The organism is Cedecea sp. FDAARGOS_727 (assembly GCF_012273235.1).
Classification (GTDB): domain Bacteria; phylum Pseudomonadota; class Gammaproteobacteria; order Enterobacterales; family Enterobacteriaceae; genus Cedecea; species Cedecea davisae.
Genome location: NZ_CP050966.1, coordinates 2,188,418 through 2,298,875, shown reverse-complemented (window position 1 = coordinate 2,298,875; position 110,458 = coordinate 2,188,418). Strand labels below are relative to the sequence as shown.

At 54.0% G+C, this 110,458-nt stretch carries 123 protein-coding genes, 3 tRNA genes and 4 rRNA genes (2 of these 130 cut by a window edge); 44 read left to right on the top strand and 86 right to left on the bottom strand.

Annotation, left to right across the window (positions count from 1 at the left end):
- Window positions 1–1,365 carry the 3' portion of a glutamate synthase large subunit gene (gene gltB / locus FOC35_RS11005; RefSeq protein ID WP_016538402.1) on the top strand. The gene continues 3,096 nt to the left of window position 1, outside the view, so 1,365 of the gene's 4,461 nt are visible here — the last part of the coding sequence; its start codon lies beyond the left edge, outside the window; its stop codon occupies window positions 1,363–1,365.
- A 9-nt stretch (window positions 1,366–1,374) separates the two neighbouring features.
- Window positions 1,375–2,793, top strand: coding sequence for a glutamate synthase small subunit (locus FOC35_RS11000; RefSeq protein WP_172568899.1), 1,419 nt, complete (start codon window positions 1,375–1,377; stop codon window positions 2,791–2,793).
- Between the two features lie 92 nt (window positions 2,794–2,885).
- Here FOC35_RS11000 and sspB read toward each other — a convergent pair whose 3' ends face one another.
- The 5 genes from sspB to zapE all read right to left on the bottom strand — a co-directional run bounded on the left by sspB (window position 2,886) and on the right by zapE (window position 6,545).
- Window positions 2,886–3,389, bottom strand: coding sequence for a ClpXP protease specificity-enhancing factor (gene sspB, locus FOC35_RS10995; RefSeq protein WP_016538404.1), 504 nt, complete (start codon window positions 3,387–3,389; stop codon window positions 2,886–2,888).
- A gap of 3 nt (window positions 3,390–3,392) precedes the next feature.
- Window positions 3,393–4,034, bottom strand: a complete 642-nt coding sequence (gene sspA, locus FOC35_RS10990) for a stringent starvation protein SspA (RefSeq protein WP_016538405.1) — start codon at window positions 4,032–4,034, stop codon at window positions 3,393–3,395.
- A gap of 322 nt (window positions 4,035–4,356) precedes the next feature.
- Entirely contained in the window at window positions 4,357–4,749 is a 393-nt protein-coding gene (gene rpsI / locus FOC35_RS10985) for a 30S ribosomal protein S9 (RefSeq protein WP_000829818.1), read from the bottom strand.
- A gap of 15 nt (window positions 4,750–4,764) precedes the next feature.
- Window positions 4,765–5,193 carry a 50S ribosomal protein L13 gene (gene rplM / locus FOC35_RS10980; protein WP_008454874.1) on the bottom strand — a complete coding sequence of 143 codons (429 nt, stop codon included), beginning with the start codon at window positions 5,191–5,193 and terminating at the stop codon, window positions 4,765–4,767.
- A gap of 227 nt (window positions 5,194–5,420) precedes the next feature.
- Window positions 5,421–6,545, bottom strand: coding sequence for a cell division protein ZapE (zapE, locus tag FOC35_RS10975; protein ID WP_172568898.1), 1,125 nt, complete (start codon window positions 6,543–6,545; stop codon window positions 5,421–5,423).
- A 177-nt stretch (window positions 6,546–6,722) separates the two neighbouring features.
- Between zapE and zapG the strand changes: the two genes are divergently transcribed.
- The 3 genes from zapG to degS all read left to right on the top strand — a co-directional run bounded on the left by zapG (window position 6,723) and on the right by degS (window position 9,832).
- Window positions 6,723–7,121: a Z-ring associated protein ZapG gene (gene zapG, locus FOC35_RS10970; protein ID WP_016538407.1), complete on the top strand. Its 399-nt coding sequence runs from the start codon at window positions 6,723–6,725 to the stop codon at window positions 7,119–7,121.
- A 179-nt stretch (window positions 7,122–7,300) separates the two neighbouring features.
- A complete protein-coding gene (degQ, locus tag FOC35_RS10965; protein WP_172568897.1) occupies window positions 7,301–8,671 on the top strand; it encodes a serine endoprotease DegQ in 1,371 nt (456 codons plus the stop codon).
- 90 nt (window positions 8,672–8,761) lie between these two features.
- On the top strand, window positions 8,762–9,832 hold the full coding sequence (gene degS, locus FOC35_RS10960) for an outer membrane-stress sensor serine endopeptidase DegS (protein WP_172568896.1): 1,071 nt from the start codon (window positions 8,762–8,764) through the stop codon (window positions 9,830–9,832).
- A 56-nt stretch (window positions 9,833–9,888) separates the two neighbouring features.
- Here degS and mdh read toward each other — a convergent pair whose 3' ends face one another.
- Window positions 9,889–10,824, bottom strand: coding sequence for a malate dehydrogenase (gene mdh, locus FOC35_RS10955; RefSeq protein WP_039898870.1), 936 nt, complete (start codon window positions 10,822–10,824; stop codon window positions 9,889–9,891).
- Window positions 10,825–11,312: 488 nt separating this feature from the next.
- Between mdh and argR the strand changes: the two genes are divergently transcribed.
- The 3 genes from argR to yhcN (FOC35_RS10940) all read left to right on the top strand — a co-directional run bounded on the left by argR (window position 11,313) and on the right by yhcN (FOC35_RS10940) (window position 12,812).
- Window positions 11,313–11,783, top strand: a complete 471-nt coding sequence (gene argR, locus FOC35_RS10950; protein ID WP_039899447.1) for a transcriptional regulator ArgR — start codon at window positions 11,313–11,315, stop codon at window positions 11,781–11,783.
- A 374-nt stretch (window positions 11,784–12,157) separates the two neighbouring features.
- Window positions 12,158–12,421 (top strand): peroxide/acid stress response protein YhcN, encoded by a 264-nt coding sequence (yhcN, locus tag FOC35_RS10945; RefSeq protein ID WP_039899448.1) that lies wholly within the window; start codon window positions 12,158–12,160, stop codon window positions 12,419–12,421.
- Window positions 12,422–12,545: 124 nt separating this feature from the next.
- Entirely contained in the window at window positions 12,546–12,812 is a 267-nt protein-coding gene (gene yhcN, locus FOC35_RS10940) for a peroxide/acid stress response protein YhcN (protein ID WP_016538413.1), read from the top strand.
- Between the two features lie 70 nt (window positions 12,813–12,882).
- On the opposite strand, the gene FOC35_RS10935 is transcribed toward yhcN (FOC35_RS10940), so the two are convergent.
- From FOC35_RS10935 to aaeX, 5 genes are all read right to left on the bottom strand, one after another.
- Window positions 12,883–13,155 carry a barstar family protein gene (locus tag FOC35_RS10935; protein ID WP_016538414.1) on the bottom strand — a complete coding sequence of 91 codons (273 nt, stop codon included), beginning with the start codon at window positions 13,153–13,155 and terminating at the stop codon, window positions 12,883–12,885.
- A gap of 36 nt (window positions 13,156–13,191) precedes the next feature.
- Window positions 13,192–14,646 carry an NAD-dependent succinate-semialdehyde dehydrogenase gene (locus FOC35_RS10930; RefSeq protein ID WP_016538415.1) on the bottom strand — a complete coding sequence of 485 codons (1,455 nt, stop codon included), beginning with the start codon at window positions 14,644–14,646 and terminating at the stop codon, window positions 13,192–13,194.
- Between the two features lie 97 nt (window positions 14,647–14,743).
- Entirely contained in the window at window positions 14,744–16,705 is a 1,962-nt protein-coding gene (gene aaeB / locus FOC35_RS10925) for a p-hydroxybenzoic acid efflux pump subunit AaeB (protein ID WP_172568895.1), read from the bottom strand.
- A gap of 11 nt (window positions 16,706–16,716) precedes the next feature.
- Window positions 16,717–17,649: a p-hydroxybenzoic acid efflux pump subunit AaeA gene (gene aaeA / locus FOC35_RS10920; RefSeq protein ID WP_172568894.1), complete on the bottom strand. Its 933-nt coding sequence runs from the start codon at window positions 17,647–17,649 to the stop codon at window positions 16,717–16,719.
- A 7-nt stretch (window positions 17,650–17,656) separates the two neighbouring features.
- On the bottom strand, window positions 17,657–17,860 hold the full coding sequence (gene aaeX / locus FOC35_RS10915; protein WP_008454892.1) for a p-hydroxybenzoic acid efflux pump operon protein AaeX: 204 nt from the start codon (window positions 17,858–17,860) through the stop codon (window positions 17,657–17,659).
- A 177-nt stretch (window positions 17,861–18,037) separates the two neighbouring features.
- Between aaeX and aaeR the strand changes: the two genes are divergently transcribed.
- Window positions 18,038–18,985 (top strand): HTH-type transcriptional activator AaeR, encoded by a 948-nt coding sequence (gene aaeR / locus FOC35_RS10910; RefSeq protein WP_016538419.1) that lies wholly within the window; start codon window positions 18,038–18,040, stop codon window positions 18,983–18,985.
- 17 nt (window positions 18,986–19,002) lie between these two features.
- Here aaeR and tldD read toward each other — a convergent pair whose 3' ends face one another.
- The 8 genes from tldD to csrD form a co-directional block, all read right to left on the bottom strand.
- Window positions 19,003–20,448, bottom strand: a complete 1,446-nt coding sequence (tldD, locus tag FOC35_RS10905; protein ID WP_016538420.1) for a metalloprotease TldD — start codon at window positions 20,446–20,448, stop codon at window positions 19,003–19,005.
- Window positions 20,449–20,533: 85 nt separating this feature from the next.
- Window positions 20,534–24,346: an AsmA2 domain-containing protein YhdP gene (gene yhdP / locus FOC35_RS10900; protein ID WP_172568893.1), complete on the bottom strand. Its 3,813-nt coding sequence runs from the start codon at window positions 24,344–24,346 to the stop codon at window positions 20,534–20,536.
- Window positions 24,347–24,392: 46 nt separating this feature from the next.
- Window positions 24,393–25,862 carry a ribonuclease G gene (rng, locus tag FOC35_RS10895; RefSeq protein WP_016538422.1) on the bottom strand — a complete coding sequence of 490 codons (1,470 nt, stop codon included), beginning with the start codon at window positions 25,860–25,862 and terminating at the stop codon, window positions 24,393–24,395.
- Window positions 25,852–26,445, bottom strand: coding sequence for a nucleoside triphosphate pyrophosphatase (locus FOC35_RS10890; protein ID WP_016538423.1), 594 nt, complete (start codon window positions 26,443–26,445; stop codon window positions 25,852–25,854). Before FOC35_RS10890 ends, rng begins: the two co-directional genes overlap by 11 nt.
- A 9-nt stretch (window positions 26,446–26,454) precedes the next feature.
- Window positions 26,455–26,943, bottom strand: coding sequence for a rod shape-determining protein MreD (gene mreD / locus FOC35_RS10885; protein WP_016538424.1), 489 nt, complete (start codon window positions 26,941–26,943; stop codon window positions 26,455–26,457).
- Window positions 26,943–27,929 carry a rod shape-determining protein MreC gene (mreC, locus tag FOC35_RS10880; protein WP_016538425.1) on the bottom strand — a complete coding sequence of 329 codons (987 nt, stop codon included), beginning with the start codon at window positions 27,927–27,929 and terminating at the stop codon, window positions 26,943–26,945. Before mreC ends, mreD begins: the two co-directional genes overlap by 1 nt.
- Window positions 27,930–27,994: 65 nt before the next feature.
- A complete protein-coding gene (gene mreB, locus FOC35_RS10875; protein ID WP_000913396.1) occupies window positions 27,995–29,038 on the bottom strand; it encodes a rod shape-determining protein MreB in 1,044 nt (347 codons plus the stop codon).
- Between the two features lie 306 nt (window positions 29,039–29,344).
- Entirely contained in the window at window positions 29,345–31,285 is a 1,941-nt protein-coding gene (gene csrD, locus FOC35_RS10870) for an RNase E specificity factor CsrD (protein WP_016538426.1), read from the bottom strand.
- A 201-nt stretch (window positions 31,286–31,486) separates the two neighbouring features.
- Between csrD and FOC35_RS10865 the strand changes: the two genes are divergently transcribed.
- From FOC35_RS10865 to FOC35_RS10790, 16 genes are all read left to right on the top strand, one after another.
- Window positions 31,487–32,461 (top strand): MDR family oxidoreductase, encoded by a 975-nt coding sequence (locus FOC35_RS10865; RefSeq protein WP_172568892.1) that lies wholly within the window; start codon window positions 31,487–31,489, stop codon window positions 32,459–32,461.
- Between the two features lie 117 nt (window positions 32,462–32,578).
- On the top strand, window positions 32,579–33,583 hold the full coding sequence (msrP, locus tag FOC35_RS10860) for a protein-methionine-sulfoxide reductase catalytic subunit MsrP (RefSeq protein ID WP_172568891.1): 1,005 nt from the start codon (window positions 32,579–32,581) through the stop codon (window positions 33,581–33,583).
- Entirely contained in the window at window positions 33,584–34,183 is a 600-nt protein-coding gene (gene msrQ, locus FOC35_RS10855) for a protein-methionine-sulfoxide reductase heme-binding subunit MsrQ (protein WP_016538429.1), read from the top strand.
- 231 nt (window positions 34,184–34,414) lie between these two features.
- Window positions 34,415–34,867 (top strand): type II 3-dehydroquinate dehydratase, encoded by a 453-nt coding sequence (gene aroQ, locus FOC35_RS10850; RefSeq protein WP_016538430.1) that lies wholly within the window; start codon window positions 34,415–34,417, stop codon window positions 34,865–34,867.
- Between the two features lie 22 nt (window positions 34,868–34,889).
- Window positions 34,890–35,369, top strand: a complete 480-nt coding sequence (gene accB / locus FOC35_RS10845) for an acetyl-CoA carboxylase biotin carboxyl carrier protein (RefSeq protein WP_016538431.1) — start codon at window positions 34,890–34,892, stop codon at window positions 35,367–35,369.
- 10 nt (window positions 35,370–35,379) lie between these two features.
- Window positions 35,380–36,726 carry an acetyl-CoA carboxylase biotin carboxylase subunit gene (accC, locus tag FOC35_RS10840; RefSeq protein WP_016538432.1) on the top strand — a complete coding sequence of 449 codons (1,347 nt, stop codon included), beginning with the start codon at window positions 35,380–35,382 and terminating at the stop codon, window positions 36,724–36,726.
- A 113-nt stretch (window positions 36,727–36,839) separates the two neighbouring features.
- Window positions 36,840–37,082: a YhdT family protein gene (locus FOC35_RS10835; RefSeq protein ID WP_016538434.1), complete on the top strand. Its 243-nt coding sequence runs from the start codon at window positions 36,840–36,842 to the stop codon at window positions 37,080–37,082.
- Window positions 37,072–38,526, top strand: coding sequence for a sodium/pantothenate symporter (gene panF, locus FOC35_RS10830; protein WP_172568890.1), 1,455 nt, complete (start codon window positions 37,072–37,074; stop codon window positions 38,524–38,526). The genes FOC35_RS10835 and panF overlap by 11 nt, the downstream gene beginning before the upstream one ends.
- 11 nt (window positions 38,527–38,537) lie before the next feature.
- Complete coding sequence (prmA, locus tag FOC35_RS10825) at window positions 38,538–39,422, top strand: 50S ribosomal protein L11 methyltransferase (protein WP_172568889.1); 885 nt, start codon at window positions 38,538–38,540, stop codon at window positions 39,420–39,422.
- A gap of 371 nt (window positions 39,423–39,793) precedes the next feature.
- On the top strand, window positions 39,794–40,759 hold the full coding sequence (dusB, locus tag FOC35_RS10820; protein ID WP_016538438.1) for a tRNA dihydrouridine synthase DusB: 966 nt from the start codon (window positions 39,794–39,796) through the stop codon (window positions 40,757–40,759).
- 25 nt (window positions 40,760–40,784) lie between these two features.
- A complete protein-coding gene (fis, locus tag FOC35_RS10815) occupies window positions 40,785–41,081 on the top strand; it encodes a DNA-binding transcriptional regulator Fis (protein WP_000462905.1) in 297 nt (98 codons plus the stop codon).
- 293 nt (window positions 41,082–41,374) lie between these two features.
- Window positions 41,375–41,596: a hypothetical protein gene (locus FOC35_RS10810; protein ID WP_016538439.1), complete on the top strand. Its 222-nt coding sequence runs from the start codon at window positions 41,375–41,377 to the stop codon at window positions 41,594–41,596.
- Window positions 41,597–41,897: 301 nt separating this feature from the next.
- Complete coding sequence (locus FOC35_RS10805; protein WP_172568888.1) at window positions 41,898–42,923, top strand: amino acid ABC transporter substrate-binding protein; 1,026 nt, start codon at window positions 41,898–41,900, stop codon at window positions 42,921–42,923.
- A 70-nt stretch (window positions 42,924–42,993) separates the two neighbouring features.
- Window positions 42,994–44,175, top strand: coding sequence for an amino acid ABC transporter permease (locus FOC35_RS10800; RefSeq protein WP_172568887.1), 1,182 nt, complete (start codon window positions 42,994–42,996; stop codon window positions 44,173–44,175).
- A 78-nt stretch (window positions 44,176–44,253) separates the two neighbouring features.
- Complete coding sequence (locus tag FOC35_RS10795; protein WP_371810765.1) at window positions 44,254–45,288, top strand: amino acid ABC transporter permease; 1,035 nt, start codon at window positions 44,254–44,256, stop codon at window positions 45,286–45,288.
- An 8-nt stretch (window positions 45,289–45,296) separates the two neighbouring features.
- Window positions 45,297–46,055, top strand: a complete 759-nt coding sequence (locus FOC35_RS10790) for an amino acid ABC transporter ATP-binding protein (RefSeq protein WP_172568885.1) — start codon at window positions 45,297–45,299, stop codon at window positions 46,053–46,055.
- A gap of 99 nt (window positions 46,056–46,154) precedes the next feature.
- On the opposite strand, the gene rrf (FOC35_RS10785) is transcribed toward FOC35_RS10790, so the two are convergent.
- The 7 genes from rrf (FOC35_RS10785) to FOC35_RS10755 all read right to left on the bottom strand — a co-directional run bounded on the left by rrf (FOC35_RS10785) (window position 46,155) and on the right by FOC35_RS10755 (window position 51,764).
- Window positions 46,155–46,270: ribosomal RNA gene (rrf, locus tag FOC35_RS10785) — 5S ribosomal RNA — on the bottom strand.
- Between the two features lie 38 nt (window positions 46,271–46,308).
- Window positions 46,309–46,384, bottom strand: a tRNA-Thr gene (locus tag FOC35_RS10780).
- 150 nt (window positions 46,385–46,534) lie between these two features.
- Window positions 46,535–46,650, bottom strand: a 5S ribosomal RNA gene (gene rrf, locus FOC35_RS10775).
- 94 nt (window positions 46,651–46,744) lie between these two features.
- A 23S ribosomal RNA gene (locus FOC35_RS10770) occupies window positions 46,745–49,652 on the bottom strand.
- A 195-nt stretch (window positions 49,653–49,847) separates the two neighbouring features.
- A tRNA-Ala gene (locus FOC35_RS10765) sits at window positions 49,848–49,923 on the bottom strand.
- Window positions 49,924–50,076: 153 nt separating this feature from the next.
- Window positions 50,077–50,153: transfer RNA gene (locus tag FOC35_RS10760), tRNA-Ile, on the bottom strand.
- Window positions 50,154–50,222: 69 nt separating this feature from the next.
- Window positions 50,223–51,764: ribosomal RNA gene (locus FOC35_RS10755) — 16S ribosomal RNA — on the bottom strand.
- The 16S, 23S and 5S rRNA genes sit together here with 3 tRNA genes alongside, the layout of an rRNA operon.
- A 473-nt stretch (window positions 51,765–52,237) precedes the next feature.
- Between FOC35_RS10755 and FOC35_RS10750 the strand changes: the two genes are divergently transcribed.
- Window positions 52,238–52,792: a gamma carbonic anhydrase family protein gene (locus FOC35_RS10750; protein WP_039898873.1), complete on the top strand. Its 555-nt coding sequence runs from the start codon at window positions 52,238–52,240 to the stop codon at window positions 52,790–52,792.
- On the opposite strand, the gene FOC35_RS10745 is transcribed toward FOC35_RS10750, so the two are convergent.
- The 6 genes from FOC35_RS10745 to dprA are packed head-to-tail and all read right to left on the bottom strand — an operon-like array spanning window position 52,768 to window position 56,555.
- A complete protein-coding gene (locus tag FOC35_RS10745; protein WP_016538445.1) occupies window positions 52,768–53,025 on the bottom strand; it encodes a DUF1488 domain-containing protein in 258 nt (85 codons plus the stop codon). The genes FOC35_RS10750 and FOC35_RS10745 overlap by 25 nt on opposite strands.
- On the bottom strand, window positions 53,022–53,840 hold the full coding sequence (gene aroE, locus FOC35_RS10740) for a shikimate dehydrogenase (RefSeq protein ID WP_016538446.1): 819 nt from the start codon (window positions 53,838–53,840) through the stop codon (window positions 53,022–53,024). The genes FOC35_RS10745 and aroE overlap by 4 nt, the downstream gene beginning before the upstream one ends.
- Before the next feature lie 2 nt (window positions 53,841–53,842).
- Window positions 53,843–54,415 carry an L-threonylcarbamoyladenylate synthase type 1 TsaC gene (tsaC, locus tag FOC35_RS10735; protein ID WP_172568884.1) on the bottom strand — a complete coding sequence of 191 codons (573 nt, stop codon included), beginning with the start codon at window positions 54,413–54,415 and terminating at the stop codon, window positions 53,843–53,845.
- Complete coding sequence (locus FOC35_RS10730) at window positions 54,408–54,962, bottom strand: type I DNA topoisomerase (protein ID WP_172568883.1); 555 nt, start codon at window positions 54,960–54,962, stop codon at window positions 54,408–54,410. Before FOC35_RS10730 ends, tsaC begins: the two co-directional genes overlap by 8 nt.
- A gap of 23 nt (window positions 54,963–54,985) precedes the next feature.
- A complete protein-coding gene (gene smg / locus FOC35_RS10725) occupies window positions 54,986–55,459 on the bottom strand; it encodes a DUF494 family protein Smg (RefSeq protein WP_039898875.1) in 474 nt (157 codons plus the stop codon).
- On the bottom strand, window positions 55,431–56,555 hold the full coding sequence (gene dprA, locus FOC35_RS10720) for a DNA-protecting protein DprA (protein WP_172570352.1): 1,125 nt from the start codon (window positions 56,553–56,555) through the stop codon (window positions 55,431–55,433). The genes smg and dprA overlap by 29 nt, the downstream gene beginning before the upstream one ends.
- Before the next feature lie 128 nt (window positions 56,556–56,683).
- On the opposite strand from dprA, the gene def reads away from it, so the two are divergent.
- From def to mscL, 5 genes are all read left to right on the top strand, one after another.
- The gene (gene def / locus FOC35_RS10715) at window positions 56,684–57,193 is read left to right on the top strand and encodes a peptide deformylase (RefSeq protein ID WP_016538451.1); all 510 of its coding nucleotides are present in this window, start codon (window positions 56,684–56,686) and stop codon (window positions 57,191–57,193) included.
- A gap of 14 nt (window positions 57,194–57,207) precedes the next feature.
- Window positions 57,208–58,155, top strand: a complete 948-nt coding sequence (gene fmt / locus FOC35_RS10710) for a methionyl-tRNA formyltransferase (protein ID WP_172568882.1) — start codon at window positions 57,208–57,210, stop codon at window positions 58,153–58,155.
- Window positions 58,156–58,228: 73 nt separating this feature from the next.
- The gene (gene rsmB / locus FOC35_RS10705; RefSeq protein ID WP_172568881.1) at window positions 58,229–59,518 is read left to right on the top strand and encodes a 16S rRNA (cytosine(967)-C(5))-methyltransferase RsmB; all 1,290 of its coding nucleotides are present in this window, start codon (window positions 58,229–58,231) and stop codon (window positions 59,516–59,518) included.
- Window positions 59,519–59,568: 50 nt separating this feature from the next.
- Window positions 59,569–60,945 (top strand): Trk system potassium transporter TrkA, encoded by a 1,377-nt coding sequence (trkA, locus tag FOC35_RS10700; RefSeq protein ID WP_016538454.1) that lies wholly within the window; start codon window positions 59,569–59,571, stop codon window positions 60,943–60,945.
- Between the two features lie 155 nt (window positions 60,946–61,100).
- On the top strand, window positions 61,101–61,514 hold the full coding sequence (gene mscL / locus FOC35_RS10695; RefSeq protein ID WP_016538455.1) for a large-conductance mechanosensitive channel protein MscL: 414 nt from the start codon (window positions 61,101–61,103) through the stop codon (window positions 61,512–61,514).
- Here mscL and FOC35_RS10690 read toward each other — a convergent pair.
- From FOC35_RS10690 to rpsJ, 31 genes are all read right to left on the bottom strand, one after another.
- Window positions 61,450–61,734 (bottom strand): alternative ribosome-rescue factor A, encoded by a 285-nt coding sequence (locus FOC35_RS10690; RefSeq protein ID WP_071704118.1) that lies wholly within the window; start codon window positions 61,732–61,734, stop codon window positions 61,450–61,452. The genes mscL and FOC35_RS10690 overlap by 65 nt on opposite strands.
- A 65-nt stretch (window positions 61,735–61,799) precedes the next feature.
- Complete coding sequence (gene zntR, locus FOC35_RS10685; RefSeq protein ID WP_039898877.1) at window positions 61,800–62,216, bottom strand: Zn(2+)-responsive transcriptional regulator; 417 nt, start codon at window positions 62,214–62,216, stop codon at window positions 61,800–61,802.
- The gene (locus FOC35_RS10680) at window positions 62,216–62,587 is read right to left on the bottom strand and encodes a DUF1992 domain-containing protein (RefSeq protein ID WP_172568880.1); all 372 of its coding nucleotides are present in this window, start codon (window positions 62,585–62,587) and stop codon (window positions 62,216–62,218) included. Before FOC35_RS10680 ends, zntR begins: the two co-directional genes overlap by 1 nt.
- Before the next feature lie 112 nt (window positions 62,588–62,699).
- Window positions 62,700–63,086, bottom strand: coding sequence for a 50S ribosomal protein L17 (gene rplQ, locus FOC35_RS10675; RefSeq protein ID WP_039898879.1), 387 nt, complete (start codon window positions 63,084–63,086; stop codon window positions 62,700–62,702).
- Between the two features lie 40 nt (window positions 63,087–63,126).
- Window positions 63,127–64,116, bottom strand: coding sequence for a DNA-directed RNA polymerase subunit alpha (rpoA, locus tag FOC35_RS10670; protein ID WP_002919219.1), 990 nt, complete (start codon window positions 64,114–64,116; stop codon window positions 63,127–63,129).
- Window positions 64,117–64,141: 25 nt separating this feature from the next.
- Window positions 64,142–64,762 carry a 30S ribosomal protein S4 gene (gene rpsD, locus FOC35_RS10665; RefSeq protein ID WP_008457194.1) on the bottom strand — a complete coding sequence of 207 codons (621 nt, stop codon included), beginning with the start codon at window positions 64,760–64,762 and terminating at the stop codon, window positions 64,142–64,144.
- A 34-nt stretch (window positions 64,763–64,796) separates the two neighbouring features.
- The gene (gene rpsK / locus FOC35_RS10660; protein ID WP_008457192.1) at window positions 64,797–65,186 is read right to left on the bottom strand and encodes a 30S ribosomal protein S11; all 390 of its coding nucleotides are present in this window, start codon (window positions 65,184–65,186) and stop codon (window positions 64,797–64,799) included.
- Window positions 65,187–65,202: 16 nt separating this feature from the next.
- Window positions 65,203–65,559, bottom strand: a complete 357-nt coding sequence (gene rpsM, locus FOC35_RS10655) for a 30S ribosomal protein S13 (protein ID WP_008457189.1) — start codon at window positions 65,557–65,559, stop codon at window positions 65,203–65,205.
- Window positions 65,560–65,705: 146 nt separating this feature from the next.
- Window positions 65,706–65,822 carry a 50S ribosomal protein L36 gene (gene rpmJ, locus FOC35_RS10650; RefSeq protein WP_039898881.1) on the bottom strand — a complete coding sequence of 39 codons (117 nt, stop codon included), beginning with the start codon at window positions 65,820–65,822 and terminating at the stop codon, window positions 65,706–65,708.
- Between the two features lie 30 nt (window positions 65,823–65,852).
- Window positions 65,853–67,184 carry a preprotein translocase subunit SecY gene (gene secY, locus FOC35_RS10645; protein WP_008457186.1) on the bottom strand — a complete coding sequence of 444 codons (1,332 nt, stop codon included), beginning with the start codon at window positions 67,182–67,184 and terminating at the stop codon, window positions 65,853–65,855.
- Window positions 67,185–67,191: 7 nt separating this feature from the next.
- Window positions 67,192–67,626, bottom strand: a complete 435-nt coding sequence (rplO, locus tag FOC35_RS10640; RefSeq protein ID WP_008457184.1) for a 50S ribosomal protein L15 — start codon at window positions 67,624–67,626, stop codon at window positions 67,192–67,194.
- Window positions 67,627–67,629: 3 nt separating this feature from the next.
- Entirely contained in the window at window positions 67,630–67,809 is a 180-nt protein-coding gene (rpmD, locus tag FOC35_RS10635) for a 50S ribosomal protein L30 (RefSeq protein WP_004846568.1), read from the bottom strand.
- A 6-nt stretch (window positions 67,810–67,815) separates the two neighbouring features.
- The gene (gene rpsE, locus FOC35_RS10630; protein ID WP_016538460.1) at window positions 67,816–68,316 is read right to left on the bottom strand and encodes a 30S ribosomal protein S5; all 501 of its coding nucleotides are present in this window, start codon (window positions 68,314–68,316) and stop codon (window positions 67,816–67,818) included.
- A gap of 14 nt (window positions 68,317–68,330) precedes the next feature.
- Window positions 68,331–68,684: a 50S ribosomal protein L18 gene (gene rplR, locus FOC35_RS10625; RefSeq protein WP_008457177.1), complete on the bottom strand. Its 354-nt coding sequence runs from the start codon at window positions 68,682–68,684 to the stop codon at window positions 68,331–68,333.
- 9 nt (window positions 68,685–68,693) lie between these two features.
- On the bottom strand, window positions 68,694–69,227 hold the full coding sequence (gene rplF, locus FOC35_RS10620; protein ID WP_016538461.1) for a 50S ribosomal protein L6: 534 nt from the start codon (window positions 69,225–69,227) through the stop codon (window positions 68,694–68,696).
- Window positions 69,228–69,240: 13 nt separating this feature from the next.
- Window positions 69,241–69,633: a 30S ribosomal protein S8 gene (gene rpsH / locus FOC35_RS10615; RefSeq protein ID WP_008457173.1), complete on the bottom strand. Its 393-nt coding sequence runs from the start codon at window positions 69,631–69,633 to the stop codon at window positions 69,241–69,243.
- A 33-nt stretch (window positions 69,634–69,666) separates the two neighbouring features.
- The gene (gene rpsN, locus FOC35_RS10610; RefSeq protein WP_016538462.1) at window positions 69,667–69,972 is read right to left on the bottom strand and encodes a 30S ribosomal protein S14; all 306 of its coding nucleotides are present in this window, start codon (window positions 69,970–69,972) and stop codon (window positions 69,667–69,669) included.
- A gap of 14 nt (window positions 69,973–69,986) precedes the next feature.
- Window positions 69,987–70,526 (bottom strand): 50S ribosomal protein L5, encoded by a 540-nt coding sequence (rplE, locus tag FOC35_RS10605; RefSeq protein ID WP_016538463.1) that lies wholly within the window; start codon window positions 70,524–70,526, stop codon window positions 69,987–69,989.
- A 14-nt stretch (window positions 70,527–70,540) separates the two neighbouring features.
- Window positions 70,541–70,855 (bottom strand): 50S ribosomal protein L24, encoded by a 315-nt coding sequence (gene rplX / locus FOC35_RS10600; protein WP_016538464.1) that lies wholly within the window; start codon window positions 70,853–70,855, stop codon window positions 70,541–70,543.
- A gap of 10 nt (window positions 70,856–70,865) precedes the next feature.
- Window positions 70,866–71,237: a 50S ribosomal protein L14 gene (gene rplN / locus FOC35_RS10595; protein ID WP_002438705.1), complete on the bottom strand. Its 372-nt coding sequence runs from the start codon at window positions 71,235–71,237 to the stop codon at window positions 70,866–70,868.
- A 166-nt stretch (window positions 71,238–71,403) separates the two neighbouring features.
- Window positions 71,404–71,658: a 30S ribosomal protein S17 gene (gene rpsQ, locus FOC35_RS10590; protein ID WP_003031120.1), complete on the bottom strand. Its 255-nt coding sequence runs from the start codon at window positions 71,656–71,658 to the stop codon at window positions 71,404–71,406.
- The gene (gene rpmC, locus FOC35_RS10585; RefSeq protein WP_008457158.1) at window positions 71,658–71,849 is read right to left on the bottom strand and encodes a 50S ribosomal protein L29; all 192 of its coding nucleotides are present in this window, start codon (window positions 71,847–71,849) and stop codon (window positions 71,658–71,660) included. Before rpmC ends, rpsQ begins: the two co-directional genes overlap by 1 nt.
- Window positions 71,849–72,259, bottom strand: a complete 411-nt coding sequence (rplP, locus tag FOC35_RS10580) for a 50S ribosomal protein L16 (protein WP_002438716.1) — start codon at window positions 72,257–72,259, stop codon at window positions 71,849–71,851. The genes rpmC and rplP overlap by 1 nt, the downstream gene beginning before the upstream one ends.
- Window positions 72,260–72,271: 12 nt before the next feature.
- On the bottom strand, window positions 72,272–72,970 hold the full coding sequence (gene rpsC / locus FOC35_RS10575; protein WP_006817277.1) for a 30S ribosomal protein S3: 699 nt from the start codon (window positions 72,968–72,970) through the stop codon (window positions 72,272–72,274).
- A gap of 17 nt (window positions 72,971–72,987) precedes the next feature.
- Window positions 72,988–73,320 carry a 50S ribosomal protein L22 gene (gene rplV, locus FOC35_RS10570; protein ID WP_002919773.1) on the bottom strand — a complete coding sequence of 111 codons (333 nt, stop codon included), beginning with the start codon at window positions 73,318–73,320 and terminating at the stop codon, window positions 72,988–72,990.
- A 14-nt stretch (window positions 73,321–73,334) separates the two neighbouring features.
- A complete protein-coding gene (gene rpsS / locus FOC35_RS10565) occupies window positions 73,335–73,613 on the bottom strand; it encodes a 30S ribosomal protein S19 (protein ID WP_001138115.1) in 279 nt (92 codons plus the stop codon).
- 16 nt (window positions 73,614–73,629) lie between these two features.
- Window positions 73,630–74,451: a 50S ribosomal protein L2 gene (rplB, locus tag FOC35_RS10560; protein ID WP_008457150.1), complete on the bottom strand. Its 822-nt coding sequence runs from the start codon at window positions 74,449–74,451 to the stop codon at window positions 73,630–73,632.
- 17 nt (window positions 74,452–74,468) lie between these two features.
- The gene (gene rplW, locus FOC35_RS10555; RefSeq protein ID WP_016538465.1) at window positions 74,469–74,771 is read right to left on the bottom strand and encodes a 50S ribosomal protein L23; all 303 of its coding nucleotides are present in this window, start codon (window positions 74,769–74,771) and stop codon (window positions 74,469–74,471) included.
- Window positions 74,768–75,373 carry a 50S ribosomal protein L4 gene (gene rplD, locus FOC35_RS10550; protein WP_008457145.1) on the bottom strand — a complete coding sequence of 202 codons (606 nt, stop codon included), beginning with the start codon at window positions 75,371–75,373 and terminating at the stop codon, window positions 74,768–74,770. The genes rplW and rplD overlap by 4 nt, the downstream gene beginning before the upstream one ends.
- Window positions 75,374–75,383: 10 nt before the next feature.
- Complete coding sequence (gene rplC / locus FOC35_RS10545; protein ID WP_016538466.1) at window positions 75,384–76,013, bottom strand: 50S ribosomal protein L3; 630 nt, start codon at window positions 76,011–76,013, stop codon at window positions 75,384–75,386.
- Window positions 76,014–76,044: 31 nt separating this feature from the next.
- Complete coding sequence (rpsJ, locus tag FOC35_RS10540; RefSeq protein WP_001181005.1) at window positions 76,045–76,356, bottom strand: 30S ribosomal protein S10; 312 nt, start codon at window positions 76,354–76,356, stop codon at window positions 76,045–76,047.
- 364 nt (window positions 76,357–76,720) lie between these two features.
- Here rpsJ and FOC35_RS10535 point away from each other — a divergent pair, with 364 nt between their 5' ends.
- The gene (locus tag FOC35_RS10535; RefSeq protein ID WP_172568879.1) at window positions 76,721–77,233 is read left to right on the top strand and encodes an A24 family peptidase; all 513 of its coding nucleotides are present in this window, start codon (window positions 76,721–76,723) and stop codon (window positions 77,231–77,233) included.
- Between the two features lie 50 nt (window positions 77,234–77,283).
- On the opposite strand, the gene bfr is transcribed toward FOC35_RS10535, so the two are convergent.
- The 11 genes from bfr to fkpA form a co-directional block, all read right to left on the bottom strand.
- Complete coding sequence (gene bfr, locus FOC35_RS10530) at window positions 77,284–77,757, bottom strand: bacterioferritin (RefSeq protein WP_039898889.1); 474 nt, start codon at window positions 77,755–77,757, stop codon at window positions 77,284–77,286.
- A gap of 71 nt (window positions 77,758–77,828) precedes the next feature.
- Window positions 77,829–78,023 carry a bacterioferritin-associated ferredoxin gene (bfd, locus tag FOC35_RS10525; RefSeq protein ID WP_016538470.1) on the bottom strand — a complete coding sequence of 65 codons (195 nt, stop codon included), beginning with the start codon at window positions 78,021–78,023 and terminating at the stop codon, window positions 77,829–77,831.
- A gap of 198 nt (window positions 78,024–78,221) precedes the next feature.
- Complete coding sequence (tuf, locus tag FOC35_RS10520; protein WP_115586309.1) at window positions 78,222–79,406, bottom strand: elongation factor Tu; 1,185 nt, start codon at window positions 79,404–79,406, stop codon at window positions 78,222–78,224.
- 71 nt (window positions 79,407–79,477) lie between these two features.
- Entirely contained in the window at window positions 79,478–81,592 is a 2,115-nt protein-coding gene (gene fusA, locus FOC35_RS10515) for an elongation factor G (protein WP_154189066.1), read from the bottom strand.
- A 97-nt stretch (window positions 81,593–81,689) separates the two neighbouring features.
- Window positions 81,690–82,160 (bottom strand): 30S ribosomal protein S7, encoded by a 471-nt coding sequence (gene rpsG / locus FOC35_RS10510; protein WP_008457106.1) that lies wholly within the window; start codon window positions 82,158–82,160, stop codon window positions 81,690–81,692.
- Window positions 82,161–82,255: 95 nt separating this feature from the next.
- The gene (rpsL, locus tag FOC35_RS10505) at window positions 82,256–82,630 is read right to left on the bottom strand and encodes a 30S ribosomal protein S12 (protein WP_003023654.1); all 375 of its coding nucleotides are present in this window, start codon (window positions 82,628–82,630) and stop codon (window positions 82,256–82,258) included.
- A gap of 124 nt (window positions 82,631–82,754) precedes the next feature.
- The gene (gene tusB / locus FOC35_RS10500; RefSeq protein WP_172568878.1) at window positions 82,755–83,042 is read right to left on the bottom strand and encodes a sulfurtransferase complex subunit TusB; all 288 of its coding nucleotides are present in this window, start codon (window positions 83,040–83,042) and stop codon (window positions 82,755–82,757) included.
- Between the two features lie 7 nt (window positions 83,043–83,049).
- On the bottom strand, window positions 83,050–83,409 hold the full coding sequence (gene tusC, locus FOC35_RS10495) for a sulfurtransferase complex subunit TusC (protein WP_016538474.1): 360 nt from the start codon (window positions 83,407–83,409) through the stop codon (window positions 83,050–83,052).
- Window positions 83,409–83,795, bottom strand: a complete 387-nt coding sequence (gene tusD, locus FOC35_RS10490) for a sulfurtransferase complex subunit TusD (RefSeq protein WP_172568877.1) — start codon at window positions 83,793–83,795, stop codon at window positions 83,409–83,411. The genes tusC and tusD overlap by 1 nt, the downstream gene beginning before the upstream one ends.
- Window positions 83,795–84,523: a transcriptional regulator gene (locus FOC35_RS10485; RefSeq protein ID WP_016538476.1), complete on the bottom strand. Its 729-nt coding sequence runs from the start codon at window positions 84,521–84,523 to the stop codon at window positions 83,795–83,797. Before FOC35_RS10485 ends, tusD begins: the two co-directional genes overlap by 1 nt.
- Window positions 84,524–84,732: 209 nt before the next feature.
- Entirely contained in the window at window positions 84,733–85,566 is an 834-nt protein-coding gene (gene fkpA, locus FOC35_RS10480; protein WP_172568876.1) for an FKBP-type peptidyl-prolyl cis-trans isomerase, read from the bottom strand.
- A gap of 230 nt (window positions 85,567–85,796) precedes the next feature.
- Between fkpA and FOC35_RS10475 the strand changes: the two genes are divergently transcribed.
- A complete protein-coding gene (locus tag FOC35_RS10475; RefSeq protein WP_039898891.1) occupies window positions 85,797–86,015 on the top strand; it encodes a protein SlyX in 219 nt (72 codons plus the stop codon).
- 56 nt (window positions 86,016–86,071) lie between these two features.
- Here the strand turns inward: FOC35_RS10475 and slyD are convergent, their stop codons facing one another.
- The 4 genes from slyD to kefG all read right to left on the bottom strand — a co-directional run bounded on the left by slyD (window position 86,072) and on the right by kefG (window position 89,467).
- Window positions 86,072–86,656, bottom strand: coding sequence for a peptidylprolyl isomerase (gene slyD / locus FOC35_RS10470; protein WP_039898893.1), 585 nt, complete (start codon window positions 86,654–86,656; stop codon window positions 86,072–86,074).
- Between the two features lie 98 nt (window positions 86,657–86,754).
- Window positions 86,755–86,955, bottom strand: coding sequence for a YheV family putative zinc ribbon protein (locus FOC35_RS10465; protein ID WP_016538480.1), 201 nt, complete (start codon window positions 86,953–86,955; stop codon window positions 86,755–86,757).
- Between the two features lie 155 nt (window positions 86,956–87,110).
- Window positions 87,111–88,916: a glutathione-regulated potassium-efflux system protein KefB gene (gene kefB / locus FOC35_RS10460; RefSeq protein WP_172568875.1), complete on the bottom strand. Its 1,806-nt coding sequence runs from the start codon at window positions 88,914–88,916 to the stop codon at window positions 87,111–87,113.
- Window positions 88,916–89,467: a glutathione-regulated potassium-efflux system ancillary protein KefG gene (gene kefG / locus FOC35_RS10455; RefSeq protein ID WP_172570351.1), complete on the bottom strand. Its 552-nt coding sequence runs from the start codon at window positions 89,465–89,467 to the stop codon at window positions 88,916–88,918. Before kefG ends, kefB begins: the two co-directional genes overlap by 1 nt.
- A gap of 124 nt (window positions 89,468–89,591) precedes the next feature.
- Here kefG and FOC35_RS10450 point away from each other — a divergent pair, with 124 nt between their 5' ends.
- On the top strand, window positions 89,592–91,496 hold the full coding sequence (locus tag FOC35_RS10450; protein ID WP_172568874.1) for an ABC transporter ATP-binding protein: 1,905 nt from the start codon (window positions 89,592–89,594) through the stop codon (window positions 91,494–91,496).
- 43 nt (window positions 91,497–91,539) lie between these two features.
- Here FOC35_RS10450 and FOC35_RS10445 read toward each other — a convergent pair whose 3' ends face one another.
- Window positions 91,540–92,142 (bottom strand): LysE family translocator, encoded by a 603-nt coding sequence (locus FOC35_RS10445; RefSeq protein ID WP_016538485.1) that lies wholly within the window; start codon window positions 92,140–92,142, stop codon window positions 91,540–91,542.
- Window positions 92,143–92,203: 61 nt separating this feature from the next.
- Between FOC35_RS10445 and FOC35_RS10440 the strand changes: the two genes are divergently transcribed.
- From FOC35_RS10440 to FOC35_RS10430, 3 genes are all read left to right on the top strand, one after another.
- Window positions 92,204–93,220 carry a hydrolase gene (locus tag FOC35_RS10440; RefSeq protein WP_016538486.1) on the top strand — a complete coding sequence of 339 codons (1,017 nt, stop codon included), beginning with the start codon at window positions 92,204–92,206 and terminating at the stop codon, window positions 93,218–93,220.
- A gap of 1 nt (window position 93,221) precedes the next feature.
- Window positions 93,222–93,440, top strand: a complete 219-nt coding sequence (locus tag FOC35_RS10435; protein WP_016538487.1) for a YheU family protein — start codon at window positions 93,222–93,224, stop codon at window positions 93,438–93,440.
- 90 nt (window positions 93,441–93,530) lie between these two features.
- Window positions 93,531–94,400, top strand: a complete 870-nt coding sequence (locus FOC35_RS10430) for a phosphoribulokinase (RefSeq protein WP_016538488.1) — start codon at window positions 93,531–93,533, stop codon at window positions 94,398–94,400.
- Window positions 94,401–94,438: 38 nt separating this feature from the next.
- Here FOC35_RS10430 and FOC35_RS10425 read toward each other — a convergent pair whose 3' ends face one another.
- On the bottom strand, window positions 94,439–94,843 hold the full coding sequence (locus FOC35_RS10425) for an OsmC family protein (protein WP_016538489.1): 405 nt from the start codon (window positions 94,841–94,843) through the stop codon (window positions 94,439–94,441).
- A 314-nt stretch (window positions 94,844–95,157) separates the two neighbouring features.
- Between FOC35_RS10425 and crp the strand changes: the two genes are divergently transcribed.
- Window positions 95,158–95,790, top strand: a complete 633-nt coding sequence (gene crp, locus FOC35_RS10420; protein ID WP_000242758.1) for a cAMP-activated global transcriptional regulator CRP — start codon at window positions 95,158–95,160, stop codon at window positions 95,788–95,790.
- Window positions 95,791–95,852: 62 nt separating this feature from the next.
- Window positions 95,853–97,937 carry a YccS/YhfK family putative transporter gene (locus tag FOC35_RS10415; protein WP_172568873.1) on the top strand — a complete coding sequence of 695 codons (2,085 nt, stop codon included), beginning with the start codon at window positions 95,853–95,855 and terminating at the stop codon, window positions 97,935–97,937.
- Between the two features lie 2 nt (window positions 97,938–97,939).
- Here FOC35_RS10415 and FOC35_RS10410 read toward each other — a convergent pair whose 3' ends face one another.
- From FOC35_RS10410 to ppiA, 3 genes are all read right to left on the bottom strand, one after another.
- Complete coding sequence (locus FOC35_RS10410; RefSeq protein WP_172568872.1) at window positions 97,940–99,160, bottom strand: aspartate aminotransferase family protein; 1,221 nt, start codon at window positions 99,158–99,160, stop codon at window positions 97,940–97,942.
- An 89-nt stretch (window positions 99,161–99,249) separates the two neighbouring features.
- Window positions 99,250–99,813 carry an aminodeoxychorismate synthase component II gene (locus tag FOC35_RS10405; RefSeq protein WP_016538493.1) on the bottom strand — a complete coding sequence of 188 codons (564 nt, stop codon included), beginning with the start codon at window positions 99,811–99,813 and terminating at the stop codon, window positions 99,250–99,252.
- 118 nt (window positions 99,814–99,931) lie between these two features.
- Window positions 99,932–100,504 (bottom strand): peptidylprolyl isomerase A, encoded by a 573-nt coding sequence (gene ppiA / locus FOC35_RS10400; protein ID WP_016538494.1) that lies wholly within the window; start codon window positions 100,502–100,504, stop codon window positions 99,932–99,934.
- Window positions 100,505–100,784: 280 nt separating this feature from the next.
- Between ppiA and tsgA the strand changes: the two genes are divergently transcribed.
- Window positions 100,785–101,969: an MFS transporter TsgA gene (tsgA, locus tag FOC35_RS10395; protein ID WP_016538495.1), complete on the top strand. Its 1,185-nt coding sequence runs from the start codon at window positions 100,785–100,787 to the stop codon at window positions 101,967–101,969.
- 24 nt (window positions 101,970–101,993) lie between these two features.
- Here tsgA and FOC35_RS10390 read toward each other — a convergent pair whose 3' ends face one another.
- On the bottom strand, window positions 101,994–103,292 hold the full coding sequence (locus tag FOC35_RS10390; RefSeq protein ID WP_172568871.1) for a cytosine deaminase: 1,299 nt from the start codon (window positions 103,290–103,292) through the stop codon (window positions 101,994–101,996).
- A 227-nt stretch (window positions 103,293–103,519) separates the two neighbouring features.
- Here FOC35_RS10390 and nirB point away from each other — a divergent pair, with 227 nt between their 5' ends.
- The 4 genes from nirB (at window position 103,520) to cysG (ending at window position 108,812) form a co-directional block, all read left to right on the top strand.
- A complete protein-coding gene (nirB, locus tag FOC35_RS10385; protein ID WP_039898895.1) occupies window positions 103,520–106,069 on the top strand; it encodes a nitrite reductase large subunit NirB in 2,550 nt (849 codons plus the stop codon).
- Window positions 106,066–106,392 carry a nitrite reductase small subunit NirD gene (nirD, locus tag FOC35_RS10380; RefSeq protein WP_172568870.1) on the top strand — a complete coding sequence of 109 codons (327 nt, stop codon included), beginning with the start codon at window positions 106,066–106,068 and terminating at the stop codon, window positions 106,390–106,392. Before nirB ends, nirD begins: the two co-directional genes overlap by 4 nt.
- 226 nt (window positions 106,393–106,618) lie before the next feature.
- A complete protein-coding gene (gene nirC / locus FOC35_RS10375) occupies window positions 106,619–107,425 on the top strand; it encodes a nitrite transporter NirC (RefSeq protein WP_172568869.1) in 807 nt (268 codons plus the stop codon).
- Window positions 107,426–107,438: 13 nt separating this feature from the next.
- A complete protein-coding gene (cysG, locus tag FOC35_RS10370; protein WP_172568868.1) occupies window positions 107,439–108,812 on the top strand; it encodes a siroheme synthase CysG in 1,374 nt (457 codons plus the stop codon).
- A gap of 28 nt (window positions 108,813–108,840) precedes the next feature.
- Here cysG and FOC35_RS10365 read toward each other — a convergent pair whose 3' ends face one another.
- Both FOC35_RS10365 and FOC35_RS10360 read right to left on the bottom strand, forming a co-directional pair.
- A complete protein-coding gene (locus FOC35_RS10365) occupies window positions 108,841–109,932 on the bottom strand; it encodes an aminotransferase class V-fold PLP-dependent enzyme (RefSeq protein WP_172568867.1) in 1,092 nt (363 codons plus the stop codon).
- Window positions 109,933–109,942: 10 nt separating this feature from the next.
- Window positions 109,943–110,458: the end of a YhfT family protein gene (locus tag FOC35_RS10360; protein ID WP_016538504.1), read on the bottom strand. It continues 789 nt past the right edge of the window; 516 of the gene's 1,305 nt are visible here — the last part of the coding sequence; the start codon falls outside the window, past its right edge; the stop codon is at window positions 109,943–109,945.

The window sequence follows — 110,458 nt, the reverse complement described above, 5'->3', positions numbered from 1 at the left end:
AGCCCGCTTTCTTCCGTGAAATACGCTGGCTGCCCCTGGGAGCTTGGCCTGGTAGAAACCCAGCAGGCTCTGGTAGCAAACGGTCTGCGTCACAAGATCCGCCTGCAGGTTGATGGCGGCCTGAAAACCGGCCTCGATATCATTAAAGCGGCTATTCTCGGCGCGGAAAGCTTCGGCTTCGGCACCGGACCAATGGTCGCCCTGGGCTGTAAATACCTGCGTATTTGCCACCTGAACAACTGCGCGACCGGCGTAGCAACCCAGGATGACAAGCTGCGTAAGAACCACTATCACGGCCTGCCGTTCAAAGTGACCAATTACTTTGAATTTATCGCCCGCGAAACCCGCGAGCTGATGGCGCTGCTGGGCGTGAAGCGTCTGGTGGACTTAATTGGCCGCACGGATCTGCTGAAAGAGCTGGAAGGCTTTACCGCCAAGCAGCAGAAGCTCGATCTCTCGGCGCTGCTGAAAACCGCAGAACCGATGCCGGGCAAAGCGGTGTACTGCACCGAGCACAACCCGCCGTTTGACAAAGGCGACCTGAACGCGCAGCTGTTAACCCAGGCGCAGCCGTATGTTGATGACAAGCAGAGCAAAACCTTCTGGTTTGACATCCGCAATACCGACCGCTCCGTGGGCGCTTCGCTTTCCGGCTACATCGCGCAGCATAACGGCGACCAGGGTCTGGCAGCAGACCCAATCAAGGCGCATTTCAGCGGCACCGCGGGCCAGAGCTTCGGCGTGTGGAACGCCGGCGGCGTGGAATTGCACCTGACCGGCGATGCCAACGACTATGTAGGCAAAGGCATGGCAGGCGGTCTGATATCACTGCGTCCTCCGGTAGGCTCGGCCTTCCGCAGCCACGAAGCGACGATTATCGGCAACACCTGCCTGTACGGCGCAACGGGCGGCAAGCTGTACGCAGCAGGCCGTGCGGGTGAACGTTTTGCGGTGCGTAACTCCGGTGCTATCACCGTGGTTGAAGGTATCGGCGATAACGGCTGCGAATACATGACCGGCGGTATCGTCTGCATTCTTGGCAAAACCGGGGTTAACTTCGGCGCGGGCATGACCGGCGGCTTCGCCTACGTGCTTGACGAAGACGGCGAGTTCCGTAAACGCGTGAATCCGGAACTGGTTGAATTACTCGACGTGGAAGAACTGGCGATTCATGAAGAGCATCTGCGCGGCATGATAACCGAACACGTTCAGCTAACCGGCTCCCAGCGTGGCGAAGAGATCCTGGCGAACTGGCCATCCTTCGCGGCGAAATTCACCCTGGTTAAACCGAAGTCCAGTGATGTCAAAGCATTGTTGGGTCACCGCAGTCGTTCCGCAGCTGAGCTGCGGGTGCAGGCGCAGTAAGAGGTCACGATGAGTCAAAACGTTTATCAATTTATCGACTTGCAGCGCGTTGATCCGCCGAAAAAGCCGTTGAAGATCCGCAAGATCGAGTTCGTGGAAATTTACGAACCCTTCTCGGAAGGCCAGGCCAAGGCGCAGGCGGACCGCTGCCTGTCCTGCGGTAACCCGTACTGCGAGTGGAAATGCCCGGTTCACAACTACATTCCAAACTGGCTGAAGCTGGCCAATGAAGGGCGCATTATCGAGGCGGCCGAGCTGTCTCACCAGACCAACAGCCTGCCGGAAGTTTGCGGCCGCGTTTGCCCGCAGGATCGCCTTTGCGAAGGCTCCTGCACCCTGAACGACGAGTTTGGTGCGGTCACCATCGGCAACATCGAGCGCTATATCAACGATAAAGCCATTGAGATGGGCTGGAAACCGGATTTAACCGGCGTTAAGCAAACCGGCAAGCGCGTTGCGATTATCGGCGCTGGCCCTGCGGGGCTGGCCTGTGCCGACGTGCTGGCGCGTAATGGCGTAAAAGCCGTGGTTTACGACAGACACCCTGAAATCGGCGGCCTGCTGACCTTCGGCATTCCGGCCTTCAAGCTGGAAAAAGAAGTGATGACCAAGCGCCGCGAGATTTTCAGCGGCATGGGCATCGAGTTCAAGCTCAATACCGAAGTCGGTCGTGACGTACAGATGGACGAGCTGCTGAGCGAATTCGACTCTGTTTTCCTCGGCGTGGGCACTTACCAGTCTATGCGCGGCGGTTTAGAGAACGAAGATGCACCTGGCGTTTACGACGCGCTGCCGTTCCTTATCGCTAATACCAAGCAAATAATGGGCTTCGGTGAAACTGCCGAAGAGCCGTATGTCAGCATGGAAGGCAAACGCGTTGTGGTGCTGGGCGGTGGCGACACCGCGATGGACTGCGTGCGTACTTCTATTCGCCAGGGCGCAACGCACGTTATCTGTGCCTACCGCCGTGACGAAGAAAACATGCCGGGCTCTAAGCGTGAAGTGAAAAACGCGCGTGAAGAAGGCGTGGAGTTCCAGTTCAACCTCCAGCCGCTGGGCGTTGAGATTAACGCTAATGGCCGGGTTTGCGGCGTGAAAGTTGCCCGCACCGAACTGGGCGCGCCGGATGCCAATGGCCGCCGTCGCCCTGAAATCGTCGCCGGTTCCGAGCACGTTCTGCCTGCCGATGCGGTAGTGATGGCGTTTGGTTTCCGCCCTCACAGCATGGAATGGCTGGGGCAGCACAGCGTCGAACTGGATAGCCAGGGCCGCATCATCGCCCCGGAAGGCAGCGAAAACGCGTTCCAGACCAGCAACCCAAAAATCTTCGCCGGCGGCGATGCGGTTCGCGGGTCTGACCTGGTGGTAACGGCGATTGCCGAAGGCCGCAAGGCGGCGGATGGGATCCTGAACTTCCTCGAAGTATAAAAGCAGAATGCCTGATAGCTTCGGCTATCGGGTCTTGTTGCTCCGGTAGAGTTTGCCCCAATAAAAAAGCCAGTCTTTCGACTGGCTTTTTCTTATTTCACTACGCGCAACGCCGGACGGCCACCGCGCGGCGGCGGAGGCGGATCGTCGTCAGGGTTATTGTCGCGATCGGCGTTGTCCGGACGATCGCCGTCAATAACCTGCATTACCGTTTCTGACTCGCCTGCTGCAGGCTGGTCATCGTTATGGCTTTCAGCGTCTTCATCGTAGCCCGCTTCCGGCTCAAACATCGTCCCGGCCCCGTTTTCTCGAGCATAAATTGCCAGCACCGCGGCCATCGGTACATTGACCTGCCGCGGTACGCCGCCGAAGCGCGCGTTAAAACGCACTTCGTCATTGGCTAATTCAAGGTTGCCCACGGCGCGAGGAGCAATGTTCAGCACAATTTGCCCGTCACGCGCGTACTCCATTGGAACCTGCACACCTTCCAGCGTGATATCCACGACCAGATGCGGCGTGAGCTGGTTGTCCAGCAGCCACTCATAGAAGGCTCGCAGCAGGTAAGGACGGCGCGGAGACAGTTGCGACATATCCATCAATTAGCCTCGAGTCTGCAGACGCATTTCACGCTCAGGTTCGGTCAAAGAGGCCAGGAAGGAATCGCGCTCGAAGACGCGGGTCATATAACCTTTCATCTCTTTAGAACCCGCACCGGTCAGCTCGATGCCCATCTGCGGCAGACGCCACAGCAGCGGAGCCAGGTAGCAGTCTACCAGGCTGAACTCGTCGCTCAGGAAGAAAGGCTTCTGAGTGAATACCGGAGCGATGCTCAGCAGCTCTTCACGCAGCTGCTTACGCGCCGCGTCCGCTTCCTGCGCGGAGCCGTTCATCACCACGTTCATCAGGGTGTACCAGTCTTTCTCAATGCGATGCATATACAGACGGCTTTCACCACGCGCAACCGGATAAACCGGCATCAGCGGCGGGTGCGGGAAACGCTCATCAAGATATTCCATGATGATGCGTGATTCCCACAACGTCAGTTCGCGGTCAACCAGGGTCGGTACGCTGTGATTTGGGTTGAGGTCAATCAGATCCTGAGGCAGGTTATCCGTTTCCACATGCTCAATTTCAACGCTAACACCCTTTTCAGCCAGCACGATGCGTACCTGATGGCTGTAGATGTCAGTAGGACCGGAAAACAGCGTCATCACCGAACGTTTGTTGGCAGCGACAGCCATGAAAACCTCCAAGTTTATCCAGAAAATTACTGCTAATAGCCGCAAGCGGCGACTAACCTGACCGTTTATTACCCAACGCTTCGCCGTAACACCGTTAACGCCTGAAAAGAAAGCGAGAACAAACCTGATGCCGACATTTGGGCAGAAAATTGGATGATAGTTTACCAGATTTTACCGGTTTTGTGGTGGCTACGTGTTGAATTTGCCTAAAAGACAAACCATTTCAAAGCGTTAAAACCGATAATATAAATTACAGACATAAAAAAACCCGGTACAAAGACCGGGTTTTTGCCAATTGCCTTTCTGCGTAAGCAGAGAACAATTAACGTTTGGAGAACTGTGGACGACGACGTGCTTTACGCAGACCGACTTTCTTACGTTCAACCTGACGAGCATCACGAGTAACGAAGCCTGCTTTACGCAGTTCGGAACGCAGGGACTCATCGTACTCCATCAGAGCGCGGGTGATACCGTGACGGATCGCACCAGCCTGACCAGAGATACCACCACCTTTAACGGTGATGTACAGATCCAGTTTCTCAACCATGTCGACCAGTTCCAGCGGCTGACGAACTACCATGCGGGCAGTTTCACGACCGAAGTACTGTTCCAGAGAACGTTGGTTGATAACGATTTTGCCGTTGCCCGGTTTGATAAACACGCGAGCTGCGGAACTTTTGCGGCGACCAGTGCCGTAGTATTGATTTTCAGCCATTGCCTATAATCCCGATTAAATGTCCAGAACTTGCGGTTGCTGTGCCGCGTGGTTGTGCTCGGTGCCCGCGTAAACTTTCAGTTTACGGAACATAGCACGGCCCAGCGGACCCTTTGGCAGCATGCCTTTAACCGCGATTTCAATCACACGCTCAGGACGGCGGGCAATCATCTCTTCAAAGGTCGCTTGTTTGATACCACCGATGTGGCCGGTGTGATGGTAATACACTTTGTCAGTACGCTTGTTGCCGGTTACAGCAACTTTGTCAGCGTTCAGAACGATGATGTAATCACCAGTATCAACGTGCGGAGTGTATTCCGCTTTGTGCTTACCGCGCAGACGGCGAGCCAGTTCAGTAGCCAGACGACCTAAGGTCTTACCTTCAGCATCAACAACATACCAGTCGCGCTGTACAGTTTCTGGTTTAGCTGTAAAAGTTTTCATTAAAAGCTTACCCAATATATAGTTACACGTTGGTGAACACCCAAACGTTTAAAATCAGTTGAGGTTCACGCGACATTGTCCAGCAAACCTACCCCTTCGAATAGCCTATGCCGGCACGACAAAAGTTTTGGGAAAAAAACTTTGGTTGTAACGTGGGGTCGCAAGATTATAGAGAAGTCGCCCTCAAAAATCGACCACAATTTGTAGTTGATATCACATATTCATCGTCAGGGCAGATGAGAGAGCCGCAAATACTCTTCGCTTTGCATTTCCTGCAGGCGGGAGAGGCAGCGCTGGAACTCGAATCTTAACCTTTCCCCTTGATAAATATCAAATAGTTCAGCATTCGCCGACACCACCAATTTGACATGGCGTTCATAAAACTCATCCACCAGTGCAATGAAACGCCGCGCTTCATTTTCCATAAGCGTCGTCATCACCGGCACATTAAACAGCATCACGGTGTGGAACTGGCGGGAAAGTGCGATGTAATCGTGCTGGCTGCGGGCATCCACGCACAGCGTAGTAAAATCCACCGCCAGCGTTTGGTTGGCGGTGCCGAGCGTGGCCAGCGGGCGGTGGTTTATCTCCAGCACCGGGCCGCCTTCACGCTTAGTTCCGGCCAGCGCCGCATAAAGTTTCTCCATCTGCTGGGCGGACTCGCTATTAAGCGGCGACAGCCAAAGATGTGCCTGAGTGAGCGTACGCAGGCGATAGTCAATCCCGGCATCTACGTTCATCACATCGCAATAGCGTTTCACGGCCTCGATAGCCGGTAAAAATCGCGCGCGCTGTAGCCCGTTACGGTATAAATCGTCCGGCGGGATATTCGACGTGGCCACTAAGGTGATGCCCCGGGCGAACAGCGCTTTCATTAATGTACCCAGCAGCATGGCATCGGTGATGTCAGAGACAAAAAACTCATCAAAGCACAAGACGTCGGTTTCGGCCTTAAAACCATCGGCAACGATTTCAAGCGGATCGCTGTGGCCCTGGTTTTGCGCCAGCTCTTCGTGAACCCGCAGCATAAAACGGTGGAAATGGAGGCGTAATTTGCGCTCCCCCGGCAGACTCTGGAAGAACATATCCATTAGCCAGGTTTTACCGCGCCCTACGCCCCCCCACATATACAGGCCACGAACCGGCTCCCGCGAGGCGGGCGCGTCACGTTTGCCCAGTAGCTTGCCGAAGCGGGCAAATAAGCCGGCTGTGTTTTCCGGCTGAGTTTCTGTCGTCAGCGCCTGCCAGATAGTATCTAAACGCATAACCGCTTCGCGCTGTACTTCGTCGGGTTGGTAGCTGCCCTCTGCCAGGGCCTGTTGATAGCGCGATGCGGGAGAGAGATTTTGCATGGTATTATGGTATTCCCTTTAGAATCGGATAGCCGTTCACTGTCGTTTTCGAATTCGGTTGTCGAAAAAAAGGCCGTTCTACCCTAAGCGATGCTGCGTCAGGATTCCACTTCTCTTAGGTTAACGGTTATAGTGGCTACATTACCCTACGGAATCACAAGATAACGGGAGAAGTTCATGACTTGGGAATATGCGCTTATTGGGTTAGTAGTGGGCCTTATTATCGGTGCCGTCGCCATGCGCTTTGGCAACCGCAAGCTGCGCCAACAACAAGCTATGCAGTATGAGCTGGAAAAAAATAAAGCGGAACTCGAAGAGTATCGCGAAGAGTTGGTCAGCCACTTTGCCCGCAGCGCCGAGCTGCTGGATAATATGGCGCACGATTATCGCCAGCTTTATCAACATATGGCGAAAAGCTCCAGCAGCCTGCTGCCGGAAATGTCCGCCGAAGCGAACCCGTTCCGCAACCGCCTTGCGGAGTCAGAAGCCAGCAACGATCAGGCTCCGGTTCAGATGCCGCGCGACTATTCAGAAGGCGCTTCTGGCCTGCTGCGTACCGGCGCAAAACGCGATTAATCCCAGTTTCAGCTTTTTTTCAGGGGCACGGCCTGCGTGCCCCCCATCCTTTCCTGCCGCAGCTATCATTTAATAATCTATTGCTTTCTTATTACGCCATTGTTAGTCGATTGATATTTCAATAACATCGATTGAGTAAGTGGGTATTCCTTTTTCCAGGTGACGAGAGCCAGCATCCAATGAAGAAACAAATCCGGCTGTTGAGTGCAGTAGCGTTAAGCGTCGGTCTGACGCTCGGCGTATCCCCTCTGGCGAGTGCGTCACTGCCCTCCCAGGTTCCCGGCCAGCCCGCGCTGCCGAGCCTTGCCCCGATGCTGGAAAAAGTGCTGCCTGCGGTCGTCAGCGTACAGGTTGAAGGCACCGCATCGGCTTCAAGTCAAAAGGTGCCGGAAGAGTTTAAAAAATTCTACGGCGATGGGGCTCCGTCAGACGCGCCTCAGCAGTTTGAAGGCCTCGGCTCCGGCGTCATCATTAACGCCGCCAAAGGCTACGTGCTGACCAATAATCATGTTATTAATCAGGCACAAAAGATAAGCGTTCAGCTCAACGATGGACGCGAGTTTGATGCAAAACTCATCGGCGGAGACGACCAAAGCGATATCGCGCTTATCCAGCTACAAAACGCTACCGGGCTCACCGAAATTAAAGTTGCGGACTCAGACAAGCTGAAGGTCGGCGATTTTGCCGTCGCTGTGGGCAACCCGTTTGGCCTTGGGCAAACGGCAACTTCCGGTATAGTTTCCGCATTAGGCCGCAGCGGCCTTAATCTCGAAGGGCTGGAAAACTTCATCCAGACCGACGCCTCCATCAACCGCGGCAACTCCGGCGGCGCGCTGCTGAACCTTAACGGCGAGCTGATTGGGATAAACACCGCCATTCTGGCTCCGAGCGGCGGCAGCGTCGGTATTGGCTTCGCTATCCCGAGCAATATGGCGCAAACCCTGGCTAAACAGCTGATGGAGTTTGGCGAAATCAAACGCGGCCTGTTGGGGATTAAAGGCACCGAGATGAGCGCCGATATCGCCAAAGCGTTTAATTTGTCTACCCAGCGCGGCGCTTTCGTCAGCGAAGTGCTGCCGCAGTCCGGCTCGGCCAAAGCTGGCGTAAAAGCAGGAGACGTGATTATCAGTCTGAACGGTAACCCGCTTAACAGTTTCGCCGAACTGCGCGCCAAAATCGCCACCACCGAACCCGGTACGGTGGTAAAACTCGGCCTGCTGCGTGACGGTAAACCACTCGAGGTCAGCGTCACGCTGGACAAGAGCACGGCCTCTTCCGCCAGCGCAGAGATGATACTTCCCGCGCTTCAGGGTGCCACGTTGAGCGACGGACAGTTGAAAGACGGCGGGAAAGGCATTCGCCTGGATAACGTTGAAAAAAGCACGCCTGCCGCTCAGGTTGGCCTGCATAAAGATGATGTGATTGTCGGGATTAACCGCGAGCGTGTGCACAGCATCGCAGAAATGCGTAAGGTGCTCGAAACCAAGCCTGCGGTTATCGCGCTCCACATCGTTCGCGGTGAAGACAGCATTTATCTGCTGTTGCGTTAACGGCAGCAGAGAAACGGACATCGTCTGTACGATGTCCGTTCAACTCATGCTATTCTGCGTTCGATTTTTCTCACTGATTAACTCAAATTCATGTTCCTAAAGATCTTACGTTCGGTGGTGATTGGGCTGATTGTCGCGGGGCTGCTGTTGCTCGCGATGCCGTCATTGCGCAAGGCCGTTAGCCCGCTGGTACCATCGCAATATGACAGCGCCGACGAAACGCCGATGAGTTTTAACCCGGCGGTGCGCCGTGCTGCCCCGGCGGTGGTCAACGTTTATAACCGCAGCGTGGGCAATAACGGCCAGAATCAGCTGCAGATAAAAACCCTCGGCTCCGGCGTTATCATGGACGGCCGCGGCTACATCATTACCAATAAACACGTTATTAACGACGCGGAGCAAATCATCGTTGCGCTTCAGGATGGGCGAGTTTTCGAAGCGCTGCTGATTGGCTCCGACAGCCTGACCGACCTGGCCGTGCTGAAAATCAACGCCACCAGCCTGCCAATTATTCCGATTAACGGCAAACGCCAGCCGCACATCGGCGACGTTGTCATGGCGATAGGCAACCCGTACAACCTCGGGCAGACGGTAACTCAGGGCATTATCAGCGCCACCGGCCGCATCGGCCTTAGCCCGTCAGGCCGCCAGTCGTTCCTGCAAACGGACGCCTCCATCAACCGCGGGAATTCGGGCGGGGCGCTGGTTAACTCCTTAGGCGAGCTGATGGGCATCAATACCCTGTCGTTTGATAAGAGCAACGACGGCGAAACCCCGGAAGGGATCGGCTTTGCTATCCCAACTCAGCTGGCGACCAAAATAATGGATAAGCTGATTCGCGATGGCCGGGTGATCCGCGGTTATATCGGCATCGGCGGCAGAGAGATTACCCCGCTGCACGGCCCGTCTACCGGCATCGACCAGCTGCAGGGGATTATCGTGAACGAAGTTTCACCGGAAGGTCCGGCCGCTCAGGCAGGTATTCAGGTCAATGACGTGATTATCTCGGTCAACCACAAACCGGCCATCTCCGCGCTGGAGACCATGGACCAGGTTGCAGAAATTAGGCCAGGCTCGGTTATCCCGGTCGAAGTGATGCGTGAAGATAAAAAGCTTACGCTTCAGGTCACTATCCAGGAATATCCCGCCGGAAGTAACTAAACTGCGGACATAAAAAAACCGGAACTGAGTTCCGGTTTTTTTTATTCTGAGGTCGATTACTTAACGAAATCTTCGCCCAGCTGAATGTCTTTTTTCAGGGTATCCAGCATGCCTTCCATCGCCTGTTTCTCAAAGGCGCTCAGGGTGCCGATAGCTTTGCGCTCAACGATACCGTTTTTACCCAGCAGCAGCGGCTGAGAGAAGAAACGTGCGTGCTCGCCGTCACCTTCAACATACGCGCACTCAACAACATTGCTCTCGCCCTGCAGCGCACGAACCAGAGAAAGACCGAAACGAGCTGCGGCCTGGCCCATGGACAGCGTAGCCGATCCGCCACCGGCTTTAGCTTCAACCACTTCAGTACCCGCGTTCTGGATACGTTTGGTCAGATCAGCCACTTCCTGCTCGGTGAAGCTCACGCCCGGGATCTGGGACAGCAGAGGCAGAATAGTCACGCCTGAGTGGCCGCCGATGACCGGAACTTCGATATCCGTTGGCTTTTTGCCTTTCAGCTCGGCAACAAAGGTGTTGGAGCGGATAATATCCAGCGTGGTCACGCCGAACAGTTTGTTTTTATCGTAAACGCCCGCTTTCTTCAGCACTTCCGCCGCGATAGCAACGGTGGTGTTAACCGGGTTGGTGATAATACCGATGCAGGCTTTTGGTGCTGTTTTAGCAACCTGCTCAATCAGATTCTTCACGATGCCCGCGTTGACGTTAAACAGGTCGGAGCGGTCCATACCGGGTTTACGCGCCACGCCAGCAGAAATCAGCACTACGTCCGCGCCAACCAGCGCCGGAGTTGCGTCTTCGCCGGAGAAACCTTTGATTTTCACGTCTGTAGGGATATGGCTCAGGTCCACCGCAACCCCAGGGGTTACCGGAGCAATGTCATACAGTGAGAGTTCTGAGCCTGAAGGCAGTTGGGTCTTAAGTAGAAGGGCAAGCGCCTGGCCAATACCGCCGGCTGCGCCGAGGACTGCAACTTTCATCCTAAACTCCTTATTATGGTTAGCAAAATCGTGCCGTAACTCCATGCGGTGGCGACCATAATCCAGAGAAGAGATAATTACAATCTTCCCGCCGCCAGATTGCGATATTCCGCAATCATCGACCGCGTTGCTGCTGCATTTACTCGCCGGGAGGAACGACGCCATAGCGCCCGGTCACGACCTGATGTGGTTACATCAACGGCGGTTACATTACCCCTCAAGGCCAACCAAAACAACATCATTTTGATAACATTTAATTTACTTTGAGGCTTATTTGCGAGTCGTGACACAGGCATGTTCGCCGATAACGAAATTTGATAAAATCCCCCGCTTTCATAACATTATTTCAGGCTGACTCCCGCCGGATAATTGTCCCACAGCATTCAGGCTGGCGATCGCTCTCGCGCCTGAAGGAAGATGAACAATTTGCATAAAAATTCATTTAAATGCATAATAATGTTATCTCTTTTACCCAGGATAGGTTATTTATGCGTAACTCCTCGAAACAAGAAGAATTAGTAAAGGCTTTCAAAGCGTTACTTAAAGAAGAGAAATTCAGCTCACAGGGCGAGATAGTTCAGGCGTTACAAAACGAAGGTTTCGAAAACATCAACCAGTCCAAAGTTTCCCGCATGTTGACCAAGTTTGGCGCGGTCAGAACCCGCAATGCCAAGATGGAAATGGTTTACTGCCTGCCTGCAGAGCTTGGGGTTCCGACGACCTCCAGCCCGCTGAAAAACCTGGTGCTGGACATTGATTACAACGACGCCGTAGTGGTTATCCACACGAGCCCGGGTGCCGCACAGCTTATTGCGCGCCTTCTGGACTCACTGGGTAAAGCTGAAGGTATCCTCGGTACCATCGCCGGAGATGACACCATCTTTACCACCCCGGCCAATGACTTCACCGTGAAAGAGCTGTACGAAGCGATTCTGGTCCTGTTCGAACAAGAGCTGTAATTTTCCTCTTCTTTTCAGCCCGCCGTGTTATATGGCGGGCTTTACCCTTCCGCCCCGGTAATCTTCGGTAAAAAAACCTCAGCCCAGCGTATGGAATTGCTTCAATAGCATTCCACAGGCCATTGTTCTGTGCTTTACCGCACAAATAGTCAAATTGACCCATATATATGATTTTACTTATATTTAACAAAAATGGCGCGATAAAAACGTCTTTTTTATAACTATGGGTAATAAAAAATCATTTCATTAATTTAAAGTTGCATAGGCAACAATTAGCAAGGTATTAATTTTTCCCGAAACTAGTGTATACTTAATTTCGTGATGAGGGTCACAGAACGATGACCCAACCAAAAGAATACGACGAGGAAAAAATGATGAACATGAAAGCCACTTTAGTTACCGCCAGCCTGCTATCCGCCCTGTCTTTCGGCGTTTTTGCCGCTGACTCTATCAACGCGCAGCAAGCGGAAAACCGCCAGTCTTTAGGCACCGTTTCCGTTGACGATATCGCCAGCTCGCCGATGGATATGCATGAAATGCTGAACCAGAAAGCCGAGCAAAACGGCGCTTCAGCCTACCGCGTAATCGAAGCCCGTACCGGTGGCCACTGGCACGCAACTGCCGAGCTGTATAAGTAACAGCCGTCAGCCATAAGTCAGTTGAATAGATAGAACTAAAAACGTTAAGCCTCGAGCGGCCCCAAGTAGAAAAATCGCTATCAAGCCCTTCCGGCCGCCGTGTAAACCTTCAGGAGTAAAGACTATGAAAACCAAATTAACTATCGCCGCACTGAGCCTGCTGTCCGTTATCTCTTTAGGCGCTAACGCCGCAGCTCACCAGATCAATAGCGAACAGGCTCAAGGCATGCAGTCCATGGGCTCAATCTCTGTAAGCCAGATTGGCAGCGCGCCAATGGATATGCGTCAGGAACTCTCGCAGAAAGCGACAGAACAAGGTGCATCCGCATACCGTATTACCGAAGCACGTAGCGGCGACACCTGGCACGCAACTGCTGAACTGTACAAATAAACCCTCGTCGTACTTGTCCTACGACCTTGCCCCCGCTCGCCGGGGGCTTTTTTATGCCCGAAATTCGCGTTTAGCTGCGAATGTTAAAGCGAAGCTGGCCTTCCAGCTCCTCTTCCGCCTCATCAAACAGCAGGATAAGCGCACCAAACCTGCGCCGTTTATTCTCCGGCAGATGCGTAAATTCAATTTCTGCCGGCAGGGAAAACGCGGCACCGGTGACCACCTCCCACAGGCTGTCTAAATCGTGTACCACGCCTTTGCTTAAGGAAAGCAGCTCTGAAAACCGTTGGTAAAACGCAGGGTTGTCTTCAATCTGGCTAAAATCAAACGTGTATTTTTTCATCGCTGCCGTCCTGACCGTTTATCGCAAGCGGGAGAGCTACAGCCCGCCGATGTGTAACGTTTTCACTTCCAGGAACTCCTCCAGCCCCAGCACGGAACCCTCTCGCCCCAGGCCGGACTCTTTTACCCCGCCAAACGGGCCAAGCTCGGTGGAAACTGCACATTCATTAACGCCCACCATGCCGCTTTCCAGCGCCTGCGAGACGCGGAATACGCGCTGTAGGTTCTGGGTATAGAAGTACGCCGCAAGGCCAAACGGCGTATTATTGGCGCGCTCGATAACCTCCTCTTCAGTCTTGAAACTAAAGCAGGCGGCCAGCGGGCCAAATGTCTCTTCCTGAGCCAATTTCATTTCGTCGCTGGCATCGATAATCACCGTGGGCTGCCAGAAGTTACCTCCCAGCGCATGAGGCTTACCGCCCACCAGGGCTTTGCCGCCTTTTGCCAGCGCGTCCTCTACATGCTCACGAACTTTATCTACCGCCGAGGATTCAATCAGAGGGCCAACCACAACGCCCTCTTCCAGGCCGTTACCTACTTTCAGCTTTTTAACCGCTTCGGCAAGTTTATTCACAAACTGGTCGTAGACGCCCTGCTGAATAAAGAAGCGGTTAACGCTGACGCAAACCTGCCCGGCGTTGCGGAACTTATTGGCAATAGCGCCTTTAACGGCCTCATCGATATCGGCATCGTCAAACACAATGTAGGGCGCATTGCCGCCAAGCTCCATCGAGACTTTCTTCATCGTCTGGGCCGCATTACGCATCAGCGTTTTGCCCACTGCGGTCGAGCCGGTGAAGGAAATTTTGCGCACCTGTTGGCTGGCCATTATCGCATCGCTGATCTCCGGCGTTTTCCCCGCGACGGCATTTAGTACACCGTCCGGTATACCGGCCTGGCGAGCAAGCTCCAGCAGCGCAAAAGCAGAAAGCGGCGTGTTATTGGCAGGTTTTATGACGCCTGTGCAGCCAGCGGCAAGAGCAGGGCCAAGCTTACGGGTGAGCATCGCCATCGGGAAATTCCACGGCGTAATAGCCGCAACCACGCCCACGGGTTCACGAGTGGCAAGGATCCGTGACCCGGTCTTAGCCGGAGGGATAATTTCGCCGTTAGCGCGCTTTGCCTGCTCGGCAAACCACTGAATAAAACTGGCGGCGTACTCAACTTCACCTTCCGCCTCTTTAAGCGGTTTACCCTGCTCAAGGGTCATCAGTCGCGCCAGCCAGCTTTTATGTTGCAGAATTAATTGATACCAGCCGTAGAGCAGGTCAGAACGTTGTTTGGCCGTTTTGGCGCGCCAGGCGGGGAAAGCTTTACTTGCTGCTTCGATAGCGGCTTCGGTCTCTTTTTTACCGGCCTTTGCCACTCTGGCAACCACTTCACCGGTGGCCGGGTTCAGTACCTCAAAGGTTTCACCGAGCGCGTGCCACTTACCGTCGACCAGATAGCCGGTTTTGAAGAGTTCACTTTGTTGGAGGGTCTGATTAGTCATATTTTCTCCTGTTCAGAAGTGTTCGTCCCGTTGACCGCTGTTAAGTATAGATAGAAAAAAGCCGACGCAGGCGTCGGCTCTTTTCCATTCGGATTAATCAGGCATTTATCAGAGTGTGCTGATATTTGTGCAATATATCGGCCAGCCGTTTCACCGGTTCGGTAACCTGGAGCGGCGCTTCCCACAGGCGAAGTTTCTCCTGATAAATTTCCAGCTCGCCCAGCAGTTGCTGATAGTAACGCTCACGTTTATCGTCGCTGCTGGCGGAGATCACTTTATCCGCCGTTTTACGCAACTGCCGGTGGAAGGCAGAAAGGTCATCATTCACCGGTATCGGCGCATCGCGCAGGCGCTGGTGCGCAATGATCAGCGTCAGCGCCAGGCGGTAGCGGTCGATATCGCCGGGGAACATATTCAGCAGCAGGAAGAGCTGCTGGTACAGAGCAGGTAAATGGTTCTGTTTGCGCCGTGCATTGTTGGTGGTCAGCGCCGAAACGGCGGCGGAGACAAACTGGTTCAGCAGCGTACGCCCGGTGCGCTCTTTAGAATTATCTCGGATAAGCAGGATAACCATCATCGCCAGGAAACAGCCGACGATTTGCCCCAGCGCGCTATCCAGGAAGCTGCTGAAGTGGAACGTCATCGGATTATCCAGCACGATAATGTTGATAGTCCCGGCCAGCGCCCCCATCGATCCCAGCCGCCGTTTCTGGACCTCAATCCCCATAAAGAAGCCCAGCAACGCAAGACTGATGCACAGCAGCAGCATACTTTGCTGGGTAGACGGCAGGATAACCAGGAAGTAAAGCGCCCCCAGCGGCAGCGCCACCAACATGCCGTACAGAAAATCGAGCGAAACCATGCGCGGGTTAGGCAAACGCATCGCCAGGGCAGTAACCACGGCAATCATCACCATCGCCCCGCTGCCGGATGTCCAACCGGTCCAGAGCCAGAACAGACTCCCCAGCACGCAAGAGATGGTGGTGCGCCAGAAGTTAATCATTGCGTGGTGGCGCTCCGCCGACTCTACTTTGATAACCGGCTCGCCGTTCAATACTTCCTCTTCCACGGCGCTCACCCGGCTGTTGCAGATAAAACCGCGTTTAAGCAGCAAAAATCGCGTGGAGGCGCCAACCCATGAACCGATAGTCACCGGCGTGGCCTTTTCGCCCATGGCGGAAATTGCGCGACGCAGTACCTTCATGCGCTTATAGACATCCGCCGCGGTTTCAACCGGCGTGGCGAACAGCATGCGGAACTCCGGCGTGACGTATTCAGGGCGAGTATTTTGAATAAGGAAGGTTTCGCAGGCCTGGGTAATCAAAGTCAGAGAGAGCGTGTTGATGGCCTTCAGGCGGCTATTTGCCTTCGACCAGCGGGCGGACTCCATATTCAAATTGCCGCGCATGCCGTTGAGCGCCGTGACCTTGCGCACCAGCCCGCTCCACGCTTTATCAACCTCTTCCTTGTCACCGTGGGCGATACAGAGCTGCATCAGCCGGTATTGATCCACCAGCAGATTATCCAGCTCCCGGTCGATTTCCTGCTTAATCGAGCGCGGTGAAAACAGCAAATCGGCGACGATTGCGCAGACAATACCGATGACAATTTCGCTGCAACGTTCAACGGCAAATTGCGGAGTGGTAAGCGGCGCGGCCTGAATAGTGATGACGATAATCAGAGCCGTATAACCAGCAAGGCCCCAGGCGTAGGAGTTTTCAACGCGAACAAGGGAGGAGATCCAGGTACAAAAACCGGCCCAGATACAGCACACCAGCAGCATGACAACCGGCGCCCGAATCAGCGTGATGATGATAACCAGCGCGGCGGCACAGCCGATAAAAGTCCCGATAATACGCAGCATGCCGCGATAGCGAATGGCCCCGGAGTAAGGCTCGCCGCCTGCCGCAAAGGCAGGCCCTGCGGCGACGATTGCCGCCGTCAACACAGCCCAGCGCGGGGTTTCCAGCTGAAACTGGAAGCCAACAAACACCGCCAACACAATGGCAAAGGCGAGTTTGATTGCAAAGCGGACGTGTAGCGTGGAGATGTTATACATAGGCGGCCAACTCAACCGAACTCACGCAGGCGGTGCAAGAGTTTGATAAACGCCGAATCGTTTTCCGCTTTCCGATCTTTCTCACCGGTGACAACGACGGTGGCGGTAGTCCCCGCCGGATACAGGTTGCCCTGCTGTTGATCAAGACGAATGCGTACCGGCACGCGCTGGGCCAGGCGAACCCACTCAAGGTTAGAGTCAACGGTCGCCATCCCTTTGGAATCGCTGGTGCTGCTGGCGTTGGTCACTCCGGCCGAGATGCTATCGACGCTGCCGCGCAGCACACGATTGCTGCCCAGCGGGGTAATCTGCACCCGGTAGCCCGGGCGAATGCCGTCAAGTTTGGTCTCTTCCATATAGGCAAGAATGTAGAAAGAATTCTGCTTCACCAGCGCCACGGACGTCGCGCCGCGATTAATAAATTCACCGGTATGGACGTTAAGGTTTGTCACCCAGCCGTCCGCAGGGGCGCGGATCACCGTGCGCTGTAAATCAAGTTTTGCAAGGTCGCGGGTCGCCTGAGCTTTATCCAGCTGATGCAGCACGGTTTGCAGCACGTTGTTCGACTGGTCTATCTCTTCGCGCGACATAGCCTGAATGCCGAGCGTGTTACGCCGACCGGCCTCGCGGCGCTTCTCGGATGCCAGCGCCTGGTAATAGGCCACATCGGCATCCGCCTGCTCCAGCGCCTTCTGGTAGCGCGGTTGGTCGATGGTAAACAGCACCTGGTCTTTCTTCACCAGCTGGTTGTCCTGCACGTCAACGGTGGTTATCAGGCCGGAGACATCTGGCGCAATCGCGACAACGTCGGCGGTAAAACGAGCGTCACGCGTCCACGGGGATTCGGTATAAAACACCCATGCGCGGAAGATAGCGATGAAGGCCAGCAGCACCAGCAAAAGCGTGATAGCGGTACGGGTTATGTTTCTTGTTAGTATTTTCACATCAACCTCAAACGAACAAACGCGAAATCAGATAAAAAAGGCAGCAATAGAGCGCTGTATTGAATAATGCCGGGTGCCAGACAAAATCATAGATGCCGGTTGGGGTCAGCAGCCGACGCGCCAGCCAGAAGGCAGCGAGCGACAAAATTAACTCGAAGAATATCGGCGGAAACGAAAGACCGAATATTACGATTACCGGAAATAGACTCATTTTAACCTTGATTAGATAATGCAGGCGGTACATAACTCGACGGTAAACCGCGACTAAGAGGCCAGAAAAGGCAAGCGAGCGCGCGGTATGAGTTAGGCTAATAATAATATATTAACGTAACTGTTACCCTGTTATCTATAATATGTGATCTAAATCACTTTTCACTCAGAGTTAACAATGGAACGACTTAAACGTATGTCGGTGTTTGCCAAAGTCGTCGAACTTGGCTCCTACACTGCCGCAGCCAGGCAGCTGCAAATGAGCGTCTCTTCCATCAGCCAGATTGTCTCAAAGCTGGAAGATGAGCTGCAGGTAAAACTTCTTAACCGCAGCACCCGCAGCATCGGCCTGACCGAAGCGGGAAAAATTTATTATCAGGGCTGCCGTAAAATGCTCCATGAGGCCCAGGAGGTTCACGAGCAGCTCTACGCCTTTAATAACACGCCTATTGGCACGCTGCGCATCGGCAGTTCTTCAACTATGGCACAGAATGTCCTGGCCGACATGACCGCCGAAATGCTGCGTGAACACCCGGGGCTAACGGTAAACCTTGTTACCGGCATACCGGCACCGGACCTGATTGCAGACGGGCTGGATTTGGTTATCCGCGTGGGCGCATTGCAGGACTCCAGCCTGTTTTCACGCAGGCTGGGTTCGATGCCGATGGTAGTCTGTGCGGCGAAAAACTATCTACAGCAGCACGGCACCCCGGAAAAACCCGCAGATCTGGCAAACCATTCGTGGCTGGAATACAGCATTCGCCCGGACAACGAATTTGAGCTGATCGCACCGGAAGGGATCTCTACCCGGCTGCTGCCGCAGGGGCGCTTTGTGACCAACGATCCGATGACGCTCAGCCGCTGGCTAAAAGCCGGAGCGGGGATAGCTTATGCGCCGCTGATGTGGGTGATCGACGAGATCAATAGCGGGCAGCTCGAGATCCTGTTCCCGCGCTACCAGTCCGATCCTCGTCCGGTCTACGCCCTGTATACCGAGAAGGATAAACTGCCGCTGAAGGTTGAGGTTTGCATCAACTATCTGACGCAATATTTCGTGAAGGTGTCGGAGCTTTATCAGGGCGTGCAGGGAAGAAACGGGAAGGCAAAACAATCAGGCCGGGGCTAGCCCGGCCTGAAGTTAAATCAAGCTGTACCGCCAACGGTCAGGTTATCCACCTTCAGCGTCGGCTGGCCTACGCCAACCGGCAGGCTTTGCCCTTCTTTACCGCAAACGCCAACGCCGTTATCCAACGCCAGATCGTTACCGACCATTGAGATTTGCTGCATGGTTTCAATCCCGGAACCGATAAGCGTTGCCCCTTTAACCGCCTTCGTTACCTTCCCTTTCTCAATCAGGTAGGCTTCTGAAGTGGAGAACACGAACTTGCCGGAGGTGATATCCACCTGGCCGCCGCCAAAGTTAGGCGCGAAAATACCGTAATCTACGGACTCGATAATTTCCTGCTGGGTGGATTTTCCGGCCAGCATATAGGTGTTGGTCATACGTGGCATCGGCAGGTGAGCGTAAGACTCGCGGCGGCCGTTACCGGTTGGCGCAACGCCCATCAGGCGAGCGTTCAGCTTATCCTGCATGTAACCTTTCAGAATGCCGTTTTCAATCAGTACATTGTACTGGCCCGGTACGCCTTCATCATCGATAGCAACGGAGCCGCGGCGGTTCATCATGGTGCCGTCGTCGACCACGGTGCAAAGCTCAGAGGCGACAAGCTGCCCCATCTGGCCGCTGAATACCGAGGTCCCACGGCGGTTGAAGTCGCCTTCCAGCCCGTGGCCTACCGCTTCGTGCAGCAGTACGCCAGGCCAGCCTGCGCCCAGCACAACCGGCAGCATACCCGCCGGTGCCGCAACGGCAGAAAGGTTTACCAGCGCCATGCGCACGGCTTCTTTCGCCCACGCATCGGCACGAACTTCACCGTTAGCGGTTTCGAGGAAATATTCATAGCCAAAACGACCGCCGCCGCCGCTTGAACCGCGCTCGCGTTTACCGTCATCTTCAACCTGAACGCTAACGGACAGGCGAACCAGCGGGCGAACGTCGGCAGCCAGGGTGCCGTCGGTGGCGGCAACCAGAATCAGTTCGTATACGCCGGTCAGGCTGGCGCTAACTTCCTGAACACGAGCATCTGCGGCTCGCGCCACGCTGTCTACGCGCCTCAGGATGTCGAGTTTCTCTTCACGGGTCATGCTGGTGAGAGGATCGGCGCTGGTGTAAAGCGCGCTGTGCGGCACGTTACCCAGAGTACGAGCGCGCCCGTCGCCCTGTTCGCGAACGATACTACGGGCGGCTTGAGCGCTTTGCTCTAACGCCAGCAGCGTTATCTGGTCGGCATAGGCAAACCCGGTTTTCTCACCGCTAACCGCACGCACGCCAACGCCCTGGTCAATATTCCATGAGCCGTCTTTAATAATGCGGTCTTCCAGCACCCATGATTCATGGTAGCTCGACTGGAAGTAGAGGTCGCCGTAGTCGAGACGGCGCTCGGACAGCTGGCCGAGAATGGAAAACAGATCTTGATGGGTTAAGCCATTCGCGGACAGCAACTGCTCACTTACCAGGTTCAGACTCATCGTTTCGCTACTCTTATTGCTTATCGCCCGTACGGCGAAGAATGTTTATCTATGGAGCTTGCGGCAATTAAACGTCGACGTCAAATCACTTGGCTTCGCTCACGCGCGGCTGACGCAGCACTTCATTGATTTGAGGTTTGTCTACCGGGCCGGTGATGCTGTAGCGCAGAACCGATATTTTGTTCCACAGCGGGCCAAGCACTTTACTGGCGGCAAAGACCGCCGCGCCGACAATTGGGTTAACGGCAAACGCAGCCGCAACGCCGACGGTAGCGGAGATTTCCGGCGCCACCACCGCTTCCATATTCAGCTCGCGACGCACTAAATCCACCGAGCCTTTCATTGCGATATCGGCCTCAAGCCCGTCCACCAGCGTATCATCGGTATGCAGCACGCCGTCTTTTATCCACGCGGTGCTGCGAATCGAGTCATAGTAGAAGCCGCTGCCGAAGGTATCGCTGAAGTCGAAGCGCAGCTTACGCAGCAGCGCGTCAAAGCTCACCAGGCGCAGCAGTTGCCCGGCGTGGCCGGTGCTGACATCGGTAATTTGCCCTTTACCAAATTTGGTATGCAGAATGCCGTTTAGCGAAGCTTCATCCGGCTTCCACGGCGCAGCCCGCCAGTGCAGGTCGTAATCCACGTCGAAAGAGGAGCCTTGCAGCGGCGTCTTCACGCCGAAGAAACCGGCCGCGGCGTCCAGCTTCTCGCCCTTGAGCCTGCCTTTCAGAGAGGTACGCTCGGCGCCGGGTTTGTTAACCCACTCTCCGTCGGCCGTCAGGCGGGCAAAGCCGGTATCCACCAGCCCGTTTGCCAGCTGGAGCGTGTCGCCATTGATTTTAACGTCACCGTCAATGCGGCCATATTTCTGCCCCCACAGCCAGCATTCGGCGCAGCGCAACTGCACATCTGGCCAGCCACGGAAGCTGATAGCGTTATCGCTTTCAGGCTGCAAAGGCGCGGGTGTCCCGCCGGACGTCGCAGGGGCGAGGGTCCAGGTTGGGTTGAAGTAGAGGTATTTAATGCTGGCCTGCCACGGCGCGTTGTTTTTCATGCTCAGCGAGGCGTTGATTTCGCGCCCCTGGGCCTCAACCTGAGTGCCGCCGATCGCCGGGCGGGAAACCAGGCTCAGGTTATGCCACTGCTGGCCGCCAAGCGTTAATGCCGGTGTCCGTAGCGTAATCGCCGAAGGGAAAGCGGCCGAACCGCCTACGCTGTCTGCGGCTCCGGCGCTAAACAGCGCCAACCATTGGGCGCCATCCATCGCGGGCAAATCAAGTTCAATACCCTGCTGCCCGGGCAGCGGAGGCACGGTCTTACTATCGGTGGTCCAAATTGCCCGGTCGAGCGTGAGTTTTTTATTTAACAACCAGCGGCTGGAGAAGTGGTTTAGCGACCCGGCATTGCCGGTTAAATCGAAGCTTTTTAAATCGCCCTTAACGGCAATATTGAGCGGCAGCGGAGTTCCGGCCTTCTTATCGACCGGCGCAGGTAAGTGACTGCTCACATTCTTCAGATCGCCCGCCAGATTAACTTTATAGCTGGCGCTTCCGCGGTAAGGCAGAGTAATACCCACATCGCCTTTCCACGCCAGGCTGCCGCCGATAGCGTCGTTGACCTGCTTAGGCAGGACGCCGGTTTTATTCGGCTGCCAGTCGCCGTTCAGGTTAACGCCAATCTGGTAATCTTTGTCGCCGGTTTTGGTATTGAAGTCCAGACTCACCGGCTGATTAAACCAGCTGGCGCTCAGCGTTTCGCTCTGCAAGTCGCCGTTGGTAAAGCTGAATTTGCCATTCAGGTTATGCAGCGTGCTGTTAAGCGGCTTGATAAGCAGCGTGTTGTTATTGAGCAGCACGTCGCCTTTGGCGATGGTCATTTCGCCGTTGAGCGGAATATTGAGATGTAAGCGAGCATTCACATCGCCGCCAACCTGTAGCTCATCAAGCGCCGCGGCCAGAGAATCGTCCAGCGGCGTATCCTTGAAATATGGCCCAACCGCGCTGCCCGGCCCGTTAATATCGGCATCGATCAGCAGCTTCTCTTTTGCATAATCGGGAATATTAGCCGTCAGCTTACTGGCCGTCACGCCGCCCAGTTTTACCGCATCGCTGTTCATCCACAGTCCGTTGTTGATGAAGTCGAGCGTGATGTCGAGATTCTCCAGCGCAGGCCAGTCCGGCTGGAAGGCAAATTTGGCGTTGCGTAGCGGAACATAAACCTCAAACTGGCCTTCGTTATGCTCGTACGGGAAGAGATGCGGGTTGCCGCCGTAGACCAGCGTAGCGTTATCCGCCTGGCCGCCCTGAATGGCCGAGCTAAGATAATCTGTCAGCTCTTTGCCCATCAGGTTTTCCGGGAAGTAGCGCCAGGCATCCGCGCCGTTAACAGTGCTGATACCGGCCAGGATACCGAGCCACGGGTCGCCGCCGCTCGGCTGGTAATAGCGGAAGTCGCCACGCGCCCAGACTGAACGCGCCTTCACATCAATGTTTTTACCGTCAAGCTGGAAGCCGTCGGCATTTTTCTGCCAGGCCAGCGTCGCCGAGCCTTTTTCAATTTCCAGCGGCGCGCGGAACACCGTCTCGTAAGGCATTTTTGCATCACTTACCACGGCATTAAGCTGGCCGTGAGGAATGCTGCCCGTCACCGAGCCTGAGAAGTTTTCCACGCCCGGCAACAGCTTCCACTGCTTCCAGCTTACAGTATCCCAGCGCGCCTGCATGCGGGTCTGCTCGGTTTGCTGAAGCGGGATATCAACCGCCAGCACATCGATATGCCCCTGCGGCTGCATCGCCGTCCAGATGTCGCCAAACTCGGGGGAGATTTTGGCGGCTATGGGCAGCAGCCCGTTGAATTTTTCCAGCTCCATATTGCTGGCGCGCACGCGTAGCTCATCGCCGCGCTGGCCTTCTTTGCCGCCTACATCCTGCGGAGCAATCCACGCGACTGAGAGTGAACCTTTCGGCCAGGCCTGGTCATCAAGCGTGATGTTGGTGGAAGGGATTGAAAGCTGCCAGCCGGACTTCTCGCGGCTGACCTGTGCCGTCAGGTTATCAACCGAAAGTCGGTGATCCGCGTTGTCGGTGCCCGGCCAGCTTGCGCCGCCCTTTTTTAGCCAGATGCTGCCGCCGCTGATATCGCCTTCTTTGACGTCCATCCAGGCTTCAAGGCTGAAACGGGCGCTTTGCAAATCCACGTTATCTTTCATCCAGCGGCCCAGCCAGGGCTTCACGTCCACGTCGTCCGCCTGAAGCCAGACTTTGCCGTTATTCAAAATGCCGTTTTCATCGCGCAGGTCCATACGCACGTTGGCGAGACCGTGCTGGCCGTTAAAGCTGGAAAGGCTGACCTGGCCCTCGGCGCGGTGGCGATTTTTGCCGTTGAGCCAGGTTAACTGAGGGATGGATAGCTCGGCGCGCTGGCCGGAAATCGTCAGAAAGCTAAGCGAGCTGTCCCGCAGATCGAAGTGATCGAACTGGCGCAGAAAGAGATCGCTAATTTTGTCGGCTTCGAGGGAGCCTTCGCCGCCGTTCTGGCTGAGCGGCGTGTTGGTACGCATCTGTAGCTGGTAAAAGGTGAGATCGCGAAACTGCCAGCGGGCATGCAGCAGGCTTTGCCAAACATCCAGCGCCAGGGTGACGCGTTTAATGCTAAGCGTGCCGCCGTCTTTCAGACCGGCGTGGATATCACGCACGTCGAGCGTTGGCCCGAAGTTCTCCCAGCTGGCCTGAAGATGACTGACTTCAACCGGCACGCCGGTAGCGGCTTCGATTTTATCCAGCAGAGCGGGACGCCAGGCATCCAGGTGCGGCAAAACGAGCCGCAGGCCGCTCACCAGCAGCGCGACGATAACAACCAGCGTTACGCCTGTGAGCAGCAGAATGCCGGGCAGTCGCCTCACCTTTCTCTCCTTGTCAGCCTTACGGGCAAAACGCGCATCCGCACGTTTACATCATTACGACGTCGAACTGCTCCTGATTGTAGAGCGGCTCTATTTGTACTTTGACCTGTTTACCAACAAAGATTTCTACTTCGGCCAGGGCGTGAGACTCTTCGCTTTTCAGCGCTTCCCCCACGGCAGGAGAAGCATAGACCAGGAAACGGTCGGAATCGTAGGCGTGATGCACGCGCACGATTTCACGCATGATTTCATAGCAGACCGTTTCGACCGTCTTTACCGTGCCGCGGCCGTGGCAGGTCGGGCATTCATTGCAAAGTACGTGCTCCACGCTTTCGCGCGTGCGCTTGCGGGTCATCTCCACCAGGCCAAGCTGTGAGAAGCCGTTAATGCTGGTCTTAACGCGATCTTTGCTCAGCGCCTGTTCCAGAGAATGCAGCACGCGGCGGCGGTGATCTTCATTGCTCATATCGATAAAGTCGATGATGATAATGCCGCCGAGATTGCGCAGGCGAAGCTGGCGGGCAATGGCCTGAGTCGCTTCGATATTAGTGTTAAAAATGGTGTCATCGAGGTTGCGATGGCCGACAAATGCCCCGGTGTTAATGTCCACCGTGGTCATTGCTTCGGTCTGATCGATAACCAGATAGCCGCCGGACTTCAGCTCGACCTTGCGTTCCAGCGCGCGCTGGATTTCGTTCTCGACATCATAGAGGTCGAAAATCGGCTGCCGCCCGCTGTAGTGTTCAATTTTGCTGGTCATTTCCGGCATGTATTCGGCGGTAAATTCCAGCAGCATTTCATAGGTCAGGCGGGAGTCCACGCGGATCCTGTCCAGCGCCGCGTCGGCAAAATCACGCAGCACGCGCTGGGCCAGCGCCAGCTCGCCGTACATCTGATAGCGGGTCTGATTGCGCTTCTTACGCTCGCTAACCTTGGTCCAGACGCGCTTCAGGTAGGCGGCATCGGAGGCCAGGTCTTCTTCACAAACGCCTTCGGCGGCGGTACGAATGATAAACCCGCCGTGCTCGTCGCAATAATCATTAACGATGCGCTTCAGGCGGTCGCGCTCGGCTTCGCTCTCAATGCGCTGGGATACGCCAACGTGGGAGGCTCCGGGCATAAACACGAGGTAGCGTGAAGGCAGAGTAATGTCGGTGGTGAGGCGTGCGCCTTTGGTACCCAGCGGATCTTTCACCACCTGTACCATCAGGTCCTGCCCCTGGCGAACCAGCTCGGCGATATCACGCACGCTGAAGTTCTTTTGCTCCTCACCCGCCACGCATTCGGTATGCGGCATGATGTCTGAAGCATGGAGGAAAGCCGCCTTATCCAGGCCAATATCTACAAATGCCGCCTGCATTCCAGGCAGCACCCGGCTAACGCGACCTTTGTAGATATTCCCTACTATTCCGCGGCGCGCTTCGCGCTCAATATGGATCTCTTGCAGTATGCCGCCGTCAATATAGGCTACCCGTGTTTCTGAAGGGGTAACGTTGACTAATAATTCAGCCGTCATCTTTTCCTCGTCCGTCACGCAGCGCGTGAAAATTGCTCAGCAACTCACCAGTTTCCACCAGCGGTAATCCCACCACTGCGTGATAACTGCCATTAATCCTTTTAACGAAACAGCCGCCAAGCCCCTGAATACCATAGGCACCGGCTTTGTCCATAGGCTCACCGCTGGCAATATAGCCGGCAATATCCTGTTCGGATAAGCTGCGAAACGTTACGTCGGTAACCACTAAAGTTTCCAGCACCTGGTTAGCGTCGGCAATCGCCACCGCCGTCATCACCTGATGCTGGTTGCCGGAAAGCAGGCGCAGCATCTGCGCCGCGTGCCCGGCATCCTTTGGTTTCTCCAGCACTTCGCCGTTAAAAATAACTATCGTATCCGCACCCAGTACCGGCAAATCCTGAGTCACCATCGCGACGCCTGCCTGAGCTTTTTCACGCGCCAGGCGGCATACATACTGCTCGGCGCTTTCATGCGGCTGGCGCTGCTCTTCAATGCCGGGAACCACACGTTCGAAGGAGACGCCCAGCTGGGTCAGCAATTCCTGACGGCGAGGCGAACCGGATGCCAGATACAACGTAGTCATATTTACCTTTTACTGCACAGCAAATTGCTGGCGAACTTTGCGCATTAACAGGAAAATCCAGGGCCACAGGATACCGTTAACTACACTACTCCAGAACACTTCCGGTCTGAAAGAGACGTTGATCACTAAAAATTCCGACCAGAAAACAATGATGTCGGTGACCAGCGAGAGCAGCATAACGACCAGCGCCTGCTGCCAAAGGGCGAGATTACGGAAAAGCTGGTATTTCAGCGCCACCAGGTAAGCCACAATACTTAATGATAGAGCGCGAACGCCAAGTGTGGAGCCACTTATCAAATCAAGTATGGCTCCCACGACGAATCCCGTTCCGACATTCACGCGGTGCGGCAGCGCTAAAATCCAATAAAGCAGAATCAGCAACACCCAGTCAGGCCGGTAAAACTTGAGGTCGTCCGGCCAGGGCATCACCTGGAGCAGCAGGGCAATCAGGAATGAAAGCCAGACGACCCAGCGGCCCTGACTACGATAACTTCCCACTACTGAGCTCCCGTAGCAGGCTGGGTAATACCCGTCGCTGGTGCAGGCACCGGCGCTGGCGGCCCCATAGAGCCAGGCGGCGGCAGAACCTGCGGCATCATCTGCATCAGGCGTTCGTTCGCCACGCGGTGAACTTCTTCAGGCGGCATCGGCGAAACGCCGTTTTTATCCGAACCCCAGAGCAGCAGCAGATAGCGCAGGCGCTGCAAACCGGCGGTAGGGCGAGCCTGAATCACGGTATAGGCGCGCTGAGTATCCAGCTTGACGGAGGAGACGACGGCAACCGGGTAACCTTCAGGGAAACGCCCGCCGAGACCAGAGGTCACCAGCACGTCGCCCACGCGGATATCGGTATTTGCCGGCAGATGCTCCAGCTGTAAATCATCAGTACAGCCGTTACCGGCCGCAATGACACGAATGTCGTTACGCAGTACCTGAATGGGCAGCGCGTGTGTGGCATCGCATATCAGCAGCACGCGGCTGGTTAACTTAGCCACCGCAATAACCTGACCGACAACGCCTTTATCGCTGATAACCGGCTGGCCTTCGTAAACGCCGTTTACGCTGCCCTTGTCGATAACCACCTGATCGCTGTACGGATCGTTAACGGTAGAGATGACCTGAGTCACCATTTTTTGCTCATCCTGGCGCAGCGGAGAACCCAGCAGCTCGCGCAGACGCGCGTTCTCCTGCCGGTATTGACCCAGCATCAGTAATTCGCTGTTTTTCAGGATTAACTCCTGACGCAGAACCCGATTTTCAAGTTCCAACTGGTCGCGTGACGCCAGCGTCTGAGAGACGCTATCGAGTAATTCACGGGGACCATTAGAGACAAAATAGAAAGGACTGACGGCAGTATCCATGTACGTTCTGATTTGGCTGAACGTACCGAGGCGGCTGTCGGCGATAATGACACCAAGCGCCACCAGCACCGCCAGGATAAGGCGAATCTGTAGCGACGGGCCACGGCTGAAAATTGGCTTCATAGGCTATGCGTATTCCCAAACCAGCAAGCAGGGGCAGCCGGAAGCTCCCCCTGACCTTGCGGCTGTTACTCTTCGCTAAACAAGTCGCCGCCGTGCATGTCGATCATTTCCAGTGCCTTGCCGCCGCCGCGGGCAACACAGGTCAGTGGATCTTCTGCAACTACTACCGGGATACCTGTCTCTTCCATCAGCAGGCGATCGAGGTTGCGCAGCAGTGCGCCACCGCCGGTCAGAACCATACCGCGCTCGGAGATATCGGACGCCAGCTCCGGCGGGCACTGCTCCAGAGCAACCATCACCGCGCTAACGATACCGGTCAGAGGCTCCTGAAGCGCTTCGAGGATTTCGTTGGAGTTCAGGGTAAAGCCACGTGGAACGCCCTCGGCCAGATTACGGCCGCGAACTTCAATTTCACGCACTTCGTCGCCCGGATAGGCAGAACCGATTTCGTGCTTGATGCGCTCGGCGGTTGCTTCACCAATCAGGGAACCATAGTTACGGCGCACATAATTAATGATGGCTTCGTCGAAGCGGTCACCGCCGATGCGTACGGAGGAGGAGTAAACCACGCCGTTGAGGGAGATAACCGCAACTTCCGTCGTACCGCCACCGATATCCACAACCATTGAACCGGTTGCTTCAGAAACCGGCAGACCTGCACCGATTGCCGCAGCCATTGGCTCTTCAATCAGGAACACTTCACGCGCGCCGGCACCCTGAGCGGATTCACGGATTGCGCGGCGTTCAACCTGAGTTGCGCCAACCGGCACACACACCAGCACGCGCGGGCTTGGGCGCATGAAGCTGTTGCTGTGAACCTGTTTAATAAAGTGCTGCAGCATTTTTTCAGTCACGAAGAAGTCGGCAATAACGCCGTCTTTCATCGGACGAATAGCCGCGATGTTGCCTGGTGTACGGCCAAGCATTTGTTTAGCGTCGTGCCCTACGGCTGCAACGCTTTTAGGAGAGCCGGCACGGTCCTGGCGAATGGCCACGACGGAGGGCTCATTCAGTACGATGCCTTGTCCTTTCACATAAATCAGGGTATTCGCAGTACCCAGGTCAATGGACAGGTCATTGGAAAACATGCCACGAAATTTTTTCAACATACTAAGGGATAATCCTGAAAGCTGGGGCGGATACAAAATCCGCTTACTTTACCAACCACACGCTACAGCGACAAGGCGCAAAAATGTTCTGCAACGGTGAAAAATAGTGCAGTTCACTACGGCTGTTACACTTTTGAAACGTCTTCCTACATGGCGCTCAGAAATGCAGCAAACGCGGTAGAATAAACGAACAGCTAACAGCAGCAAACCGGTTCATAACGGCTGCGACAATCTGGCCGGCAGGCAGACTCGCCCCCTTGAGATGCAGCGCGCGTTATTCTACGTGAAATAATGCCAAACGGCAGGTTAAACCGAGTATCTTTGTGAATATTTTTTCACATTACTGTCAAGCGGCTGAGATGCGGCGATAAAATCACCTTGCGCCCCCGCCACCCCGTTATCAATCAGCGTCTGCCATTCGCCGCGAGTCCTCACACCTGTGGCAAAAACACGGGTTCGCGTACCTTTACAGGATTCCACCAGGCTGTTAACAAACAGCTGGTTTTCTGTACGCTTGCCGATGTTTCTCACCAGACCCGGATGCAGTTTTATCAGCCCCACATCCAGCTCTTTAATATAGGTTGTGCTCACCACGGTTAATCCAGCCTGGATAACAACAATTCTTGCCCCTAAAGCGGTTATCAACCTGACTACGGGTTGTAAACGGCTGATGTGTTGACAGACATCTGCCTCCGCAAGTTCAAAAATAATCCTTGAGCGTTTCGATTTTTCGCACTGCATCAGAGAATCACGCAGCCAGCGCTGGAAAGGTGCGCGGATAAGCGAGTCAACGGTGACCTGAATCGCCAGCGTCTCTTCGGGCCAGAAGCTGAGCAAAGGTAAAAGTCGGGAGACGACCTGCCGATCGTATTGCTCGGATAAGCCAAACTGCCTGACCATTGGCATATACTCCGCCGACAGCACCTCCTGCTCGCCGTCAAAAATACGGCACATGATTTCGCGATGGTGCACGATGCCCAGGCGGTCAACCGCCGGTTTTTGATAGAAGCGCGGGCCGCCCTGCTTCAGCACCTGCTCAAGCAGAGTGCGCCATTTCACGCTCCCTCTTCCCTGTTCCGGCAGCTTGTCGTCATAGACTGACCAGCTATTAGCCCCCTGGAAAGCGGCGTTGCGGGTGGCAATTTCGGCTTTCTCCATCACCTGCTCTTTGGTCTGCCCGCTACGCCAGGCGCAGATGCCAATGTGCAGCATATCGCTGCGATCTACCATGCGGGTCGGCGGCAGCGCATCCACGGCATTTAACAGCTGGCTGGCTATGCCATCGGCCTCTTTCAGGGTGCGATGCGGCAAAAGAACCGCAAAGTCGCTGCGAAAATAGCGGGCCAGCAGGGCTCCAGGGTAACGCATCACAAAAGTGGAGAGTAAATTCACCAAAGTGAATAGATATTCTTCTACCGGCGCATTACCCCACGTTTCCTTCAGCAGTTCGAAGTCCGGCAAACGAACTATCATCACTACGCCGTGGGCGCCCACCTGCTCTTGCCCGTCCAGCAGCGTGGCCAGTTGGTTATCGAAGAACAAACGGTTATTTAGCCCGGTTTGAACGTCCTGGGCTGCAAATGCCCTGATCAGAGTATCAACCCGGTTGCGCTGTTCGTCGGCGCTCTGCAAATCTGAAAGCAAGGCGTCAATCGCGCTACTGACCAGCGGCGGCCATTCATGCACGGAGCCCCGCACGCCAACGCCACGCTCACCGCTGATGATTTTACCCGCACGCGCCTCCAGCAGTTCCTGCCCGGAAAGCTGTTTTTTCAGCCAGCGTCCGGCCAGCAGCAGCACCACCAGCATAAAAGCGATCGCCGCCGTTAACGGGGTGGTGGTAAACATCGCGTGATAATAGAGGGCAACGGGGTCCCGATAGGTCAGCGTCAGCGTCATCCCTGGATGCTTCATCAGATCTACGGTGAGAGTGCGGTAAAGATACTGGGTGCCGGTCGGACGGTAATCTTCAGGTAAGACGTGCTGAAATTCGTAGGTTTTATCCGCCTGCAGGCGGATCCCCGTGATATCAACCGGGGTCATTAATTCGGTGAAACGGCTGGCAAGCTGCTGCGGCGAGCTGGAAACCAGCTGATTATCAATAATGGTGGCGACCGCCATAATCCGCTGCTGCGTTTTATCATGCACCGAGCTGTAGAAACTTAGCAGGCAGCCCAACAGCGTTACGATTATCGCAAGGCCGGTTAAGAGGGTGATAAAAGCGGAAAGTTTCGTCGTTAATCGCATCCCTGTGTTAACTCCGGTTGGTGAAAATTAACCACACTCACATTGGTATCAAAGGATGAAGCATTAAATAGCAAAGCAAGAACCCTGGCAAACTCCACGGTCATTTCTGTGCATTTATTGCGGTAAGTCGGCTCTTAAGATCAGTATCGGAGTATAGTCTTCTGAGATTTTTTTCCCATTAATAGCCACCGAGGAGCGCCAATGCAGGCACTAATCCTGGAACAGTCCGAAGGCCAGACCCTGGCAGCGGTAAAAAATATCGAGCCAGCTACGCTGCCGGAAGGCAACGTTACCGTTGAGATTGACTACTCAAGCCTCAACTACAAAGACGCCCTCGCCATTACCGGCAAAGGCAAAATTATTCGTAACTTCCCGATGGTGCCGGGCATAGACTTCGCCGGGAAGGTACAGAGCAGCGAAGATCCACGCTTCCACGTTGGCCAGGCCGTGCTGCTAACCGGCTGGGGCGTGGGAGAAAACCACTGGGGCGGGCTGGCGGAAGCCGCACGAGTGAATGGCGACTGGCTGGTCGCGATGCCCCAGGGGCTGGACGCACGCAAAGCAATGATTATTGGTACCGCAGGCTTCACCGCTATGCTCTGCGTAATGGCGCTGGAAGAAGCAGGCGTGACGCCACAGAGCGGTGAAATCGTCGTCACCGGTGCCAGCGGCGGAGTGGGCAGCACTGCGGTAGCGTTACTGCACAAGCTCGGTTATCAGGTGGCCGCCGTTTCCGGGCGCGAGTCTACCCATGACTACCTTCGCAGCCTGGGCGCTAACCGCATTCTTGGCCGCGATGAATTTGCCGAAACCCGCCCGCTGGAAAAACAGCTTTGGGCTGGTGCGGTGGATACCGTGGGCGACAAAGTGCTGGCGAAAGTGCTGGCGCAGATGAATTACGGCGGCTGTGTGGCGGCCTGTGGCCTGGCGGGCGGCTTTGCGCTGCCAACCACCGTGATGCCGTTTATTCTGCGTAACGTTCGCCTGCAGGGCGTGGACTCAGTCATGACGCCAACCGCGCGTCGCGCTGCGGCCTGGGAACGCCTGGTTCGTGATTTACCGGAGTCTTTCTATCAGCAGGCCACCACCGAAATTGGTCTTGAAGATGCGCCGAAGTTCGCTGACGCCATCATCAATAACGCCGCTCAGGGGCGTACGCTGGTAAAAGTTCGTTAATACCCGCCGGGGGCCGTGGCCGTACCTTGCGCCCCCGTAAATTTCAATTTTTCGTGACATATTCGCCGGAACGCTTTCTCTCAGTCATGCTTAGCCTATAGCAACGAGGAGAATGTCATGAAAAAGGTCACCCGGCTTAGCGAAGCCGACGTCACGCCAGAATCGGTATTTATGATGAAGCGTCGCCAGGTGCTGAAGGCTCTGGGGATTAGCGCCGCCGCATTGTCGCTACCGCACACCGCCAACGCCGATATTCTTTCCTGGTTTAAAGGCAATGACCGTCCTCCCGCCCCTTCGGGAAAGCCTCTGACCTTTAGCCAGCCCGGGCAGTGGCAAGCAAAGCTCGCCATGACGCCGGAAGATAAAGTCACCGGCTACAACAACTTTTATGAGTTCGGGCTGGATAAAGCCGATCCGGCGGCAAATGCCGGCGCGCTGAAAACCGACCCGTGGCAGATAAAAATCAGCGGTGAAGTGGCCAAGCCGCTCACGCTGGATCACGACGATCTGTATAAACGTTTCCCGCTGGAAGAGCGCATCTACCGCATGCGCTGCGTTGAGGCCTGGTCAATGGTGGTTCCGTGGATTGGCTTCCCGCTAAACAAACTGCTGGCGATGGTTGAGCCCACCAGCAATGCCAAATATGTTGCCTTTGAAACGCTTTACGATCCCGAACAAATGCCCGGCCAGAAAGATCGTTTCATCGGCGGTGGCCTGCAATACCCTTATGTAGAGGGGCTGAGGCTTGATGAGGCGATGCATCCGCTGACGCTGCTGACCGTTGGCGTTTACGGCAAGGCGCTACCGCCGCAAAACGGCGCGCCGATTCGCCTGACTGTGCCGTGGAAGTATGGCTTCAAGGGGATAAAGTCGATTGTCAGCATCAAGCTGGTACGCGAGCTGCCGCCTACGACCTGGAACCTTGCCGCGCCGAATGAATACGGTTTCTACGCCAACGTGAACCCACATGTTGACCACCCTCGCTGGTCGCAGGCTTCAGAGCGGTTTATCGGCTCCGGCGGCGTGCTGGATGTGAAGCGCCAGCCCACGCTGCTGTTTAACGGCTACGCCGAACAGGTGGCATCGCTTTACCATGGCCTGAATCTCAAGGAGAATTTCTGAGTGCGCCTGACAGCAAAGCAAATTACCTGGCTTAAGGTGGCGCTGCATCTGGCCGCTTTCTTGCCTTTTGTCTGGCTGTTTTACGCCGCCAGCCAGGGGCTTTTTAGCGCCGATCCGGCAAAAGATATCCAGCATTTTACCGGCAGAATGGCGCTAAAGTTGCTGCTGGCAACGCTGCTTATCACTCCGCTGGCCCGCTACGCCAAACAGCCTTTATTGATTCGTACCCGCCGCCTGCTCGGCGTTTGGTGCTTTGTCTGGGCGTCTTTGCACCTGACCAGCTATTCGCTGCTTGAGCTCGGCATAAGCAATCTTGGCCTGCTGGGCCAGGAGCTAGTCACCCGTCCTTACCTCACGCTGGGCATTATTTGCTGGCTTATTTTGCTCGCTCTGGCCGTGACCTCCACCCAAAAAGCCCAACGAGCGCTTGGCTCCCGCTGGCAGAAATTGCATAACTTCGTCTATCTGGTCGCGATCCTCGCGCCAGTTCATTTCATCTGGTCGGTTAAGATTTTGTCCCCGCAGCCCTTGCTTTATGCCCTGGGTGCTATCATCCTTCTGGCACTGCGCTACAAGAAGTTTCGCCAGTGGTGGCGCTAGCCGCAGAGCATCTCGTTTTCCGCCGAATGAACGTCAACTGCCGCCCCTGATGGGGTAGCGGTTGATCATCTTCCCTGATAAGACCAGTATTTAGCTGCCAAATGCTACGAAATCGTTATAATGTGCGACTTCGGTTTTTTCTGGTGCCCATTTTCGACTCGAAAAGGTGACAACCGGAAAACTTAGGTATATTTTGTAAATTGCCTACTAATTGCAGGAGATGGCAGCACGATGTCGGGTGAATTTCACATTTTGCTTTTGAATGGCCCTAATCTGAACATGCTGGGCACCCGGGAGCCGGATAAGTACGGCCACCAGACGTTAGCAGAAATTGTTAACACCCTGGAGGCACAGGCGACCGACCTTGGCGTGAAGCTCAGCCACCTGCAATCAAACGCCGAATATGCGCTGATTGACCGTATTCATCAGGCCAAAGACAATGTGGACTTTATCCTGATTAATCCGGCCGCGTTCACGCATACCAGCGTCGCGCTGCGCGATGCTCTGCTGGCGGTAGATATCCCGTTTATCGAGATCCACCTCAGCAATGTTCACGCGCGTGAACCGTTTCGCCATCATTCATATCTTTCAGATAAAGCCGTCGGCGTCATCTGCGGATTAGGCGCTGACGGCTATTCATATGCACTACAGACGGCGGTAAAACGCCTGTCAAAATCCATCTAAACAAAGAGTACGGAACCCACTCATGGATATTCGTAAGATTAAAAAACTGATCGAGCTGGTTGAAGAATCAGGCATCGCTGAACTGGAAATTTCTGAAGGCGAAGAGTCTGTACGTATCAGCCGCTCACCGGCAAACGCGGGTTTCCCGATGATGCAACAGGCTTATGCTGCGCCTATGTACCAGCCTCAGCCGCAGCCGGGTCTGGCCCAGGCCGTCGCGCCAGCCGCTACCCCGGCAATGGAAGCCCCTGCAGCTGCTGAAGTCAGTGGTCACATCGTACGTTCCCCAATGGTCGGTACCTTCTACCGTACCCCAAGCCCGGATGCAAAAGCGTTTGTTGAAGTTGGCCAGAAGGTTAACGTTGGCGACACCCTGTGCATCGTTGAAGCAATGAAAATGATGAACCAGATCGAAGCTGATAAAGCCGGTGTGGTGAAAGCAATTCTGGTCGAGAATGGTCAGCCGGTAGAATTTGACGAGCCGCTGGTCGTCATCGAGTAACGAGGCGAACATGCTGGATAAAATTGTCATCGCCAACCGCGGCGAGATTGCACTGCGTATTCTTCGTGCCTGTAAAGAACTGGGCATCAAGACCGTCGCCGTGCACTCAAGTGCGGATCGCGATTTGAAACACGTATTACTGGCGGATGAGACGGTCTGTATTGGCCCGGCTCCGTCCGTGAAAAGCTATCTGAATATCCCGGCAATCATCTCTGCGGCAGAAATTACTGGCGCAGTAGCGATTCACCCGGGCTATGGTTTCCTGTCAGAAAACGCAAACTTTGCCGAGCAGGTTGAGCGCTCCGGCTTTATCTTCATCGGACCGAAAGCCGAAACTATCCGCCTGATGGGCGATAAAGTTTCCGCTATCACCGCGATGAAGAAAGCGGGTGTACCAACCGTACCAGGCTCTGACGGCCCTCTCGACGGCGACATGGATAAAAACCGTGCTCATGCTAAGCGCATCGGCTACCCGGTTATTATCAAAGCGTCCGGCGGCGGCGGCGGTCGCGGTATGCGCGTAGTTCGCGGCGATGCGGAACTTGAACAGTCCATCAATATGACCCGTGCGGAAGCCAAAGCGGCTTTCAACAACGACATGGTCTATATGGAGAAGTACCTCGAGAACCCACGCCATATCGAGATTCAGGTTCTGGCCGATGGCCAGGGTAACGCTATCTATCTGGCCGAACGTGACTGCTCCATGCAGCGCCGCCACCAGAAAGTCGTTGAAGAAGCGCCAGCGCCGGGCATCACGCCGGAACTGCGTAAATTCATCGGCGATCGCTGCGCCAAAGCCTGCGTGGACATCAACTACCGCGGCGCGGGTACTTTCGAGTTCCTGTTCGAAAACGGCGAGTTCTATTTCATCGAAATGAACACCCGTATTCAGGTAGAGCACCCGGTTACCGAAATGATTACCGGCGTTGACCTGATCAAAGAGCAGCTGCGTATTGCTGCCGGTCAGCCGCTGTCCATCAAACAGGAAGACGTTCACGTTACCGGCCATGCGGTAGAATGCCGTATCAACGCCGAAGACCCGAACACCTTCCTGCCAAGCCCGGGCAAAATCACGCGCTTCCATGCGCCTGGTGGTTTTGGCGTGCGTTGGGAATCGCATATCTACGCCGGTTACACCGTACCGCCGTACTACGATTCAATGATTGGTAAGCTGATTTGCTACGGCGAAACTCGTGAAGTGGCGATTTCCCGCATGAAAAATGCTCTTGCAGAGCTGATCATCGACGGCATCAAAACCAACATCGAGCTGCAAACCAAAATCATGAATGACGAACACTTCCAGCAGGGTGGAACTAACATCCACTATCTGGAGAAGAAACTCGGTCTTCAACACTAAGTTTCCGTCAAACATGTCGACAAAAGGCCGGTTCTCCGGCCTTTTTCTTTTTTGATCCTGATGCAGGATTGATGCGTTACAATCGCCGCTTTCCGCGAACTCAAGGGATAAAAATGGACAAGCGTTTTGTTCAGGCCCATAAAGAAGCGCGCTGGGCGCTCTGGCTGACCCTGCTCTATCTTGCCGCCTGGTTAGTGGCCGCTTACTTACCCGATAATACTCAGGGATTCACCGGCCTGCCGCATTGGTTTGAAATGGCCTGCCTGCTGGTGCCACTGCTTTTCATCCTGCTCTGTTGGCTGATGGTCAGAACGGTCTTCCGCGATATTCCACTGGAGGACGAAAATGCAAAATGAAGTTATCGCCGTACTGGCCGTCTACCTGATTGTGGTATTTGGCCTGTCGGTTTATGCCATGCGCCAGCGCAGCTCCGGCACTTTCCTCAGTGAATATTTCCTCGGCAGCCGTTCCATGGGCGGCTTTGTGCTGGCGATGACGCTAACGGCTACCTATATCAGCGCCAGTTCGTTTATCGGCGGGCCGGGTGCCGCCTATAAATACGGACTGGGGTGGGTGCTACTGGCGATGATTCAGATCCCGACGATCTGGCTCTCGCTGGGTATTCTGGGCAAAAAATTCGCTATTCTGGCGCGGCGCTATAACGCCATTACCCTCAACGATATGCTTCAGGCCCGCTACCAGAACCGAGCGGTAGTCTGGATAGCAAGCGTTAGCCTGCTGGTCGCCTTTGTCGGCGCAATCGCCGTTCAGTTTATCGGCGGGGCGCGCCTGCTGGAAACGGCGGCCGGGATCAAATACGAAACCGGCTTGCTTATCTTCGGGATAACCATTGCTTTATACACCGCCTTTGGCGGCTTCCGCGCCAGCGTGCTAAATGACACGATGCAGGGCATGGTCATGCTGATTGGCACCATCGTGCTATTGGTCGGCGTTGTTCACGCTGCGGGCGGCCTGAGCAATGCTGTGCAGACCCTCGAGCATATCGATCCAAAGCTGGTGAGCCCGCACGGGGCCGACGATATCCTGACGCCAACCTTTATGACGTCCTTCTGGGTGCTGGTCTGTTTCGGCGTTATCGGCCTGCCGCACACGGCGGTGCGCTGTATCTCCTATAAGGACAGTAAGGCCGTACACCGCGGAATTATTATCGGCACCATTGTGGTCGCCATTCTGATGCTCGGCATGCATCTGGCAGGCGCGCTTGGCAGAGCCGTTCTGCCAGGCCTCACGGTGCCGGATTTGGTTATTCCTACCCTGATGATGCAAGTTCTGCCGCCGTGGGCCGCGGGCCTGTTTCTTGCCGCCCCGATGGCCGCCATCATGTCTAACGTTAACGCCCACCTGCTGCAGGCGTCCGCGACTATCGTGAAAGACCTGTGGCTAAGCGCAAGTCCGGCTAAAATTCGTCAGGAGAGCCGCCTGAAGCGCATTTCCACCACCACCACGCTGGTGCTGGGCATTCTGATGATGCTGGCCGCCTGGCGCCCGCCAGAAATGATAATCTGGCTGAATCTACTCGCCTTCGGCGGCCTGGAAGCCGTTTTCCTGTGGCCGCTGGTGCTCGGTCTCTACTGGGACAAAGCCAATGCCGCAGGAGCCCTGAGCGGTATGATAGTCGGCGGCGCGCTGTACGCGCTGCTGGCAAGCTTCAGCATTCAGCTGTTCGGCTTCCATCCGATTGTGCCGTCGCTGGTTTTAAGTTTGCTGGCGTTCCTGGTAGGCAACCGCTTTGGCCGTGCCGTACCGGAACCCCTTCTCGTTTCAACTACTGATAAATAAAGAGTTTCGCCATGCCATGGATCCAACTGAAAATTAATACTACCGGCGGCGACGCCGAAAGCTTAGGCGATGCGCTGATTGAAAGCGGTGCGGTTTCCGTCACCTTCCAGGATACCCACGACACGCCGGTCTTTGAGCCGCTGCCGGGGGAAACCCGCCTGTGGGGAGATACCGACGTCATCGGCCTGTACGACGCGGAAACCGACATGAAAGAAGTGATTGCTATCCTTGAGCACTGCCCGCTGCTGGGCAACGGCTTCCACCACAAAGTGGAACAGCTCGAAGATAAAGACTGGGAGCGCGAATGGATGGATAACTTCCACCCGATGCGTTTCGGCAACCGCCTGTGGATTTGCCCAAGCTGGCGCGACGTGCCGGATGAGAACGCCGTTAACGTGATGCTCGACCCGGGCCTCGCTTTTGGCACCGGCACCCACCCAACAACCTCCCTGTGCCTTGAATGGCTCGATGGGCTGGATCTGGCGGGTAAAACCGTTATCGATTTTGGCTGCGGCTCCGGGATCCTGGCCATTGCCGCCCTGAAGCTTGGCGCGGCCAAAGCCATCGGGATTGATATCGATCCGCAGGCGATTCAGGCCAGCCGCGATAACGCCGAGCGTAACGGAGTTTCCGAACGCCTGGAGCTTTATCTGCCAAAAGACCAGCCGGAAGCCATGAGCGCCGACGTAGTGGTAGCAAACATCCTGGCTGGCCCATTACGCGAGCTGGCGCCATTAATCAGCGTCCTGCCCGTTGAGGGCGGTTTCCTTGGGCTTTCCGGGGTACTGGCAAGCCAGGCTGAGAGCGTTTGTGAAGCCTATGCGGATAAATTCACTCTCGACCCGGTAGCGGAAAAAGAAGAGTGGTGCCGCATCACCGGGCGCAAACACGGCTGATTAAAAGTGCAGCATGCGGCGGCGCTGCCGCATGCTTTTCCTGGCCAGTTTTAGTGACAATCTGCGGGCTAAAAATGAGAGCTTGCTCGCATAAAAAACCCAAAACCGACCACAAAAACAGCGGTTTATCTGGCAAAAAGCCCCTGTCATACAGCTTATTTCTGCTAACTTTCAGGAAAATTTAAAACAGCATGAAATAAAGGATAAATCCTAAGCTTATGATTAATAGCGTTAATTATTAAATAACCTTGAGCTGGTTAGCGCTTCATTGATCTGTGACAGAGGATTGTTCAAAGTTTGGCCTTTCATCTCGTGCAAAAAATGCGTAATATACGCCGCCTTGCAGGTACAGTATGGTCATTTCTTAACTCATGCGCATCGGACACCACCAGCTCAGAAATCGCCTGATTGCAGCACCTATGGCTGGCATTACTGACAGACCATTCAGGACGCTGTGTTACGAGATGGGAGCCGGGTTAACCGTTTCCGAGATGATGTCCTCCAACCCGGAAGTATGGGCGAGCGACAAGTCCCGTTTGCGGATGGTACATGTGGATGAACCGGGTATTCGCACCGTGCAAATTGCCGGCAGCGTACCTGAAGAGATGGCGGAAGCCGCGCGTATTAACGTGGCTAATGGCGCCCAGATTATTGATATCAATATGGGTTGTCCGGCAAAAAAGGTAAATCGTAAGCTGGCAGGTTCAGCCCTTCTGCAGTATCCGAGTCTGGTAAAGGACATCGTGACGACGGTAGTGAAGGCAGTGGATGTTCCTGTAACGCTGAAGATTCGTACCGGCTGGGAGCCCGCGCACCGTAACTGTGTAGAGATTGCCCAACTGGCTGAAGACTGTGGCATTCAGGCACTGACAATTCACGGACGCACACGCGCCTGTTTATTCCAGGGCGACGCTGAATACGACAGCATTCGGGCAGTTAAGCAGAAAGTTTCCATTCCGATTATCGCGAATGGTGACATTACTGACCCGCTTAAAGCCAGAGCTGTGCTTGACTATACGGGGGCTGATGCCCTGATGATAGGCCGCGCAGCTCAGGGAAGACCCTGGATCTTTCGGGAAATCCAGCACTATCTGGACACTGGAGAGCTGCTTCCGCCCTTGCCTCTGGCAGAGGTAAAGCGCTTACTTTGCTCGCACATTCGGGAACTGCATAGCTTTTATGGCGATGTGAAAGGTTACCGAATTGCACGTAAACACGTTTCCTGGTATCTCCAGGAACACGCTCCAGATGACCAGTTTCGGCGCACATTCAACGCTATTGAGGATTCCGGCGAACAGCTGGAGGCGTTGGAGGCATACTTCGAAAATTTTGCGTAAACAGAAATAAAGAGCTGACAGAACTATGTTCGAACAACGCGTAAATTCTGACGTACTGACCGTTTCTACCGTTAACTCTCAGGATCAGGTAACCCAAAAACCCCTGCGTGATTCCGTGAAACAGGCACTGAAGAACTATTTTGCTCAACTGAACGGTCAAGATGTGAATGACCTGTATGAGCTGGTACTGGCTGAAGTAGAACAGCCATTGTTGGACATGGTGATGCAATACACCCGCGGTAACCAGACCCGTGCTGCCCTGATGATGGGCATCAACCGTGGTACGCTGCGTAAGAAACTGAAAAAATACGGCATGAACTGATACTAATCAGCGAGTGTTGTGAAAAGGCGCAACCCGGCATGGGGAAGCGCCTTTTTTCTTTTCTAACACCCGACGCCTGACGATTTTCCTCATTTTTTACCGCCGCATCGCCGTTTTCTTCACTTTGTTTACACTCCACACGATTTGCAATTATTCCCCATTCTACGAGCGTAGATTCGGGGTGATAAAATAGCCGCATTCACGCCGTGGCAGCACCTGTGAAAACTCCGTACCTTTCAGGGTAACGATGAGAGTTCTCCCTGCCCCGGAGTTAGGTTCAACTGAGGTTTAAAATGACAAAATTAATCGCCGCCGCGTTACTCTCCACGCTTCTGGCTGGCTGCGCCACAAACTCCCCTTGCGTACCGGTATACGACGACCAGGGCCGTCTGGTGCATACCAATACCTGTATGAAAGGCACCACCCAGGATAACTGGGAAACCGCTGGCGCCATTGCCGCCGGGACTGCCGCCGTAGCCGGTGTGGCTCTGGGTATTGTTGCCTTAACCAAGTAACTCTTTATTCCGTTACAAGCGCGAGCCTGCTCGCGCTTTCCTTTACTCCGCCTTCTCACACCTTACCTGAATCATTTTGCTCTCAAATGCGCCGTTAGTTTCAGCGTTGCACCTTTTCAGAGCAATGCCTGCACGCTTTACCGCTTCTTTTCCCGCCGCACTGTCCGTATCTGATTACTCATAAACCTGGCATCGCCTTTGCTTTAAAGAATATGACTCTGGCCATTACCACAGACAGGGATACGGCGCCTCCCGGACGCCACCACGCCAATAACGATAATTTCGCCACACAGGATGCATTATGAAGAAGATGATGATCGCCACTCTGGTCGCTACCAGCACGCTGTTTGCGATGGCTAATCAGGCACATGCGGGTACCACGCTCGATGCGGTAAAAAAGAAAGGCTTTGTACAATGCGGGATTAGCGACGGCCTGCCGGGCTTCTCTTACGCCGACGGCAGCGGCAAATTTACCGGTATTGATGTGGACGTATGTCGCGGCGTGGCAGCGGCCGTTTTCGGCGATGCGACGAAGGTGAAATACACTCCCCTGACGGCCAAAGAGCGCTTTACCGCACTCCAGTCTGGCGAAGTGGACATTCTTTCCCGTAACACCACATGGACCTCCTCGCGCGACGCAGGAATGGGCATGGTGTTCACCGGCGTAACCTATTACGACGGCATTGGTTTCCTCACCCATAACAAGGCTGGCCTGAAGAGCGCTAAAGAGTTGGACGGGGCAACCGTTTGTATTCAGGCCGGTACTGATACCGAGCTGAACGTGGCCGACTACTTCAAAGCCAATAACATGAAGTACACGCCGGTGACCTTTGACCGCTCCGACGAGTCGGCAAAAGCGCTGGAGTCAGGCCGCTGCGATACCCTGGCCTCGGACCAGTCACAGCTTTACGCTTTGCGCATTAAGTTGAGCAATCCGGCCGAGTGGCTGGTGCTGCCGGAGGTCATTTCAAAAGAGCCTCTCGGGCCGGTGGTGCGCCGCGGCGATGATGACTGGTTCTCCATTGTGCGCTGGACGCTGTTTGCGATGCTGAATGCCGAAGAGATGGGTATCAGCTCTAAAAACGTGGATCAAATGGCCGCGAACCCAACCACGCCGGATATGGCGCACCTGTTAGGTAAAGAAGGTGATTTTGGCAAAGATCTGAAGCTCGACAACAAATGGGCATACAACATCGTCAAACAGGTGGGGAACTACGCGGAGATTTTTGACAATAACGTCGGCTCCGCAAGCCCGCTGAAAATCAAGCGTGGCCAAAACAATCTGTGGAATAACGGCGGCATCCAGTACGCCCCGCCGGTTCGCTAAGCGACATATCAGAACAGGGCACTGCTCGGGTGGTGCCCTGGGTTTAGCTTCTTGTTACTGAGGTTTGCTTATGCGTCATCGCCGCCCAACCGTGAAGACAGATTGGTCCTTTTCAAATCCCTCGGTTCGCGCCTGGCTTTATCAAATCGTCGCCGTGGCGATTGTTCTTGGTATTGCTATCTACCTTATTCACAACACAATCACCAACCTGGATAATCGTGGTATTACTTCCGGCTTCGCTTTCCTCGACCGTGCCGCAGGCTTCGGAATTGTTCAGCATCTTATCGATTACGAGCAGGGCGACACCTACGGAAAAGTCTTCGTTGTCGGGCTACTGAATACGCTGCTGGTTTCCGCACTCTGTATCGTGTTTGCCACGTTTATCGGCTTCTTCGTCGGCCTTGCCAGGCTGTCTGATAACTGGCTACTGCGCAAACTCTCTACTTTCTATATAGAGACATTTCGCAATATTCCTCCGCTATTGCAGATCTTCTTTTGGTACTTTGCGGTGCTGCGTAATCTGCCGGGGCCGCGCCAGGCGTTAGATGCTTTTGGGCTGATGTATCTGAGCAACCGAGGCTTATCTCTACCGGCTCCGGTCATGGGCGAAGGCTTGCTGGCTTTTATTGCCGCCTTCCTGATAGCGCTGGCTATTTCAGCCGGTTTGTATCGCTATAACAAAATGCATCAGGTAAGAACCGGCGAAATTCGCCGCAGCTGGCCGGTAGCGATCCTGCTGATCGTGCTGATGCCGTTGATAGCGCATTGGATCTTCGGCGCGGCTCTGCACTGGGATATTCCCGCCCTGCATGGATTCAACTTCAGCGGCGGTATTGTGCTGATCCCTGAGCTTGCCGCATTAACCCTGGCGTTATCGGTCTATACCTCGGTGTTTATCGCCGAGATTATCCGTTCCGGCATTCAGTCCGTGCCTTATGGCCAGCATGAAGCAGCCCGTTCGCTCGGCCTGCCAAATCAGGTGACGCTGCGTCAGGTTATTGTGCCCCAGGCGCTGAGAGTCATCATCCCTCCGCTGACCAGCCAGTATCTGAATATCGTCAAAAACTCATCTCTTGCGGCCGCTATCGGCTACCCGGATATGGTGTCGCTGTTTGCCGGAAGCGTACTGAACCAGACCGGGCAGGCAATTGAAACCATCGCTATCACCATGTCGGTCTACTTGATTATCAGCCTCGTTATCTCCCTGCTGATGAACGTTTATAACCGCCGTATCGCCCTGGTTGAGCGCTAAGGAATCCCGATGATTAAAACATTAACGGCGCACCAGGTTAGTCCGGCTACCGCCCGACCTGCGCGAGTCTGGCAATGGATGCGTAAAAATCTGTTCTCCAGCTGGCTGAATACATTACTCACTTTAGCCTGCGCCTGGCTGATGTGGGAGCTAATCCCTCCGCTGCTTAACTGGGCGATTTTACAGGCCAACTGGGTAGGTGAAACGCGCGTCGACTGCACCAAAGAAGGTGCCTGCTGGGTATTTATCCATGCACGTTTTGGCCAGTTTATGTACGGACTTTATCCGCACGATCAGCGCTGGCGTATTAACCTTGCGCTGGCCGTCGGCCTGCTCTCTATTGCCGCGATGTTCTGGAAGTCGCTTCCACAGCGTGGCCGCTATATCGCAGGCTGGGCGGTACTCTATCCTCTTGCGGTCTGGTGGCTGATGTACGGCGGTTTTCTCGGCCTGGAGAGGGTTGAAACCCGGCAGTGGGGCGGGTTAACTCTCACGCTAATCGTTGCTTCGGTGGGTATAGCAGGTGCATTGCCGCTGGGCATTTTGCTGGCGCTTGGCAGGCGTTCGGGCATGCCGGTGGTAAGAGTGCTCTCGATTATGTTTATCGAATTTTGGCGCGGCGTGCCGCTGATTACGGTGCTGTTTATGTCTTCCGTGATGCTGCCGCTGTTTCTTCCGGAAGGAACCAGCATCGACAAGCTGATCCGTGCTCTGGTGGGCGTTATCTTATTTCAGTCAGCTTATGTCGCAGAAGTTGTTCGCGGCGGTCTTCAGGCGCTACCGAAAGGACAGTACGAAGCGGCGGAGTCATTAGCTCTGGGCTACTGGAAAACGCAGGGATTGGTGATTTTACCCCAGGCGCTGAAGCTGGTTATTCCGGGGCTGGTGAACACCATTATCGCCCTGTTTAAAGATACCAGCCTGGTCATCATCATCGGCCTGTTCGACTTGTTCAGCAGCGTTCAACAGGCAACGGTCGACCCGGCATGGCTCGGCATGTCGACCGAAGGCTATGTTTTTGCTGCCCTTATTTATTGGGTTTTCTGTTTCAGCATGTCGCGCTATAGCCAGCACCTGGAAAAGCGCTTCCACACCGGGCGTACGCCGCACTAAGGATGAATATGAGTAAAATAACGCTGCAGCCTGCCGACGCAATGATCACGCTTGAAAATGTGAATAAGTGGTACGGGCAGTTCCATGTTTTAAAAGATATTAATCTCAACGTGAAGCAGGGAGAGCGTATCGTCCTGTGTGGACCATCCGGCTCCGGTAAATCGACCACGATCCGCTGCATCAATCACCTTGAAGAGCATCAGCAAGGGCGCATCGTGGTTGATGGAACCGAGTTAAACGACGATCTACGCAATATAGAGAAAGTACGCACCGAAGTCGGCATGGTGTTCCAGCACTTTAATCTGTTCCCACATTTAACCGTGCTGCAGAACTGCACTCTGGCCCCTGTCTGGGTTCGTAAGATGCCTAAGAAAGAGGCCGAGGCGCTGGCGATGCATTATCTCGAGCGAGTGAGAATCGCCGAACACGCGCATAAATTCCCAGGGCAGATATCGGGAGGCCAGCAGCAACGTGTGGCCATTGCCCGCTCACTGTGTATGAAACCCAAAATCATGCTTTTTGACGAGCCAACTTCGGCACTCGACCCGGAAATGGTGAAAGAAGTGTTGGACACCATGATAGGGCTGGCAGAATCCGGCATGACAATGCTCTGCGTCACGCACGAAATGGGTTTTGCCCGCACCGTCGCTGACCGGGTTATCTTTATGGATCGCGGAGAGATCGTAGAACAGGCCCCGCCTGAAGAGTTTTTTGCCCATCCGAAATCAGAAAGAACGCGAGCTTTCTTGTCTCAGGTTATCCATTAAACGACAAAGGCCGCTGATGCGGCCTTTTTATGGTGTTTTTCCGAATTCAGAAAACAAAAAACCCCAGCTAATAAGCTGAGGTCTTTTGTTTTATTTGATGCCTGACAGTTCCCTACTCTCGCATGGGGAGACCCCACACTACCATCGGCGCTACGGCGTTTCACTTCTGAGTTCGGCATGGGGTCAGGTGGGACCACCGCGCTACGGCCGTCAGGCAAATTCTTTTCTACGTGCCGAACTTAAACCTAAAAACTGGTGCTGATACCCAGAGTCGAACTGGGGACCTCACCCTTACCAAGGGTGCGCTCTACCAACTGAGCCATATCAGCACGCTTAATTTGATGCCTGGCAGTTGATGAACTTACGTTCACCCTACGGGCCGCTGCTTCGCAGCGTTCAGACTCACCTTTCGGTTTGTCAGTCCTACTCTCTGAGAGTAGCGAACTGCCTCGTATTACTACCATTACTGCTAATTTGATGCCTGGCAGTTCCCTACTCTCGCATGGGGAGACCCCACACTACCATCGGCGCTACGGCGTTTCACTTCTGAGTTCGGCATGGGGTCAGGTGGGACCACCGCGCTACGGCCGCCAGGCAAATTCTGTTACTGACCGTCACTTCGTGACCATCAGTTCAATCCTGAACTTCGCTGAAAATCGATTTGTCTCGCAAAACACCTTTGGTGTTGTAAGGTTAAGCCTCACGGGTCATTAGTACTGGTTAGCTCAACGTATCGCTACGCTTACACACCCAGCCTATCAACGTCGTAGTCTTCAACGTCCCTTCAGGGGTCTCAAGGACCCAGGGAGAATTCATCTCGGGGCAAGTTTCGCGCTTAGATGCTTTCAGCGCTTATCTCTTCCGCATTTAGCTACCGGGCAATGCCATTGGCATGACAACCCGAACACCAGTGATGCGTCCACTCCGGTCCTCTCGTACTAGGAGCAGCCCCCCTCAATTCTCCAGCGCCCACGGCAGATAGGGACCGAACTGTCTCACGACGTTCTAAACCCAGCTCGCGTACCACTTTAAATGGCGAACAGCCATACCCTTGGGACCTACTTCAGCCCCAGGATGTGATGAGCCGACATCGAGGTGCCAAACACCGCCGTCGATATGAACTCTTGGGCGGTATCAGCCTGTTATCCCCGGAGTACCTTTTATCCGTTGAGCGATGGCCCTTCCATTCAGAACCACCGGATCACTAAGACCTGCTTTCGCACCTGCTCGAGCCGTCACTCTCGCAGTCAAGCTAGCTTATGCCTTTGCACTAACCTCACGATGTCCGACCGTGATTAGCTAACCTTCGTGCTCCTCCGTTACGCTTTAGGAGGAGACCGCCCCAGTCAAACTACCCACCAGACACTGTCCGCAACCCGGATCACGGGTCTACGTTAGAACATCAAACATTAAAGGGTGGTATTTCAAGGTTGGCTCCACGCAGACTGGCGTCCACGCTTCAAAGCCTCCCACCTATCCTACACATCAAGGCTCAATGTTCAGTGTCAAGCTATAGTAAAGGTTCACGGGGTCTTTCCGTCTTGCCGCGGGTACACTGCATCTTCACAGCGATTTCAATTTCACTGAGTCTCGGGTGGAGACAGCCTGGCCATCATTACGCCATTCGTGCAGGTCGGAACTTACCCGACAAGGAATTTCGCTACCTTAGGACCGTTATAGTTACGGCCGCCGTTTACCGGGGCTTCGATCAAGAGCTTCTCCTTGCGGATAACCCCATCAATTAACCTTCCGGCACCGGGCAGGCGTCACACCGTATACGTCCACTTTCGTGTTTGCACAGTGCTGTGTTTTTAATAAACAGTTGCAGCCAGCTGGTATCTTCGACTGCCTTCAGCTCCACCCGCAAGGGGTTTCACCTACCGACAGCGTGCCTTCTCCCGAAGTTACGGCACCATTTTGCCTAGTTCCTTCACCCGAGTTCTCTCAAGCGCCTTGGTATTCTCTACCTGACCACCTGTGTCGGTTTGGGGTACGATTTAATGTTACCTGATGCTTAGAGGCTTTTCCTGGAAGCAGGGCATTTGTTACTTCAGCACCGTAGTGCCTCGTCATCACACCTCAGCGTTAACAGAAGTCCGGATTTACCTAAACTTCCCGCCTACATGCTTAAACCGGGACAACCGTCGCCCGGCTAACATAGCCTTCTCCGTCCCCCCTTCGCAGTAACACCAAGTACAGGAATATTAACCTGTTTCCCATCGACTACGCCTTTCGGCCTCGCCTTAGGGGTCGACTCACCCTGCCCCGATTAACGTTGGACAGGAACCCTTGGTCTTCCGGCGAGCGGGCTTTTCACCCGCTTTATCGTTACTTATGTCAGCATTCGCACTTCTGATACCTCCAGCAGACCTCACAGTCCACCTTCAACGGCTTACAGAACGCTCCCCTACCCAACAACGCATAAGCGTCGCTGCCGCAGCTTCGGTGCATGGTTTAGCCCCGTTACATCTTCCGCGCAGGCCGACTCGACCAGTGAGCTATTACGCTTTCTTTAAATGATGGCTGCTTCTAAGCCAACATCCTGGCTGTCTGTGCCTTCCCACATCGTTTCCCACTTAACCATGACTTTGGGACCTTAGCTGGCGGTCTGGGTTGTTTCCCTCTTCACGACGGACGTTAGCACCCGCCGTGTGTCTCCCGTGATAACATTCTTCGGTATTCGTAGTTTGCATCGGGTTGGTAAGCCGGGATGGCCCCCTAGCCGAAACAGTGCTCTACCCCCGAAGATGAGTTCACGAGGCGCTACCTAAATAGCTTTCGGGGAGAACCAGCTATCTCCCGGTTTGATTGGCCTTTCACCCCCAGCCACAAGTCATCCGCTAATTTTTCAACATTAGTCGGTTCGGTCCTCCAGTTAGTGTTACCCAACCTTCAACCTGCCCATGGCTAGATCACCGGGTTTCGGGTCTATACCCTGCAACTTAACGCCCAGTTAAGACTCGGTTTCCCTGCGGCTCCCCTATACGGTTAACCTTGCTACAGAATATAAGTCGCTGACCCATTATACAAAAGGTACGCAGTCACCCCATAAATGAGGCTCCCACTGCTTGTACGTACACGGTTTCAGGTTCTGTTTCACTCCCCTCGCCGGGGTTCTTTTCGCCTTTCCCTCACGGTACTGGTTCACTATCGGTCAGTCAGGAGTATTTAGCCTTGGAGGATGGTCCCCCCATATTCAGACAGGATACCACGTGTCCCGCCCTACTCTTCGAACTCACAGTATGTGCATTTTAGTGTACGGGAGTATCACCCTGTACCCTGCGACTTTCCAGACGCTTCCACTAACACACAAACTGATTCAGGTTCTGGGCTGCTCCCCGTTCGCTCGCCGCTACTGGGGGAATCTCGGTTGATTTCTTTTCCTCGGGGTACTTAGATGTTTCAGTTCCCCCGGTTCGCTTCGTTAAGCTATGTATTCACTTAACGATAGTGTGTCGAAACACACTGGGTTTCCCCATTCGGAAATCGCCGGCTATAACGGTTCATATCACCTTACCGACGCTTATCGCAGATTAGCACGTCCTTCATCGCCTCTGACTGCCAGGGCATCCACCGTGTACGCTTAGTCGCTTAACCTCACAACCCGAAGATGTTTCGCTTCGAATTATGAAAATTTGAGAGACTCGAACACACTTCTATTCTGTTCTTATTACGGAGAACAGAAACAGTGTGTCGTTTCAATTTTCAGCTTGTTCCGGATTGTTAAAGAGCAAATACTTCGCAGTACACCGTTGCCGGTACACTCTGAAGTAGGTTTGGTGCATGAAATGATGGTGGAGCTAAGCGGGATCGAACCGCTGACCTCCTGCGTGCAAGGCAGGCGCTCTCCCAGCTGAGCTATAGCCCCATCGATTTCGTAAAACCTTTGATTACCACTCACACTGAGGCCTTTCCTTTTTCTTCCGAAAAAGAAAATGCAATTCGTTCTGAGACAAGGCATGGAATAACGAAGCATACTAAAGTATGTGAGTTATTTCATAACGCAGTATCAGGGAGAATTTGGTAGGCCTGAGTGGACTTGAACCACCGACCTCACCCTTATCAGGGGTGCGCTCTAACCACCTGAGCTACAAGCCTATAAGGTTTTACTGCTCGTTTTCTATCAGACAATCTGTGTGAGCACTACGCGGGTTTGTATCTTTTAGGTAAGGAGGTGATCCAACCGCAGGTTCCCCTACGGTTACCTTGTTACGACTTCACCCCAGTCATGAATCACAAAGTGGTAAGCGCCCTCCCGAAGGTTAAGCTACCTACTTCTTTTGCAACCCACTCCCATGGTGTGACGGGCGGTGTGTACAAGGCCCGGGAACGTATTCACCGTAGCATTCTGATCTACGATTACTAGCGATTCCGACTTCATGGAGTCGAGTTGCAGACTCCAATCCGGACTACGACGCACTTTATGAGGTCCGCTTGCTCTCGCGAGGTCGCTTCTCTTTGTATGCGCCATTGTAGCACGTGTGTAGCCCTACTCGTAAGGGCCATGATGACTTGACGTCATCCCCACCTTCCTCCAGTTTATCACTGGCAGTCTCCTTTGAGTTCCCGGCCGAACCGCTGGCAACAAAGGATAAGGGTTGCGCTCGTTGCGGGACTTAACCCAACATTTCACAACACGAGCTGACGACAGCCATGCAGCACCTGTCTCAGAGTTCCCGAAGGCACCAATCCATCTCTGGAAAGTTCTCTGGATGTCAAGAGTAGGTAAGGTTCTTCGCGTTGCATCGAATTAAACCACATGCTCCACCGCTTGTGCGGGCCCCCGTCAATTCATTTGAGTTTTAACCTTGCGGCCGTACTCCCCAGGCGGTCGACTTAACGCGTTAGCTCCGGAAGCCACGCCTCAAGGGCACAACCTCCAAGTCGACATCGTTTACGGCGTGGACTACCAGGGTATCTAATCCTGTTTGCTCCCCACGCTTTCGCACCTGAGCGTCAGTCTTTGTCCAGGGGGCCGCCTTCGCCACCGGTATTCCTCCAGATCTCTACGCATTTCACCGCTACACCTGGAATTCTACCCCCCTCTACAAGACTCAAGCTTGCCAGTTTCGAATGCAGTTCCCAGGTTGAGCCCGGGGATTTCACATCCGACTTAACAAACCGCCTGCGTGCGCTTTACGCCCAGTAATTCCGATTAACGCTTGCACCCTCCGTATTACCGCGGCTGCTGGCACGGAGTTAGCCGGTGCTTCTTCTGCGAGTAACGTCAATCACTGAGGTTATTAACCTCAATGCCTTCCTCCTCGCTGAAAGTGCTTTACAACCCGAAGGCCTTCTTCACACACGCGGCATGGCTGCATCAGGCTTGCGCCCATTGTGCAATATTCCCCACTGCTGCCTCCCGTAGGAGTCTGGACCGTGTCTCAGTTCCAGTGTGGCTGGTCATCCTCTCAGACCAGCTAGGGATCGTCGCCTAGGTGAGCCATTACCCCACCTACTAGCTAATCCCATCTGGGTTCATCCGATGGCAAGAGGCCCGAAGGTCCCCCTCTTTGGTCTTGCGACGTTATGCGGTATTAGCTACCGTTTCCAGTAGTTATCCCCCTCCATCAGGCAGATCCCCAGACATTACTCACCCGTCCGCCGCTCGTCAGCAAAGTAGCAAGCTACTCCCTGTTACCGCTCGACTTGCATGTGTTAGGCCTGCCGCCAGCGTTCAATCTGAGCCATGATCAAACTCTTCAATTTAAAAGTGTTTGATGCTCAAAGAATTAAAACTGTTTATAAAATCAGTAGTCACTCTTCAAGACTTGATATTTTTTTGCATCCGAAGATGCTGAGATATCAATCCTGCGAGTGCCCACACAGATTGTCTGATAAATTGTTAAAGAGCAGTGAGTTACGCGCTTTCGCTTGCTAACTCGAGGTGGCGTATATTACGCTTTCCTCTTTCAGAGTCAACCCCGATTTTCAGGATTTTTTCTCTTTATCGAACCGGACATTTTGTGAAGTCATTCACTGTTCCGTCTCGATGGAGGCGCATTATAGGGATCCCGATTTTTAGCACAAGTACTTTTTCGATCTTTTTTTCCGAATGTTTAGTTTTCACTCTTTTCGTCGAGATCCTGTTCGATCTGCCCCCTTTATAGCGCTTTACTCCCTTGCCATTGCTCAAGAAAGCAGCCAGAGTCTGGTTACGCAATGAATTTCCCGAGGTGTTTATGTCTGCGGTATTACGTGCTTTTCAAAAAACCTTTCCCCAACTTGGGCAAAAAGTGATGGTTGATCCCACCAGCGTGGTTATCGGCGATGTGAAACTTGCTGATGATGTCAGTATCTGGCCGCTGGTCGCCATTCGCGGCGACGTAAACTCTGTCTCCATCGGCGCGCGAACCAATATTCAGGACGGCAGCGTGCTGCACGTTACGCACAAATCGTCATATAAGCCCGAGGGCAATCCACTGGTGGTTGGGGAAGATGTGACGGTTGGGCATAAAGTTATGCTGCACGGCTGCGCCATCGGCAACCGCGTGTTAGTAGGAATGGGGTCGATTCTGCTGGATGGAGTAGTAATAGAAGACGACGTTATGATCGGAGCCGGTAGCCTGGTGCCGCAAAATAAGCGTCTGGAAAGCGGCTACCTCTATCTTGGCAGCCCGGTGAAACAGATTCGTCGTTTAACGGAGGCCGAACTGGCCGGGTTAATTTATTCCGCCAACAACTATGTACGCTGGAAAGATGAATACCTGGCTCAGGATAACCAGTACCAACCCTGAGAGTCTTCCTGTTCGCTGCGGATCAAAGTTTCAAACTCTTCTTCCACATCCCAGCGGCTTTCGCGAAATAACGCCAGCCACTGTTGTGCACTGTTGCCACCAAAGCGGGTGGCAACGGCGGCGGCCGAAATCGCACAGTTAACCTGAAAGCCGTTTACCAGAGCCGGGAAGCAGATTGCCTGGAGAGATTCATCCCAGACTTCACGGTCGGGGAATTGAATCGCCTGGTTCATTCGGCCATTTCTCTTTTCAGCGCGGTAATAACCGGTGCCACTTCCGGCAGTTTGCCATGCCAGAGCATAAAAGCATGCGCCGCCTGGCCCACCAGCATACCCAGCCCATCAGCATAGTGTACAACGCCACCCTCTACCGCCCACGAAAGGAAAGGCGTTAACCCTTTACGGTAAAACATGTCATAACAGCTGACGCGATGAGAAAGAAGGGAGGACGGTAGCGCAGGGATCTCGCCGCCGATCCCACTGGAGGTCGCGTTGATCAGCAGATCGAACTCATGCCCGCCAAGGGCATCCATTGCTACGGCATTCACGCTTCCGGTGTGGCCAAACAGCTGCGCGAGCTCTTCTGCTTTGGCAAATGTCCGGTTAGTTATCGTCACCGCGCAATCCAAAGACAGCAGCGGCAGCAACACGCCACGAGCGGCACCACCGGCACCCACCAGCAGAACGCGAGCACCCGGCTTGATAAGTTTAAGACGTTCAAGGTCGCTCAGCAGGCCAATGCCGTCGGTATTATCCCCGAGTAAACGCCCGTCTTCTAAACGCTTCAGGGTATTCACTGCCCCCGCAAGCGCCGCACGCTCGGTTAGCTCATCCGCGTGGGCAAAAGCCTGCTCTTTAAATGGAACCGTTACGTTGGCCCCCTTTCCACCTTCGGCAAAAAAGGCCTCAAGTGTTTCAATAAAGGCATCCAGCGGGGCAAGTACTCGCCCGTAAGGATGCTCAATTGCCATCTGCTCCGCAAAAAGGCGATGGATCAGCGGCGATTTGCTGTGCTGAATTGGGTTACCAAAAACGGCGTAGGTTTCCATATTTACCCCTGGCGGAACAGTTCGCCGGTTAAGGCATCGCGAATTTCGGAAGGATTCAGACGCCCGCCGGTATCGCCCATCAACACCGGGAAGTCGTTGCCAAATTGCTGCTGCACTTCTTCGACGCTACGGCACGGCGGCAGCCCGGTAAGATTGGCGCTGGTTGAAACCAGAGGCTTGCCGTAAGCGAGGCACAGCTCTTTAACCAGCGGATGGTCGGTAACACGTACCGCGAGCGAGTCAAAGCGGCCGGTCAGCCATTTCGGCGTATTCGCCAGCGCAGGAAAGACAAAGGTGACCGGACCTGGCCAGCTGGCAAAAACCGCCTGACGCTGCTCTTCAGTTAACACAGCCTCATCTATATAAGGTTTCAGTTGCTCGAAATCAGCCGCAATCAGGATCAGGCCTTTTTCTACCGGGCGCTGCTTTAACTCCAGCAGCCGGGTGACGGCGAGTTCACTATCCGGGTCACAACCTACGCCGAAAACGGCCTCGGTTGGGTAAGCGATGACTTGTTGTTGTTTCAGGGCCGTTACGATCTGCGCGAGCTGGCCTTCAGGCAGGTTTTTATTCACTGGCTTGTTCCGCCGTTGCCGGCTTTCCACATTGTTTACTGGCACAGAAGCGCTTCAGGCCCTGCGCCGTTTTCTTTTCAATAAGCAGCGGGTACTGGCATTCAGAGCAAACGCCCGCGACCGGTTTAAAATTGATGACAAACTGGCATTCAGGATAGCAATCACAAGACCAGAATGTTTTCCCGTAACGCGAACGGCGCTGAACCAGCTGGCCTTTCCGGCACTGCGGGCAGGCGATTGCCGTCTCATCAGGTTTGTCGATGATTTCAGTGTGCTCGCATTCGGGGTAGTTGCTGCAGCCGATAAACATGCCGAAACGCCCCTGACGCAGGACGAGTGTTGCCTGGCAAAGCGGGCATTGCTGACCATCCAGCACCTTAACAATGTGCCCGTCGGCCTGGCTTTTTAGCGGGCGCACATAATCGCATTCCGGGTAGCGGGAACAGCCCAAAAAGGGACCGTGTTTGCCGGAACGAATAAGTAGCTCTGCCCCACACTGGGGGCAGGGCTCATTTTTGGGCACCGTAAACAGTGCTGACTTGGCCATAACATCTCATGCTGCAACTCAATTTAGTGCAGCATACCTTCATTTGCCTCGAAGAGTAATTCTTCCATTTGCTGGTAAGCGTTTTCACAACCCGGAATATTGAACAGCACCATCAGTACAACCCACTTCAGGTCTTCCAGTTCAAATTCAGCGGTATCCAGCGCCAGCACGCGCTCAATGACCATTTCACGAGTTTCGAGGTTCAGCACCTGAATCTGCTCAAGGAATAATAAGAAACCCCGGCAGTCTGCATCCAGCCTCTGGCTCTCCTCTGCGGTAAAGATCCGCATAGAAAGAGGATCGGCAGCAAGCTGCATCGGCTCGGTCAACCCCTCCTGGTAGTCGGCCAGCTTCTCAAGCCACACTAACGCGTTATAAATGTCCTCACGATCAAAACCGGCGTCGGTGAGATCGCTCGTCAACTTATCCTGATCAACGCGCATCTCTGCTTCGCTGTGGATGTAGGTTTCAAATAAGTACATTAGTACGTCGAACATGGCATGCCCTCCTCAATCGGACATAGCCGCCGGGTACAGCTGCGATCCATCCTGCTAACTCCAGTTCGAGCAGTTGGGCTACCGTCTCTGGCACAGGTTGGCCGGCAAGTTCAGCGACGACGTCAACAGGTGTAACCTCATCTCCTACGTTAGCCAACAGATGGGGAAATGGCAATGCGCCTTCCTGTTCATTTGGTGAATACATTGGCACTTCGTGCGAAGCGCTGAGCCAGCATAGCTCCGATGTCAGATAATCAAGGATATCCTGCGGATGACGTACCAGATTGGCCCCCTGCTGGATAAGCCAGTGCGGCCCTTCGCTGCCGGGGCTACCGACCGGGCCCGGCAAAGCAAAAACCTCTCTTCCCTGCTCAATGGCGCAGCGAGCGGTAACCAGAGACCCGCTTCTTTCTCCCGCCTCAACCACAAATACGGCGCGGCTCAGGCCGCTGATAACTCGATTGCGCCACGGGAAGTTCGACGGCCATGGCGTACAGGCTAAAGGAAACTCGGAAAGAACGATGCCCCCTTGTTCGGCTATCTGCCTGGCCATCGCCGAATGGCGCCTGGGGTGCACGCCCGCGAGGCCGTTACCCAATACCGCAATTGTTTTACCCTTTACCCGCAGCGCCGCGCGGTGGGCAACACCGTCTATTCCCAGCGCCAGCCCGCTGGTAATAATCAGCCCTGACTGGGCCAGAACTTCACAAAATTGCCTACAGTTGCGTTCCCCATAATCGGAAAGATTGCGGCTCCCGACCACCGCCAGCTGATGCTGCCTGAGCAACTCCGGGCTTCCTATGATAAAGAGCGCTGCCGGGTAGTCGTTTATCGCCCTGAGCTGGTCGGGATAATGAGCATCCTCTGCCGTAAGGAGTGACTGGCCGGGCTTGTTCAGCCAGTCAAAGCTGGCCCCCAGCTGGCGCTCATCGACGGCCTTAAATAACGCCCGTTCGCGTGCGGTTAACCCCGATGCATGCAGGCTTTCTCCGTCTACCACGGGGCATCGTTGCAGGAAATGGGCTATTTTTAAGCACTTATCTCCACCCAGTCCCTTAACTGCCATAAGACGCAGCCAAATCTCGGTTCGCGACACCATTTCCCCCTGCCACAGGCCGTAAAAGCAATCCTTGCGATTGGTCACTGATGCTGTCAATCAGCCGGGGAAATGTCTAGAATAGAGGGAATAATCCTTTCTACTACTGAACACAGCTCTGGATATTTATGGCAGTTTTGCAAGTATTACATATTCCCGACGAGCGCCTTCGCAAAGTCGCTAAGCCGGTTGAAGAAGTGAATGCGGACATTCAGCGCATCGTCGATGATATGTTCGAAACAATGTATGACGAAGAGGGTATCGGCCTGGCGGCTACGCAGGTTGATATTCATCAACGCATCATTGTTATTGATGTTTCCGAAAATCGTGACCAGCAGCTGGTGCTGATCAACCCGGAGCTGCTGGAAAAAAGCGGCGAGACCGGTATCGAAGAAGGCTGCCTGTCGATTCCGGAGCAGCGTGCTCTGGTGCCGCGCGCCGAAAAAGTGAAAATCCGCGCGCTGGATCGCAACGGTAAGCCTTTTGAGCTGGAAGCCGACGGCCTGCTGGCTATCTGTATTCAGCATGAAATGGATCACCTGGTCGGTAAACTGTTTATTGATTATCTGTCGCCGCTTAAGCAACAACGTATTCGTCAGAAAGTTGAAAAACTCGACCGTTTGAAAGCGAAAGCTTAAGGACAACAATCAACGTGTCAGATTCACTGCGTATTATCTTCGCCGGAACGCCCGATTTTGCAGCGCGTCATCTTGACGCGCTGTTGTCTTCTCAGCACCAGGTGGTTGGCGTATTCACCCAGCCAGACCGCCCGGCTGGCCGCGGTAAAAAACTCATGCCCAGCCCGGTAAAAGTGCTGGCAGAAGAGAAAGGTATTCCTGTATTCCAACCTGCGACTCTGCGCAAAGCCGAGAACCAGCAGCTGGTCGCCGACCTCAATGCTGATGTTATGGTCGTTGTCGCTTATGGCCTGATTTTACCCCTGGCCGTACTTGAGATGCCTCGCCTTGGCTGCGTGAACGTACACGGTTCTCTGCTGCCTCGCTGGCGCGGCGCGGCGCCTATCCAGCGTTCTCTGTGGGCTGGCGATGCTGAAACCGGCGTGACCATCATGCAGATGGACGTTGGCCTCGATACCGGCGACATGCTGTATAAGCTCTCCTGCCCGATTGAAGCGGACGACACCAGCGGTACGCTGTACGACAAGCTGGCCGGTCTGGGCCCTGAAGGCCTGCTGAACACGTTGCAACAGTTAGCCAGCGGAACGGCAAAACCGGAAGTTCAGGATGAAGCGCTGGTTACCTACGCTGAAAAGCTCAGCAAGGAAGAAGCGAGAATTGACTGGAATCTCTCCGCGGTACAGCTGGAGCGCTGCATTCGTGCTTTTAATCCATGGCCGATGAGCTGGCTCGAGATTGACGGCCAGCCGCTGAAAGTCTGGCGCGCCTCGGTTATTCCTGCTCAGGCAGACGCTGCACCGGGCACTATTGTTGCAGTCAGTAAGGCAGGAATTCAGGTCGCTACCGCTGACGAGATCCTCAATCTTGAAGAGCTGCAGCCTGCCGGTAAAAAAGCCATGAAAGCTCAGGATCTTCTTAACTCGCGCCGTGAATGGTTCGAGCCGGGAACCCTTCTCGCCTGAAGCAGTTGAATCTACACGCCCGGGGTAACCTGGGCATTTTTGTTTATAGCGCTGGAAAAACCAGAGCACGGTAATGAAAAAAACACAAAACCTCCGCAGCCTGGCTGCCCAAACGATTGAACAGGTTGTCGAACAGGGACAATCATTAAGTAATGTACTGCCTGCGATGCAGCAAAAAGTGTCTGACAAAGACAGAGCGCTGCTCCAGGAGCTGTGCTTTGGCGTGCTGCGTACTCTGCCGCAGCTTGAGTGGCTGGTTGGCAAGTTGATGTCCCGCCCGATGACCGGCAAACAGCGTACGATCCATTACTTAATTATGGTCGGCTTCTATCAGCTGCTGTATACCCGTATTCCTGCTCATGCTGCCCTGGCGGAAACCGTTGAAGGTGCAATCGCTATCAAGCGCCAGGCCTTTAAAGGCCTCATCAACGGCGTGCTGCGCCAGTTCCAGCGCCAACAGGAAAGCCTGATGGCTGAAGCGGCTAAGCATGAAAGCCGCTTCCTGCATCCTTCCTGGCTATTGCAGCGCCTGAAGAAGGCTTATCCGGATTGCTGGCAGGCCATTATAGAAGCGAACAACCAACGTCCACCGATGTGGCTGCGCGTGAATCGCCAGCACCATACCCGAGAAGCCTGGCTGCAACTGCTTGCAGAAGCAGGTCTGGAAGGCCACGCTCATCCTGAGTATCGCGATGCTGTACGCCTTGACTCACCGGCTCCGGTTCTCGCATTGCCCGGTTTCGAACAGGGTTGGGTTACGGTGCAGGATGCCTCGGCTCAGGGCTGTGTTGATCTTTTAGATCCGCAAAACGGCGAAACGATTTTGGATCTTTGCGCAGCTCCGGGCGGCAAAACCACTCATATCCTGGAAGCGGCTCCGGGCGCGAAGGTTATGGCGGTAGATGTCGACGCCCAGCGCCTGAAGCGCGTGCATGAAAACCTTGAGCGCCTGGGTATGAACGCCGAAGTAAAACTGGGCGACGGGCGCTTCCCGGCTCAATGGTGCGGTGATGCTAAGTTCGACCGTATTCTGCTGGACGCGCCATGTTCGGCTACCGGCGTTATTCGCCGTCACCCGGATATTAAATGGCTGCGCCGAGACAGAGATATTCCTGAACTGGTTGCTTTGCAAAAAGAGATTCTGGACGCTATCTGGCCTCACCTTAAATCAGGCGGCACGATGGTGTACGCAACGTGCTCCGTACTGCCGGAAGAAAACAAGGAACAGGTTACCGCGTTCCTGGCACGCCATGCGGATGCGAAACTGGTTGAAACCGGTGATGAAAAAACGCCGGGTATTCAAAATCTGCCGGCGGCGGAAGACGGCGACGGCTTCTATTACGCTAAGCTAATTAAGAGCTGACTCCCCCTCAGGCTGAGTCTTAGGTTTCATCACTCGTGAAGCGATAAACGATGAAAATAATTATTCTGGGTGCCGGTCAGGTTGGCGGCACTCTGGCGGAAAACCTGGTTGGCGAGAACAACGATATTACCGTGGTCGACACCAACCAGGCTCGCCTGCGTATTCTGCAGGATAAGTTTGATTTGCGCGTAGTGCAGGGGCATGGTTCTCATCCCCGGGTGCTACGTGAAGCCGGTGCCGATGACGCAGATATGCTGGTTGCGGTTACCAGCTCCGATGAAACGAACATGATAGCCTGCCAGGTTGCCTATTCGCTGTTTAACACGCCAAACCGTATCGCACGTATTCGTGCGCCGGACTACGTGCGCGATGCGGAAAAGCTTTTCAATGCAGAAGCTGTTCCTATCGACCACCTGATAGCGCCCGAGCAGCTGGTTATCGACAATATCTACCGGCTGATTGAGTACCCGGGTGCGTTGCAGGTTGTGAATTTCGCGGAAGGGAAAGTCAGCCTCGCCGTGGTAAAAGCTTATTATGGCGGCCCGCTGGTGGGTAATGCGCTCTCCACAATGCGCGAGCATATGCCGCACATCGATACGCGTGTAGCAGCCATTTTCCGTCACGATCGCCCTATTCGTCCCCAGGGTTCGACGATAGTTGAAGCGGGCGATGAGGTGTTCTTTATCGCTGCTTCGCAAAATATTCGTGCCGTGATGAGTGAGCTACAGCGTCTCGAAAAACCTTATAAGCGCATTATGCTGGTCGGCGGCGGTAATATCGGCGCTGGTTTGGCTCACAGGCTGGAAAAAGATTACAGCGTGAAGCTTATCGAGCGCGACCAGCAGCGGGCCTCCGAGCTGGCCGAAATGCTGCAAAATACCATCGTATTTTACGGTGATGCGTCCGATCAGGAGCTGCTGGCCGAAGAACATATTGAGCAAGTCGATTTGTTTATCGCTGTCACCAACGACGATGAAGCAAATATCATGTCTGCCATGCTGGCAAAACGCATGGGTGCCAAAAAAGTAATGGTGCTGATACAGCGTAAAGCCTATGTCGACCTGGTTCAGGGCAGCGTGATTGATATCGCTATATCGCCGCAGCAGGCGACGATTTCCGCTTTGCTTGGTCACGTTCGAAAAGCCGATATTGTAGGTGTTTCCTCTTTACGCCGTGGCGTTGCCGAGGCAATAGAAGCGGTTGCTCACGGGGATGAAAGTACTTCTCGCGTGGTTGGGCGCGTAATAGACGAGATAAAACTGCCGCCGGGTACGATTATCGGCGCCGTTGTTCGCGGCAACGATGTGATGATTGCCAATGACAATCTGCGTATTGAGCAGGGCGATCACGTCATTATGTTCCTGACGGATAAGAAATTTGTCAGCGACGTTGAACGGTTGTTCCAGCCAAGTCCTTTCTTCCTGTAAAAGAATCGGGGCAGCCGTTGTTGTTGCCTCGCTTTAATGTAATAAGCCCTTCTTAATATTAAGGAATTAACAAAGCATTCTTATTTTCTACGGTTATGGCAATTAAGACATCCTTTGTTAGAATTAAAACTGCCAGCCGGTACAAGGAGAGATAAATGAGTATTTTAAAAGAATTCCGCGAATTCGCGATGCGCGGAAATGTTGTCGATTTGGCAGTGGGTGTGATTATTGGGGCAGCATTCGGGAAAATCGTTTCCTCACTGGTGGCGGATATAATTATGCCTCCGCTGGGCTTGCTGATTGGTGGTGTTGATTTCAAACAGTTTGCGTTAACGCTGCGCGACGCACAGGGCGATGTGCCTGCAGTTGTCATGCATTACGGCGTGTTTATTCAGAACATCTTTGATTTCGTAATTGTCGCTTTTGCTATTTTCATGGCAATTAAAGTTATTAATAAGCTGAACCGTAAGAAGACTGAAGAGCCGGCTGCACCTGCAGCGCCTTCTAAAGAAGAAGTTCTGCTGGGCGAAATTCGCGATCTGCTGAAACAGCAGAACCAACGCGATTAATCCAGGCTGCTAAAAGCAGAAGGCCAGTGGTAAAAAAGCGTTTTGCTTGTTTGCCACTGGCCTCCCAGTTACCCCGTTTGCCATGTTTCTCGTTGCGTTGATAGCTCCCTTTCCCTTTCTTATTCTTCTCGATTCTCTGCCTGAACAATGGGTCATGTAACAGCGCCTCGATGGCGTTATCCTTGATTTGCCCTTTTTGATGGCGGTATTTGTTGCTCATATCCACTCCATATCGGTTAAATTAACGGCGCGAGTCTATTCCTCGCTCAATAAAAGATCAAGCGGCTATTTTCGGATGCTGGCTCCCTGCTCCAGGGCTTCCAGAATTGAGCAGTAAACGCTGCTGTGCGCGCTTCCGCAGCATGCATCATTCAAACGCTGCAGGGAACGGCGCATATTTTGTAGCTCTTTAATCTTTGCTTCCACTTCCGTCAGCCTGCTTTGCACAATGCCTTTTGACTCCTGGCAGGTGTGATGTTCAGGATCGATACGGATCGAAAGTAGCTCGCGGATGGCCTCAAGGGTAAATCCTAACTGCTTGGCATAACGAATGAACTTAAGCCGCTGCAGGTCGCTGTCGTTATACAGTCGGAAGCCACCTTCCGTGCGAACTTCGTGATCCATCATGTTTTGCTTTTCGTAGTAACGAATAGTGTCCGGCGTCACGTTCGCCAGTTTTGCCAACTCACCTATGCGAAACATCATTTTTCCTCGCCAATGTGCTGCATTAATTTAGCCCCGTACTCACCACGAAGAAAATCGGTATTAACCCCGGCCTGCCGTAGTTTAAGCTCAAGCAAACTGAGCTTTTTACTGATTTCCTGATATTCCTTGCTTTGAGCATGGACCGTTTTTAGCAGGTCAACCAGCTCCAGAGCCTCTCTTCGTTGCTGTAATTCAGGCGGTAAACAGCCCGAATTTTTCAGCAAACGGTAACCCGCTCGTAGTTCGGGTGGTACGTGGCTGTCATCATCAAGCATTATCGGTTCGCCGCTGCCGGGCAGGCTATCAAAATCACCATTGCGCTGGGCATCGAGAATATGCCGCTCAGCCCATTGATCGAGCAACCACATAACAACCTCTGGTTAGCAGGGAGTTCTACAAGAATACGAGGAAAGCGTGAGGGAAGGGATATTTTAGATATAAAAAAACCGGGCAAGCCCGGTTTTTCTACGTTACTACAGATTACTCTGCAGCAGCTTCTGTTTGAGACTCGGCGCGATCAACCAGCTCGATGTAAGCCATCGGAGCATTGTCACCTGCACGGAAGCCACACTTCAGAATACGAGTGTAACCACCGGTACGGCTCGCAAAACGCGGACCCAGTTCATTAAACAGTTTTGCCACGATCTCGTTATCACGAGTGCGGGCGAATGCCAGACGACGATTAGCAACGCTGTCAGTCTTGGCAAGAGTAATCAGCGGCTCAACTACGCGACGCAGCTCTTTCGCTTTAGGCAGGGTCGTCTTGATTATCTCATGACGAACCAGTGAACCTGCCATGTTGCGGAACATAGCCTGGCGATGGCTGCTGTTGCGGTTCAGTTGACGACCACTCTTACGATGGCGCATGACCTTATCCTTCTCAGTAAAACCTTAACCTGTGATCCGGTTACTCGTCAGCGATGCTTGCCGGTGGCCAGTTTTCCAGGCGCATGCCCAGAGAAAGACCACGGGAAGCCAGCACGTCTTTAATCTCGGTAAGAGATTTTTTACCCAGGTTAGGCGTTTTAAGCAGCTCAACCTCGGTACGCTGTACCAGATCACCGATATAGTGGATAGCTTCTGCCTTAAGGCAGTTAGCAGAGCGGACAGTCAATTCCAGATCGTCAACAGGGCGCAGCAAGATCGGATCGAATTCTGGTTTCTCTTCTTTAACTTCCGGCTGACGAACATCACGTAAGTCAACGAAAGCTTCAAGTTGTTCTGCCAGGATGGTTGCCGCACGACGAATCGCCTCTTCAGGATCGATTGTGCCGTTGGTTTCCATTTCGATGACCAGCTTGTCCAGGTCGGTACGCTGTTCTACACGCGCTGCTTCAACATTGTAGGCAATACGCTCTACAGGGCTGTAGCAGGCGTCGACCAGCAGACGGCCGATTGGGCGCTCATCTTCTTCCGAATGAATTCGGGCAGAAGCCGGCACATAACCGCGACCGCGCTGAACTTTGATACGCATGCTAATAGCGGCGTTCTCATCGGTCAGGTGGCAGATCACATGCTGCGGCTTGACGATTTCGACATCACCATCATGGGTGATGTCGGCTGCGGTCACAGGGCCAATGCCAGATTTATTCAGGGTAAGAATAACTTCATCTTTGCCTTGAACTCTTACCGCCAGCCCTTTCAGGTTGAGCAGGATTTCCAGGATATCTTCCTGAACGCCTTCTTTGGTGCTGTACTCGTGCAGTACACCATCAATCTCAACCTCAGTCACCGCGCAACCCGGCATCGATGAAAGCAGAATACGGCGCAGTGCGTTACCAAGAGTATGGCCAAAGCCACGCTCTAACGGCTCAAGGGTCACCTTGGCGTGCGTCGAACTCACTTGCTCGATATCTACCAGGCGTGGTTTTAGAAACTCTGTCACAGAACCCTGCATTGTGTCCTCTCTTTGGTACTAAGCTTTACTTGGAGTAAAGCTCGACGATCAGGTGTTCGTTAATGTCGGCAGACAGATCGGTACGCTCAGGCTTACGCTTAAACACACCTTCCATCTTGGCAGCATCAACTTCCAGCCAGGTTGGCTTTTCACGCTGCTCAGCCAGCTCCAGAGCGGCCTTAACGCGAGATTGCTTTTTGGCTTTCTCACGGATGCTGACTACGTCATTCGGAGTTACCTGATAAGAAGCGATGTTAACAACGCGACCGTTTACCATAATTGCTTTATGGCTAACCAGCTGACGTGCTTCTGCACGAGTAGCGCCAAAGCCCATACGGTAAACTACGTTGTCCAGACGACCTTCCAGCAGAGCCAACAGGTTTTCACCGGTGTTGCCTTTCAGACGAGCTGCTTCTTTATAATAGTTACGGAACTGACGCTCCAGCACACCATAGATACGGCGAACTTTCTGCTTTTCACGCAACTGCACACCATAGTCAGACAGACGCGGTTTACGCGCACCGTGCTGGCCAGGAGCTTGTTCAATTTTACACTTGGTATCGATCGCGCGAACGCCAGACTTAAGGAACAGGTCTGTGCCCTCACGACGGCTCAGCTTGAGCTTAGGACCCAAATATCTTGCCATTTTCTTTCTCCAACAATCCTAGAAAACGAACGCGTTATACGCGGCGTTTTTTCGGCGGACGACAACCGTTGTGAGGGATCGGAGTCACATCAGTAATATTAGTGATGCGGAAACCAGCGGCGTTCAGAGCACGAATGGTAGATTCGCGACCCGGACCCGGTCCCTTAACCATAACTTCCAGGTTCTTGATACCGTATTCTTTCACGGCTTCTGCGCAACGCTCTGCTGCAACCTGAGCTGCAAACGGAGTGGATTTGCGAGAACCACGGAAACCGGAACCACCGGCAGTTGCCCAACCCAACGCATTACCCTGACGATCGGTAATAGTAACGATGGTGTTGTTGAAAGAAGCATGGACATGAGCCACGCCGTCAGAGACTGTTTTTCTTACACGTTTACGTGCACGAATTGGTGCCTTTGCCATTATTCAATCACCCCGATTATTTCTTGATCGGTTTGCGCGGACCCTTACGGGTACGGGCGTTGGTCTTAGTACGCTGACCGCGCACTGGCAGACCACGACGATGACGCAAACCGCGATAGCAACCAAGGTCCATCAGACGCTTGATGCTCATACTCACTTCACGGCGCAGATCACCTTCAACGACAAATTTGGCAACTTCGTCACGCAGCGTGTCGATTTGTTCTTCAGACAGCTCACTGATCTTAACATCTTCAGCGATACCCGCCGCAGCGCAGATGGCTTTGGATCGAGTCTTGCCGACACCGTAGATCGAAGTTAATGCGATCACGGCATGTTTCTGATCAGGAATGTTAATGCCTGCTATACGGGCCACTATGCACTCCTACTATTTAGATTATGCGTCCCATGCCGAAAAGCCCGTTTTCAGGATACTCAAATGGAAACGCATAGACATACAAAAGATTGGCTGGCTAATCTAGCCAGCTCAACCCAACTTTGCAAGAAAAATATGCGAGATAATCAGCCTTGACGCTGTTTATGCTTCGGTTCGACGCTGCAAATCACGCGAATAACACCTTCACGCTTAACGATTTTGCAGTTACGACATAATTTCTTGACGGAAGCACGAACTTTCATTTTTACTCTCCGTAACTTCTCAAGCGACAATTAACGGCCGTAGCCTTTCAGGTTCGCTTTCTTCAATGCAGACTCGTACTGACTTGACATCATTAGAGTTTGCACTTGAGCCATAAAGTCCATGATAACGACAACAACGATAAGCAGTGAGGTCCCACCGAAGTAGAACGGTACTTTCATTGCATCGCGCATGAACTCCGGGATTAGGCAGATAAAGGTAATGTAGAGCGCACCAACCAGAGTCAGGCGGGTCATTACTTTATCGATATACTTCGCCGTTTGTTCTCCCGGACGAATTCCTGGTACAAATGCACCGGACTTCTTCAGGTTATCTGCTGTTTCACGCGGGTTGAAAACCAACGCCGTGTAGAAGAAACAGAAGAAGATGATTGCAGACGCATAGAGTAACACATAAAGCGGTTGCCCAGGCTGCAAATACAGCGAAATTGTTGTCAGCCAGTTCCAACCGGTACCGCCCCCGAACCATGACGCGATGGTTGCCGGGAACAGGATAATACTGGAGGCGAAGATCGCAGGGATAACCCCGGCCATGTTCACTTTCAGCGGTAAATGTGTGCTCTGCGCAGCATAGACACGACGACCCTGTTGACGTTTAGCGTAGTTGACCACAATGCGGCGCTGGCCACGCTCAACAAAAACAACGAAGAAGGTCACTGCAAATACTAATACTGCAACCAACAGCAACAGGAGGAAGTGCAGGTCGCCTTGCCTTGCTTGCTCGATGGTATGGCCAATGGCCGGCGGAAGACCCGCAACGATACCCGCGAAGATTATGATTGAGATACCGTTGCCGATACCGCGTTCAGTAATCTGTTCGCCCAGCCACATCAGGAACATTGTCCCGGTAACCAGACTTACAACAGCGGTGAAATAGAATGCAAAGCCTGGGTTTAACACCAGGCCCTGCATACCAGGCATATTCGGTAAACCGGTAGCAATACCGATTGACTGGAATATTGCCAGCACCAGAGTGCCGTAACGGGTGTACTGGCTAATCTTACGACGACCAGATTCCCCTTCTTTCTTCAGCTCTGCCAGCGCGGGGTGAACCACGGTAAGCAGCTGTATAATGATCGATGCCGAAATATACGGCATGATACCCAGCGCGAAGATAGAAGCTCGGCTGAGAGCACCACCAGAGAACATGTTGAACATTTCAATGATGGTGCCTCGCTGTTGCTCAAGCAGTTTGGCAAGCACAGCGGCATCAATACCAGGGATCGGAATAAAAGAGCCAATACGAAACACAATCAGCGCACCGATAACAAACATCAGTCTGCGTTTCAGCTCGCCGAGGCCGCCTTTAGCACTTTGAAAATCTAATCCCGGTTGTTTTGCCATCTGCTACTTATTCCTCGATTTTACCGCCAGCAGCTTCGATAGCAGCACGAGCGCCTTTGGTGACACGCAGGCCGCTAACAGTTACCGGACGAGTTACCTCACCAGACAGGATCACTTTCGCGAACTCGATCTGAATACCGATAATGTTTGCTGCTTTCAGCGTGTTCAGGTCAACTACGTCGCCTTCAACTTTCGCCAGATCGGACAGACGAACTTCTGCCGTGATCATTGCTTTGCGAGAGGTGAAACCGAATTTCGGCAGACGACGGTATAACGGCATCTGACCACCTTCAAAACCACGACGTACGCCACCGCCAGAACGAGAGTTCTGACCTTTGTGACCACGACCGCCGGTTTTACCGAGGCCAGAACCGATACCACGACCCAGACGCTTAGACGCGTGCTTAGACCCTTCGGCCGGAGACAGAGTATTTAAACGCATCTCTTACTCCTCAACTTTAACCATGTAGGAAACCGCGTTGACCATACCACGTACAGCAGGAGTATCCTCGCGCTCTACGGTGTGGCCAATACGACGCAGACCCAGGCCAAGCAGCGTTGCCTTGTGTTTCGGCAGACGACCGATTGCACTGCGGGTTTGAGTTATTTTAATAGTCTTTGCCATGGTCAATTACCCCAGAATTTCTTCAACGGATTTACCACGCTTGGCAGCGACCATTTCTGGAGACTTCATATTCGCCAGGCCATCGATAGTTGCACGAACCACGTTAATCGGGTTTGTAGAACCATACGCTTTAGCCAGAACGTTATGAACTCCAGCGACTTCCAGAACGGCACGCATTGCACCGCCGGCGATAATACCGGTACCCTGGGAAGCCGGCTGCATGAACACACGAGAACCTGTGTGCACACCTTTAACAGGGTGCTGCAGGGTGCCGTGGTTCAGCGCGACGTTAATCATGTTGCGACGGGCTTTTTCCATCGCTTTCTGGATCGCTGCTGGAACTTCACGCGCTTTACCGTAACCAAAACCAATACGACCGTTACCGTCGCCTACCACTGTCAGAGCAGTGAAGGAGAAAATACGACCGCCTTTAACGGTTTTAGATACGCGATTTACCGCGATCAGCTTTTCCTGCAGTTCGCCAGCTTGTTTTTCGATGTGAGACATCTTACACCTCTACCTTAGAACTGAAGGCCAGCTTCACGGGCAGCATCTGCCAGTGCCTGGACACGACCATGATATTGGAAACCAGCACGGTCAAAAGCAACAACGGTGATGCCTTTTTCCAGTGCGCGCTCAGCGACAGCTTTACCTACAGCTGCAGCGGCGTCTTTGTTTCCAGTGTACTTCAGTTGCTCAGTGATAGCTTTTTCTACAGTAGATGCAGCTACCAGAACTTCAGAACCATTTGGAGCGATTACCTGTGCGTAAATATGACGCGGGGTACGATGTACCACCAGACGAGTCGCGCCCAGTTCCTTGAGCTTGTGACGTGCGCGGGTCGCACGACGGATACGAGCAGATTTCTTATCCATAGTGTTACCTTACTTCTTCTTAGCCTCTTTGGTACGCACGACTTCGTCGGCGTAACGAACACCCTTGCCTTTATAAGGCTCAGGACGACGGTAGGCGCGCAGATCAGCTGCAACCTGACCGATCACCTGCTTATCAGCGCCTTTCAGCACGATTTCAGTTTGAGTCGGACATTCAGCAGTGATACCCGCAGGCAGCTTATGCTCAACAGGGTGAGAGAAGCCCAGGGCTAAATTCACCACGTCGCCTTTAACGGCTGCACGATAACCTACACCAACCAGCTGCAGCTTCTTAGTGAAGCCTTCGGTAACACCGACAACCATTGAGTTCAACAACGCACGAGTGGTACCCGCTTGGGCCCACGCGTTTGCAAAACCTTCGCGCGGAGCGAAAGTCAGTGCATTTTCAGCGTGTTTTACTTCAACAGCATCGTTGATAGTACGAGTCAGCTCGCCGTTTTTACCTTTGATCGAAATAACCTGACCGTTGAGTTTTACCTCTACGCCTGCAGGAACAACGACCGGTGCTTTAGCAACACGAGACATTTTATTCCTCCAATTACGCTACGTAGCAGATAATTTCGCCACCAAGACCAGCCTGGCGCGCTGCACGATCAGTCATAACACCTTTAGAGGTAGAAACGACAGCAATACCCATACCGGCCATAACTTTAGGCAGCTCATCTTTTTTCTTATAGATGCGCAGGCCTGGGCGGCTGACTCGCTGAATGCTCTCTACCACAGCCTTGCCCTGGAAATACTTAAGAGTCAGTTCCAGTTCAGGCTTGATGTCGCCTTCAATTTTAAATTCTTCAATATAACCTTCTTCCTTCAGCACGTTGGCGATTGCCACTTTCAGCTTGGAGGAAGGCATGGTGACCGCAACTTTGTTCGCGGCCTGACCGTTACGGATACGGGTCAGCATATCCGCGATCGGATCTTGCATGCTCATCTGTCTCTACTCCCGTGATTCAATTGGTGACAATTACCAGCTAGCCTTTTTCAAGCCAGGCACTTCACCGCGCATGGCGGCTTCACGCAGCTTGATACGGCTCAACCCGAACTTGCCCACATAACCATGTGGACGACCAGTCTGGCGGCAGCGTTTACGCTGACGGGACGGGCTGGAATCACGCGGCAGAGTTTGCAGCTTGAGAACAGCGCTCCAACGGTCTTCGTCGGACGCGTTCACATCAGAAATGATAGCTTTCAATTCTGCGCGTTTAGCGAAGAATTTATCAGCCAAAGCAACGCGCTTTACTTCGCGTGCTTTCATTGATTGCTTAGCCATGAAGTAACCCTACCTTACTTGCGGAACGGGAAGTTAAAGGCAGCCAGCAGAGCACGGCCTTCATCATCAGATTTCGCAGTAGTGGTAATGGTAATATCCAAACCACGGACGCGATCGACTTTGTCGTAATCGATTTCTGGGAAGATGATCTGCTCACGGACACCCATGCTGTAGTTACCACGACCGTCGAAAGACTTAGCGGACAAGCCACGGAAGTCACGGATACGCGGTACAGCAATAGTGATCAGACGCTCAAGGAACTCCCACATGCGTTCGCCACGCAGAGTTACTTTACAGCCGATCGGATAGCCCTGACGGATTTTGAAGCCTGCAACAGATTTGCGTGCTTTGGTGATCAACGGCTTTTGACCGGAGATTGCTGTCAGGTCTGCTGCTGCATTATCCAGCAGTTTCTTGTCAGCGATCGCTTCACCAACACCCATGTTCAGGGTGATCTTCTCGACCCGAGGGACTTGCATGACAGAATTGTAGCTAAACTCAGTCATGAGTTTGTTAACTACTTCGTCTTTGTAGTAATCATGCAGTTTCGCCATCGTACTACTCCAAATTACTTGATAGTTTCGCTGTTAGACTTGAAGAAACGGACTTTTTTGCCGTCTTCGAATCTAAAGCCTACACGGTCAGCCTTGCCGGTTGCCGCGTTGAAGAGCGCAACGTTAGAAACTTGAATTGCAGCTTCTTTTTCAACGATGCCACCTGGTTGGTTCAGGGCCGGAACCGGCTTCTGATGTTTCTTAACCAGGTTGATACCTTCAACAATGATCTTGCCGGAAGACAGAACATTTTTTACTTTACCGCGTTTACCTTTGTCTTTACCGGTTAACACGATAACTTCGTCATCACGACGGATTTTCGCTGCCATGATTCGCTCCTTAGAGTACTTCTGGTGCCAGAGAGATAATTTTCATGAACTTCTCATTACGCAGTTCACGAGTTACCGGCCCAAAAATACGCGTGCCGATTGGCTGCTCGCTGTTATTGTTTAAAATAACGCATGCATTACCATCGAAGCGAATGACAGAACCGTCCGGGCGACGAACACCCTTCCTGGTGCGCACCACTACCGCTTTCAGCACATCGCCTTTCTTCACCTTACCGCGAGGAATTGCTTCCTTGATGGTAATCTTGATGATGTCGCCGACGCCTGCGTAGCGACGGTGCGAGCCACCCAGAACCTTGATACACATTACGCGACGTGCGCCGGAGTTGTCGGCCACGGTCAGCATAGTCTGTTCTTGGATCATTTCAGTGCTCCGCTAATGTCAACTACTACTTCGGGACCTGAAATTCAGGTCGTTAAAAAGCCCCATAAACGAGGGCGCGGCATTATAACACCGGTTCCTGTGAATGGGTAGAAAAAATAAACGGCTCATCGCTGAGCCGTTTATCTGTTTGAGAAGGCTTACTGTATTACAGAACCGCTTTCTCTACAACGCGAACCAGCGTCCAGGACTTAGTCTTGGACAGCGGACGGCATTCGCGGATTTCAACCACGTCACCGGTACCGCATTCGTTGTTCTCGTCATGTACGTGCAGTTTGGTCGTACGCTTGATGAATTTCCCGTAGATTGGGTGCTTCACAAAACGTTCGATGGCAACAACAATGGATTTCTCCATTTTGTCGCTGACAACGCGACCTTGCAGAGTACGGATTTTATCGGTCATTACGCACCCGCCTTCTGAGTCAGTAAAGTCTTAACACGAGCAACATCACGACGAACCTGCTTCAGCAGGTGAGTCTGTTGCAGCTGGCCACTTGCAGCCTGCATACGCAGGTTGAACTGCTCGCGCAGCAGGTTCAGCAGCTCGGTGTTCAGCTCTTCGACGCTCTTTTCACGCAGCTCTTTTGCTTTCATTACATCACCGTCTTAGTTACAAAGGTGGTTTTGATCGGCAGTTTCGCTGCTGCCAGCTTGAAGGCTTCACGGGCCAGCTCTTCAGGAACGCCGTCCATTTCATACAGGACTTTGCCCGGCTGGATTAAGGCAACCCAATACTCCACGTTACCTTTACCTTTACCCATACGCACTTCAAGCGGCTTTTCGGTGATCGGTTTGTCCGGGAATACACGGATCCAGATCTTACCCTGACGCTTAACTGCACGGGTCATTGCACGACGTGCTGCTTCGATCTGACGTGCAGTCAGACGACCACGGCCAACAGCTTTCAGACCGAAAGTGCCGAAGCTAACATCCGTACCCTGCGCCAGACCACGGTTGCGGCCTTTGTGCACTTTACGGAATTTTGTACGCTTTGGTTGTAACATCAGCGACTCTCCTTACTTACGGCCTTTACGCTGCTGCTTTTTAGGTTGAGCAGCCGGTTCCGGTTGTTCAACAGCAGCCATCCCACCCAGGATCTCACCTTTGAAGATCCACACTTTAACGCCGATTACACCATAAGTGGTGTGCGCTTCAGAGGTGTTGTAGTCAATGTCAGCACGCAGAGTGTGCAACGGCACGCGACCTTCACGGTACCATTCGGTACGTGCGATCTCGGCGCCGCCCAGACGGCCGCTAACTTCAACTTTAATACCTTTAGCGCCCAGACGCATGGCGTTCTGTACAGCACGCTTCATAGCACGACGGAACATAACACGACGTTCCAGCTGTGAAGTGATGCTGTCAGCAACCAGTTTTGCGTCCAGTTCAGGCTTACGTACTTCGGCGATATTGATCTGTGCAGGAACGCCAGCGATATCCGCTACGACCTTGCGCAGTTTTTCAACGTCTTCGCCTTTCTTACCGATAACGATGCCAGGGCGAGCGGTGTGAATAGTCACACGGATGCTCTTAGCTGGACGCTCGATAACGATACGAGATACAGACGCTTTAGCCAGTTCCTTAGTCAGGTACTGACGTACTTTAAAATCGCTGTCCAGGTTGTCAGCGAATTCTTTGGTGTTCGCAAACCAAGTAGAGTTCCATGGTTTTACAATACCCAGGCGAATACCATTAGGATGTACTTTCTGACCCATTGCTAGTCTCCAGAGTCTCAGCGATCGGACACAACCACAGTAATGTGGCTGGTGCGCTTCAGGATGCGATCTGCACGACCTTTTGCACGAGGCATAATGCGCTTCATGCTAGGGCCTTCGTCTACGAAGATTTTCGCGACTTTCAGATCGTCAATGTCAGCGCCATCGTTGTGTTCAGCGTTAGCAATGGCAGATTCCAGTACTTTCTTAACCAATACAGCCGCTTTCTTGTTGGTGTAGGTCAGAATATCCAGAGCCTGCGACACTTTCTTACCGCGAATCAGGTCAGCAACAAGGCGAACCTTCTGAGCAGAAGAACGAGCATGGCGATGTTGAGCTAAAGTTTCCATCTCTTCCTCCTACCTTATTTCTTCTTCGCTTTTTTATCAGCAGCGTGGCCGCGATAAGTACGAGTCGGTGCGAATTCACCCAGCTTGTGGCCGACCATTTCGTCGGAAACAAAGACTGGAACGTGCTGACGACCATTATGGACAGCGATGGTCAAACCGATCATGTTAGGAAAGATCGTTGAACGACGGGACCAAGTGCGCAGGGGCTTCTTGTCACCGCTTTCCACCGCTTTCTCTACCTTCTTCAGCAAGTGCAGGTCAATAAAAGGACCTTTCTTGAGAGAACGTGGCATGGCTTATCCTCTAAAATTATTTGCTACGGCGACGTACGATAAATTTATCAGTACGCTTGTTGCTGCGGGTCTTCTTACCTTTGGTCTGAACGCCCCACGGAGAAACCGGGTGCTTACCAAAGTTACGACCTTCACCACCACCATGTGGGTGGTCTACTGGGTTCATCGCAGTACCGCGAACGGTAGGACGAACACCACGCCAGCGAGCAGCACCCGCTTTACCCAGAACGCGCAGCATATGCTCAGCGTTGCCAACTTCGCCCAGGGTCGCGCGGCAGTCAGCTTCGACTTTACGCATTTCACCAGAACGCAGACGCAGGGTAACGTAAGCACCATCACGCGCAACGATCTGCACGTAGGTACCAGCGGAACGTGCCAGCTGACCGCCTTTACCAGGTTTCATTTCTACGTTATGAACAGTAGAACCAACCGGGATGTTGCGCATCGGCAGGGTGTTACCAGCTTTGATTGCAGCATCAACGCCAGACTGAATCTGGTCGCCAGCTTTCAGGCCTTTAGGGGCCAAGATGTAACGGCGTTCGCCATCTTTGTACAGAACCAGCGCGATATTCGCGGAACGGTTCGGATCGTACTCAAGACGCTCAACAACTGCCGGGATACCATCTTTGTTGCGTTTAAAGTCAACAATACGGTAAGCCTGCTTGTGACCACCACCGATATGACGGGTAGTGATACGACCATTGTTGTTACGGCCACCGGATTTGCTGTTTTTTTCCAGCAACGGAGCAAAAGGCTTGCCCTTATGCAGCTCAGGGTTAACCACTTTAACTACGTGGCGACGACCCGGAGATGTCGGTTTACATTTAACAACTGCCATTGTCTTTCTCCTCCGACTTACTCAGCGCCGCCGACGAAGTCCAGGTTCTGGCCTTCCTTCAGGGTGACGTAAGCTTTTTTCCAGTCGCTACGACGACCAACACGCTGTCCGTGACGTTTAGTTTTCCCTTTAACAACCAGGGTGTTCACGTCTTTAACTTCAACTTCGAACAGCTTCTGTACAGCAGCAACGATCTCTGCTTTGGTCGCGTCTTTCGCAACTTTGAGTACGATGGTATTGGTTTTTTCCATCGCGGTAGATGCTTTTTCAGATACGTGCGGTGCACGCACTACTTTCAGCAGACGTTCTTCACGGATCATGCCAGCATCTCCTCAACTTGCTTAACTGCTTCCGCAGTCATAACGACTTTGTCGAAGGCGATCAGGCTAACTGGGTCAATTGCTGCTACATCGCGCACGTCAACCTTGTGCAGGTTGCGAGCTGCCAGGAACAGATTCTCATCCAGTTCGCCGGTCACGATCAGCACATCTTCCAGAGCCATATCTTTCAGTTTCTGAGCCAGCAGCTTGGTTTTCGGTGCTTCAACAGAGAACTGCTCAACAACGATCAGACGATCCTGACGTACCAGTTCGGACAGGATGCTTTTCAGCGCGCCGCGGTACATCTTTTTGTTAACTTTTTGACTGTGGTCCTGCGGGCGTGCAGCGAAGGTTACGCCACCGGAACGCCAGATCGGGCTCTTGATAGAACCTGAACGCGCACGGCCGGTACCTTTCTGGCGCCACGGCTTTTTGCCGGAACCAGTTACTTCAGCACGGGTCTTCTGAGCACGAGTACCCTGACGAGCACCAGCTGCATAAGCAACAACAACCTGGTGTACCAGCGCTTCGTTGAAGTCACGACCGAAGGTAGTTTCGGAAACAGTCAGCGCGCTTTGCGCGTCTTTCAATACTAATTCCATTGCTATCCCCTTACGCCTTCACAGCTGGTTTAACGATCAGGTCGCTACCGGTTGCACCCGGAACAGCACCTTTCACCAGCAGCAGGTTGCGCTCAGCGTCAACACGTACTACGTCCAGGCTCTGAACGGTCACACGTTCGTTACCCAGCTGGCCTGCCATTTTCTTGCCTTTGAACACTTTGCCCGGAGTCTGGTTCTGACCGATAGAACCCGGAACGCGGTGAGACAAGGAGTTACCGTGAGTAGCGTCCTGGGTACGGAAGTTCCAGCGCTTAACGGTACCTGCGAAACCTTTACCTTTAGAGGTACCGGTTACGTCAACTTTTTTAACTTCAGCAAACAGCTCAACGCTAATGTCCTGACCTACGGTGAACTCTTCGCCTTCAGCAAGGCGGAATTCCCACAGACCACGGCCAGCTTCAACGCCAGCTTTAGCGAAGTGACCAGCTTCCGGCTTGGTTACGCGGTTAGCTTTTTTAGCACCGGTGGTAACCTGAACTGCACGGTAGCCGTCGTTAGCCAGGTCTTTAACCTGAGTAACACGGTTTGCTTCAACTTCAATTACGGTTACTGGGATAGAAACGCCATCTTCAGTGAAGATACGGGTCATACCCACTTTTTTACCGACTAAACCAATCATTGTTTCAACCTCTCAATCGTCAATGACCTGATTAACCCAGGCTGATCTGCACGTCTACACCGGCAGCCAGATCCAGACGCATCAGAGCATCAACGGTTTTCTCAGTTGGCTCAACGATGTCAACCAGACGCTTGTGAGTGCGGATCTCGTACTGATCGCGCGCGTCTTTGTTGACGTGCGGGGAGATCAGAACGGTAAAGCGCTCTTTGCGGGTCGGCAGCGGGATCGGACCACGGACTTGCGCACCAGTGCGCTTAGCAGTCTCGACGATTTCCGCAGTTGATTGATCGATCAGACGATGATCAAACGCTTTAAGGCGGATACGGATTCTTTGGTTCTGCATGAGACCAGAGCTCCAATTATTTTATAGACGAAAAAAATTACTACTCGCACCCATTACGATTGATGGGGGAGTGTAATCGTTCATACATAGTCCCCCAATTGGGGACATTGTTTGATAGCAACTGAATCTCTTCAACTGACTACTATCGGGGTTCATATCGAACCAGCTGTCTATAAAGACAGCCCGCGCATTATACGGGTTTCCAACGCGCTTGCAAGCTGCCCGGGTCGAAATTTCGCCGATTCCCTGAATTTAGTTTTTCAGCGGGGCACAGATGGCGTATTCCGGCCTCTTTGCGAGAGGCTGCGCAGCGTTCATCTCCGATATCTATTATTTCTTGGCCAGGAGAACCTGACGGGCCAGGATGCTGCAACCTATTGGCCAGCGAGTTGAAAACATGACAAACAGCGGTGACACAGTCTTCTGGCTATTGATGGCCGGCACGCTACTCTATTTTGCTTTGGCTCTGGCGCTTAGCCTCATCGACTTTCGAAGCCAGCTGCTGCCCGACAGACTGACCCTTCCCCTGCTCTGGCTGGGATTACTTTTCCATTGCCTGATGGATCCTCGCACCGTGGATGATGCCGTTTATGGCGCGGCCGCAGGTTATCTTTCTCTGTGGGTCGTGTTTCAGTTATTCCGCTGGAAAACCGGGCGGGAGGGGCTGGGCTATGGCGACTTCAAGTTACTGGCGGCAATCGGGGCGTGGAACAGCTGGCAAAGCCTTCCGGTAGTGATTACGGCGGCATCGCTGTTGGGCCTGGCTTCAGTGGGCTTCATTTATATCGCTAAACAACGGCTGCTAAAAACTATACCGTTTGGACCGTGCCTGGCGGCTGCGGGTTGGGGGGAGTTCGTCTGGCAGGCGTTCTGGTGAGGTGCTGTATACAGACAGAGGGTGAGCCCCTCTGTCCGGGCTGTCCTGGGCTATTCGTCGCGTATCTGCGCCTGCAGATAGTTCTGGATACCCAGCTTCTGAATCAAATCCAGTTCCGTCTCAAGCCAGTCAATATGGCCTTCTTCATCGGCCAGGATTTCAATCATCAAATCACGACTGACGTAATCATGAACCTTATCGGCGTAAGCTATTGCCTCACGCAAATCCTTCGCGCCATCCAGCTCAAGCTTCAGGTCGGAGCGCAACATTTCTTCGACATCTTCACCGATGCCCAACTTGCCAAGATCCTGTAGATTCGGTAGCCCTTCAAGAAACAGAATACGCTCGATGTATTTATCTGCGTGCTTCATTTCATCAATGGACTCATGATACTCGACGTCGTTAAGACGTTTTAAACCCCAGTTTTTGAACATGCGGGCATGCAGAAAATACTGGTTAATTGCGACAAGCTCGTTTCCCAATAATTTATTGAGATAATTTATTATCTTAACATCACCTTTCATTTTGACTTCCTCCGCTTCCACTACATGAAGCGTAGATGTCGCACAGAGTAAGTCAAAAAAATGGGCGTATTTTAAGCGATCTCTTTAAATTCCGGGATCTGCATCAGTTCATCCTGCATGATTTCTCGCGCCTGACGAACACACTTTCCACACTGGTTTCCAACCGGGATAAATTTTTTAAGCTGCTGAAAAGACTGAGGATGGTGCTGCCGCACCGCCTGACGAATTGTCTTATCGCTTACACCGTTACACAAGCAAACGTACATAATCACTCCCGCTCAAAAACTGCGCAAAGTGTAAATGAGAATGATTGGCTTTACAAGGGTTGGCGCATGGCAGAATGCTAAGAAAAGTGACTAAATGCAAATCGAGGGACGAACGGAGTTCAGGGGGATATTTAGAGCATAAAAAAGGGCATCCGAAGATGCCCTTTTCTTGCACATTGTGTCAAAGATTATCCGCGATTAAGCGATAACTTTAGCAACAACGCCCGCGCCAACAGTACGGCCGCCTTCACGGATTGCGAAACGCAGACCGTCATCCATCGCGATTGGGTGGATCAGGGTAACAACCATTTTGATGTTGTCGCCAGGCATTACCATCTCAACGCCTTCTGGCAGTTCGATGGTGCCGGTCACGTCAGTTGTACGGAAGTAGAACTGTGGACGGTAGCCTTTGAAGAACGGAGTATGACGGCCGCCTTCGTCTTTGGACAGGATGTACACTTCAGATTCGAACTTGGTGTGTGGCTTGATAGAGCCTGGCTTAGCCAGTACCTGACCACGTTCGATTTCTTCACGTTTGATACCACGCAGCAGAACACCAACGTTCTCACCAGCACGGCCTTCGTCCAGCAGTTTGCGGAACATTTCAACGCCGGTACAGGTAGATTTCGCAGTATCTTTGATACCAACGATTTCAACTTCTTCACCAACTTTGATGATACCGCGCTCTACACGACCGGTAACAACAGTACCACGGCCGGAGATGGAGAATACGTCTTCGATTGGCAGCAGGAACGGCTTATCGATAGCACGCTCTGGCTCAGGGATGTAAGAATCCAGGTAGCCAGCCAGCTCAACGATTTTAGCTTCCCACTCTGCTTCGCCTTCCAGCGCTTTCAGAGCAGAACCACGAACGATTGGAGTATCGTCGCCCGGGAAGTCGTACTGGGACAGAAGTTCACGAACTTCCATTTCTACCAGTTCCAGCAGCTCTTCGTCATCAACCATGTCGCATTTGTTCAGGAACACGATGATGTACGGAACGCCAACCTGACGACCCAGCAGGATGTGCTCACGGGTCTGTGGCATTGGGCCATCAGTCGCAGCAACAACCAGGATAGCGCCGTCCATCTGAGCAGCACCGGTGATCATGTTTTTAACGTAGTCGGCGTGCCCTGGGCAGTCAACGTGCGCGTAGTGGCGAGTCGGGGTGTCATATTCAACGTGGGAAGTGTTGATGGTGATACCACGAGCTTTTTCTTCTGGTGCGTTATCGATCTGGTCGAATGCACGAGCAGAACCACCGTAGGTTTTAGCCAGAACGGTAGTGATTGCAGCAGTCAGAGTGGTTTTACCGTGGTCAACGTGGCCGATAGTACCAACGTTGACGTGCGGTTTTTTACGTTCAAATTTTTCTTTAGACACGGCTATATTCCTTACTATTGTGCTCGCCCCTCGTGGAGAGAGCACGGGATCATTGTGTTAAAAGCGTTGGCTTATTTGCCACGAGCTTCGATTACGGCCTGAGCAACGTTGTTAGGTGCGTCATCATACTTCAGGAATTCCATGGAGTAAGATGCACGACCTTTGGTCAGAGAACGCAGCTGAGTTGCGTACCCGAACATTTCAGACAACGGAACTTCAGCATGAATCTGTACGCCAGTAGCGTTAGATTCCTGGCCTTTCAGCTGACCACGACGACGGCTAAGGTCACCGATAACGTCACCAGTGTTCTCTTCCGGAGTCTCAACTTCAACCTTCATGATAGGCTCAAGCAGAACTGGTTTAGCTTTCTTAAAGCCATCTTTGAAGGCAATAGAAGCGGCCAGTTTAAACGCCAGCTCGGAGGAGTCAACGTCGTGGTAAGAACCGAAGTGCAGACGCACGCCGAGATCGACTACCGGGTAGCCCGCCAGAGGACCAGATTTCAGCTGCTCCTGGATGCCTTTATCAACAGCAGGGATGTATTCGCCAGGAATCACACCACCTTTGATGTCGTTGATGAACTCGTAACCTTTAGGGTTAGAGCCCGGCTCCAGTGGGTACATGTCGATAACAACATGACCGTACTGACCACGACCACCAGACTGCTTGGCGTGTTTACCTTCGATATCGGTAACTTTCGCGCGAATCGCTTCACGGTAAGCAACCTGTGGTTTACCGACGTTCGCTTCAACGTTGAACTCACGCTTCATACGGTCAACGATGATGTCGAGGTGCAGCTCACCCATACCCGCGATGATGGTCTGGTTAGATTCTTCATCAGTCCATACGCGGAATGATGGGTCTTCTTTAGCCAGACGGCCCAGAGCCAGACCCATTTTTTCCTGGTCAGCTTTGGTTTTCGGCTCAACGGCGATGGAGATTACCGGTTCAGGGAATTCCATACGCTCCAGAATGATCACGTTGTCCGGATCACAGATGGTATCACCTGTGGTCACGTCTTTCAGGCCGATTGCCGCAGCAATGTCGCCCGCGCGAACTTCTTTGATCTCTTCACGTTTGTTAGCGTGCATCTGAACGATACGACCGAAACGCTCACGAGCCGATTTAACCGGGTTGTATACGGTATCACCGGAGTTAACCACGCCAGAGTACACGCGGAAGAACGTCAGGTTACCTACGAACGGGTCGGTAGCGATTTTGAATGCCAGAGCAGCAAATGGCTCTTCGTCGCTAGCGTGACGCTCAGATGGAGTGTCTTTGCCGTCGTCCAACATACCGTTGATAGCAGGTACGTCAGTTGGTGCTGGCAGGTAATCAATTACCGCATCCAGCATCGCCTGAACACCTTTGTTCTTAAATGCAGAACCACAGGTAACCAGGATGATTTCGTTGTTCAGAACGCGCTGACGCAGAGCAGTCTTGATTTCTTCCTCGGTCAGCTCTTCGCCGCCCAGGTATTTTTCCATCAGCTCTTCAGAAGCTTCTGCAGCGGACTCGATCAGGTTCTGGTGCCATTCGTCAGCCAGGTCCTGCATGTCAGCCGGGATATCTTCGTATTCGAAGGTAACGCCCTGATCTGCATCGTTCCAGTTGATGGCTTTCATTTTCACCAGGTCGATAACGCCGGTGAAACCTTCTTCAGCACCAATTGCCAGCTGAAGCGGAACAGGGTTCGCGCCCAGGCGGGATTTGATCTGGCCTACAACTTTCAGGAAGTTTGCACCCATACGGTCCATTTTGTTAACGAACGCGATGCGTGGAACTTTGTATTTGTTAGCCTGACGCCATACGGTTTCAGACTGTGGCTGAACACCACCAACTGCGCAGTAAACCATTACTGCACCGTCAAGAACACGCATGGAACGTTCAACTTCGATGGTGAAGTCAACGTGCCCTGGGGTGTCGATGATGTTTACGCGGTGCGGTTCATACTGCTTGGCCATACCAGACCAGAATGCAGTAGTTGCAGCGGAGGTAATGGTAATACCACGCTCCTGCTCCTGCTCCATCCAGTCCATGGTTGCAGCGCCGTCATGAACTTCACCGATTTTGTGGTTTACACCGGTGTAGAACAGAATACGTTCGGTAGTAGTGGTTTTACCGGCGTCGATGTGTGCACTGATACCGATGTTGCGGTAGCGTGCAATGGGTGTTGTACGAGCCATTTGATTCCTCTATATCCTGGGACGTTCAAGTTAAGTAACCCAAAGCGGGCAGCTCACATGAAGCACCCGCTCTGGGACTAACACTACGAAGGATTTGTTACCAACGGTAGTGAGCGAACGCCTTGTTGGCTTCTGCCATACGGTGAACGTCTTCACGTTTCTTAACTGCAGTACCTTTGTTTTCTGCAGCATCAGACAGTTCATTCGCCAGGCGCAGAGCCATGGATTTATCACCGCGTTTACGAGCAGCTTCTACGATCCAACGCATTGCCAGGGCATTACGACGAACCGGACGAACTTCAACTGGAACCTGATAAGTAGAACCACCAACGCGGCGGGACTTAACTTCGACGGTCGGACGGACGTTGTCCAGAGCGACTTCGAATGCTTCCAGCTCGTTTTTACCAGAACGCTGAGCCAGGGTTTCCAGCGCGGTATAAACGATAGATTCTGCGGTAGATTTCTTACCATCTACCATCAGGATATTTACAAATTTGGCCAGCAGTTCTGATCCGAACTTAGGATCCGGCAGAATTTTACGCTGACCAATGACGCGACGACGTGGCATGGGAATACTCCGTTGTTAATTCAGGATTGTCCAAAACTCAAAGAGTTTATTTTGACATTTATTTAAAACGTTTGGCCTTACTTAACGGAGAACCATTAAGCCTTAGGACGCTTCACGCCATACTTGGAGCGAGATTGCTTACGGTCTTTAACGCCGGAGCAGTCAAGCGCACCACGAACGGTGTGGTAACGAACACCTGGCAAGTCTTTTACACGACCACCACGGATCAGGATCACGGAGTGTTCCTGCAGGTTGTGACCTTCACCGCCGATGTAGGAGGTGACTTCAAAACCGTTAGTCAAACGCACACGGCAAACTTTACGCAGTGCGGAGTTTGGTTTCTTAGGAGTGGTGGTATATACACGGGTACATACACCACGTTTCTGCGGGCAAGCTTCCAGCGCAGGCACGTTGCTTTTTGCAACTTTGCGCGCGCGTGGTTTGCGAACCAGCTGGTTAACTGTTGCCATTAAATAGCTCCTGGTTTTAGCTTTTGCTTCGTAAACACGTAATAAAACGGCCTCATATAATATGAGGACGCAGAATTTTAGGGCTGAGCCGAAAAGGTGTCAAGAAATATACAACAATCTGCCATCACCAGGCGAACTGCTGGTCGTGTTTTACCGCTAATCTGACGAAATCAGTATAGCTGACACACTCAACTTTGGATGAAATTTGAGCAATCAGGCCACGAGCCTCGATATCTTCCTGCAGAGCGCTTACAGAGATGGGGGCGCAAAGCAGTAATTCAAGCGCTCTGCTGTTACCGAGCGCGGCAATCACGCCGTCCTCAATCAGCAACAGGTCATCTCCGGGCTGCATAAAGCGCAATATTTCAGCTAGATCGCACTGAAACGGCGAGTGACGTAGGGTATGGAGCATGGGCGCCTCAGAAAGTTAATACCACATCGAACTGGTTCAGCTTTTCGCGCAAAACATCGGACGCCAGCGGTTCAGCTTCGATAACCCACGGCGACTCGGTCGACAAGCCGCGCTCGCACAGAGAGTCTGCGCACAGAAAGCATTGCTCGATATCGTAAAGCGGCAGAACACGGAAAGTAGCAATGTAATCCCGCCCCAGCACCTTCGCAGGCTGCTGGCCCGGCAACAGTTGCAAAACGCCATCGCCGATAAAGAACACGCCGATATCCTCCGAAAGCGCGGAGGTAGCCAGCAGCGCATCTAAACCTTCACGACCGGCCGTACTGCCGTGCGGCGCCGTGCGAAAAACAAATGCGACACGCTTCATCAGAATTGCACCATTCTTTCGCAGGTGAGCGCGGCTTCCGCCAGCGCGCCGAGGCCGCTCAGCGTAAAACCGGGCTGAAGATTATTACCGCTTAGCCCCAGCGACTTCGCCTGCTCTTCATCCGTCACTCCGCGGCGCAGCGCCGCCGCAACACAGATATGCAGCGCTACGCCATGCTGCAGGTTCAGCGCCTGCCACTCGCGCACCAGGTCAACTTCATCGCTGGCCGGAGAAGTTAGCTGGTTCGCGTTATAAATACCTTCGCGATAGAAAAAAATACTCTCCAGCGTATGCCCTTCCGCCAACAGCGCACGGGCAAACAGCAGCGCGCTGCTCGCCTGCTGCGTACCGTAAGCGGGGCCGGTAACCATTAACGCAAACCGCATTACTTGTCCTGGCCGAGGAAATCGCCATTTTTGAACTGACGAATGTAGAGATAAACCGTGTGCTTGGAGATGTTCAGGCGATCTGCCACCTGGTTAATTGCATCTTTGATATCGAAGATGCCCTTCTCGTACAGATTCAGAACTATCTGGCGATTTTTCGCGTTATTTGACACGTTGCGATCGGCGTTCACTTCTTCAATAGTGAACTCAAGGGTTTGCATCACAAGGTCTTCAACGGAAGAGGCGAAGTTAACCGAAGACGGCACTTCCTGGTCCTGAGTCTCAGGCGGAATGAAGGTCGACATAATCTGGGAGAACGGAACATCGAGGTTCATGTTGATACACAGCAGGCCAATCACGCGCTGGTCACGGTTGCGGATAGCAATCGTCACCGACTTCATCAGCACTCCGCTTTTGGCGCGGGTAAAGTAACATCTGGACACGCTGCTGTCGGCGCCGGTCATATCGTGCAGCATACGCAGCGCCAGGTCGGTAATCGGCGAGCCGATTTTTCGCCCGGTATGCTCACCGTTGGCAATACGAATTGCCGAGCATTTCAGATCCTGCAGAGAATGCAGAACGATTTCGCAATGTGAACCAATCAGCATCGCTAACCCGTCCACCACCGCTTCATAGGATTTTAAGATTTCGAAGTCGGTTTGCTCAAAAGGACGCTGGTCCAGTAAATCGAGTTCACTGGTTTCGTTGGTTAAAAGCGAATTGGACATGTAAAAATACCACCCTCTAATGAGAGCCTGTCGCGCTTTATTGGTGTCAGGGCAGACTCATACTCGGTTGAAACGCTGCCCGCTAAGGTAATACAACGTCAGACGTGCTTTCCAGTCTTTATTCTAGCCTGGATGGGTCAGATGGCCGAAGTGGGAGCCTGAAAACAAAACCGCCGCCCCGGAGGGCGGCGGTGGAGACGGTCAGCAAATTATTTGCTTTTTGCTGCGTCGCCGGCTTTGGCGGCCGCTGCTGCATCAGGCTTAGCGTCAGCTTTTGGTGCCTGTTTGATGTCCAGCAGTTCAACTTCGAACACCAGCGTAGAGTTAGCCGGAATGCCCGGAACGCCGGTTTTACCGTAAGCCAGCTCCGGTGGGATAACCAGCTCGATTTTGCCACCTTTCTTGATGTTTTTCAGGCCTTCGGTCCAGCCAGGGATAACACCGTCAAGACGGAAGGAAAGCGGCTCGCCGCGGGTATAGGAGTTGTCGAACTCTTTACCGTCGATAAGCGTACCTTTGTAGTTTACTACCACGGTATCGGTATCTTTCGGCGCATCGCCGGTGCCTTCTTTCTCTACTTTGTACAGCAGGCCGGTAGAAGAGGTTTTCACGCCTTTCTGTTTAGCGAAAGTGTCGCGGTAGGCTTTGCCTTTGTCCGCATTTTCTTTAGCGTCTTTTTCCATCTTCTCCTGAGCGGAGGCTTTTACGCGGGTTTCAAACGCCTGCAGGGTTTTCTCAATTTCCTGGTCAGAGAGTTTGCTCTTGTCGGCAAACGCGTCCTGCACGCCTGCGATCAGCTGAGCTTTATCCAGGGTGATGCCCAGTTTTTCCTGCTCTTTAAGGGAGTTTTCCATGTAACGGCCAAGCGATGCGCCCAGTGCGTAGGCTGCTTTCTGGTCATCGTTCTTAAAGGCGGCTTTGCTGTCGGCCTGAGCGGCGGCAGGAGCGGCATCCTTTGCGGCAGCCGGAGCAGCAAACGCAGGAGCATTAAGGACAACGGCCATCGTGGTCGCCAGAAGCGTTACTTTAAATAATGATTTCATCCATTTCTCCAGGGCCGGGGCCTCTCACCCCAGGGTTTCAAATAAACTAAGTGACGTACTATAACGTCGTGAAAGAAATCTACACAATCTCTCAGTACGTTATCGAGTCAAATTCAGATTCTTTTTGTTTAAAGAAGTTTCCTTCCGCGTGCATCTGCGCTGTAAAGCTGAGTCATTTTCAGTAAAATCGCCGCATCTTGTCCATCGAGCAGGCAGAAAGAGGAATCGCCATGCACACTAAATCCACCGAACAGCGGCTGGAAGAGCTCGAAAGTCGTCTCGCGTTTCAGGAGATAACGATTGAAGAGTTGAACCAGACCGTCACGGCGCACGAACTTGAGATGGCCAAACTACGCGAGCATTTCCGTCTGCTGGTTGAAAAGCTAAAGGCCAGCCAGCCGTCAATGGTTGCTTCTGAGGCGGAAGAAACGCCGCCGCCGCATTACTGAATTGCGGGCATAAAAAAAGCGGTGATTGGCATCACCGCTTTTTTCTTTTGCTGCAATTAGTGGCAGCCGCACCCGCCGTTACCGCAACCACCTTTACCGTGCTCATGGTCATGGTCGTGATCGTGGCCGTGACCGCCGCAGCAGCCGTCGTGATCGTGGTCATGGTGATGGTCGTGTTCGCCGTGAACGTGGCCGTGAGCCAGCTCTTCTTCGGTCGCTTCGCGGATCGCCACAACTTCAACGTTGAATTTCAGGTTCTGACCAGCCAGCATGTGGTTACCGTCAACCACTACATGCTCGTCTTCCACTTCGGTGATTTCTACCGGCACCGGGCCCTGATCGGTTTCCGCCATGAAGCGCATACCAACTTGCAGTTCGTCAACGCCCATGAAGACGTCTTTCGGTACGCGCTGCACCAGGTTTTCGTCATACTGGCCGTAAGCGTCGTTTGCGCCCACTTCAACGTCAAATTTGTCGCCAACTTCGTGACCGTCCAGCGCTGTTTCCAGGCCAGAAATCAGGGAGCCGTGGCCGTGCAGGTAGTCCAGCGGCGCGCTCACCGGAGACTCATCGACCAACACACCGTCTTCTGTACGTACCTGATAAGCCAGGCTGACCACCAGGTCTTTTGCTACTTTCATGATATCTCCTGAACGAGCGTGGGGAAAAAACTGGCGCAGATTGTAACGGAAATCTGCGCCGCTGTACCCTCTAGCTTAAAAAAAGCTGCCTCATCCCGCTAGTCAGGATGAAAAATCCCTATCACTTGTTCCTGTTCGCGAACGTGCTCGCGAACCTGCTTATCCGCCTCGCGCATCTGGTGGCCGCACTTAACACATTCAACGATATCAACATTGTTCTCGCGCCACAGGGCGAGAGAATCCTTAGCCTGGCACTTGGGGCAAACTGCTCCGGCAATAAAACGTTTACGCACTGACATTGGCTTCACCTGATGTTCTGAAAAAGAGGGAAAAAGCGTGGTTTTTCCCTCTTTTTGGTTATCTGGCGAAAATCAATAAATTGATTTTCCTGGTTTATTTCTTGCTTCCGCCGATCAAATCTCTATCGTAGGTATTTCTTCAACGGGCTGGCTTACTATTCAAATTCATCCCAGCCGTCCAGCTGGCGCCGTTCTTGCTGCATTTCTCGCTCAAAAATCTCCTCCAGTTCGCGGCGGGCTTCACGCACCCTGGAAATCTGCGCAGTGTCGGTATGGATGGGCATCAGCTCGCGCAGCATGCGCATATCCAGACGGCGGAAGTGCAGCTGAGCACGGTGCGCCTGATGCGGATGCATACCCAGAGTTAACAGCGCCTTACGCCCAAGTTCAAGGGCGCTGGAGAAGGTTTCACGCGAGAACAGTTTAACCCCGGCCTGGAGCAATTCGTGCGCCTCAACGCGCCCGCGAGCGCGGGCCAGAATGGCCAGATGTGGAAAGTGCTGTTGACAGAGATGCACAATCCGCATCGTATCTTCCGGCTCGTTACAGGTGATGACGATGGATTTTGCCGCCTCTGCGCCAGCCGAACGCAGCAGTTCCAGCTCAGTCGCGTCGCCGTAATAGACTTTATAGCCGTATTTGCGCATCAGGCTTACCGCACTTATGTCGCGTTCCAGCACCGTAATGCGCATTTTATTGGCCATCAGCAAACGGCCAATAACCTGCCCGAAACGCCCGAAACCAACAATAATGACCTGCGGCTGATCGTCTTCCACATAAGGGGCTTCATCCGTCTCTTCGCCGCTATTAAAGCGCCGGGCCAGAATGGCATCCACGCCTTTCATCAACAGCGGCGTGGTCATCATCGACAGCGTAACAGTCACCAGCAGGAGCGGCATTTGCTCGCCCTGAAAAAGCTTTTGCGAGGCCGCGGCGGAAAACAGCACGAAGGCAAACTCCCCGCCCTGGCTCAGCACGCCAGCAAACTGGAGCCGCTCAGAGCTACGCAGGCCGTAGACGCGTGACAGGCCGTACAAAATGGAAGCCTTCACCGCCACCAGCCCCAGCACGCTAACCGCTATCCACAGCAGATGGGTAAACAACACGCCAAGATTCAGGGCCATGCCCACCGAGATAAAGAACAGTCCCAGCAGCAGCCCTTTAAAGGGATCGATAGCGATTTCGAGCTCGTGGCGATACTCGCTTTCCGCCAGTAGTACGCCAGCCAGAAACGTCCCCAGAGCCATTGAGAAACCGAGCGCGTCCATAAATAGCGCCGAGCCAAGCACCAATAACAGCGACGCGGCGGTAAACACTTCGCGCACGCCGGAGCTAGCGATAAAGCGAAACACCGGGCGCAGCAGGTAACGTCCGCCGAGCAACATGCCGATAAACGCCAGCGCCTTGAGCCCGACTTTAATCCAGTCGGTATGATTATCGCCATTTCCCGCCAGCAAAGGCACCAACGCCAGCGCCGGAATAACCGCGAGATCCTGGAATAACAACACCGAAAAACCCAGCTGCCCGGACTCATTGCGGTTCATGCCCTTGTCGCGCATCAGCTGCAGCGCCATTGCCGTAGAGGACATAGCGAGACCAATCCCGCCGATGACCGCCGCCTGCCAGGAGAAATCCGTCAGCATCAGCAGGCCGCCCAGCACCACGGCACTTAAAATAACCTGTGCCGCGCCGACGCCGAATATCGAACGCCTGAGCTGCCACAGCTTAGAGGGATTCAGTTCAAGGCCGATGATAAACATCAGAAACACAACGCCAAGCTCGGAGAAGTGCAGGATTTCATCGACGTCGCTGATAAAACCCAGGCCCCATGGGCCAATCGCTATCCCGGCCAGCAAATAGCCCAGCACCGCGCCAATGCCGAGGCGGGCCGCAATCGGCACCGCCACCACCGCCGCAAACAGAAACAGCACGCCGGCTAACAATAAATCAGAACCTTCCATTAGCGGCCTCCCATCGGCAGCGGATTCGCCAGCCATTCGCCATAGGCTTTTGCATGGTTTTCCAGCTCCTGCTTAGACTGGCGGCGAGCCCAGTAAACGACGATAGGCGTCATCCAGTGCATTTTGCACATCGCGGCAGTCAGCTCAAAAGGGCGCAAAATTTCAGTCAGCGGAAAGCGGTTATAGCCATCGTAGCGGTAGGCACCTTCCGGCTCACCGGTCGTTATCACGCTGCGCCAGTACTTTCCCGCCAGCGCATTGCCCCCCACTCCGCTGGCAAAATCGCGGCTCAGAACGCGATCCATCCACTCTTTCAGTAACGCAGGGCAACTATAGGTGTAGAGAGGGTGTTGAAAAACAATGACATCGTGCTCCAGCAGCAATGACTGTTCGTGATAAATGTCGATAAAAAAATCGGGATAGTGCGCGTAAAGATCGTGCACGGTAACATTTGCAAGCTGCAGAGCCGGTTTGAGCAAAACCCGGTTGGCAACCGAGTCCTGGGATTCCGGATGGGTATATAGCAGCAAAACTTTCGGCGGCTGCGACATCATTACCCTCCAGGGCGTCGTCATAGTCATTATTTTGGGCTACCATGCAGCCCGACCTGTTGCCGAGGCGACATGTTAACGAATTACAATGACAATTTAACATACTCTGAACATACGGCGCTTTATGATTGTTTTCTCCTCGTTACAAATTCGTCGCGGCACCCGCGTTCTGCTGGATAACGCCACCGCCACCATCAACCCAGGGCAGAAAGTCGGCCTGGTGGGTAAAAACGGCTGCGGAAAATCCACGCTGCTGGCGTTATTAAAAAACGAGATAAGCGCCGACGGCGGTAGCGCAAGCTTCCCCGGCAACTGGCAGCTCGCCTGGGTTAACCAGGAAACGCCCGCTCTTGCCATGCCCGCCATTGAGTATGTCATCGACGGCGACCGTGAATTCCGCAAGCTGGAAGCCGAGCTGGCGCAGGCCAACGAGCGCAACGACGGCCACGCCATAGCGCTGGTTCACGGCAAGCTGGATGCGGTAGATGCGTGGACTATTCGCTCCCGCGCCTCCAGCCTGCTGCACGGCCTGGGCTTCAGCAATGAGCAGTTGGAACGCCCGGTCAGCGACTTTTCGGGCGGCTGGCGCATGCGCCTTAACCTGGCCCAGGCGCTGATTTGCCGCTCTGACCTGCTGCTGCTCGATGAACCAACCAACCACCTCGACTTAGACGCGGTAATCTGGCTCGAGCGCTGGCTGAAGAGCTACCAGGGCACGCTGATCCTTATCTCCCACGACCGCGATTTCCTTGACCCGGTGGTGGACAAAATTATCCATATCGAACAGCAGAGCATGTTCGAGTACACCGGCAACTACTCTTCGTTCGAGATCCAGCGCGCCACGCGCCTGTCTCAGCAGCAGTCGATGTATGAAAGCCAGCAGTTGAAGGTTGCGCACCTGCAAAGCTTTATCGACCGCTTTAAAGCTAAAGCGTCCAAGGCCAAGCAGGCTCAAAGCCGCGTGAAAATGCTGGAACGCATGGAGCTGATTGCCCCTGCGCACGTCGATAACCCGTTCCAGTTTAGCTTCCGCGCCCCGGAGAACCTGCCGAACCCGCTGTTGAGAATGGAAAAAGTGAGCGCCGGTTACGGCGAGCGCATTATCCTCAACTCGATAAAGCTCAACCTGGTGCCCGGCTCTCGTATCGGCCTTCTCGGCCGTAACGGCGCGGGGAAATCTACGCTTATCAAGCTGCTGGCCGGTGAGCTTGAGCCATTGCAGGGTGAAATTGGCCTGGCGAAGGGCATCAAGCTTGGCTACTTCGCCCAGCACCAGCTTGAGTATCTGCGGGCCGACGAATCACCGCTTCAGCACCTTGCTCGCCTGGCTCCTCGCGAGCTGGAGCAGCAACTGCGCGACTACCTTGGCGGCTTTGGCTTCCAGGGCGACAAAGTTACCGAGGTGACGGCACGTTTTTCCGGCGGCGAAAAAGCGCGTCTGGTACTGGCTCTGGTTGTCTGGCAGCGCCCTAACCTGCTGCTGCTCGATGAACCGACTAACCACCTCGACCTCGATATGCGTCAGGCGCTGACCGAAGCGCTGATCGACTTCGAAGGCGCTCTGGTTGTGGTTTCGCACGACCGCCACCTGCTGCGCTCCACCACCGATGACCTCTATCTGGTTCACGATGGTAAAGTTGAAGCCTTCGACGGCGACCTGGAAGATTATCAGCAATGGCTGAGCGACCTGCAAAAACAGGAAAATCAGCCTGCGGACGCGGCAAAAGACAACGCCAACAGCGCTCAGGCGCGTAAAGATCAGAAGCGCCGCGAGGCAGAGCTTCGCACCCAGACCCAGCCGCTGCGCAAGCAAATTACCCAGCTAGAAAAACAGATGGAAAAGCTCAACGCCCAGCTTGCTGAGGTAGAAGAGAAACTGGCGGACAGCGCGATTTACGAGCAAAGCCGCAAAGCTGAAATGAACGACTGTTTGCAAACGCAGGCAAAAGTGAAATCGGCGCTGGAAGAGTGCGAGATGGAATGGCTGGATGCTCAGGAACAGCTCGAGCAGATGCTACAGGGCGAGTAACAGTTAAGATTAACCCTCTCCCGGCGGGAGAGGGTTAGCAGCATCAACGCCAGATAAGCAGCACGCAGGCGGCGGTTAATACGCCCATGCTGACGTTGAAAATAGCCCAGGAGCGGCGGCTGCGCAGGAACAGGCCTATCAAGCTGCCAAAGGCAATCCAGATAACGCCTGCGACGATGTTCACCAGCGCAATGCCGACGCTTATCATCGCCACCGAATGCAGGTAAGCAGCACCGGCAAGGCTAAAACTGGCGACCGCACCGAGCGCCATTAACCAGGCCTTGGGGTTGATAACCTGCAACAGCCCGCCCTGCCAGAACGGCACAGGAGCAGGCGGCGCGGCACCGGTTTCCAGGCGCTCATATTTTGCGGTGCCGATTTTCCAGGCCAGCCACAAAAGGTAAACGCTCCCTGCAATCTTAAGGATAAGGTGCAAAGCCGGATACAGCAGGATCAAACTGCCGACCCCAAAGGCAACCAGCACTAAAATGCACTGCATGCCCAGCATAATGCCTATCATCAGCGGCAGACTGCGGAAGAAACCGTAATTCGCCCCGGATGCGGTAAGTAACGTATTATTAGGGCCAGGTGTAATAGCGGCGACCCAGAGAAAGCCCAGCATCGAAAGAAAAAGCGTTGAGTCCATTAAGTGGGCGCTCCACACCCGATAGAATAATTAGCGAACTAAACGAAACTAACAGTGTGATATGGCCAGTACAAGCCCTTTAGAATTGAATATTCATCATGATGAAGGTGACGATTTCCGCCCTATGCGCGGGCTGAGTAACCCGCATCTGCAAACCATGATCCCACGTTTGATTCGCAGACGGATCAATTTCAAACCCCACTGGCAGCGTCTGGACATGCCGGACGGGGATTTTGTCGATCTCGCGTGGAGCGAAGACCCGCAGGCAGCCGCACACAAGCCGCGCCTGGTGGTGTTTCACGGACTGGAGGGAAGCCTGCACAGTCCTTATGCCCACGGCATGATTGAGGCCGCTAAAAAACGCGGCTGGTTAGGCGTAGTGATGCATTTTCGCGGCTGTAGCGGCGTACCTAACCGCAAAGAACGCATCTATCATTCCGGCGAAACCGAAGATGGCAGCTACTTCCTGGACTGGCTGAATCAGCGCTATGGTGAAGTGCCGACCGCGGCGGTAGGTTTCTCGCTCGGCGGCAATATGCTCGCCTGCCTGATGGCTAAACAGGGGGCGGCCTGCACGCTTAAAGCGGGCGTAGTGGTTTCCGCCCCGCTGATGCTCGAGCAGTGCTGCTACCACATGGAGCAAGGCTTCTCGCGCTTCTATCAGCACTATCTGTTGAACCTGCTGAAGAAGAACGCGGCGCGCAAGCTGAAAAGCTACCCTGGCTCACTGCCTATTGACCTGCGTAAGCTAAAAAGCCTGCGCCGGATACGCGAATTTGATGATTTAATTACCTCAAAGATCCACGGTTTTGCCGACGCGCTGGACTATTACCGCCAGTGTAGCGCCATGCCGCTTCTGCCGGACATCGCCAGCCCGACCCTCATTATTCACGCCAAAGACGATCCCTTTATGGATCATCACGTCATCCCCGACCGCGAATCGCTACCGGCAAACATCCAATACCAGCTCACCACCTACGGCGGCCACGTTGGCTTTGTCGGCGGCACGCTGCTGCGCCCGCAAATGTGGCTGGAACAGCGTATTCCCGACTGGCTAACCCGCTACCTGGACAACTGAAATGATTCTTCCCTGGCAAGAGCTGGACCCGGAAACTCTCGATAACCTGATCGAATCTTTTGTATTACGCGAAGGCACGGATTATGGTGAGCAGGAGCGATCGCTGACGCAAAAAGTCGCCGACGTGAAGCGTCAATTGCAGAGCGGCGAAGCCGTGCTGGTCTGGTCTGAACTCCATGAAACGGTCAATATTATGCCGCGCGGCCAGCTTCGGGGCTAACTGCGACCCTCTGGGGTAATCTATACTTTCCAAAAAGTATAACTATCAGATGCAGGCTCCCTTTCTGATTACCCATGGAGTTGTAGCCCTATGTCAGCCAAACACCCGGTTATTGCGGTAACAGGTTCCAGCGGTGCCGGAACCACCACCACCAGCCTCGCCTTTCGTAAGATATTCCAGCAGCTCGGCCTGCGCGCCGCGGAACTGGAAGGCGACAGCTTTCATCGCTATACCCGCCCTGAAATGGATATGGCGATTCGCAAAGCCCGTGATTCAGGCCGCCATATCAGCTACTTCGGGCCAGAAGCCAACGACTTTGGGCTGCTGGAGCAAACCTTTATCGAATATGGCCAGAGCGGCAAAGGCCAATCCCGTAAATACCTGCATACCTACGACGAAGCCGTGCCGTGGAATCAGGTGCCGGGAACGTTTACCCCGTGGCAGCCGCTGCCGGAGCCAACCGATGTGTTGTTTTATGAAGGGCTACACGGCGGGGTTGTTACGCCGCAACACAGCGTGGCCGATTGCGTCGATTTGCTGGTTGGCGTGGTGCCTATCGTCAACCTGGAGTGGATCCAAAAGCTGGTGCGGGACACCGGCGAACGCGGGCATTCACGCGAGGCGGTGATGGACTCGGTTGTGCGATCGATGGAAGACTACATCAACTTCATTACGCCGCAGTTCTCCCGCACCCACATTAACTTCCAGCGCGTACCCACGGTGGACACCTCAAATCCATTTGCCGCCCGCGCGATCCCTTCCCTCGATGAAAGCTTCGTGGTCATTCACTTCCGCGGACTCGACGATATCGACTTCCCGTATTTGCTAGCAATGTTGCAGGGATCGTTTATTTCCCACATCAACACGCTGGTGGTGCCGGGAGGGAAAATGGGGCTGGCGATGGAGTTGATTATGGCGCCGCTGGTAGAGAAATTGGCGCAGGGCAGGAAGATAGCTTAATCCGACATGGGCGGTGCCGACACCGCCCATCCCGAATATTACCCTTCGATCACTTCATAGCTGTGGCTTATCTCAGCCGCTTTCTCCAGCATCAGCGTGACCGAGCAGTATTTCTGTGCCGTCAGCTCGACGGCTCGAGCGACCGCGCTGTCTTTCAGGTCTTTGCCGGTAACCACAAAGTGCAGGTTGATATGCGTGAACAGGCGCGGCGCTTCTTCACGGCGCTCGGACGTCAGCTTCACTTCGCAGTCGGTCACCGCGTGGCGGCCTTTTTGCAAAATAGAAACCACGTCAATCGAGCTACAGCCCCCGGCGGCCATCAGCAGCATTTCCATCGGGCTTGGTGCTTTATCTCCGGAGTTACCGTCCATCAAAACCTGGTGGCCGGAAGCGGATTCACCGAGGAAGGTCATGCCTTCCACCCATTTAACTCGTGCCTGCATTTGCGTACTCCCAGTTGAGAAAAATTTCTTTCAGATTACGCGCCTGGGCCAAAACTGGCAACGTAAGGCGATCCAGGTCATGCTGAAACGAGACAATACAAGACACTTACCAAAAGCTATGCTAAAACAATCCGGATGCTGCTGCGGGACAGAGACGTTGATGCACGTAAGCAGAGGAAACGACTAATTACAGGCCGCAGGATTGACCTGCTCGCCAGCTCCCAGGGCTTGGGAAAATTTCACGATTGCAACGCCAGACAAGAGGTTCCGAGTCTTGTCTTTGGTAGCCAGTTTACAACAGAGGATAACCGCGCATGGTGCTTGGCAAACCGCAAACAGACCCGACTCTCGAATGGTTCTTGTCTCATTGCCACATTCATAAGTATCCGTCGAAGAGCACGCTGATTCACCAGGGTGAAAAGGCGGAGACGCTGTACTACATCGTCAAGGGCTCCGTAGCTGTTCTGATTAAAGATGAAGAAGGCAAGGAGATGATCCTTTCTTATCTGAATCAGGGTGATTTCATTGGTGAATTAGGGCTGTTCGAAGAAGGTCAGGAGCGTAGCGCCTGGGTTCGCGCCAAAACAGCCTGCGAAGTAGCTGAAATTTCTTATAAAAAATTCCGTCAGCTGATTCAGGTTAACCCGGATATCCTGATGCGTCTCTCATCCCAGATGGCTCGCCGTCTGCAGGTAACTTCCGAGAAAGTCGGCAACCTCGCATTCCTCGACGTAACCGGCCGTATCGCACAGACGCTGCTCAACCTGGCTAAACAGCCGGACGCGATGACCCACCCGGACGGTATGCAGATCAAAATCACCCGTCAGGAAATTGGCCAGATCGTGGGCTGCTCCCGCGAAACCGTTGGCCGTATTCTGAAAATGCTGGAAGATCAAAACCTCATCTCCGCACACGGGAAAACGATTGTCGTCTACGGCACTCGTTAATCAGTGCTAAAAAAGGCGTGTCGCTTCGGTAACACGCCTTTTCTGTCTCTACAATTCAGGCTATGTGGAAAAGATTAATTTACCATCCCGAGGTTAACTACGCCCTGCGGCAAACGCTGGTGCTGTGCCTTCCCGTCGCCGTCGGTCTGGTACTCGGCAGCCTGCAAAACGGCCTGCTGTTCTCATTAGTTCCCGCCTGCTGTAACATCGCCGGGCTGGACACCCCCCACAAACGCTTCTTTAAACGCCTGATTATCGGCGGTAGCCTGTTTGCCGTCAGCAGCCTGATAATGCAGCTTCTGCTGCTCTACACCAGCGTACCGCTGCCGGCGATACTCATCGTCATGGCCCTGCTGCTGGGCGTAACGGCGGAGATAAGTTCGCTGCACGCCCGCCTGCTGCCCGCCTCGCTGATTGCCGCCATCTTCACGCTTAGCATGGCCGGAAATATGCCCATCTGGAAGCCGATGTTGCTGTATATCTCCGGCACCATCTGGTACGGCGCATTCAACTGGTTCTGGTTCAGGATGTGGCGCGAGCAGCCGCTGCGGGAGTCGCTGAGCCTGCTCTACCGGCAGTTAGCGGATTACTGCGAGGCGAAATACAGCATGCTGACCCAGCACACCGATCCGGAAAAGGCGCTGCCGCCTTTGCTGGTTCGCCAGCAAAAAGCCGTGGATCTGATAACCACCTGCTACCAGCAGCTCCACATGCTGTCGGCCAATCAGCAGAACGGCTATAAGCGGCTGCTGCGTGCCTTTCAGGTCGCGCTCGATTTACAGGAGCATATTTCGGTTAGCCTGCATCAACCGGAGGAGGTTCAAAAGCTGGTGGAGCAAAGCCACGCCGAGGCCGTTATTCGCTGGAATGCGCAAACTATTGCCGCCCGCCTGCGGGTACTGGCGGATGACATCCTTTATCACCGCTATCCCACGCGCTTCACCATGGAAAAACAGATAGACGCCCTGGAAAAGATTGCGCGCCAGAACCCTGATAACCCGGTCGGGCAGTTTTGCCACTATCACTTCAGCCGCATTGCCCGGGTGCTGAAAACCCAGCGCCCGCTCTACGTCCGGGATTTAATGGAGGACAGGGAGCGCCGCCTGCCGTTCTTCCCGGCGCTCAGGAATTACCTCTCGTTCAAATCCTCCGCGCTGCGCAGCTCCGCCCGCCTCGGCGTGATGCTGACTATCGCCAGCCTGCTCGGCTCGTTTTTACATCTGCCAAAGCCCTACTGGATCCTGATGACGGTCATGTTCGTCACCCAAAACGGCTACGGCGCAACGCGGGTACGCATCGTCCACAGGGCGGCAGGCACCATGGCGGGCCTGTGTATCGCCGGGATAACCCTGCACTTCCACGTCCCGGACAGCTACACGCTGCTGGCAATGCTGGCGATTACCCTGGTGAGTTACCTGTTTATCCGCAAAAGCTACGGCTGGGCGACCATCGGCTTCACCGTCACGGCGGTATACACCCTCCAGCTGATTACGCTGAGCGCCGAGAGCTACATCATTCCAAGGCTGATAGACACCCTGCTCGGCTGCCTGATAGCCTTCGGCGGCATGGTCTGGCTCTGGCCGCAGTGGCAAACCGGCCTGCTGCGCCAGAACGCTCACGACGCGCTGGAAACCGACCAGGACGCGATTCGCCTGATCCTGAGTAATGACCCGGAGCCAACCCCGCTTGCCTGGCAGCGTATGCGGGTAAACCAGGCACACAACGCGCTGTTTAACTCGCTCAACCAGGCGATGCAGGAGCCGGGGTTCAATTCTCATTATCTGGCGGATATGAAGCTTTGGGTGACGCACAGCCAGTTTATCGTCGAGCATATCAACGCCATGACCACCCTGGCGCGCGAGCACAACATGCTGACGCCGGACCTGGCGCAGAAATATCTGCAATCCTGTGAAATAGCGCTTCAGCGCTGCCAGCAAAGGCTGGAATATGACGGGCCGGGGAGTTCGAACGATGCCAATATTCTGGACTCGGACACGCTGCCCACGGGGCCGTTAAGCACCATGGAGCAGCATTTACAGCGGATTCTGGGCCACCTTAACACCATGCATACCATTTCGTCGGTTGCCTGGCGTCAGCGGCCTCATCACGGGATTTGGCTGAGTCGCCGCCTGCGGCGCTCGGGTTAAACTTAGCCTGCCACAACCCGGGCAACGGCTTTGGCAAAGCGCTGCATGCCTTCTTCGATATCCGCCTCTTCAACAATCAGTGACGGTGCGAAGCGCATGACGTCCGGGCCGGCATTTAGCACCATCACGCCTTCAGCCGCTCCCGCATAGAGAAACTCACGGGCACGTCCCTTGTACTTCTCGTTCAGCTCTGCGCCAATCAACAGCCCCATGCCGCGAATATCGCTAAACAGATCGAACTGGTCGTTAATCTTCTGCAACTGTTCAACGAACAGTTGGCGCTTCACCGCCACGCCTTGCAGAACTTCTGGCGTATTGATGATGTCGAATGCCGCACCGGCCACCGCACAGGCCAGCGGATTGCCGCCGTAGGTTGAACCGTGGCTGCCAACGTGGAACGCCGAGGCAATATCGTTGGTCGTGAGCATCGCGCTCACCGGGAATCCGCCGCCGAGCGCCTTGGCGCTGGTAAGAATATCCGGCGTCACGCCGTAGTTGATGTAGGCAAACAGCTCCCCGGTGCGGCCCATGCCGGACTGCACCTCGTCAAACACCAGCAGCGCCTGGTGCTCATCGCAAAGCTCGCGCAGCCCCTTCAGAAACTCAGGCGTGGCCGCCGTTACGCCGCCTTCGCCCTGAATAGGCTCAACCACTATCGCGCAGGTATGATCGTCGATGACCGCTTTCACCGCAGCGAGATCGTTATAAGGGACGTGGATAATATCGGCCGGTTTCGGGCCAAAACCATCGGAATACTTCGCCTGACCGCCAACCGACACGGTAAACAACGAGCGGCCATGGAAGGCGTTATAGAAGGCGATGATTTTGCTTTTGTACGGGCTATGGCGGGTGGAGGCGTAGTAACGTGCCAGCTTGAACGCCGTTTCGTTAGCTTCCGTCCCGGAGTTCATAAACACCACGCGCTCGGCGAAAGTGGCGTCAATCAGCTTACGGGCGAGTTTCAGGGCGGGTTCATTGGTAAATACGTTGCTGGTGTGCCACAGCGTTTCGCCCTGGGTTTTCAGGGCATCCACCAGCGCCGGGTGGCAGTGGCCTAATGCGATAACGGCGATGCCGCCGGCAAAATCAACGTACTCTTTGCCCGCGCTGTCCCACACGCGGCTGCCCTTCCCTTTCACGGGAATAAACTCTGCTGGTGCATAAATCGGCAGAATCACTTCATCGAAGGTAGCCCGCGTTACCGCTGATTTTTCAGTTGCCATTTATTCCCCACCCGTTTTTATGCGTCAATCATGAATGAAAATATAATCACGAAATATGCATAAAAAACCAAAACCAGGCAAGCAGTAATTTACCCGTTGAGGAAATTCGCCAGCAGCGCATGTCCCTGTTCGCTGAGAATACTTTCCGGGTGGAACTGCACGCCCTCCAGCGCCAGAGAGCGATGACGGATCCCCATAATTTCCTGCTTATCCGTCCACGCGGTAATCTCAAAGCAGTCGGGCAGGGTTTCGGGGGCAATCAGCAGCGAGTGGTAGCGGGTCACGGTCAGGGGATTGTTCAGCCCGCGAAATACGCCGCTGCCGCTATGAGTAATCGCCGAGGTTTTACCGTGCATCACCTGTTCTGCGCGAACGATAGTCGCCCCAAAGGCCTGAGCAATAGCCTGATGACCCAGGCAAACCCCCAGGATGGGCAGCTTCCCGGCGAAATGGTTGATCGCCGCCAGCGAAATACCGGCTTCATTTGGCGTGCAGGGGCCGGGGGAGATGACCAGCTTTTCCGGGGCCAGTTGCTCGATGTCCGCCAGGCTTATTTCGTCGTTACGCTTAACCACCACTTCCGCACCCAGCTCGCAAAAATACTGGTACAGGTTCCAGGTGAAGGAATCATAGTTGTCGATAAGCAGTAACATGGCGGCTCCGGTGCAAAAAAATAACCGCGCTATTCTAGACGCTTTCCGGCACGAAGCTCACAAAAATCTCGGATGCTAAAACGAAGGGTGGCGCGGGTTGAAAGCCCGCGCCGGATTCTTATGGCAGAACTTTCGCGGACAGAATGACGATAGGTTTGGACGGAACATTCTGGTACGGGCCAACATCGTGAGTCGGCGCCTGGGAAATCTTATCGGCAACGTCCATGCCCTTCACGATTTTACCGAATACGGCATAACCAAAGTCACGCTGGCCGTGATCGAGGAAGGCGTTATCGGCAACGTTGAGGAAGAACTGGCTGGTCGCGCTGTCTTTGTCTGCGGTACGCGCCATAGAAATAGTGCCGCGGGTGTTGCGCAGGCCGTTGTCCGCTTCATTTTTGATAGGCGGGTTAGGCTGCTTCTGATTCATATCTTCAGTGAAACCGCCGCCCTGAACCATAAAGCCCGGGATAACGCGGTGGAAGATGGTGTTGTTATAAAAACCGCTGTTGACATAGTCAACGAAGTTTTTCACCGAAACAGGTGCTTTTTGGCTATTTAACTCAAGCTCAATATTGCCAGCCGAGGTGGTCAACAGAACGTGCGGGTCGCCTTTTGCAGCCAGCGCGGCAGGGGAAAGCGCGGAGAGGGCGAATACAGCTGCAACGGCCGCCAGTGTTGATTTGAGCATGAACAATTCCTTACGAAGGCAGTGAGTGAAGCAAGTGGCTTGATTGTAAAGAGGCGCCGCTATTGACGCCAGCCATTTACGGTTTTTTACTTTTACGCAAATCAACAAGTTGCAGCGCTCCGGGGCTGAAACAGATTGAAATATGTGACGCACTTCATGAATCGATCAGTTTATTTCTGTAATAAATTCATAATTCATTTAAATAGATCACGCAAATGACTAAAATCTGCCCGTCCGCCGCGCTGTCAATGCGCTTTACACTTCCTTGCACAGGCTCGTTATGACTAACAGCAACCGAACCAAGCTTTTATGGATTAGCTTCTTCTCCTACGCCCTGACCGGTGCGTTGGTAATTGTCACCGGCATGGTGATGGGGAATATCGCAGAGTACTTCAATCTGCCAGTATCCAGCATGAGTAACACCTTCACCTTTTTGAACGCCGGGATCCTTATCTCCATCTTCCTGAACGCCTGGCTGATGGAAATCGTTCCGCTAAAAACCCAGCTGCGCTTCGGCTTCCTGCTGATGGTGCTGGCGGTTGCAGGCCTTATCTTTGGTCATAACCTCGCTATCTTCTCGGCCTCTATGTTCGTACTGGGCCTGGTAAGCGGGATTACCATGTCCATCGGTACGTTCCTGATAACCCACATGTATGAAGGGCGCCAGCGCGGTTCACGCCTGCTGTTTACCGACTCCTTCTTCAGCATGGCCGGGATGATCTTCCCGATGGTTGCCGCTATCCTGCTGGCCCGCAGCATCAACTGGTACTGGGTCTACGTCTGCATCGGCCTGGTGTACGTTGCCATCTTCCTGCTGACCCTGGGCTGCGAATTCCCGGCGCTCGGCAAACATGCAAAACAGGAAAACACCCAGGTTACCAAAGAGAAGTGGGGCATCGGCGTTCTGTTCCTGTCCATCGCCGCACTCTGCTACATCCTGGGCCAGCTGGGCTTTATCTCCTGGGTACCGGAATACGCCAAAGGCCTGGGCATGAGCATCAACGACGCCGGTAAACTGGTAAGCGACTTCTGGATGTCTTACATGTTCGGCATGTGGGCCTTCAGCTTCATCCTGCGCTTCTTCGACTTGCAGCGCATCCTGACGGTTCTGGCGGGTGCGGCTACCGTGCTGATGTACCTGTTCAACCACGGTGACCCGGCTCATCTGGCCTGGTTTATTCTGGCGCTTGGCTTCTTCTCCAGCGCGATTTATACCACCATCATTACCCTGGGCTCACAGCAGACCAAAGTTTCTTCGCCGAAACTGGTTAACTTTGTGCTGACCTGCGGCACCGTGGGCACCATGCTGACCTTTATCGTCACTGGCCCAATCGTTGCCCACAGCGGCCCTCTGGCCGCTCTGCATACCGCTAACGGCCTGTACGCTGTTGTCTTCGTCATGTGTCTGGTGCTTGGTTTCGTGACCAAACACCGTCGCCATGGCGCTGAGGCTGCCGCGCACTAATCGTCTTGCTGTTCCCCCTCTCCCTTAGCGGGGAGAGGGTCCTGCAAACCGAATTTCTTCTGCTTTATCACCCAGCATTATCTTCGTTTGAGCAGGCTGCGTAGTCGCAATTATCCGCCCGGCACGAATCGACCAGCGCACCGGCACCTGACGGCGCACCGCATCAAACCCGTTTTCAGCAGGCAGGATCACCAGATTCGCCGTGTTGCCCTCAGTAATACCGTAGTCCTCCACGCCAAAGGTTCGGGCGCTGTTATCGGTAATCAGCTTTAGTCCCTCATCAATCTGTCGGTAACCCATCAGTTGGCAAACGTGCAGCCCCATATGAAGAACCTGCAACATATTGGCGGTTCCCAGCGGATACCACGGGTCGAAGACATCGTCATGACCAAAGCACACGTTGATGCCCGCGCCCAGCATCTCCTTCACCCGCGTTACGCCCCGGCGTTTAGGGTAGTCATCAAAGCGCCCCTGCAAATGAATGTTGACCAGCGGGTTAGCGACAAAGTTAATCCCGGAAAGCTTCAGCAGGCGGAACAATCGTGAAGTATAGGCCCCGTTGTAGGAGTGCATTGCCGTGGTGTGGCTGGCGGTGACACGCGCACCAATGCCGTCACGATGGGCAAGAGCGGCGACCGTTTCTACAAAGCGCGACTGTTCGTCATCAATTTCATCGCAGTGAATATCCAGCCGACGATTGTATTTTTGCGCCAGGGCAAAGGCTTTATGCAGCGACTCAACGCCATATTCGCGGGTGAACTCGAAATGCGGGATAGCGCCCACAACGTCGGCACCAAGTTGCAGCGCTTCTTCCAGCAGAGCTTCACCGTTCGGATAAGAGAGAATGCCCTCCTGCGGGAACGCCACCAGCTGCAATTCAACCCAGGGAGCCACTTCCTGCTTCACCTCAAGCATTGCTTTCAGGGCGGTCAGCGTCGGGTCAGAAACGTCCACATGGGTACGCACATACTGGATGCCGTTGGCAATCTGCCACTTCAGCGTTTGCCACGCCCGGTTTTTTACATCCTCATGGCTAAGCAGAGCCTTGCGTTCCGCCCAGCGCTCGATACCTTCGAATAAAGTGCCGGACTGGTTCCAGCTCGGCTGCCCGGCAGTTTGTGTGGTATCGAGGTGAATATGCGGCTCGACGAAAGGGGCAATGGCTAACCCGCCGTTACCGTCCAGAACCTGCCCGCCTTCTGGCAGGGCATCGCCCATCGGCGTGATGCCCTGAAATTTTCCGTCGGCAATCGACAACTGCCATAATCCTTCTCGCCCGGCCAGCCGCACATTCTGAATCACCTGTAGCGCCATCGTCTCCATAAGTCCTCTCTTCTTCGTGTCGCAGTTTGCTTCATAGCATACACCGCTTAACGGCGGCATCTTGCTTTATCTGGCGAAAAACCAGCCAATTCCATAACTTACAAAACCCCATCAAAATCAACCATATACCCATTAAGGGGTATATAAAGGCGTATTTGATTTGCATCAATAATCACCGTAGCTGAATCGTTAAGGTAGGCGGTAATAAAAAAGAAATTGAGGCAATTATGAGCAAAGTCAGAATCGCAGTTATCGGTAACGGCATGGTTGGCCATCGCTTTATCGAAGACTTACTTGATAAAGCCCAGCCCGACCAGTTCGATATCACCGTATTTTGTGAAGAGCCACGCAAAGCCTACGATCGCGTGCACCTCTCGTCTTATTTCTCCCATCATACTGCTGAAGAACTCTCGCTGGTCCGCGACGGCTATTACGAAAAACACGGCGTGAAAGTGCTGGTTGGCGAACGCGCCATTACCATCAACCGCCAGGAAAAGGTTATCCACTCCAATACCGGCCGCACGGTGTATTACGACAAGCTGGTCATGGCGACCGGCTCCTATCCGTGGATCCCGCCGATTAAAGGTTCTGAAACCCAGGACTGTTTCGTTTACCGCACCATCGAAGATCTTAACGCTATCGAGTCCTGCGCACGCCGCAGTAAACGCGGCGCGGTAGTCGGCGGCGGCCTGCTGGGCCTGGAAGCCGCAGGCGCGCTGAAAAACCTCGGCGTGGAAACCCACGTTATCGAATTTGCCCCAATGCTGATGGCCGAACAGCTTGACCGCATGGGCGGCGAGCAGCTGCGCAGCAAAATCGAACGTATGGGCGTTCGCGTACATACCGGCAAAAACACCCAGGAAATCGTGCAGCAGGGTAACGAAGCGCGTAAAACCATGCGCTTTGCCGACGGCAGCGATCTTGAAGTCGACTTTATCGTGTTCTCTACCGGTATTCGTCCTCAGGACAAGCTCGCGACCCAGTGCGGGCTTGAAACCGCCCAGCGCGGCGGTATCGTGATTAACGACAGCTGCCAGACCTCGGACCCGGATATTTACGCCATCGGCGAGTGCGCCAGCTGGCAAAACCGCGTTTTCGGTCTCGTCGCCCCCGGCTACAAAATGGCGCAGGTCACCGCGGACCATCTGCTCGGCACCGCAAATGCCTTCGAAGGCGCGGATATGAGCGCCAAGCTGAAGCTGCTCGGCGTTGACGTCGGCGGCATTGGCGACGCGCACGGCCGCACGCCAAACGCACGCAGCTATGTCTATCTGGACGAAAGCAAAGAAATCTACAAACGCCTGATCGTAAGCGAAGACAACAAAACCCTGCTCGGCGCGGTGCTGGTTGGCGATACCAGCGACTACGGCAACCTGCTGCAACTGGTGCTAAACGCCATTGAGCTGCCGGAAAATCCGGACTCGCTGATCCTCCCGGCCCACGCCAGCGGCGGCAAGCCTTCTATCGGCGTCGACAAACTGCCGGAAAGCGCGCAAATCTGCTCATGTTTTGACGTCACCAAAGGCGACTTGATCAAAGCTATCAATAAAGGTTGCCATACCGTTGCGGCGCTGAAAGCGGAAACCAAAGCCGGTACGGGCTGCGGCGGCTGTATCCCGCTGGTCACTCAGGTGCTGAACGCCGAGCTTGCTAAAGCCGGGATCGAAGTTAACAACAACCTTTGCGAACACTTTGCTTTCTCACGCCAGGAGCTGTATCACCTGATCCGCGTTGAAGGCATCAAATCCTTCGACCAGTTGCTTGAGAAGTACGGCAAGGGCTACGGGTGTGAAGTTTGCAAACCAACCGTTGGCTCGCTGCTGGCTTCCTGCTGGAATGAGTATGTGCTGGAGCCGGAGCTGACCCCGCTACAGGACACCAACGACAACTTCCTCGGCAACATTCAGAAAGACGGCACCTACTCGGTCATCCCGCGCTCCGCAGGCGGCGAAATTACCCCTGAAGGGCTGATGGAAGTGGGCCGTATCGCCCGCGAATATAACCTCTACACCAAAATAACCGGCTCTCAGCGCATCGGCCTGTTCGGCGCGCAAAAAGACGATCTGCCGGAAATCTGGCGTCAGCTGATTGAAGCTGGCTTTGAAACCGGCCACGCCTACGCAAAAGCGCTACGCATGGCGAAAACCTGCGTGGGCAGCACCTGGTGCCGCTATGGCGTGGGTGATAGCGTGGGCTTCGGCGTCGAGCTGGAAAACCGCTACAAAGGCATTCGTACTCCGCACAAAATGAAGTTTGGCGTTTCCGGCTGTACCCGCGAATGTGCGGAAGCCCAGGGCAAAGACGTCGGTATTATCGCCACCGAGAAAGGCTGGAACCTGTATGTTTGCGGTAACGGCGGCATGAAACCACGCCATGCGGACCTGCTGGCAGCCGACCTCGACCGCGAAACCATCATCAAGTATCTCGACCGCTTTATGATGTTCTACATCCGCACCGCGGACAAACTCACCCGTACCTCCGTCTGGCTGGAAAACCTTGAAGGCGGCATCGACTACCTGCGCAGCGTTATCATCGACGACAAGCTTGGCCTCAATGAGCATCTGGAAGCCGAACTGGCCCGCCTGCGTGAGAAAGTCATTTGCGAGTGGACCGAAACGGTAAATACGCCGCAGGCGCAGGTCCGCTTCAAGCACTTTATCAACAGCCCGCTGCGTGACCCGAACGTGCAGGTGGTGAGCGAGCGCGAACAACATCGTCCGGCTACGCCATACGAGCGTATCCCGGTCACTCTGGTAGAAGTGGAGGAACACGCATGAGCCAGTGGACAACCGTTTGTCAGATAAATGACATCCTGCCCGCGACCGGCGTTTGCGCCCTGGTGGGCAATGCTCAGGTTGCGATTTTCCGCCCGCGCAAAGATGAGCAGGTGTACGCCATCAGCAATATCGACCCGTTCTTTGAAGCAAGCGTGCTTTCACGCGGGCTGATTGCCGAACACCAGGACGAGCTGTGGGTTGCCAGCCCGCTGAAAAAACAACACTTTCGCCTGCGTGACGGGCTTTGCCTGGAAGATGAAAGCCGCTCCGTACCGCACTATGAAGCCCGCGTGCAGGACGGGTTGGTGCAGGTAAAAGCGTAATTCTTAAAACAACCCTCACCCTACCCTCTCCCTGAGGGAGAGGGTACTGTTAGTATTTTTCCCCGGACTGAGGGAGAGAGTGCCGACAGTATTCCTCCCTCGGGAGAGAGGGAACCGATCGAGAAAAAATAGCGACGACGGTTTCCCCCTCTCCCGAGGGAGAGGGTTGGGGTGAGGGCAATTCATTTTTACTTTTTCTTTTTTAACTTCATTTGGGATAACAAAAATGTTCACCGATACCATCAATAAGTGTGCGGCGAATGCCGCGCGTATTAACCGGCTCTCGCAGAGCAATCCTCTCGGTTTCTGGGTCAGTTCCGCCATGGCGGGGGCCTATGTCGGCCTCGGCATCATCCTGATATTTACCCTCGGTAACTTGCTCGACCCTTCCGTGCGGCCGCTGGTCATGGGTGCCACCTTCGGTATAGCCCTTACGCTGGTAATTATCGCCGGTTCAGAGCTGTTTACCGGCCACACCATGTTCCTTACCTTCGGCGTAAAAGCGGGCACTATTTCGCACGGGCGCATGTGGGCAATTCTGCCGCAGACCTGGCTTGGTAACCTGCTGGGTTCCGTTTTCGTTGCCCTGCTCTACAGCTGGGGCGGCGGAAGCCTGCTGCCGGTTGATACCAGCCTCATTCATAGCGCCGCGCTGGCAAAAACCACCGCCCCGGCGATGGTGTTGTTCTTCAAAGGCGCGCTGTGTAACTGGTTGGTTTGCCTGGCTATCTGGATGGCAGTCCGTACCGAAGGCGCGGCGAAGTTTATTGCCATCTGGTGGTGCCTGCTGGCGTTTATCGCCTCCGGCTACGAGCACTCCATCGCCAATATGACGCTGTTTGCTCTCTCCTGGTTTGGCAACCATAGCGAGGCTTATACCCTGTCCGGTATCGGCCACAATCTGCTGTGGGTCACGCTGGGGAATACCCTTTCCGGCATAGTATTCATGGGTCTGGGTTATTGGTATGCTACGCCGAAAGCCGAGCGCCCGCAGCCTGAGCGCGTAAGCGCGCCGGAAACCGCCCGTAATTAATTGAGGATTGACCGTGGATCACCTGCCGATATTTTGTCAGTTACGTGGCCGTGCCTGCCTGCTGGTAGGCGGTGGCGACGTTGCTGAACGCAAAGCGCGTTTATTGCTGGAGGCAGGTGCGCGCATCACCGTTAACGCCCTTGAGTTCAGCCCACAGTTTAAAGCGTGGGCCGAACAGGACATGCTGACTCTGGCCGAAGGCGCATTCTCACCCAGTCTGCTGGACGAGAGCTGGCTGGCCATCGCCGCCACCGATGACGATGCTGTAAACCAGCAGGTTAGCGACGCCGCAGAGGCTCGCCGAATCTTCTGCAACGTTGTCGATGCTCCAAAGCAGGCAAGCTTCATTATGCCTTCGATAATCGACCGTTCTCCGCTGATGGTCGCCGTCTCTTCCGGCGGCACCTCTCCGGTGCTGGCCCGCCTGCTGCGTGAAAAGCTGGAAGCCACTCTGCCGCTGCATCTTGGCAAAATTGCCGCTTATGCGGGAACCCTGCGCGGGCGCGTAAAGCAAACCTTCGCCTCTATGGGCGAGCGCCGTCGCTTCTGGGAAAAGTTCTTCACCAACGACAGGCTGGCACAGTATCTGGCCAATGAAGACCAGCTTGCCGTTGAGAAAGAGACGGAAACGCTGTTTTCTACCCCGCTCGATCACCGCGGCGAAGTCGTGCTTGTCGGTGCCGGGCCTGGCGATGCGGGCTTACTGACTCTGAAAGGTTTGCAGCAGATCCAGCAGGCCGACGTAGTGGTTTACGATCGCCTGGTATCTGACGACATTATGAATCTGGTGCGCCGCGATGCAGATCGCGTATTCGTCGGCAAACGAGCGGGCTACCACTGCGTACCGCAGGAAGAGATTAACCAAATCCTGCTGCGCGAAGCGCAAAAAGGCAAACGTGTTGTGCGCCTGAAAGGCGGCGATCCGTTTATCTTCGGGCGCGGCGGCGAAGAGCTGGAAACCCTGTGCAACGGAGGGATCCCGTTCTCCGTGGTGCCGGGAATTACCGCAGCCTCGGGCTGCTCCGCTTACTCGGGCATTCCGCTGACCCACCGCGACTATGCGCAAAGCGTGCGCCTGGTCACCGGTCATTTAAAAACCGGCGGCGAACTGGACTGGGCCAACCTGGCTGCGGAAAAACAGACGCTGGTGTTCTATATGGGCCTCAATCAGGCCGCGACCATTCAGCAGCAGCTGATTGCTCATGGTATGGAAGAGAATATGCCAGTGGCGCTGGTAGAAAACGGTACTGCGGTAAATCAGCGTGTGGTAAGCGGAAGTCTGAACCAGCTCGGCGAGCTGGCGACCCAGGTTGGCAGCCCGGCGCTGATTATCGTCGGGCGCGTGGTTGCCCTGCGCGATAAGCTCAACTGGTTCTCAAATCACTAATGGAAAGGGAGGCTCCGGCCTCCCCTTTTTACTTTTCTACCGCCGCACAGCTTTCCCGTAAGATTCTTAACACCGTCCCGGCACCGCTGCGGTTCGGGTTAATACGGATAGTCCGCTGCTCAAGGCTCGCGTCGGACTGCCGGAACGTGCCGGAAACGCGATAAAACAGCGGCGGGACTTCATATTTAGACTCGGCCCCAACCGGGTAAGGCAGCGCGCCAAGCTTGTGGGCCTCGGCCAATACCTGTTCGGCAATCGGCCGATGAAACTCAACCAGCAATACCTTCGACTGAGCGTTGGCGATAAGCGCCTGCTTCACCTGCGGTATTGCTCCTGCGTTCAGTGCCGCCACCAGCTCATCGTTAACCTGAGCCTGAATCGCATGCATCACGGGTGCAAACACCAGCCCGCGCAGCACTTCCATTGCCTGGAACCCTTGCACCTGGCTGCCGCCGGAATACAGGCTGTGGCGCACGGCCTTCACCGCGCCCGCTTCGCCTACCACCACGCCAACGCCAGCCGGGCCAAACAGCTTGAAACTGGAGAAAGTTGAAAGCGTGGCTCCGCATTCGCAGCCGATTTTATCGACCTTCATCACCGCATAGTTATCGTCGGTAAGCGACGGCAAACCGTGATGGTTAAAACAGGCGATAACTTCAGCCAGATGATAAGCATCGTCGAGTTGCTGACGGGTATGCTGGACTAAAGCCACGACCGGGCGATGCGCAACGATGGATTTTTCCACCTCGCTTAGCTCATTAAAATCAGCCCGCACCAGCTCAAGCCCCATCTGTTCAGCAATCACCGCCGTTGTAGGATACAGAGGGGCATCATGCACCAGCAGCTTATCGCCTGCCTTTAACAACGCAGCCAGCCCGCTGCGAATTGCCCCGGTTCCAGCCCCCTGCACTAGCGCGGCAGCCGGTGCAGAAAAGAAGTCCGCCAGCACCGCCTCAACCCGCCGGGTCATATGCGGCTGGTTAAGGCCGGTCGCCAGCCCAACATCGCCCAGGGTAAGGAAATCCTCCCCCGGAAAATGGCGGCAGATAATATCCACCAGGCGAAACTGTTTTAGCCGGGCCTGCTCCATGCTCAGGCTTTGCAATGGCGAGCTTTTCACGCTACCTCCCTCAGGCCGGGATAAACAGGCCGCAGAAGAACAGAATATTCAGCACGATGCCGGTTATCATCACCGCCACAACCGGCGCGGCCATTTTCTGCACCGGACGCCCCAGCGACTCGTTCAGGAAGTAGAGCGCCGTCGCGATGGTAAAGCCGGTATAACCCGCCATCTTAATGGCCGCAAAAATAGAACCAATAAGCAGCGCCATTTCCATCAGCATATTCATGGCGTTACGGATATTGTCCGAAGCGTTACGCACCGAAGGATAGCGCCCCAGCCATTTTCCGATGGAGCGCAACAGCAGCACCTCGGCGGAGATAACCAGCGCCCCGACCACAAAAGCAATCAGCGGGTTAGCAATCAGGTAACCAACGGCAAACACGAAGGTGAAGCCCGCCACCGCATAAACGCCGGTCGCCAGCGCCGTGGTAGCAATCATCGGCACAAAGCCCAGCCCGCGCATAAATTCAGCCAAAGCGGCCTGGTCTATCAGGCTCTGGGACTGCGCAGGGTCGAGGCCAAT

What these genes read in the sequence shown, in the direction of transcription:
- rplO (WP_008457184.1), bottom strand. Translation starts at nt 67,626, where the DNA reads ATGCGTTTAAATACTCTGTCTCCGGCCGAAGGGTCTAAGCACGCGTCT.
- FOC35_RS10445 (WP_016538485.1), bottom strand. Translation starts at nt 92,142, where the DNA reads ATGGACTCAACGCTTTTTCTTTCGATGCTGGGCTTTCTCTGGGTCGCC.
- zntR (WP_039898877.1), bottom strand. Translation starts at nt 62,216, where the DNA reads ATGTTTCGCATAGGTGAGTTGGCAAAACTGGCGAACGTGACGCCGGAC.
- FOC35_RS10430 (WP_016538488.1), top strand. Translation starts at nt 93,531, where the DNA reads ATGTCAGCCAAACACCCGGTTATTGCGGTAACAGGTTCCAGCGGTGCC.
- FOC35_RS10810 (WP_016538439.1), top strand. Translation starts at nt 41,375, where the DNA reads ATGACAAAATTAATCGCCGCCGCGTTACTCTCCACGCTTCTGGCTGGC.
- mreC (WP_016538425.1), bottom strand. Translation starts at nt 27,929, where the DNA reads ATGAAGCCAATTTTCAGCCGTGGCCCGTCGCTACAGATTCGCCTTATC.
- rplM (WP_008454874.1), bottom strand. Translation starts at nt 5,193, where the DNA reads ATGAAAACTTTTACAGCTAAACCAGAAACTGTACAGCGCGACTGGTAT.
- rplP (WP_002438716.1), bottom strand. Translation starts at nt 72,259, where the DNA reads ATGTTACAACCAAAGCGTACAAAATTCCGTAAAGTGCACAAAGGCCGC.
- FOC35_RS10890 (WP_016538423.1), bottom strand. Translation starts at nt 26,445, where the DNA reads ATGACTACGTTGTATCTGGCATCCGGTTCGCCTCGCCGTCAGGAATTG.
- tusB (WP_172568878.1), bottom strand. Translation starts at nt 83,042, where the DNA reads ATGCTCCATACCCTACGTCACTCGCCGTTTCAGTGCGATCTAGCTGAA.
- rplF (WP_016538461.1), bottom strand. Translation starts at nt 69,227, where the DNA reads ATGTCTCGTGTTGCTAAAGCACCGGTCGTTGTTCCTGCAGGCGTAGAG.
- FOC35_RS10475 (WP_039898891.1), top strand. Translation starts at nt 85,797, where the DNA reads ATGCACACTAAATCCACCGAACAGCGGCTGGAAGAGCTCGAAAGTCGT.
- rpmD (WP_004846568.1), bottom strand. Translation starts at nt 67,809, where the DNA reads ATGGCAAAGACTATTAAAATAACTCAAACCCGCAGTGCAATCGGTCGT.
- msrP (WP_172568891.1), top strand. Translation starts at nt 32,579, where the DNA reads ATGAAAAAGGTCACCCGGCTTAGCGAAGCCGACGTCACGCCAGAATCG.
- bfd (WP_016538470.1), bottom strand. Translation starts at nt 78,023, where the DNA reads ATGTACGTTTGCTTGTGTAACGGTGTAAGCGATAAGACAATTCGTCAG.
- rpsI (WP_000829818.1), bottom strand. Translation starts at nt 4,749, where the DNA reads ATGGCTGAAAATCAATACTACGGCACTGGTCGCCGCAAAAGTTCCGCA.
- FOC35_RS10440 (WP_016538486.1), top strand. Translation starts at nt 92,204, where the DNA reads ATGGCCAGTACAAGCCCTTTAGAATTGAATATTCATCATGATGAAGGT.
- bfr (WP_039898889.1), bottom strand. Translation starts at nt 77,757, where the DNA reads ATGAAAGGTGATGTTAAGATAATAAATTATCTCAATAAATTATTGGGA.
- FOC35_RS10750 (WP_039898873.1), top strand. Translation starts at nt 52,238, where the DNA reads ATGTCTGCGGTATTACGTGCTTTTCAAAAAACCTTTCCCCAACTTGGG.
- rplV (WP_002919773.1), bottom strand. Translation starts at nt 73,320, where the DNA reads ATGGAAACTTTAGCTCAACATCGCCATGCTCGTTCTTCTGCTCAGAAG.
- rplX (WP_016538464.1), bottom strand. Translation starts at nt 70,855, where the DNA reads ATGGCAGCGAAAATCCGTCGTGATGACGAAGTTATCGTGTTAACCGGT.
- FOC35_RS10415 (WP_172568873.1), top strand. Translation starts at nt 95,853, where the DNA reads ATGTGGAAAAGATTAATTTACCATCCCGAGGTTAACTACGCCCTGCGG.
- aaeX (WP_008454892.1), bottom strand. Translation starts at nt 17,860, where the DNA reads ATGAGTCTATTTCCGGTAATCGTAATATTCGGTCTTTCGTTTCCGCCG.
- yhcN (WP_039899448.1), top strand. Translation starts at nt 12,158, where the DNA reads ATGAACATGAAAGCCACTTTAGTTACCGCCAGCCTGCTATCCGCCCTG.
- zapG (WP_016538407.1), top strand. Translation starts at nt 6,723, where the DNA reads ATGACTTGGGAATATGCGCTTATTGGGTTAGTAGTGGGCCTTATTATC.
- FOC35_RS10745 (WP_016538445.1), bottom strand. Translation starts at nt 53,025, where the DNA reads ATGAACCAGGCGATTCAATTCCCCGACCGTGAAGTCTGGGATGAATCT.
- mdh (WP_039898870.1), bottom strand. Translation starts at nt 10,824, where the DNA reads ATGAAAGTTGCAGTCCTCGGCGCAGCCGGCGGTATTGGCCAGGCGCTT.
- rplQ (WP_039898879.1), bottom strand. Translation starts at nt 63,086, where the DNA reads ATGCGCCATCGTAAGAGTGGTCGTCAACTGAACCGCAACAGCAGCCAT.
- rpoA (WP_002919219.1), bottom strand. Translation starts at nt 64,116, where the DNA reads ATGCAGGGTTCTGTGACAGAGTTTCTAAAACCACGCCTGGTAGATATC.
- argR (WP_039899447.1), top strand. Translation starts at nt 11,313, where the DNA reads ATGCGTAACTCCTCGAAACAAGAAGAATTAGTAAAGGCTTTCAAAGCG.
- rpsJ (WP_001181005.1), bottom strand. Translation starts at nt 76,356, where the DNA reads ATGCAGAACCAAAGAATCCGTATCCGCCTTAAAGCGTTTGATCATCGT.
- nirC (WP_172568869.1), top strand. Translation starts at nt 106,619, where the DNA reads ATGTTCACCGATACCATCAATAAGTGTGCGGCGAATGCCGCGCGTATT.
- rpsN (WP_016538462.1), bottom strand. Translation starts at nt 69,972, where the DNA reads ATGGCTAAGCAATCAATGAAAGCACGCGAAGTAAAGCGCGTTGCTTTG.
- panF (WP_172568890.1), top strand. Translation starts at nt 37,072, where the DNA reads ATGCAAAATGAAGTTATCGCCGTACTGGCCGTCTACCTGATTGTGGTA.
- aaeR (WP_016538419.1), top strand. Translation starts at nt 18,038, where the DNA reads ATGGAACGACTTAAACGTATGTCGGTGTTTGCCAAAGTCGTCGAACTT.
- FOC35_RS10405 (WP_016538493.1), bottom strand. Translation starts at nt 99,813, where the DNA reads ATGTTACTGCTTATCGACAACTATGATTCCTTCACCTGGAACCTGTAC.
- crp (WP_000242758.1), top strand. Translation starts at nt 95,158, where the DNA reads ATGGTGCTTGGCAAACCGCAAACAGACCCGACTCTCGAATGGTTCTTG.
- smg (WP_039898875.1), bottom strand. Translation starts at nt 55,459, where the DNA reads ATGTTCGACGTACTAATGTACTTATTTGAAACCTACATCCACAGCGAA.
- FOC35_RS10390 (WP_172568871.1), bottom strand. Translation starts at nt 103,292, where the DNA reads ATGGAGACGATGGCGCTACAGGTGATTCAGAATGTGCGGCTGGCCGGG.
- def (WP_016538451.1), top strand. Translation starts at nt 56,684, where the DNA reads ATGGCAGTTTTGCAAGTATTACATATTCCCGACGAGCGCCTTCGCAAA.
- zapE (WP_172568898.1), bottom strand. Translation starts at nt 6,545, where the DNA reads ATGCAAAATCTCTCTCCCGCATCGCGCTATCAACAGGCCCTGGCAGAG.
- rplB (WP_008457150.1), bottom strand. Translation starts at nt 74,451, where the DNA reads ATGGCAGTTGTTAAATGTAAACCGACATCTCCGGGTCGTCGCCACGTA.
- rplC (WP_016538466.1), bottom strand. Translation starts at nt 76,013, where the DNA reads ATGATTGGTTTAGTCGGTAAAAAAGTGGGTATGACCCGTATCTTCACT.
- fkpA (WP_172568876.1), bottom strand. Translation starts at nt 85,566, where the DNA reads ATGAAATCATTATTTAAAGTAACGCTTCTGGCGACCACGATGGCCGTT.
- rpsD (WP_008457194.1), bottom strand. Translation starts at nt 64,762, where the DNA reads ATGGCAAGATATTTGGGTCCTAAGCTCAAGCTGAGCCGTCGTGAGGGC.
- trkA (WP_016538454.1), top strand. Translation starts at nt 59,569, where the DNA reads ATGAAAATAATTATTCTGGGTGCCGGTCAGGTTGGCGGCACTCTGGCG.
- rpsK (WP_008457192.1), bottom strand. Translation starts at nt 65,186, where the DNA reads ATGGCAAAGGCACCAATTCGTGCACGTAAACGTGTAAGAAAAACAGTC.
- rsmB (WP_172568881.1), top strand. Translation starts at nt 58,229, where the DNA reads ATGAAAAAAACACAAAACCTCCGCAGCCTGGCTGCCCAAACGATTGAA.
- yhcN (WP_016538413.1), top strand. Translation starts at nt 12,546, where the DNA reads ATGAAAACCAAATTAACTATCGCCGCACTGAGCCTGCTGTCCGTTATC.
- rplR (WP_008457177.1), bottom strand. Translation starts at nt 68,684, where the DNA reads ATGGATAAGAAATCTGCTCGTATCCGTCGTGCGACCCGCGCACGTCAC.
- mreB (WP_000913396.1), bottom strand. Translation starts at nt 29,038, where the DNA reads ATGTTGAAAAAATTTCGTGGCATGTTTTCCAATGACCTGTCCATTGAC.
- rpsS (WP_001138115.1), bottom strand. Translation starts at nt 73,613, where the DNA reads ATGCCACGTTCTCTCAAGAAAGGTCCTTTTATTGACCTGCACTTGCTG.
- FOC35_RS10805 (WP_172568888.1), top strand. Translation starts at nt 41,898, where the DNA reads ATGAAGAAGATGATGATCGCCACTCTGGTCGCTACCAGCACGCTGTTT.
- tsgA (WP_016538495.1), top strand. Translation starts at nt 100,785, where the DNA reads ATGACTAACAGCAACCGAACCAAGCTTTTATGGATTAGCTTCTTCTCC.
- fusA (WP_154189066.1), bottom strand. Translation starts at nt 81,592, where the DNA reads ATGGCTCGTACAACACCCATTGCACGCTACCGCAACATCGGTATCAGT.
- slyD (WP_039898893.1), bottom strand. Translation starts at nt 86,656, where the DNA reads ATGAAAGTAGCAAAAGACCTGGTGGTCAGCCTGGCTTATCAGGTACGT.
- aaeB (WP_172568895.1), bottom strand. Translation starts at nt 16,705, where the DNA reads ATGTATAACATCTCCACGCTACACGTCCGCTTTGCAATCAAACTCGCC.
- kefG (WP_172570351.1), bottom strand. Translation starts at nt 89,467, where the DNA reads ATGTCGCAGCCGCCGAAAGTTTTGCTGCTATATACCCATCCGGAATCC.
- degS (WP_172568896.1), top strand. Translation starts at nt 8,762, where the DNA reads ATGTTCCTAAAGATCTTACGTTCGGTGGTGATTGGGCTGATTGTCGCG.
- FOC35_RS10425 (WP_016538489.1), bottom strand. Translation starts at nt 94,843, where the DNA reads ATGCAGGCACGAGTTAAATGGGTGGAAGGCATGACCTTCCTCGGTGAA.
- FOC35_RS10930 (WP_016538415.1), bottom strand. Translation starts at nt 14,646, where the DNA reads ATGACTAATCAGACCCTCCAACAAAGTGAACTCTTCAAAACCGGCTAT.
- mscL (WP_016538455.1), top strand. Translation starts at nt 61,101, where the DNA reads ATGAGTATTTTAAAAGAATTCCGCGAATTCGCGATGCGCGGAAATGTT.
- fis (WP_000462905.1), top strand. Translation starts at nt 40,785, where the DNA reads ATGTTCGAACAACGCGTAAATTCTGACGTACTGACCGTTTCTACCGTT.
- ppiA (WP_016538494.1), bottom strand. Translation starts at nt 100,504, where the DNA reads ATGCTCAAATCAACACTGGCGGCCGTTGCAGCTGTATTCGCCCTCTCC.
- FOC35_RS10410 (WP_172568872.1), bottom strand. Translation starts at nt 99,160, where the DNA reads ATGGCAACTGAAAAATCAGCGGTAACGCGGGCTACCTTCGATGAAGTG.
- tldD (WP_016538420.1), bottom strand. Translation starts at nt 20,448, where the DNA reads ATGAGTCTGAACCTGGTAAGTGAGCAGTTGCTGTCCGCGAATGGCTTA.
- rpsE (WP_016538460.1), bottom strand. Translation starts at nt 68,316, where the DNA reads ATGTCTCACATCGAAAAACAAGCTGGCGAACTGCAGGAAAAGCTGATC.
- rpmC (WP_008457158.1), bottom strand. Translation starts at nt 71,849, where the DNA reads ATGAAAGCAAAAGAGCTGCGTGAAAAGAGCGTCGAAGAGCTGAACACC.
- kefB (WP_172568875.1), bottom strand. Translation starts at nt 88,916, where the DNA reads ATGGAAGGTTCTGATTTATTGTTAGCCGGCGTGCTGTTTCTGTTTGCG.
- FOC35_RS10790 (WP_172568885.1), top strand. Translation starts at nt 45,297, where the DNA reads ATGAGTAAAATAACGCTGCAGCCTGCCGACGCAATGATCACGCTTGAA.
- FOC35_RS10865 (WP_172568892.1), top strand. Translation starts at nt 31,487, where the DNA reads ATGCAGGCACTAATCCTGGAACAGTCCGAAGGCCAGACCCTGGCAGCG.
- rpsH (WP_008457173.1), bottom strand. Translation starts at nt 69,633, where the DNA reads ATGAGCATGCAAGATCCGATCGCGGATATGCTGACCCGTATCCGTAAC.
- accB (WP_016538431.1), top strand. Translation starts at nt 34,890, where the DNA reads ATGGATATTCGTAAGATTAAAAAACTGATCGAGCTGGTTGAAGAATCA.
- FOC35_RS10690 (WP_071704118.1), bottom strand. Translation starts at nt 61,734, where the DNA reads ATGAGCAACAAATACCGCCATCAAAAAGGGCAAATCAAGGATAACGCC.
- rng (WP_016538422.1), bottom strand. Translation starts at nt 25,862, where the DNA reads ATGACGGCTGAATTATTAGTCAACGTTACCCCTTCAGAAACACGGGTA.
- sspB (WP_016538404.1), bottom strand. Translation starts at nt 3,389, where the DNA reads ATGGATATGTCGCAACTGTCTCCGCGCCGTCCTTACCTGCTGCGAGCC.
- FOC35_RS10450 (WP_172568874.1), top strand. Translation starts at nt 89,592, where the DNA reads ATGATTGTTTTCTCCTCGTTACAAATTCGTCGCGGCACCCGCGTTCTG.
- rplE (WP_016538463.1), bottom strand. Translation starts at nt 70,526, where the DNA reads ATGGCGAAACTGCATGATTACTACAAAGACGAAGTAGTTAACAAACTC.
- aroE (WP_016538446.1), bottom strand. Translation starts at nt 53,840, where the DNA reads ATGGAAACCTACGCCGTTTTTGGTAACCCAATTCAGCACAGCAAATCG.
- sspA (WP_016538405.1), bottom strand. Translation starts at nt 4,034, where the DNA reads ATGGCTGTCGCTGCCAACAAACGTTCGGTGATGACGCTGTTTTCCGGT.
- accC (WP_016538432.1), top strand. Translation starts at nt 35,380, where the DNA reads ATGCTGGATAAAATTGTCATCGCCAACCGCGGCGAGATTGCACTGCGT.
- FOC35_RS10485 (WP_016538476.1), bottom strand. Translation starts at nt 84,523, where the DNA reads ATGTCCAATTCGCTTTTAACCAACGAAACCAGTGAACTCGATTTACTG.
- FOC35_RS10935 (WP_016538414.1), bottom strand. Translation starts at nt 13,155, where the DNA reads ATGAAAAAATACACGTTTGATTTTAGCCAGATTGAAGACAACCCTGCG.
- FOC35_RS10835 (WP_016538434.1), top strand. Translation starts at nt 36,840, where the DNA reads ATGGACAAGCGTTTTGTTCAGGCCCATAAAGAAGCGCGCTGGGCGCTC.
- rpsL (WP_003023654.1), bottom strand. Translation starts at nt 82,630, where the DNA reads ATGGCAACAGTTAACCAGCTGGTTCGCAAACCACGCGCGCGCAAAGTT.
- rplW (WP_016538465.1), bottom strand. Translation starts at nt 74,771, where the DNA reads ATGATCCGTGAAGAACGTCTGCTGAAAGTAGTGCGTGCACCGCACGTA.
- rplN (WP_002438705.1), bottom strand. Translation starts at nt 71,237, where the DNA reads ATGATCCAAGAACAGACTATGCTGACCGTGGCCGACAACTCCGGCGCA.
- dusB (WP_016538438.1), top strand. Translation starts at nt 39,794, where the DNA reads ATGCGCATCGGACACCACCAGCTCAGAAATCGCCTGATTGCAGCACCT.
- tusC (WP_016538474.1), bottom strand. Translation starts at nt 83,409, where the DNA reads ATGAAGCGTGTCGCATTTGTTTTTCGCACGGCGCCGCACGGCAGTACG.
- rplD (WP_008457145.1), bottom strand. Translation starts at nt 75,373, where the DNA reads ATGGAATTAGTATTGAAAGACGCGCAAAGCGCGCTGACTGTTTCCGAA.
- tusD (WP_172568877.1), bottom strand. Translation starts at nt 83,795, where the DNA reads ATGCGGTTTGCGTTAATGGTTACCGGCCCCGCTTACGGTACGCAGCAG.
- csrD (WP_016538426.1), bottom strand. Translation starts at nt 31,285, where the DNA reads ATGCGATTAACGACGAAACTTTCCGCTTTTATCACCCTCTTAACCGGC.
- rpsG (WP_008457106.1), bottom strand. Translation starts at nt 82,160, where the DNA reads ATGCCACGTCGTCGCGTCATTGGTCAGCGTAAAATTCTGCCGGATCCT.
- prmA (WP_172568889.1), top strand. Translation starts at nt 38,538, where the DNA reads ATGCCATGGATCCAACTGAAAATTAATACTACCGGCGGCGACGCCGAA.
- rpsQ (WP_003031120.1), bottom strand. Translation starts at nt 71,658, where the DNA reads ATGACCGATAAAATCCGTACTCTGCAAGGTCGCGTTGTCAGCGACAAA.
- degQ (WP_172568897.1), top strand. Translation starts at nt 7,301, where the DNA reads ATGAAGAAACAAATCCGGCTGTTGAGTGCAGTAGCGTTAAGCGTCGGT.
- rpsC (WP_006817277.1), bottom strand. Translation starts at nt 72,970, where the DNA reads ATGGGTCAGAAAGTACATCCTAATGGTATTCGCCTGGGTATTGTAAAA.
- FOC35_RS10535 (WP_172568879.1), top strand. Translation starts at nt 76,721, where the DNA reads ATGCTGCAACCTATTGGCCAGCGAGTTGAAAACATGACAAACAGCGGT.
- nirB (WP_039898895.1), top strand. Translation starts at nt 103,520, where the DNA reads ATGAGCAAAGTCAGAATCGCAGTTATCGGTAACGGCATGGTTGGCCAT.
- FOC35_RS10730 (WP_172568883.1), bottom strand. Translation starts at nt 54,962, where the DNA reads ATGGCCAAGTCAGCACTGTTTACGGTGCCCAAAAATGAGCCCTGCCCC.
- rpmJ (WP_039898881.1), bottom strand. Translation starts at nt 65,822, where the DNA reads ATGAAAGTTCGTGCTTCCGTCAAGAAATTATGTCGTAACTGCAAAATC.
- FOC35_RS11000 (WP_172568899.1), top strand. Translation starts at nt 1,375, where the DNA reads ATGAGTCAAAACGTTTATCAATTTATCGACTTGCAGCGCGTTGATCCG.
- FOC35_RS10465 (WP_016538480.1), bottom strand. Translation starts at nt 86,955, where the DNA reads ATGTCAGTGCGTAAACGTTTTATTGCCGGAGCAGTTTGCCCCAAGTGC.
- nirD (WP_172568870.1), top strand. Translation starts at nt 106,066, where the DNA reads ATGAGCCAGTGGACAACCGTTTGTCAGATAAATGACATCCTGCCCGCG.
- secY (WP_008457186.1), bottom strand. Translation starts at nt 67,184, where the DNA reads ATGGCAAAACAACCGGGATTAGATTTTCAAAGTGCTAAAGGCGGCCTC.
- aroQ (WP_016538430.1), top strand. Translation starts at nt 34,415, where the DNA reads ATGTCGGGTGAATTTCACATTTTGCTTTTGAATGGCCCTAATCTGAAC.
- FOC35_RS10800 (WP_172568887.1), top strand. Translation starts at nt 42,994, where the DNA reads ATGCGTCATCGCCGCCCAACCGTGAAGACAGATTGGTCCTTTTCAAAT.
- FOC35_RS10795 (WP_371810765.1), top strand. Translation starts at nt 44,254, where the DNA reads ATGCGTAAAAATCTGTTCTCCAGCTGGCTGAATACATTACTCACTTTA.
- FOC35_RS10680 (WP_172568880.1), bottom strand. Translation starts at nt 62,587, where the DNA reads ATGTGGTTGCTCGATCAATGGGCTGAGCGGCATATTCTCGATGCCCAG.
- FOC35_RS10435 (WP_016538487.1), top strand. Translation starts at nt 93,222, where the DNA reads ATGATTCTTCCCTGGCAAGAGCTGGACCCGGAAACTCTCGATAACCTG.